General features: G+C 48.6%; 108 protein-coding genes (2 of these 108 running past the window's edge). 61 read left to right on the top strand and 47 right to left on the bottom strand.

Going from position 1 to position 115,343, the window contains the following annotated elements; all coding sequences use genetic code 11:
• Window positions 1-203 carry the beginning of a DmpA family aminopeptidase gene (locus EL645_RS30775; protein WP_126556052.1) on the bottom strand. Its footprint begins 901 nt before the window's first position, so the window shows 203 of its 1,104 coding nt (coding positions 1-203); the start codon lies at window positions 201-203; its stop codon lies off the left edge, out of view.
• Between the two features lie 312 nt (window positions 204-515).
• Here EL645_RS30775 and EL645_RS30770 point away from each other — a divergent pair, with 312 nt between their 5' ends.
• Entirely contained in the window at window positions 516-959 is a 444-nt protein-coding gene (locus tag EL645_RS30770; protein ID WP_126556049.1) for a pentapeptide repeat-containing protein, read from the top strand.
• A gap of 146 nt (window positions 960-1,105) precedes the next feature.
• Here the strand turns inward: EL645_RS30770 and EL645_RS30765 are convergent, their stop codons facing one another.
• The gene (locus EL645_RS30765; protein WP_126556046.1) at window positions 1,106-2,527 is read right to left on the bottom strand and encodes a hypothetical protein; all 1,422 of its coding nucleotides are present in this window, start codon (window positions 2,525-2,527) and stop codon (window positions 1,106-1,108) included.
• Between the two features lie 350 nt (window positions 2,528-2,877).
• Between EL645_RS30765 and EL645_RS30760 the strand changes: the two genes are divergently transcribed.
• The 4 genes from EL645_RS30760 (at window position 2,878) to EL645_RS30745 (ending at window position 7,431) form a co-directional block, all read left to right on the top strand.
• Window positions 2,878-3,405 (top strand): phosphotransferase family protein, encoded by a 528-nt coding sequence (locus tag EL645_RS30760; RefSeq protein ID WP_161977832.1) that lies wholly within the window; start codon window positions 2,878-2,880, stop codon window positions 3,403-3,405.
• A gap of 67 nt (window positions 3,406-3,472) precedes the next feature.
• The gene (locus EL645_RS30755; RefSeq protein WP_126556030.1) at window positions 3,473-5,818 is read left to right on the top strand and encodes an ATP-binding protein; all 2,346 of its coding nucleotides are present in this window, start codon (window positions 3,473-3,475) and stop codon (window positions 5,816-5,818) included.
• A gap of 143 nt (window positions 5,819-5,961) precedes the next feature.
• The gene (locus EL645_RS39695; RefSeq protein WP_281276434.1) at window positions 5,962-6,159 is read left to right on the top strand and encodes a response regulator transcription factor; all 198 of its coding nucleotides are present in this window, start codon (window positions 5,962-5,964) and stop codon (window positions 6,157-6,159) included.
• A 228-nt stretch (window positions 6,160-6,387) separates the two neighbouring features.
• Window positions 6,388-7,431, top strand: coding sequence for a metallophosphoesterase (locus tag EL645_RS30745; protein ID WP_126556024.1), 1,044 nt, complete (start codon window positions 6,388-6,390; stop codon window positions 7,429-7,431).
• A 1,158-nt stretch (window positions 7,432-8,589) separates the two neighbouring features.
• On the opposite strand, the gene EL645_RS30740 is transcribed toward EL645_RS30745, so the two are convergent.
• The gene (locus EL645_RS30740) at window positions 8,590-9,405 is read right to left on the bottom strand and encodes a G1 family glutamic endopeptidase (protein ID WP_126556021.1); all 816 of its coding nucleotides are present in this window, start codon (window positions 9,403-9,405) and stop codon (window positions 8,590-8,592) included.
• A 261-nt stretch (window positions 9,406-9,666) separates the two neighbouring features.
• Between EL645_RS30740 and EL645_RS30735 the strand changes: the two genes are divergently transcribed.
• The 4 genes from EL645_RS30735 (at window position 9,667) to EL645_RS30720 (ending at window position 12,257) form a co-directional block, all read left to right on the top strand.
• Entirely contained in the window at window positions 9,667-10,521 is an 855-nt protein-coding gene (locus EL645_RS30735) for a PHP domain-containing protein (protein ID WP_126556017.1), read from the top strand.
• A gap of 47 nt (window positions 10,522-10,568) precedes the next feature.
• Window positions 10,569-11,060 (top strand): hypothetical protein, encoded by a 492-nt coding sequence (locus EL645_RS30730; protein ID WP_126556014.1) that lies wholly within the window; start codon window positions 10,569-10,571, stop codon window positions 11,058-11,060.
• An 86-nt stretch (window positions 11,061-11,146) separates the two neighbouring features.
• Complete coding sequence (locus EL645_RS30725) at window positions 11,147-11,668, top strand: GNAT family N-acetyltransferase (RefSeq protein ID WP_126556011.1); 522 nt, start codon at window positions 11,147-11,149, stop codon at window positions 11,666-11,668.
• 64 nt (window positions 11,669-11,732) lie between these two features.
• A complete protein-coding gene (locus EL645_RS30720; protein WP_126556008.1) occupies window positions 11,733-12,257 on the top strand; it encodes a GNAT family N-acetyltransferase in 525 nt (174 codons plus the stop codon).
• A gap of 79 nt (window positions 12,258-12,336) precedes the next feature.
• On the opposite strand, the gene EL645_RS30715 is transcribed toward EL645_RS30720, so the two are convergent.
• From EL645_RS30715 to EL645_RS30705, 3 genes are all read right to left on the bottom strand, one after another.
• Window positions 12,337-14,241: a bifunctional homocysteine S-methyltransferase/methylenetetrahydrofolate reductase gene (locus EL645_RS30715; protein WP_126556005.1), complete on the bottom strand. Its 1,905-nt coding sequence runs from the start codon at window positions 14,239-14,241 to the stop codon at window positions 12,337-12,339.
• A gap of 271 nt (window positions 14,242-14,512) precedes the next feature.
• A complete protein-coding gene (locus EL645_RS30710) occupies window positions 14,513-15,997 on the bottom strand; it encodes an FGGY-family carbohydrate kinase (protein ID WP_126556002.1) in 1,485 nt (494 codons plus the stop codon).
• Between the two features lie 110 nt (window positions 15,998-16,107).
• Entirely contained in the window at window positions 16,108-16,872 is a 765-nt protein-coding gene (locus EL645_RS30705) for a 2-phosphosulfolactate phosphatase (RefSeq protein ID WP_161977830.1), read from the bottom strand.
• A 949-nt stretch (window positions 16,873-17,821) separates the two neighbouring features.
• Here EL645_RS30705 and EL645_RS30700 point away from each other — a divergent pair.
• Window positions 17,822-18,859, top strand: coding sequence for an ADP-ribosylglycohydrolase family protein (locus EL645_RS30700; RefSeq protein ID WP_126555996.1), 1,038 nt, complete (start codon window positions 17,822-17,824; stop codon window positions 18,857-18,859).
• A gap of 64 nt (window positions 18,860-18,923) precedes the next feature.
• Here the strand turns inward: EL645_RS30700 and EL645_RS30695 are convergent, their stop codons facing one another.
• Window positions 18,924-19,688: an SDR family oxidoreductase gene (locus EL645_RS30695; protein WP_126555993.1), complete on the bottom strand. Its 765-nt coding sequence runs from the start codon at window positions 19,686-19,688 to the stop codon at window positions 18,924-18,926.
• A 559-nt stretch (window positions 19,689-20,247) separates the two neighbouring features.
• Between EL645_RS30695 and EL645_RS30690 the strand changes: the two genes are divergently transcribed.
• The 4 genes from EL645_RS30690 (at window position 20,248) to EL645_RS30675 (ending at window position 24,690) form a co-directional block, all read left to right on the top strand.
• The gene (locus tag EL645_RS30690) at window positions 20,248-20,712 is read left to right on the top strand and encodes a hypothetical protein (RefSeq protein ID WP_126555990.1); all 465 of its coding nucleotides are present in this window, start codon (window positions 20,248-20,250) and stop codon (window positions 20,710-20,712) included.
• A 238-nt stretch (window positions 20,713-20,950) separates the two neighbouring features.
• Window positions 20,951-21,667, top strand: a complete 717-nt coding sequence (locus tag EL645_RS30685) for a histidine phosphatase family protein (RefSeq protein WP_126555987.1) — start codon at window positions 20,951-20,953, stop codon at window positions 21,665-21,667.
• Between the two features lie 178 nt (window positions 21,668-21,845).
• A complete protein-coding gene (locus EL645_RS30680) occupies window positions 21,846-22,883 on the top strand; it encodes an NAD(P)-dependent alcohol dehydrogenase (RefSeq protein WP_126555984.1) in 1,038 nt (345 codons plus the stop codon).
• Between the two features lie 133 nt (window positions 22,884-23,016).
• A complete protein-coding gene (locus EL645_RS30675) occupies window positions 23,017-24,690 on the top strand; it encodes a CocE/NonD family hydrolase (RefSeq protein ID WP_126555980.1) in 1,674 nt (557 codons plus the stop codon).
• Window positions 24,691-24,776: 86 nt separating this feature from the next.
• Here EL645_RS30675 and EL645_RS30670 read toward each other — a convergent pair whose 3' ends face one another.
• From EL645_RS30670 to EL645_RS30660, 3 genes are all read right to left on the bottom strand, one after another.
• Window positions 24,777-25,304, bottom strand: coding sequence for a L,D-transpeptidase (locus EL645_RS30670; RefSeq protein ID WP_126555977.1), 528 nt, complete (start codon window positions 25,302-25,304; stop codon window positions 24,777-24,779).
• An 86-nt stretch (window positions 25,305-25,390) separates the two neighbouring features.
• On the bottom strand, window positions 25,391-26,476 hold the full coding sequence (locus EL645_RS30665; protein WP_126555974.1) for a hypothetical protein: 1,086 nt from the start codon (window positions 26,474-26,476) through the stop codon (window positions 25,391-25,393).
• Between the two features lie 216 nt (window positions 26,477-26,692).
• Complete coding sequence (locus EL645_RS30660) at window positions 26,693-27,430, bottom strand: SMI1/KNR4 family protein (protein ID WP_126555971.1); 738 nt, start codon at window positions 27,428-27,430, stop codon at window positions 26,693-26,695.
• 404 nt (window positions 27,431-27,834) lie between these two features.
• Between EL645_RS30660 and EL645_RS30655 the strand changes: the two genes are divergently transcribed.
• Entirely contained in the window at window positions 27,835-28,068 is a 234-nt protein-coding gene (locus tag EL645_RS30655) for a hypothetical protein (RefSeq protein ID WP_126555968.1), read from the top strand.
• Window positions 28,069-28,260: 192 nt separating this feature from the next.
• On the opposite strand, the gene EL645_RS30650 is transcribed toward EL645_RS30655, so the two are convergent.
• Window positions 28,261-28,743 (bottom strand): hypothetical protein, encoded by a 483-nt coding sequence (locus EL645_RS30650; protein WP_126555965.1) that lies wholly within the window; start codon window positions 28,741-28,743, stop codon window positions 28,261-28,263.
• A 475-nt stretch (window positions 28,744-29,218) separates the two neighbouring features.
• On the opposite strand from EL645_RS30650, the gene EL645_RS30645 reads away from it, so the two are divergent.
• From EL645_RS30645 to EL645_RS30635, 3 genes are all read left to right on the top strand, one after another.
• Entirely contained in the window at window positions 29,219-29,935 is a 717-nt protein-coding gene (locus EL645_RS30645; RefSeq protein ID WP_126555962.1) for a zinc ribbon domain-containing protein, read from the top strand.
• 206 nt (window positions 29,936-30,141) lie between these two features.
• Entirely contained in the window at window positions 30,142-31,290 is a 1,149-nt protein-coding gene (locus EL645_RS30640; RefSeq protein WP_126555959.1) for a WD40 repeat domain-containing protein, read from the top strand.
• Window positions 31,291-31,877: 587 nt separating this feature from the next.
• Window positions 31,878-32,945: a fatty acid desaturase family protein gene (locus EL645_RS30635; protein WP_126555956.1), complete on the top strand. Its 1,068-nt coding sequence runs from the start codon at window positions 31,878-31,880 to the stop codon at window positions 32,943-32,945.
• A 106-nt stretch (window positions 32,946-33,051) separates the two neighbouring features.
• On the opposite strand, the gene EL645_RS30630 is transcribed toward EL645_RS30635, so the two are convergent.
• Window positions 33,052-33,438, bottom strand: a complete 387-nt coding sequence (locus tag EL645_RS30630; protein ID WP_126555953.1) for a hypothetical protein — start codon at window positions 33,436-33,438, stop codon at window positions 33,052-33,054.
• Between the two features lie 186 nt (window positions 33,439-33,624).
• Complete coding sequence (locus EL645_RS30625; RefSeq protein ID WP_126555950.1) at window positions 33,625-35,106, bottom strand: hypothetical protein; 1,482 nt, start codon at window positions 35,104-35,106, stop codon at window positions 33,625-33,627.
• A 628-nt stretch (window positions 35,107-35,734) separates the two neighbouring features.
• On the opposite strand from EL645_RS30625, the gene EL645_RS30620 reads away from it, so the two are divergent.
• From EL645_RS30620 to EL645_RS30600, 6 genes are all read left to right on the top strand, one after another.
• Entirely contained in the window at window positions 35,735-36,631 is an 897-nt protein-coding gene (locus EL645_RS30620; RefSeq protein ID WP_161977829.1) for a TlyA family RNA methyltransferase, read from the top strand.
• 760 nt (window positions 36,632-37,391) lie between these two features.
• Window positions 37,392-37,775, top strand: a complete 384-nt coding sequence (locus EL645_RS30615) for a hypothetical protein (protein ID WP_126555944.1) — start codon at window positions 37,392-37,394, stop codon at window positions 37,773-37,775.
• A 210-nt stretch (window positions 37,776-37,985) separates the two neighbouring features.
• Complete coding sequence (locus EL645_RS30610; RefSeq protein WP_161977828.1) at window positions 37,986-39,212, top strand: glycosyltransferase family 4 protein; 1,227 nt, start codon at window positions 37,986-37,988, stop codon at window positions 39,210-39,212.
• 149 nt (window positions 39,213-39,361) lie between these two features.
• Window positions 39,362-40,396 carry a LacI family DNA-binding transcriptional regulator gene (locus tag EL645_RS30605; protein ID WP_126555938.1) on the top strand — a complete coding sequence of 345 codons (1,035 nt, stop codon included), beginning with the start codon at window positions 39,362-39,364 and terminating at the stop codon, window positions 40,394-40,396.
• 567 nt (window positions 40,397-40,963) lie between these two features.
• A complete protein-coding gene (locus EL645_RS39690) occupies window positions 40,964-41,125 on the top strand; it encodes a hypothetical protein (RefSeq protein ID WP_161977827.1) in 162 nt (53 codons plus the stop codon).
• A gap of 92 nt (window positions 41,126-41,217) precedes the next feature.
• Window positions 41,218-41,967 carry a DUF4349 domain-containing protein gene (locus EL645_RS30600; RefSeq protein ID WP_281276484.1) on the top strand — a complete coding sequence of 250 codons (750 nt, stop codon included), beginning with the start codon at window positions 41,218-41,220 and terminating at the stop codon, window positions 41,965-41,967.
• Window positions 41,968-42,033: 66 nt separating this feature from the next.
• Here EL645_RS30600 and EL645_RS30595 read toward each other — a convergent pair whose 3' ends face one another.
• Complete coding sequence (locus tag EL645_RS30595) at window positions 42,034-42,624, bottom strand: HdeD family acid-resistance protein (RefSeq protein ID WP_126555932.1); 591 nt, start codon at window positions 42,622-42,624, stop codon at window positions 42,034-42,036.
• Window positions 42,625-42,879: 255 nt separating this feature from the next.
• Window positions 42,880-43,200 carry a hypothetical protein gene (locus EL645_RS30590; protein WP_126555929.1) on the bottom strand — a complete coding sequence of 107 codons (321 nt, stop codon included), beginning with the start codon at window positions 43,198-43,200 and terminating at the stop codon, window positions 42,880-42,882.
• A 278-nt stretch (window positions 43,201-43,478) separates the two neighbouring features.
• On the opposite strand from EL645_RS30590, the gene EL645_RS30585 reads away from it, so the two are divergent.
• The 3 genes from EL645_RS30585 to EL645_RS30575 are packed head-to-tail and all read left to right on the top strand — an operon-like array spanning window position 43,479 to window position 45,428.
• Entirely contained in the window at window positions 43,479-44,012 is a 534-nt protein-coding gene (locus EL645_RS30585; protein WP_161977825.1) for a PadR family transcriptional regulator, read from the top strand.
• Between the two features lie 49 nt (window positions 44,013-44,061).
• Window positions 44,062-44,886 carry a cytochrome P450 family protein gene (locus EL645_RS30580; protein WP_126555923.1) on the top strand — a complete coding sequence of 275 codons (825 nt, stop codon included), beginning with the start codon at window positions 44,062-44,064 and terminating at the stop codon, window positions 44,884-44,886.
• On the top strand, window positions 44,862-45,428 hold the full coding sequence (locus EL645_RS30575) for a cytochrome P450 (RefSeq protein ID WP_136625318.1): 567 nt from the start codon (window positions 44,862-44,864) through the stop codon (window positions 45,426-45,428). Before EL645_RS30580 ends, EL645_RS30575 begins: the two co-directional genes overlap by 25 nt.
• Before the next feature lie 112 nt (window positions 45,429-45,540).
• Here EL645_RS30575 and EL645_RS30570 read toward each other — a convergent pair whose 3' ends face one another.
• From EL645_RS30570 to EL645_RS30555, 4 genes are all read right to left on the bottom strand, one after another.
• Window positions 45,541-46,053 carry a zinc ribbon domain-containing protein gene (locus EL645_RS30570; RefSeq protein WP_161977824.1) on the bottom strand — a complete coding sequence of 171 codons (513 nt, stop codon included), beginning with the start codon at window positions 46,051-46,053 and terminating at the stop codon, window positions 45,541-45,543.
• Window positions 46,054-46,347: 294 nt separating this feature from the next.
• Window positions 46,348-46,797, bottom strand: a complete 450-nt coding sequence (locus EL645_RS30565) for a response regulator (RefSeq protein WP_126555914.1) — start codon at window positions 46,795-46,797, stop codon at window positions 46,348-46,350.
• A gap of 198 nt (window positions 46,798-46,995) precedes the next feature.
• The gene (locus EL645_RS30560) at window positions 46,996-47,397 is read right to left on the bottom strand and encodes a response regulator (RefSeq protein WP_126555911.1); all 402 of its coding nucleotides are present in this window, start codon (window positions 47,395-47,397) and stop codon (window positions 46,996-46,998) included.
• A 78-nt stretch (window positions 47,398-47,475) separates the two neighbouring features.
• Window positions 47,476-47,868, bottom strand: a complete 393-nt coding sequence (locus tag EL645_RS30555; protein ID WP_161977823.1) for a response regulator — start codon at window positions 47,866-47,868, stop codon at window positions 47,476-47,478.
• Between the two features lie 905 nt (window positions 47,869-48,773).
• Between EL645_RS30555 and EL645_RS30550 the strand changes: the two genes are divergently transcribed.
• Together EL645_RS30550 and EL645_RS30545 are read left to right on the top strand one after the other, a co-directional pair.
• Complete coding sequence (locus EL645_RS30550) at window positions 48,774-50,531, top strand: MptA/MptB family glycosyltransferase (RefSeq protein WP_126555905.1); 1,758 nt, start codon at window positions 48,774-48,776, stop codon at window positions 50,529-50,531.
• A 194-nt stretch (window positions 50,532-50,725) separates the two neighbouring features.
• The gene (locus EL645_RS30545) at window positions 50,726-50,923 is read left to right on the top strand and encodes a hypothetical protein (RefSeq protein WP_161977822.1); all 198 of its coding nucleotides are present in this window, start codon (window positions 50,726-50,728) and stop codon (window positions 50,921-50,923) included.
• A gap of 56 nt (window positions 50,924-50,979) precedes the next feature.
• Here the strand turns inward: EL645_RS30545 and EL645_RS30540 are convergent, their stop codons facing one another.
• The 3 genes from EL645_RS30540 to EL645_RS30530 all read right to left on the bottom strand — a co-directional run bounded on the left by EL645_RS30540 (window position 50,980) and on the right by EL645_RS30530 (window position 53,676).
• The gene (locus EL645_RS30540) at window positions 50,980-51,381 is read right to left on the bottom strand and encodes an NUDIX hydrolase (RefSeq protein ID WP_126555898.1); all 402 of its coding nucleotides are present in this window, start codon (window positions 51,379-51,381) and stop codon (window positions 50,980-50,982) included.
• 326 nt (window positions 51,382-51,707) lie between these two features.
• Window positions 51,708-52,847, bottom strand: a complete 1,140-nt coding sequence (locus tag EL645_RS30535; protein ID WP_161977821.1) for a CHAT domain-containing protein — start codon at window positions 52,845-52,847, stop codon at window positions 51,708-51,710.
• Between the two features lie 400 nt (window positions 52,848-53,247).
• Window positions 53,248-53,676 (bottom strand): RDD family protein, encoded by a 429-nt coding sequence (locus tag EL645_RS30530; protein ID WP_126555894.1) that lies wholly within the window; start codon window positions 53,674-53,676, stop codon window positions 53,248-53,250.
• A gap of 369 nt (window positions 53,677-54,045) precedes the next feature.
• Here EL645_RS30530 and EL645_RS30525 point away from each other — a divergent pair, with 369 nt between their 5' ends.
• Both EL645_RS30525 and EL645_RS30520 read left to right on the top strand, forming a co-directional pair.
• Window positions 54,046-55,053 (top strand): aldo/keto reductase, encoded by a 1,008-nt coding sequence (locus tag EL645_RS30525; protein WP_126555891.1) that lies wholly within the window; start codon window positions 54,046-54,048, stop codon window positions 55,051-55,053.
• Between the two features lie 166 nt (window positions 55,054-55,219).
• A complete protein-coding gene (locus EL645_RS30520; RefSeq protein ID WP_126555888.1) occupies window positions 55,220-55,477 on the top strand; it encodes a muconolactone Delta-isomerase family protein in 258 nt (85 codons plus the stop codon).
• A 36-nt stretch (window positions 55,478-55,513) separates the two neighbouring features.
• Here EL645_RS30520 and EL645_RS30515 read toward each other — a convergent pair whose 3' ends face one another.
• Window positions 55,514-56,059 (bottom strand): HDIG domain-containing metalloprotein, encoded by a 546-nt coding sequence (locus tag EL645_RS30515; protein ID WP_126555886.1) that lies wholly within the window; start codon window positions 56,057-56,059, stop codon window positions 55,514-55,516.
• Between the two features lie 163 nt (window positions 56,060-56,222).
• Between EL645_RS30515 and EL645_RS30510 the strand changes: the two genes are divergently transcribed.
• Together EL645_RS30510 and EL645_RS30505 are read left to right on the top strand one after the other, a co-directional pair.
• Window positions 56,223-57,236, top strand: coding sequence for a zinc-dependent alcohol dehydrogenase (locus tag EL645_RS30510; protein ID WP_126555884.1), 1,014 nt, complete (start codon window positions 56,223-56,225; stop codon window positions 57,234-57,236).
• Window positions 57,237-57,300: 64 nt separating this feature from the next.
• A complete protein-coding gene (locus EL645_RS30505; RefSeq protein WP_126555882.1) occupies window positions 57,301-58,119 on the top strand; it encodes a carbon-nitrogen hydrolase family protein in 819 nt (272 codons plus the stop codon).
• 15 nt (window positions 58,120-58,134) lie between these two features.
• On the opposite strand, the gene EL645_RS30500 is transcribed toward EL645_RS30505, so the two are convergent.
• Window positions 58,135-59,355 carry a class I SAM-dependent methyltransferase gene (locus EL645_RS30500; RefSeq protein ID WP_218032137.1) on the bottom strand — a complete coding sequence of 407 codons (1,221 nt, stop codon included), beginning with the start codon at window positions 59,353-59,355 and terminating at the stop codon, window positions 58,135-58,137.
• 258 nt (window positions 59,356-59,613) lie between these two features.
• Between EL645_RS30500 and EL645_RS43310 the strand changes: the two genes are divergently transcribed.
• Both EL645_RS43310 and EL645_RS43305 read left to right on the top strand, forming a co-directional pair.
• On the top strand, window positions 59,614-60,237 hold the full coding sequence (locus tag EL645_RS43310) for a hypothetical protein (protein WP_246035635.1): 624 nt from the start codon (window positions 59,614-59,616) through the stop codon (window positions 60,235-60,237).
• Window positions 60,213-60,578: a DUF4352 domain-containing protein gene (locus EL645_RS43305; RefSeq protein WP_246035634.1), complete on the top strand. Its 366-nt coding sequence runs from the start codon at window positions 60,213-60,215 to the stop codon at window positions 60,576-60,578. The genes EL645_RS43310 and EL645_RS43305 overlap by 25 nt, the downstream gene beginning before the upstream one ends.
• A 114-nt stretch (window positions 60,579-60,692) precedes the next feature.
• Here the strand turns inward: EL645_RS43305 and EL645_RS30490 are convergent, their stop codons facing one another.
• A complete protein-coding gene (locus EL645_RS30490) occupies window positions 60,693-61,484 on the bottom strand; it encodes a phytanoyl-CoA dioxygenase family protein (protein WP_161977820.1) in 792 nt (263 codons plus the stop codon).
• Entirely contained in the window at window positions 61,477-61,767 is a 291-nt protein-coding gene (locus EL645_RS30485) for a hypothetical protein (protein ID WP_126555870.1), read from the bottom strand. The genes EL645_RS30490 and EL645_RS30485 overlap by 8 nt, the downstream gene beginning before the upstream one ends.
• A gap of 353 nt (window positions 61,768-62,120) precedes the next feature.
• On the opposite strand from EL645_RS30485, the gene EL645_RS30480 reads away from it, so the two are divergent.
• From EL645_RS30480 to EL645_RS30460, 5 genes are all read left to right on the top strand, one after another.
• The gene (locus EL645_RS30480) at window positions 62,121-62,930 is read left to right on the top strand and encodes an AraC family transcriptional regulator (RefSeq protein WP_126555867.1); all 810 of its coding nucleotides are present in this window, start codon (window positions 62,121-62,123) and stop codon (window positions 62,928-62,930) included.
• Between the two features lie 206 nt (window positions 62,931-63,136).
• Window positions 63,137-63,664, top strand: coding sequence for a GNAT family N-acetyltransferase (locus tag EL645_RS30475; protein ID WP_126555864.1), 528 nt, complete (start codon window positions 63,137-63,139; stop codon window positions 63,662-63,664).
• Window positions 63,651-64,481, top strand: a complete 831-nt coding sequence (locus EL645_RS30470) for a hypothetical protein (RefSeq protein WP_126555861.1) — start codon at window positions 63,651-63,653, stop codon at window positions 64,479-64,481. Before EL645_RS30475 ends, EL645_RS30470 begins: the two co-directional genes overlap by 14 nt.
• A gap of 105 nt (window positions 64,482-64,586) precedes the next feature.
• A complete protein-coding gene (locus EL645_RS30465) occupies window positions 64,587-65,567 on the top strand; it encodes a DUF929 family protein (RefSeq protein WP_161977819.1) in 981 nt (326 codons plus the stop codon).
• 326 nt (window positions 65,568-65,893) lie between these two features.
• Window positions 65,894-66,358, top strand: a complete 465-nt coding sequence (locus EL645_RS30460) for an SRPBCC family protein (protein WP_161977818.1) — start codon at window positions 65,894-65,896, stop codon at window positions 66,356-66,358.
• Between the two features lie 24 nt (window positions 66,359-66,382).
• On the opposite strand, the gene EL645_RS30455 is transcribed toward EL645_RS30460, so the two are convergent.
• Together EL645_RS30455 and EL645_RS30450 are read right to left on the bottom strand one after the other, a co-directional pair.
• Window positions 66,383-66,895 carry a hypothetical protein gene (locus tag EL645_RS30455; RefSeq protein WP_126555854.1) on the bottom strand — a complete coding sequence of 171 codons (513 nt, stop codon included), beginning with the start codon at window positions 66,893-66,895 and terminating at the stop codon, window positions 66,383-66,385.
• Between the two features lie 127 nt (window positions 66,896-67,022).
• Window positions 67,023-67,514: a hypothetical protein gene (locus EL645_RS30450; RefSeq protein ID WP_126555851.1), complete on the bottom strand. Its 492-nt coding sequence runs from the start codon at window positions 67,512-67,514 to the stop codon at window positions 67,023-67,025.
• Between the two features lie 220 nt (window positions 67,515-67,734).
• Here EL645_RS30450 and EL645_RS30445 point away from each other — a divergent pair, with 220 nt between their 5' ends.
• The 3 genes from EL645_RS30445 (at window position 67,735) to melA (ending at window position 71,503) form a co-directional block, all read left to right on the top strand.
• Window positions 67,735-68,466: a YczE/YyaS/YitT family protein gene (locus EL645_RS30445; RefSeq protein ID WP_126555849.1), complete on the top strand. Its 732-nt coding sequence runs from the start codon at window positions 67,735-67,737 to the stop codon at window positions 68,464-68,466.
• Window positions 68,467-69,037: 571 nt separating this feature from the next.
• Entirely contained in the window at window positions 69,038-70,102 is a 1,065-nt protein-coding gene (locus EL645_RS30440) for a LacI family DNA-binding transcriptional regulator (protein ID WP_126555846.1), read from the top strand.
• 99 nt (window positions 70,103-70,201) lie between these two features.
• On the top strand, window positions 70,202-71,503 hold the full coding sequence (gene melA, locus EL645_RS30435; protein ID WP_126555843.1) for an alpha-galactosidase: 1,302 nt from the start codon (window positions 70,202-70,204) through the stop codon (window positions 71,501-71,503).
• Window positions 71,504-71,591: 88 nt separating this feature from the next.
• On the opposite strand, the gene EL645_RS30430 is transcribed toward melA, so the two are convergent.
• From EL645_RS30430 to EL645_RS30410, 5 genes are all read right to left on the bottom strand, one after another.
• Window positions 71,592-72,038, bottom strand: coding sequence for a hypothetical protein (locus EL645_RS30430; RefSeq protein ID WP_126555840.1), 447 nt, complete (start codon window positions 72,036-72,038; stop codon window positions 71,592-71,594).
• Between the two features lie 101 nt (window positions 72,039-72,139).
• Entirely contained in the window at window positions 72,140-72,751 is a 612-nt protein-coding gene (locus tag EL645_RS30425; RefSeq protein WP_126555837.1) for a hypothetical protein, read from the bottom strand.
• A gap of 2 nt (window positions 72,752-72,753) precedes the next feature.
• A complete protein-coding gene (locus tag EL645_RS30420) occupies window positions 72,754-73,134 on the bottom strand; it encodes a tetratricopeptide repeat protein (RefSeq protein ID WP_126555834.1) in 381 nt (126 codons plus the stop codon).
• Window positions 73,135-73,237: 103 nt separating this feature from the next.
• Entirely contained in the window at window positions 73,238-74,107 is an 870-nt protein-coding gene (locus tag EL645_RS30415; protein ID WP_126555831.1) for an NAD(+)/NADH kinase, read from the bottom strand.
• Window positions 74,108-74,229: 122 nt separating this feature from the next.
• On the bottom strand, window positions 74,230-74,787 hold the full coding sequence (locus EL645_RS30410) for a hypothetical protein (RefSeq protein ID WP_246035633.1): 558 nt from the start codon (window positions 74,785-74,787) through the stop codon (window positions 74,230-74,232).
• A gap of 156 nt (window positions 74,788-74,943) precedes the next feature.
• Between EL645_RS30410 and EL645_RS30405 the strand changes: the two genes are divergently transcribed.
• Window positions 74,944-75,339, top strand: coding sequence for a CDI toxin immunity protein (locus tag EL645_RS30405; protein WP_126555828.1), 396 nt, complete (start codon window positions 74,944-74,946; stop codon window positions 75,337-75,339).
• A gap of 123 nt (window positions 75,340-75,462) precedes the next feature.
• Here EL645_RS30405 and EL645_RS30400 read toward each other — a convergent pair whose 3' ends face one another.
• The 6 genes from EL645_RS30400 to EL645_RS30375 all read right to left on the bottom strand — a co-directional run bounded on the left by EL645_RS30400 (window position 75,463) and on the right by EL645_RS30375 (window position 80,414).
• On the bottom strand, window positions 75,463-76,485 hold the full coding sequence (locus tag EL645_RS30400; protein ID WP_126555825.1) for an SGNH/GDSL hydrolase family protein: 1,023 nt from the start codon (window positions 76,483-76,485) through the stop codon (window positions 75,463-75,465).
• Window positions 76,486-76,532: 47 nt separating this feature from the next.
• Window positions 76,533-76,985 (bottom strand): CoA-binding protein, encoded by a 453-nt coding sequence (locus tag EL645_RS30395; RefSeq protein ID WP_218032136.1) that lies wholly within the window; start codon window positions 76,983-76,985, stop codon window positions 76,533-76,535.
• Window positions 76,986-76,999: 14 nt separating this feature from the next.
• Entirely contained in the window at window positions 77,000-77,497 is a 498-nt protein-coding gene (locus EL645_RS30390) for a CoA-binding protein (protein WP_174845326.1), read from the bottom strand.
• Complete coding sequence (locus EL645_RS30385; protein ID WP_126555822.1) at window positions 77,497-78,834, bottom strand: O-acetylhomoserine aminocarboxypropyltransferase/cysteine synthase family protein; 1,338 nt, start codon at window positions 78,832-78,834, stop codon at window positions 77,497-77,499. Before EL645_RS30385 ends, EL645_RS30390 begins: the two co-directional genes overlap by 1 nt.
• A gap of 81 nt (window positions 78,835-78,915) precedes the next feature.
• Window positions 78,916-79,860 carry a YobF C-terminal domain-containing protein gene (locus EL645_RS30380; protein WP_126555819.1) on the bottom strand — a complete coding sequence of 315 codons (945 nt, stop codon included), beginning with the start codon at window positions 79,858-79,860 and terminating at the stop codon, window positions 78,916-78,918.
• Window positions 79,861-80,174: 314 nt separating this feature from the next.
• The gene (locus EL645_RS30375; RefSeq protein ID WP_126555816.1) at window positions 80,175-80,414 is read right to left on the bottom strand and encodes a DUF2795 domain-containing protein; all 240 of its coding nucleotides are present in this window, start codon (window positions 80,412-80,414) and stop codon (window positions 80,175-80,177) included.
• 1,285 nt (window positions 80,415-81,699) lie between these two features.
• On the opposite strand from EL645_RS30375, the gene EL645_RS30370 reads away from it, so the two are divergent.
• Both EL645_RS30370 and EL645_RS30365 read left to right on the top strand, forming a co-directional pair.
• Window positions 81,700-82,728, top strand: coding sequence for an alpha-hydroxy acid oxidase (locus EL645_RS30370; RefSeq protein WP_126555814.1), 1,029 nt, complete (start codon window positions 81,700-81,702; stop codon window positions 82,726-82,728).
• Window positions 82,729-82,809: 81 nt separating this feature from the next.
• Window positions 82,810-83,523, top strand: coding sequence for a DsbA family oxidoreductase (locus EL645_RS30365; RefSeq protein ID WP_126555811.1), 714 nt, complete (start codon window positions 82,810-82,812; stop codon window positions 83,521-83,523).
• A 93-nt stretch (window positions 83,524-83,616) separates the two neighbouring features.
• On the opposite strand, the gene EL645_RS30360 is transcribed toward EL645_RS30365, so the two are convergent.
• From EL645_RS30360 to EL645_RS30350, 3 genes are read right to left on the bottom strand one after another with little or no spacing between them, the layout of a single operon-like run.
• The gene (locus tag EL645_RS30360; protein WP_126555808.1) at window positions 83,617-84,522 is read right to left on the bottom strand and encodes a carbohydrate ABC transporter permease; all 906 of its coding nucleotides are present in this window, start codon (window positions 84,520-84,522) and stop codon (window positions 83,617-83,619) included.
• A 3-nt stretch (window positions 84,523-84,525) separates the two neighbouring features.
• On the bottom strand, window positions 84,526-85,452 hold the full coding sequence (locus tag EL645_RS30355; protein WP_246035632.1) for a carbohydrate ABC transporter permease: 927 nt from the start codon (window positions 85,450-85,452) through the stop codon (window positions 84,526-84,528).
• Between the two features lie 35 nt (window positions 85,453-85,487).
• The gene (locus EL645_RS30350) at window positions 85,488-86,891 is read right to left on the bottom strand and encodes an ABC transporter substrate-binding protein (protein WP_126555802.1); all 1,404 of its coding nucleotides are present in this window, start codon (window positions 86,889-86,891) and stop codon (window positions 85,488-85,490) included.
• A 441-nt stretch (window positions 86,892-87,332) separates the two neighbouring features.
• On the opposite strand from EL645_RS30350, the gene EL645_RS30345 reads away from it, so the two are divergent.
• A complete protein-coding gene (locus EL645_RS30345) occupies window positions 87,333-87,629 on the top strand; it encodes a hypothetical protein (RefSeq protein WP_126555799.1) in 297 nt (98 codons plus the stop codon).
• Window positions 87,630-87,761: 132 nt separating this feature from the next.
• Here EL645_RS30345 and EL645_RS30340 read toward each other — a convergent pair whose 3' ends face one another.
• Window positions 87,762-88,517 carry a 3'-5' exonuclease gene (locus tag EL645_RS30340; RefSeq protein WP_126555796.1) on the bottom strand — a complete coding sequence of 252 codons (756 nt, stop codon included), beginning with the start codon at window positions 88,515-88,517 and terminating at the stop codon, window positions 87,762-87,764.
• A 398-nt stretch (window positions 88,518-88,915) separates the two neighbouring features.
• Between EL645_RS30340 and EL645_RS30335 the strand changes: the two genes are divergently transcribed.
• Window positions 88,916-89,131 (top strand): hypothetical protein, encoded by a 216-nt coding sequence (locus EL645_RS30335; protein ID WP_126555793.1) that lies wholly within the window; start codon window positions 88,916-88,918, stop codon window positions 89,129-89,131.
• Window positions 89,132-89,214: 83 nt separating this feature from the next.
• On the opposite strand, the gene EL645_RS30330 is transcribed toward EL645_RS30335, so the two are convergent.
• Complete coding sequence (locus tag EL645_RS30330) at window positions 89,215-90,507, bottom strand: AGE family epimerase/isomerase (RefSeq protein ID WP_126555790.1); 1,293 nt, start codon at window positions 90,505-90,507, stop codon at window positions 89,215-89,217.
• A 298-nt stretch (window positions 90,508-90,805) separates the two neighbouring features.
• A complete protein-coding gene (locus tag EL645_RS30325; RefSeq protein WP_126555787.1) occupies window positions 90,806-92,089 on the bottom strand; it encodes an NAD(P)/FAD-dependent oxidoreductase in 1,284 nt (427 codons plus the stop codon).
• Window positions 92,090-92,731: 642 nt separating this feature from the next.
• On the opposite strand from EL645_RS30325, the gene EL645_RS30320 reads away from it, so the two are divergent.
• The 6 genes from EL645_RS30320 (at window position 92,732) to EL645_RS30295 (ending at window position 101,092) form a co-directional block, all read left to right on the top strand.
• Window positions 92,732-93,745: an AAA family ATPase gene (locus tag EL645_RS30320; protein WP_126555784.1), complete on the top strand. Its 1,014-nt coding sequence runs from the start codon at window positions 92,732-92,734 to the stop codon at window positions 93,743-93,745.
• On the top strand, window positions 93,735-94,772 hold the full coding sequence (locus tag EL645_RS30315) for a DUF58 domain-containing protein (RefSeq protein ID WP_126555781.1): 1,038 nt from the start codon (window positions 93,735-93,737) through the stop codon (window positions 94,770-94,772). Before EL645_RS30320 ends, EL645_RS30315 begins: the two co-directional genes overlap by 11 nt.
• Window positions 94,769-95,713: a VWA domain-containing protein gene (locus EL645_RS30310; RefSeq protein WP_126555778.1), complete on the top strand. Its 945-nt coding sequence runs from the start codon at window positions 94,769-94,771 to the stop codon at window positions 95,711-95,713. Before EL645_RS30315 ends, EL645_RS30310 begins: the two co-directional genes overlap by 4 nt.
• A 245-nt stretch (window positions 95,714-95,958) precedes the next feature.
• Entirely contained in the window at window positions 95,959-96,870 is a 912-nt protein-coding gene (locus EL645_RS30305; protein ID WP_126555775.1) for a R2-like ligand-binding oxidase, read from the top strand.
• Window positions 96,871-97,264: 394 nt separating this feature from the next.
• On the top strand, window positions 97,265-98,128 hold the full coding sequence (locus tag EL645_RS30300; RefSeq protein ID WP_218032135.1) for an alpha/beta fold hydrolase: 864 nt from the start codon (window positions 97,265-97,267) through the stop codon (window positions 98,126-98,128).
• A gap of 285 nt (window positions 98,129-98,413) precedes the next feature.
• Window positions 98,414-101,092, top strand: a complete 2,679-nt coding sequence (locus EL645_RS30295; protein WP_126555772.1) for a DUF8189 domain-containing protein — start codon at window positions 98,414-98,416, stop codon at window positions 101,090-101,092.
• Between the two features lie 231 nt (window positions 101,093-101,323).
• On the opposite strand, the gene EL645_RS30290 is transcribed toward EL645_RS30295, so the two are convergent.
• Together EL645_RS30290 and EL645_RS30285 are read right to left on the bottom strand one after the other, a co-directional pair.
• Window positions 101,324-102,316, bottom strand: a complete 993-nt coding sequence (locus EL645_RS30290) for a hypothetical protein (RefSeq protein WP_126555769.1) — start codon at window positions 102,314-102,316, stop codon at window positions 101,324-101,326.
• A gap of 455 nt (window positions 102,317-102,771) precedes the next feature.
• Window positions 102,772-104,637 (bottom strand): glycosyltransferase, encoded by a 1,866-nt coding sequence (locus tag EL645_RS30285; RefSeq protein ID WP_126555766.1) that lies wholly within the window; start codon window positions 104,635-104,637, stop codon window positions 102,772-102,774.
• A gap of 987 nt (window positions 104,638-105,624) precedes the next feature.
• Here EL645_RS30285 and EL645_RS30280 point away from each other — a divergent pair.
• From EL645_RS30280 to EL645_RS30250, 7 genes are all read left to right on the top strand, one after another.
• Complete coding sequence (locus EL645_RS30280; RefSeq protein ID WP_126555763.1) at window positions 105,625-107,007, top strand: GH1 family beta-glucosidase; 1,383 nt, start codon at window positions 105,625-105,627, stop codon at window positions 107,005-107,007.
• An 874-nt stretch (window positions 107,008-107,881) separates the two neighbouring features.
• Complete coding sequence (locus EL645_RS30275) at window positions 107,882-109,579, top strand: ABC transporter substrate-binding protein (RefSeq protein WP_126555760.1); 1,698 nt, start codon at window positions 107,882-107,884, stop codon at window positions 109,577-109,579.
• A gap of 154 nt (window positions 109,580-109,733) precedes the next feature.
• Entirely contained in the window at window positions 109,734-110,717 is a 984-nt protein-coding gene (locus EL645_RS30270; protein WP_126555757.1) for an ABC transporter permease, read from the top strand.
• Window positions 110,718-110,722: 5 nt separating this feature from the next.
• A complete protein-coding gene (locus tag EL645_RS30265; RefSeq protein ID WP_126555754.1) occupies window positions 110,723-111,745 on the top strand; it encodes an ABC transporter permease in 1,023 nt (340 codons plus the stop codon).
• Window positions 111,745-112,881: an ABC transporter ATP-binding protein gene (locus EL645_RS30260; RefSeq protein ID WP_126555751.1), complete on the top strand. Its 1,137-nt coding sequence runs from the start codon at window positions 111,745-111,747 to the stop codon at window positions 112,879-112,881. Before EL645_RS30265 ends, EL645_RS30260 begins: the two co-directional genes overlap by 1 nt.
• A complete protein-coding gene (locus EL645_RS30255; RefSeq protein ID WP_246035631.1) occupies window positions 112,878-113,975 on the top strand; it encodes an ABC transporter ATP-binding protein in 1,098 nt (365 codons plus the stop codon). Before EL645_RS30260 ends, EL645_RS30255 begins: the two co-directional genes overlap by 4 nt.
• Window positions 113,976-114,261: 286 nt before the next feature.
• A protein-coding gene (locus EL645_RS30250; protein WP_126555748.1) for a LacI family DNA-binding transcriptional regulator crosses the window boundary here: on the top strand, window positions 114,262-115,343 show its 5' portion. 34 nt of this gene lie beyond the right edge of the window; the window shows 1,082 of its 1,116 coding nt (coding positions 1-1,082); the start codon lies at window positions 114,262-114,264; the stop codon falls past the right edge of the window.

The raw sequence follows: 115,343 nt of genomic DNA, 5'->3' as shown, positions 1-115,343 counted from the left end.
AAGCCCGCAAACGCATGGTTGCTCCAAATATCGCCATTGCGCGGCACAATTACTGTTACTCCTGTACGAGCTGTGCGTTCTTCATCGGAAATAATTGTTTCATGACCAACTAAAACTCCTGGTACATCGGTAATCGCATTATACTGGCCAGTTGGTAAAGTCCCAATGCTAATCCCAAGCTCGCGTAAACGTGCTCTCTGCATAATATATTCTGTCCCCGGTCATTTAATTTGTCTTATCTATCCGTTTCTTGTAAGCTTAATTAAGAAGAATTGTAGTTTCCTACACTATACTACACTCCCCAGGCTTGCTTACAGGCCCATAAACGCCTGGTTTATATATCTATAACAATATTCCGTTACTGATGGGGTACTGAAATAGTAGGATTGAGACTACAATAGAGGTGTAGACTAATGTTTGCCTGGTAGGAAGTCTGCTGAAAACCATTGAATTTGTTTTATGTAGCGTGTTTTAGGCGTGTGGATAGGCAAGACCTGGGCTAAGGAGATAAAGTCATGGATCGGGTTGATCTGATAACTCTTATGCGGACGAGCCGGCCCCAATATTGGAATGGATGGAGGAGAGAACACAGCGATGTTGTGTTAGATCTGTCGGGCGAGGATTTAAGCGGAGCTCATTTTGGCGAGTTTGACCTCTCCGATATGAATTTCAATGGCGCTAATCTGTCCAGTGCGGATTTTAATAACGGCAATTTGAACGGTGCCCAACTGGTAGGTACTAATTTGCGGGATGCTAATCTGGCGGAAGTTGATTTAGGAGGAGCCAATCTAAGCAATGCCTGCCTGGCTAATTGTGATTTACGCGGTGCTGACCTCAGCCGAGCAAACCTCAGCGGCGCTGATCTACGCCGGGCTGATCTGTCCGGCGCCTACATGGCTGAGGCTATTATTGATGCCGCCCAACTGGCGACCGTTCGTTCACGCCGCGGTAACCTATAGTTTTAAGCCTCCTTTAAATTTTAATATGTTCAAAATTCTTGCATGGTGCAAAAATCTCAATGGTGCAAATTTTGCACCATTGAAGAAAAAAGATTCGGGCGCGTCAGCGCACATACGCAAGTGAGAACCTCATTTCTATAAACCTTCTATTGACCACTGGTGGGCTGCGTACTCTTCAGATTACCTGTATATTGGTTTGATTGTTTCTGGAGCTGATTAATAACCAGGTTGGGAGTCAGACCAAAGGTAGCAGCAAGCACAAAATTGCTAAGAATACTTTTCACATTATAGAGATCATCCAGACTGCTTACTTTGGCGACGATTAAAACTCCGATAATGGCCGCTAACCCTGAGAGTAGCGGCGCCGCAACCAGGCGGGCGGCTCCCAGGTTATAATCATCTATATCATTAGCCGCCTGCGATTCCTGGTACAGGCGACCAAAGAGTCCTACCAGGGCGCCAATCAGGCCAAAGATAATAATGCCGATGAGATGTTGAGCTTTTATGTGAATGATAATGGCGATCTGGGTCGCAACATAGGTGGTCAGGCCAGCCAGCATCATTGTATTTATGAGCTGATTGCGAGCTGTAATTAAGCCGCTCCAGTTATTGGTATTAAAGCTATTGATCATCTCGCGCACCAGTTGCAATATTGCGCGTGCCTGATTCTGTTTTTCTTCCACTTGTGGTGTGATATTTTGCGGCCCCGGCTTTGGCTCTGGTGCATTGTCATTTGTTGTGGCTGTTGTAGAGTTGGGGATTTTTGTTGAAGGTTTAAGGTAATTGGTAGCGGATTCATCTATTACTGCTACCGCTGCCCGCAGTTTGTTTTCCCATTCGTCGCTATTGGTAATATTGGCTTGATTCAGTCGCATATCATCATAGATGGCGTCCTGCACTACTTTATCAAGTGGTTCGAGGGTAATTAACAATTCTTCAGCCTGGTTCATGAGGTTCCACAGTTTAATATAGCCTGTGCCAATGACCCAGGCTGTGGTTTGTTCCATCATGCCTGCATAAATCGCATTCCGGTATGAGAGTAGGAGTGTCTGTGGTGTGATAGTTTTATTATCGTCGGCAGTGGTTGGTACGGGGGATTTCGTGACATCGGGAGCCTGGCTAGCGCTTGCTGCTGCTTGAGTTGCTGGCTTTTTGCTGGCTGGTCCCTTTTTTAGTCGATTTAGTAAGTCGTATGTTTCTGCTTGCTGCGTAGCATCAGGAAAGGCTATGGCTATGTGGTAATCTAAATTCTTCAGGCGTTTACATAGTGCATCATAGCTGTTAGCATTTGCGCTGTCGATCGCGGTAAAGCGACGCTGGATCGCTGCCAGTATCATCCATAGTAAACATGCTAGCACGGTGCCGCCCACAAATGGTGTAAATGGTCCTAACCATAATGTTAAGGATGACTGATCTTGTGTCCACGGTACGATAAAAATGATCGCACTTATGAGAGAAGCTGCGATGGGTATCACGGGCAGAAAATGGCGCAATGCAGCCGCCCAGGTACCCGTATAAGGGGCATTGGCCGTTACGATCTCTAAGAAATTTCCATCTGTGTCTTCCATTTCTATTCTCCTGTTGCACCTTTTACTAGGATGAACGCCACCAATGTCCCGGATTAGCCTATGGAATATCTAGCTGTATGCTCAATGATTTGATTATCATAAAAGGGACAGATGTTGAAGAAATACTGCGACCAGCGGATAGGTAAAGCGTAATGTGGTTCTTAGTTGGAGGTAACCATTATACTATAATATTGATGTAGATGAAGATACTTCAGGCATCTTTATAGAGCTAAATGAGCAATGAGAGAAAGAGCAGATGGATATAAAAGAGCAATATCTACAAAGTATTTACCATTGGTATCCCGAGTTTATGGTGCAAAATGTTGAATTGGTAGCGCATGGACAGAATAATGATATCCTTATCATCAATGATGAGTTTATCTTCCGCTTCCCTTCCCGTTCAGACCTTACCCACTGCTACACTTCAACGTGCTGATACGTATGATGGCTGCCTGGATGTGTATACCCGTATTCGTGAACGTTGTTTCCCTTTTATGCGGCCAGCTGCCCGGACCTGGGCCAGCCAGCACTTTGAGCATTTTCTCGCTGAGCCTGGCAATTTTTCCTACGCCGCGGTGCTCAAGCATGGCGACTTTGGGAGCAGTAATATTTTATACTCCGCTGAACAACAGGCTATCAGTGGCATCATCGATTTTGGCGGCATGAGCCTGGGAGATCCTGCCTATGATTTCGCTGGCTTGCTCAGTTGTTATGGCGAGCCCTTTTTGCGGTGCTTTGCCACTATATATCCTGAAATTGAGCAATTCTGGGGACGCATCCTCTTTTATCAAGGAACCTTTGCGCTGCTGGAAGCGCTATTTGGCCTGGAACATAATGACCAGCAGGCCTTTGAAAGCGGCATTGCAACTTATCGCTAAATTTTACGTATTTCTGACACAAATATATATGTGATGTGAATTGCATATTGTTGGGGGAGTGAAGAGTGTGTTAGAGCCTGGCGCAAAAAATCTATCGCTGACCATGTTGCTTACTCCATGCATTGGGCGTGAGTCAGAGATAGATGCGGCTGGAACAATGCTCAAACGAGATGATGTACGGTTGTTGACGCTGATTGGTGCTGGAGGCGTTGGGAAAACACGTCTTGCGCTGGCGATTGCACAGCATATGCAGCATCTTTTCTGTGATGATTGTGCTTACATTTTCCTGGATTCCATTCGTGAGCCGGATGAGGTTATACAGGCGCTTTGTCAGCAACTTAATATCCATGCTGTGGAGCGGCAGCAACTGCTTGAGACACTCAAAGCAGCCCTCAAGGAGAAGCGTATGCTCTTGCTGCTCGATAATTTTGAGCAGGTTAGCAGCGCGGCCCCACTTCTTCTTGAATTGCTGATCGCTTGCCCACAGCTTAAGTTCCTGGTTACCAGTCGCGTTACTCTTCATGTTCGTGGTGCATATGAACTATATATTTCACCACTATCTTTACCAGATATCCAGGCGAACTATGCCCCCGCGGAACTTGTACAATCAGCCTCAGTTCGACTTTTTGTACAACGGGTGCAGACCTTCCAGCCAGATTTTCAACTCAATAAGATCAATGCAGCTTATGTTGCAAAAATTTGTGTTCACCTGGACGGATTGCCGCTCGCTCTAGAACTGGCGGCCGCGCGCCTGCGACTCTTTTCACCTCAGGCTCTTTTGGAGCGTCTGGAGAAGCGGCTCCCCCTCCTTACCAACGGCTCACATGATCTTCCTCCTCGTCAAAAGACACTAAGAGATACTCTTTCCTGGAGCTATACCTTGCTTGATTGGCAAGAACAACACCTCTTTAGATTGCTTGCTGTTTTTCAAGGTGGTTTTACGGTTGAAGCCGCCGAACAAGTATGCGGAGCAGGCCAGGGCATTGCTGATCTGCTGACTTTACTGCTTGAGAAGAGCCTTCTCCAGCAGAAGGAGTCAAATAATGGAGAGCGACGCCTGCTCATGCTCGAAACGGTGCGTGAATACGCCTGGGAATGTCTAACCCAGCATTCAGCGGAAGAAGAATTGGCGTGTCGTGCCCATGCAAATTATTATCTTACTTGGGTCGAAATGCTAGAGTCTGAACGAGAGCATATGTTGAGCAGTGTCTGGTATAGATGTCTCACACAGGAACTCGCAAATGTACGAGCCGCATGGCGTTGGACAATCGAACAGCATGAGACGGAACTGACTCTGCGCTTTGGAGGCGCGCTCCGGGCTTTCTGGATGGCGGATGGAAGCTGGCTGTATGAGAAAGAGTATCATGTCCTGTCCCAAATCCTTCTGCAGCGCGACGCCGCGAGTGTTATTCCTGTTCTGATATGGGCAAGAGCGCTGGCGACGGCTGGTATCCTGGCTTTCTATCAGCACGCCTACGATCGCTGTATATCATTCCATGAAGAGAGCCTGCTACTATACCGTCAACAGGGAGACAGCCTCGGGGCCGCCACGGTCCTCAATGAACTTGGTAAAATGGCGCGTTTACACGGCCGACGTTCTGAGGCTCTAACCTTTCTCCAAGAGAGCCTCTCGCTCTATCGAGCTGTAGGAGATCGCCCAGGGTGTGCCCGGGCACTGCTGCTTTTGGCAGATGTATTCTCTTCTCAATTTCAACCCGATGAAGCCCTGCCATTGATTCGGGAGAGTTTCGCCTTGTGCTGGGAGTTGGATGATATGCGCGGCTGCGCGGCTGCACTCAATCTACAGGCCCAGGTGTTCGATGTTCAGGGAGAACCAGAGCAAGCCCAGTTGCTGGCAGAAGAGAGCCTGGAGTTGTATCGAGGGGTTGGCGATGCGTGGGAGTTGGGCAATGGCTTTTTGGAAGTGGCAAGATTTGCACTCGTCCGCGGTGAGTATACACTTGCTTACCAGCAGGCTGCTGAGGGTCTCACTATTACGCGTGAAACCAGGAACCAGGAAGGGAGCGCCTGGGCGCTTTGCCTTATGGGACATGCCAGACTCTATCAGAACGAGGCGGTAGCAGGCATGGGCCTTCTCCAGGAGAGCCTCAAGTGTTACAAGGAGCTGGGTAACAGCAAAGGAGTGGCGCTTTTACTTCAAACCTTTGCTCGTCTTTCTTTTGAACGGCGAGACTATGCCCAGGCACAGACATATACTGAAGAGAGTCTTAGTGTTTTCATTGAGCGCGATAGCCGGTTCGCGATTGTGTATGGCCTGGAATTTCTGGGGAAGATTGTGATGGCCCAGGGCCAACCTGAGTGGGCTACACTCCTCCTGGCCGCGGCGCAACAGCACGTTCGAAGGCTGATCTTCCTAAGGCATCAGCGGACGAATCTTTATACGAGCAGCTAATTGCTAGCGCCCAGACTCAACTAGGCGAGCGTGCCTTCAAGGCGCTGTGGCAGGAGGGATGCGCACTTACACCACAACTGGCCCTCAATGCTTCTATCCTCAAACCGGTATCAGAGCATACTGCAAAAACTAAGCGCTCACCAATGCCGGCTCCGCTCACTCTTCGTGAAATGGAGGTTCTCGACCTCATGACCAGAGGGTTCACTAATCCTCAGATTGCGCGCTGCCTTACTATTAGTCCGGTTACTGTCAATGCCCATGTGCGTTCGATCTATAACAAACTGGCGGTAAATTCACGTAGTGAAGCAACCCGTTACGCGCTCGAACATCACCTGGCATAGAAATAACGCAATGGATACAAGATCTTTCTTGTATCGTTCGATTAAACGATCTTTACCTGGATTGCGCGCATGCTAAAACGTGTCTATGAAATACCCTATTTGAACGATGCTCGTTAGTACCTCTCAACCATATACTCTCCGTAGCAACAGATTGTGCTCATACCAGTTTTTAAGAGCGAAATAACTTTGTTCTTGAATTGATAAATTGAAGAGAGAGGATATCTGACCATGTTGAATGTATTAAATAATCCGGCTAGCACCTTTGAAATGCTCAGTGACTTTGCCAGGCATAATCAACTTGAGCCTGTAGAGACCTATCGCGCTGCCCTTGAGGCCATTGTCAAAGTGTTACCTCCTCCTGGTAGCTTGCTACATCTGCCTGATCTACCAACCTTAATTATCCCTGACCTACATGCTCGCCGTGAGATGCTCCTGGCAATCTTTCAGACGCCCCTCATGGAAGGCCCTTTTGCGGGTAGGCAGGTCTTTGAACTCTTACAGCAAGGACTTATAAATGTTGTCTGTGTTGGCGACATTGTGCATTCAGAAGAACGCTCCAACTGGGTAATTAATCTGGATGGAGAGTGGACTCCTGAACTGTTGGATAAAGAGATGGTGCGTTCACTTGGGGCTGGAGCTATGATCATGTATCTCAAGCTCCAATATCCTGAGCACTTCCATTGCTTACGAGGGAATCATGATGACATGGCTGCAGAATTTGGACCATTTAGAAAGTTCGTCGGATTAAAATATGATGAGCAGGATGAACCGGTACTCGTTGATGGTCAATCTGTCCTCACAGCCGATAAAGGAGAATCTCAGATTGTTAGAGACTGGATACTTGCCCGGGAAGGGTATGGACAAACGTTTTTAGATGCATGGACGCAGTTTGAGCGAGCACTTCCTTTGTTCGCTCAAGGAAGCTATTATGTGATAAGCCACACGCTTCCGGACATCTCTTTCTCTGAATCTGATCTTCATGACCCCAACAAACTACGGAATATCACCCTGGCACTGACCTCGAATAGAGGCATCAATCCCCCAGCCATAAAGAGCACGTTGGATAATCTGGGTCTTAAAGACATTGTCCAGCGCTGGTTTTATGGCCATAGCCGCGTTCTCCCTGAAAAAAATGGTGGTAAATACGAAGAGGATTTGGATGGCCTTCTTGTTCGTCTTAATAATCCGAAGAAGCAGGTCTTTGCCTATGTCCCGCTAGCAAGCGATGAGAGACGCTTTGACCCCACCAGAGATGTATATCTCATTGAGTGATATCGCCTACCAGGCCCGTTCTCTTGTTAATTGATATCAGCATTTGTATCATTTGCTCGATTGCGGGCTGGCTCACTCATCCTTTCCTTTGCCCGTCTATTTTTGCGGTTAGAATGCATTCGGATGAGTATGAACGATTGATTTACATGTGTAAATATTATAAATAGACCCATGAAGTTAAGAAAAAGGATAAACAGCGGCGGTAAGATCTGGTTGAAAGGTCCTGATATTGTAAATACACAGGATATTATCAATATACCGATTGCCTGCAATAAAGATCCAATGCCTTGTAGAAAGATGGATTGTTTGCGCCAGGTAGTTTGTTCTTGCTGCATGCTGTTGAAGCCTACGGATAGAAATAAAATGCTGTCCCCAAATATGGTAGGAGATAGAAGAGCCCAGATAACGCTGCCGAACAGGCCAAATTTGTTTCCATTGATATACTCTAAAGAGAAGAGGAGCGCAAATCCAACTATTACGACCACTCCAACCACGCGCTTGGTGGGTAGAGAGGATTGTGCCAGACAGAATGAGAGCTGATCATAAGTCGCTCCTACTCTAGTTTTGTTTATCTTTGTACGCAGTGCAGTCTAGTAGCTGCTTTTGTAGCACGTTATAGAGGTAAAGTAGATTCAGGCTCTATAAATTGAGTTGGGCAAGCCTTTTAGTATCAAGTATGGATGATGTTAAAGGAATCTGGTAGCGTGATATTGCTGGGATAGGCGATGGTTGGTTGTTTGTGATTTTTCATGGTATGGGATGATGAACGTTGTTATAGATCTGCCGGGTGATTTTGTTTTGTTTGTGGTAGGTGAGCTTTGTGTTGAGTTAGTGTTTCAGTATCGTATTGGATAATTGCTGTGCTATATGATATGTGTTTAATATAGTAGAGTTCTCGTTGTTATAAAGTCTTGCACGCATTGATATACTCTAAGAGAAGAGGAGCGCAAATCCAACTATTACGACCACTCCAACCACGCGCTTGGTGGGTAGAGAGGATTGTGCCCAGACAGAATGAGAGCTGATCATAAGTCGCTCCTACTCTAAGTTTTGTTTATCTTTGTAACGCAGTGCAGTCTAGTAGCTGCTTTTGTAGCACGTTATAAGAGGTAAAGTAGATTCAGGCTCTATAAATTGAGTTGGGCAAGCCTTTTAGTATCAAGTATGGATGATGTTAAAGGAATCTGGTAGCGTGATATTGCTGGGATAGGCGATGGTCTGGTTGTTTCGTTGCATACTTATCTGCATCATGCGTAATGCGCCGATTGATGACCAGCCGTTGTTATAGAGTACTTGCGCGCCGGTGAATTTTACCGTTTTAAAGTGTTGAAATGGATAGAGTGACGCTTCAATGTCGGTTGAGTTTAGATGTGGGTCCTCCACGATAAAATCGGCGTAGACCTGGTGCGAGGGATAATCGATGCTGGTGCTATATGAGGTATGTTGTGTTACATCATACAGTGAGAGTTGCCAACTCTGTGTGCTACCTGCAGTTAAAGTCATGATGGCGGCAATATCATCCCCGGCTTCGACCGTCATAGACGTTTCGTGGCTCAATTGTGGCACGGTCTCATACCAGACCTTATGTATCGTAAAACCTCTATCATTTGTGTAGGCCAGCGTCCCAATTTGAACCAGTTCATTCAGTGTATTCGCCCAGCCTCCCACTCCAATCCAGATAAACATATTGGAGCCGGGCTGGCCGGATACCTGTGGCTCGATCCAATGTGCTCGTACTCCCTGTATCCCTTGCTGTGGCGCTGAATAGCCGCTCCATAGAATGCTTGATTGCTGATACCAGCCAGGAAGTTTGCCTGTGGGAAGTGGCCGTACTGTTGCGATGGGCGTGGTTGCGATGGTAGCTGTTGATGTATGGATTGCAGAAATTAAGGGCTGTGTGGTAGTAGCTGGCGCGGGTATACAGCCCACCAGTAGTAGCAAACAGCAACATAAACCAATCAGCGAACGTCTCATAATCTCATCCTTTTCAAGATCCCAGGCCTCTTTTTGATGCCGCTTCCCGCTTTATCTTCGTGCGATGCAGTAATAAATTGTCCACCATAAGAACGTTCCAATAGTCATATATTAGCAGATACATTAATTTTGTATCGATATATTCTCTGCTTATTGTCTTTCTCTGCATCTTTGGAAAAACTGTTTATTTGATCAATAGTTACATTGCGCGTATTTTAAGTAGGACATGGTTGATGGTTTCTCGCTTGAAAGGACTCTCAATTGAATCCGTTAACTTCACAATTGGTATTAGCGCCTGATGACGCCATTGATTTACAGATGCATACTACTTATAGTGATGGCCGTTGGACTCCTGAGCAGCTGGTTGATTATCTGGTGAGCGAGCAGTTTGGCCTGGTGGCTGTTACTGATCATGACCGTATTGATGCGTCATTGGCGATTCAGCAACTGGCTGCTCAAAAAGGCTTACCTGTGCTGGCGGCGGTAGAGATGACGACCCGCTGGCGTAGTTATCCAACCGATATTCTCTGCTATGGCTTTAGCTCCCAACACGACGAGTTAAAGGCTCTGGGAGATGCTTTGCTCCAGGCTCAGCAGGAGAATGTGCGAGAGGTGTATGAACATTTAGTGCAAGAAGGATATCAATTTCCTCGCCAACAGACTTTGCTAGCTGCCACAGGTGGGATGCCATTGCGTGTGTCAGATATTGCTAACCTTCTGATTGGACATAGATATGCACCCAATAGCACGACTCTGTGGAAGATTTTAAGCGATGCTGGTTTGCGCGAGTTTATCAATGATATTGACCCCGTCATCGAGGCCGCCCACCGGGCAGGCGCACTCTGCATCCTGGCCCATCCTGGACGCGAAGATATTACACGCTATAGCGAAACCATGCTCGATCAATTATGTCAGGAGGTAGCCCTGGATGGTCTGGAAGTCTACTATCCCTTACACTCTGCCGAACAGACCTGTATGTACCTTGCTTATGCGCAAAATCATCATTTATTGACCAGCGCAGGCTCTGATTCCCACTCCCCTGATCGTCCACCCATCAAATATCGTGCGGATCTCTGCCGCCAATTACTGGCACGCGTCGGCATTCTGGTACAATAATCCTCATATTATTCTAGCAATGATCTGTGATTGGAAAGGTATTTGTGATGTATAGGGCACAAAATACAATCGAATTTGTACGTACCGTTATGCGGCAACTGGAGGTGTCTGATATACACACCTATCTCTTTGGTGGTTGGGCTGAAGAGCTCTGGCAACTTTCAGCTCCTCGTTCTCATGCTGATATCGATCTGCTCTATCCTGCCGCTGATTTTCAATTAGTCGATAAATGGTTACAAGAAACTGCTGGGGTTGTGGTGAGGAGTGAAAAGCATTTTCATCACAAACGAGCTCTACTCTATAACCAGGTCAAACTTGAGCTCTTCTTGTTGGAACCATTATCCAAGGGCTATGTTACAAACTATTTTGGGGATCTTTATCGTCTCTATTGGAAGCCAGACTCGTTGGTCCATTTAGAGCTACCAGATGGCGATATAATGCCACTGGCTAGCACAACTGCCCTGCAAGCTTATCAACAGCACCATCATCTGATTCAAGATGCTTATCAGCGTTACATTGGCCGTCAAGTACATCCTTAACATCACATCGATAATATGTGGACAGAAGTGTTTTGATGTTTTATGATGATTTAATCTAATCTATAGCTATAAAGGATGAGATCATTATGATACGTGGTGATAGAGTTTGTCTACGTCCGTTACGGCGCTCGGATCTGGATAGTCTCCATGAACATGCCAATGACCCTGAATTTGAGGGTGAATACAATAATTTTGGTTTGAAGCGCGATCGGCACCTGGCCACAGCCTTTGAAGATGATGGGTTGTTAAACTCACATTCTGGCAGCCTTCTTGTCACACTCCCCGACGACCAATTGATAGGCACAGTCAGCTATCATTCGGTTCGCTATGGGCCTGAATCAAGTACTGCCTATAATATTGGGATCAGTCTTTTATCAGAGCAGCGTGGTAAAGGTTATGGTGTAGAAGCCCAGAAGCTGTTGGCCGCTTACCTCTTTAAGACCTATCCTGTTATGCGCGTTGAGGCTACCACCGATATCACCAATATTGCTGAGCAGCGCGCCCTGATGAAAGCTGGCTTTACACGCGAAGGAGTGCTGCGCAAAGCCCAGTGGCGCAATGGAGATTGGCACGATATGGTGCTCTATAGCAGGCTTCGCGGTGAATAGGGCCAGTTTCGTCCACAACGATAAGGATCAGGTTATAGGATAGCGACGATAAGGATATTGTTGAATGATACATGGTGAAAAAATAAACTTGCGGCCAGTAAAGGCTGCTGATCTAGATATCATGCATAGTCGGTCTAATGATCCAGCTTTTGAAGGCGAATATAACAATTTTGGCTTAAATCCCGCTAACCATCTGCAGCGTTTGTTTGAGTTCAGTGGCTTTATGAGCTCAAAACATGGCATGCTGGTAGTAGAGAATCTGGATGGTGAGTTTGTGGGCACTGTCGATTATCGCAATGTGCGCTATGGTCCTAATGATGGCAGTAATCAATTCGCGATCGGCATTAGCCTGGCAGCTGAATATCATGGCAAAGGCTATGGGGTAGAAGCGCAAAGGCTGCTGGCCGACTATCTCTTCAGGACCTATCCTATTATGCGTGTTGAGGCTTCGACTGATGTGACCAATATTGCTGAGCAGCGTGCCCTGGAAAAGGCCGGCTTTACGCGCGAACTCATCATTCGCAAGGCCCAGTGGCGTGGTGGGGCGTGGCACGATCTGATGGTGTATAGCAAGCTGCGAGGCGAGTAGCATCTTCTTATAGTTTTTAGCGCGCCTTGTTTAATCACAGGAGCCTGGCAGTATTTTTAAAGCCAGGCTCCTGTGATTTTTATTGCCGCGTGGTGCGTTGGCGGATATAAGGGATAAGCTCGCTGATTAATTCAAAGCGGTCCAGCGGCATGATATAGGCGCCCTGAACAACTGGTTGTAGCTTATCAAAGAGCTCTTTGATGATCTCTAATCCAACGGCACCACCAGCCTCGCCCGCCTGGCGCAGGCGATTGCGAATCTCTTCAGGAATAACAATCCCAGGCACTTCGTTATGGAATTTCTCTGCTTGCTGGTAAGAGTGCAATGGTTGCAAGCCTACCAGGATTGGAATTGAAATCTCCCCATAAAGATCCTGGTATTTGTTGATGAAATGCATGAAGGTGCCTGCATCAAAGACTGGTTGGGTCATGATATATTGGGCCCCGCCTGTGATTTTGCGTTGCAGGCGCTCCAACTCTAGTTCTAGATCGGTAGCAGCCGGATTGGCGGCACAACCAATAAAGAATGATGTTGAGGCGGCCAGCTTGCGACGATTGCCGTCGAGTCCTTTATTCAAGTTATTCAATATAGAGATCAGGCCGATGCTATCGACATCCCAGATACCTGTGGAGTTGGGGAAGTCACCATGACTGGGTGGATCGCCGGTGACGGCCAGGATGTTGCGGATCTCAGTCGCATAGGCTCCGATAACATCGCTCTGTACCGCCATCAAGTTGCGGTCACGTGGGGTGAAGTGGACAATGGTCTCAATGCCCACGTTGTGCTGGATTAAGCGTGCCGCCGCCACATTATTCATTCGTACGCGAGCCATGGCATTGTCTGTGATATTAATCGTATCGGCCCCGCTCTCATGGATGAAGGTGGCGTTTTGCAGGAAACGCGTAAATTTGACGCTTCGGGGTGGGCTCATCTCAATGCTGATGACGAAGCGACCTTCTTGCAGCCGTGCGGCCAGCTGGGTAACCGGTTGTTCTTCCGTATTTTGGGCCGCATTCTCTTGCATGCGTTCGCGCAGGGCTTCTAATGTGGTTGTGTTCGACTGCGCATCGGCTTCAGGGGAGATCGTTGGGGCTAACTCACTCAATACCTCATGCATGGCGGCGATATGTCTGGGTGTGGTGCCACAGCAGCCGCCGATCAGGCGTATACCAATACCCAGGAAGCGTCGTGTGTACTCGGCAAAGTATTCGGGGGTGGCCACATAAATAAATCTGTTCCCCACACGCCTGGGTAGACCCGCGTTAGGCTGCACGGCGACAAAGAAATCTTCTGTACTATACTTGCACATGCTTTTGGCGACATCGAACATGCTGGCTGGACCCAGGGCGCAGTTGACGCCAAAGACGTTGGCGCCTAGATCACGCAATGTGCTGGCTACCGCATGCGCATCTTCACCGCTGATAATGGTGCCATCTTCGCCAAACGTCATCAAGGCGACTACGGGAAGATCTGTGACGCTGCGTACCGCCATCAGTGCCTCGCGCATCTCGGCCAGGTCCGACATCGTTTCGATGATCAGAAGATCTACGCCGCTTTGTAGCAGGGCTTCAGTCTGTTCGGCAAAGGCGGCGCGCGCATCGGCAGGTTGAATATTGCCAATCGGAGCCAGGGGGCTACCCAGCGGACCAATATTTCCCGCCAGGAAAATCGGCTGCTCGCTTAAATCGCGCACATCACGGGCAATTTTTGCGCCTGCCCGATTGATCTCTACCACCTGGTTCTCCAGGCCATGCTCGGCGAGCCGATAGCGATTGGCGCCAAAGGTATTCGTTTCAATAATCTGGGCACCGGCCGCCACATAATCCAGGTGAATGGACTTAATGAGCTCAGGATTCGTGAGATTCAGGTGCTCAAAGCACCGTTCATAGGAGATCCCGCGAGCATAGAGCTCTGTTCCCATTCCTCCATCACATAATAATGGACCATTGCGTAATCGTTCTAGAAATGGATTGTGTCTTTTCATTGTTAATATGGCGCTTTCTTAGCAATGGAACGTGTGCTGATATCCCAAAATTTGGTTATCTCACGAAGAATAATAATCTCAATATGCGGATAGCTGGATCCTATCTTTTACGGTTTACTGATATTGAGTTTTATTGACAGCAGTATACCACATCTTTGCGCTAAAACATGCTACTAACAGGGGGATGAAGGTTATTTGGATTTCAACACTTCTAGTTTATGACATAGGCAGCATCGCATAAACTAGAAGTGTTAAAGCAAAGGTTATATATTTAACTTTTTTCTTGCAGGTTCGCTAACTGGTGAACCTGTTTGAGGGTGGCTGGATAAAGCTCTCTATAGATACTGTAGAGTTGCTGGTAGGTAGCTTGTGTTTGAGGATCAGGCTGCACAATGGCCGCTCGCTTGTTCCATGTCTGCTTTTCGCTTGCCAGCCCCACTGCAATGGCAGCCAGCCAGGCATCGCCATAGCTGGCGCCGATGGTTTGCTCTGGTAATTCCTGGGTACGGCCAGTGATATCTGAGACAATCTGGGTCCATAAGCCGCCCCTGGTACCGCCTCCAACGGCTACTATGCGCTTTCCTCCGCTACCGGCTTCTGCCATGGTTTCTAATATATGACGCACACCATAGGCAGTGGCCTCCAGCAAGGCACGATAGATATGTCCCCTGCCATGGCTTAAAGTGAGCCCGCTGATGACTCCACGTGCCTGTGGATCAAAGATAGGGGTGCGCTCACCCGCGAAATAAGGGAGAATAACCAGGCCATCCGAGCCGGGTTTGACCACGGCCGCCTCTTTTAAAAGCTGTTCGTAGGGAAGATCGTTGACTAGCTGGCGAAACCAGCCAGTCAATGCACCCGAGGTTGCCATACCGGCGGCTAATGTTTGTGTACCGGGAAAAATGCCGGCCGTACCCCAGAGGGATGAAGTAGGATGTAGTTCTTGCAGTATTTCTACAAAGAACATTGTGGTTCCGTACATGATCATCAGATCACCGGGCTCTCGCACCCCCGCGCTGGCTGCCTCGGCCCAGGCATCGATTGTTCCTGCCGCGACCGGCGTTCCCTCGGGAATGCCCGTAACTTTGGCCGCGCTCCTGCTAACCGTGCCTGCGATTTCTGCTGGCCATAGCAAGCGCGGTAATTGCAGTCCCGGCGCGATCTCCTGCGCCCATTCGGGAATCCAACGCTGCTGCTTAAGATTGTAAAGTGGATCGCATTGGCTGGCTGAATGATGATCTAAAATATATTCACCGGTCAGGCGCAGCACGATAAATGAACTGGCCATCAACATATAGTGTGTTTTTTGCCATATTTCTGTTTCATGGCGTTGCAGCCAGAGGAGCTTGGGACCAATGGCCTGCGTAGTCAGTGGCGAGCCACAGCGCTCTAAAATAGTCTCGGTACCGTAGCGTTCGCTTAAATCGGCAATCTCTTGCGTGGCCCGGGTATCGATGCCATAAAGGATGGCTGGTCGCAGTGGCATACCATCTTTGTCCGCTACCTGCAAGCATGCCCCTATTCCGCTGACACAGAGGGCGGCGATCCCATCAGGTGCTTGAGGGAGCAATTCCTGGCAGATCGCTATAAAATCTTGCCACCAGATCGTTTCTGCATCGTGTTCAGCCCAGCCAGGGCGGGGGAGTGAGAGAGGATGAGCCCGCTCGCTAGTGGCTACAATTGCTCCATCGGATCGAGCCAGTACACCCTTTGTACTGGAGGTGCCAATGTCTATGCCGAGTAGTAATGCGCTCATAGTTCCTCCATCTGATTTATCAGTGTAAAAAAGATCCTACACAATTTTACCTCTTTGTGGCTCTAGCCTGCTATGTGTAGAACCCTGCTGAGCGCTCTCCTATAGATGGCTTAAATTTCGACAAGCTGGGATGCTGGATAGGCGAGCTGGAGGAGACCCGTTTCATGTTCCACACCCGTGACCATAGGAACGCAGGTACTCTGATTCCTGGCGAGACAGTATTCCAGGTCCTTTTGTTGTCCAATGGCGAGCAGATCGCGCGAGGATTGAGCTTTCTCAAGCAGCATGGCGGGAGGGTAGTTTTCGTAAATGGTGATGGCACCGTGGACGCTATCATGAATGTTGATATCAGGATATTGGTGTAGTAGTTCCTGGGCCAGGTAGCCTGCACAGGCAGCATCTTCCAGAGCAAAGTAGCCATATTCGGCTGCGCAGATGATGGCGATATCGCATTGGCGCTCCTGGGCCATCTCCAACGCCTGGCTGACAGCAGCAACTCCATTATAGAAACAACCAGCCAGGCGTACACTTTTTTCGGGGCAAGCGAACAAGGCACGGGTACCATTGCTGGTAGTAAGAACAAGCTCACGATTACTGAGATCCATCCCTGCAAACTGGGCTGGCGAATTCCCATAATCAAAGCCAGCAGGGGTTTCGGTATGACGTTCCCCACACAAGATTCGACCCGGCACTTTGCGTCCGGCCTCCAGAGCCTGCTCAAGTGTTTGGGCGGCCAAAACCTGCCGGGCGCCTTGTTCAAACATAACGGTCATCGTTGTAGTTGCACGCATTACATCAATTACAATATAAACATCATCAACTGACGGCTCAACAAAGCTAAGTTCGGCCGGATTAAAGTAAATTCTGAGCTGCAAACGGTTTCTCCTCATATACTTTTCACACTAAAAAGGTGAGCCGCTCAAGGTGGGTCAACCTCTACCCTTACTATACACGATTCTGGGTAGATTACAATTACAGGAGTTTAGAATAAAACTCCTGTCCATCATGTATACAATGTCTACTATCACTCTCGCGCGGACGTGCGCATACGCGCCCGAGCTTTTATTCTTGGGTGGTGCGAAAAGGGCGCTGGGCGCCCTTTTCGCACCACCCAAGAATACTCATGAGTACCTGCGGTGCTGAGAAAGCGGTTTTCTAAGTTGATGCAACAGGGGCGCTGGGCGCCCTTTTCGCACCACCCAAGAATACTCATGAGTACCTGCGGTGCTGAGAAAGCGGTTTTCTAAGTTGATGCAACAGGGGCGCATGCACGCCCTTTTTCGCACCACCCAAGAATACTCATGAGTACCTGCGGTGCTGAGAAAGCGGTTTTCTAAGTTAGTGCAACAGGGGCGCATGCACGCCCTTTTTCGCACCACCCAAGAATACTCATGAGTACCTGCGGTGCTGAGAAAGCGGTTTTCTAAGTTAGTGCAACAGGGGCGCATGCACGCCTTTTTTCGCACCACCCAAGAATACTCATGAGTACCTGCGGTGCTGAGAAAGCGGTTTTCTAAGTTGATGCAACAGGGGCGCATCCGCGCCCCTGTTGCATCAACTTAGAAAACCAGCGCGGCCGCGCATGCGGACGCCCGGGTGGGAGCGCTCAAGCGTCCAGATGAGAGTCTGGCACATTCTATGTATGCGTATCGAAGCAGGGGGTGCCGGGGGACGGCAGTCCCATGGCCATCGCCCCTCCCTTACTTATTTGATCGACGCCGCAGGCAGCGCTTGAGATCCTCTATACAATGTAATTCTTACTATGATATATTAGAGTCATTCTATCATCTTTGCTATGTTTAAAGTCAGAGAGTATGTACATATATGCAAAATTCTATCGATAGAAGCCTTCGCACACAACGCGCATCAGGATGCCTCTTTGGATTGGCTTATGGAGACGCTTTGGGTGCCGACACTGAATTCCTTTCCGTTGACGAAATTCTCCACCGCTATCCACCCGTAGGACCTCGTGAGTTGGCCCAGAGTTCTCCTGCCCGCGTGACCGATGATACGCAGATGACATTGGCTGTGGGAGAGGCCCTGCTGCAAGCGGAGCAACCATATACTGCTAAGACCCTGGAAGATCCTCTGCGGGATGCGTTTATTGCCTGGAATGAAAGTCCAGAGAATAATCGTGCTCCAGGCATGACCTGTATCCACGCCTGCGAGTACCTGGCTTGCGGCTTACCATGGTATAAAGCTACGATTAATCATTCTAAGGGTTGCGGCGCAAATATGCGTGTAGCACCAGTAGGGTTGTTGACGGCTAGCAACAGCGGGGTGACGGCTCAGAGTCGGGCCGCTATCGCGCAATTTCAAGCGGCCCTGACCCATGGCCATCCAACTGGTCTGGCGGCGGCTGATCTTACAGCTTATGTCGTTGCTGACCTGGTAGCAGGCGGCGAACCAGCGGATTTGCCTGAACGTTTGATCGATTATGCTCATAGCCAGCGCTCAATTTATCATGCCGATTGGCTGGGACCGCTCTGGCATCGTCCAGCAGCTTCGTCGCCCGCCAACTTTATTGAGCGTGGGTGGGATGAATGCCTGATTGCTTTGGAGCGTTTGCACTATGCTATGCAACAGATAGATCGCCAGGGAGATCCTTGTCTGGCTACTGGTGCTGGTTGGATTGCCGAAGAAGCTTTAGCTACCGGCCTGTATTGCTTCTTGATGTATCCTGAAGACCCTATCTCAGCTATTCAACGTGCCGCTGTAAGTTCGGGTGACTCTGACTCGATTGCTTGCCTGACGGGTGCTTTTGCGGGTGCGCATCTAGGTCTGGCTGCCTGGCCAGCTGAGTGGCTTGAACGTATTGAATATCGGGAGCGCCTGGCGCGCCTGGGAGACGCCTGGGACTAATTGTCCCAGGTGCACTTGTTCGGTTGATGCTCTGATCTGGCCAGCTATCTGTGGGGAATAGTGTCTACATACCGCCGCGTGAATGGATGATCTGGCCGGTAATCCAGTTGGAATTTTCACTGGTTAAGAACGTAATCAGGCGGGCGGCATCTTCTGGTTGACCGATACGTCCCTGGGGCGCTATCTGGTTGAGGTGGCGTTTAAGTTCCTTTGTCATCCAACCTGTATCGGTCGGACCTGGATCGATGGCGTTGACTGTGATGCTCTTAGGGGCCAGGGCCGCTGCAAGAGAAATAGTAAAGGCTTCAATGGCTCCTTTGCTGGCTCCATAGGCCAGCTCGTCGGGCATAGGTTGCGCCTGTCCCGAAATCAAATTTACGATGTGCCCATTGAATGTGCTCTGAAAGCGTCGCGCAAATTCGACGCTAAGTAGCAGGGTACCTCGGATATTGACTGCATAATGGGCGTCCAGAATCGCGGCATCCAGTTCCTCGTAGCCATCCCGGGCTGAATAAGCAGCATTATTAACCAGTATGGTCGGAGAACCCAGCTGATCTTCGACAAAATCCATAATTTGTGTGGCCGCTTCTGGTTGCGCTTGATCGACTTCCATTCTGACACAACGTACTCCAGTTTTCCAGATAGCCTCCTGCAAGGCTTCAGGTTCGCCTGCGGTGCCATATGTGTTGCGATCAAATGCTGTCCAATAGGTAAAAAAGATATCGGTCCCTTCTGCTGCCAACGCTTTGCAAACAGCGGCACCAATACCATGTGCACGACTGGCTCCGGTGACAATCGCAATGCGACGAGGCGTACTATTCGGGTCCATACAATTTCTCCTCACTCAATATGCCGTTTACCCTTATACTGTAACTTATTTCGCTGTCACATGTATACCCTGTCACATGTATAGACAGGGCTTTTTCATGTTCCTCTTTGGCGCCTGCGGCACCACCCACACTCCACATCTGAAAGAATGTCCATCTTCTTATTCGGGTTCTGGATTTTGCTAGCCTGTGTGCTCACATGCACAGCATTTAATGCCATATAAATATCTTAATACCTTAAAAGTGTACACATATTTTATAAAGTTATATATAATATTTTCTATTTCTTTTGGTTATTATAATGAGTTTTGAGAGGAAGTAGCGATGTGATGTTTCAAAGCTTTACGCATTCACACGCCTCCTTTCCAATTAATCGGGTAAGAAAGGAAATGCTTATGAAAAAAGGTAAGAAGCATTTACTAAAGAGCGGATTGGGTGTACTGGCAGTAGCCTTCGCTCTGTCAGCCAGTATTCTTAGCAGTCATTCTGCTCTGGCTGCCACCACATCTCCGTCGTGTTCTTCCAACCATACGCTTCAGGTTACCCACAATAAGAGCAATTGTGAGGCTCAGACCTCTTCTGTTGCTCAGCCAGCCTACTATCCGGATCCCAGCCAATGGCCGTCAGATTGGTGTGCCGGATTATATGCACCAGGATGGTGGTATGGCCCCTATGGGCAGGTCTGGTGTGATGAATATCATATTCCTGGTTGGTGGGATTGGTATAGCCATAGCTGGTTACCCCCATTCTATCAATATCAAACCTGGGTATCCAGTCATCAGTATAGTTACCCTGGTAGCTATTATGGCGGTTCCGGCTATGGCGGTTCCGGCTATGGTGGCCCTGGAGATCACGGCGGTCCTGGAGATCATGGTGGCCCTGGAGATCACGGCGGTCCTGGAGATCATGGTGGCCCTGGAGATCATGGTGGCCCTGGTGGCCATAGTGGCCCTGGAGGTCCTGGAGGTCCTGGTAGCCATGGTGGCCATTAGTTTTACCCATAGTGATATTCTTTTAGCTGATTGATGTTTTTGTTTAGTCCTTAGAATTGTTTCTGATTACATATAAAATAGCTGCCTGCAGATTCTCTGGTTAGAGAACTTTGCAGGCAGCTGTTATTTTGACGACGAGCTGTATTAAGCGTGGCAGATAGTGGTCGGACACTCTTTGTGACTATGATAGTACTGCAGATCTCCGACCTTATAAGTTATATTTAGAAGTGTTAATGCTTATTTACTACTCAATAATAGTAATTGGAGGCTTCATGACTACTAATTTGTATTTAATTCGCCATGGAGAAGCGGTAACTGCTATCCAGGGTTTAATTGGTGATGGCGAACTGTCTCAACTTGGTGTGATGCAGGCTGAGCATTTGCGTGATCGTCTGGCCGCTACCCATGAGATCGAGGCTGATGTCTTGATCGCCAGTACCTTGCGTCGTGCTCGACAGACAGCGGAGATTATCTCTCCCGCACTGGATTTGCCGCTGTTATTGGATGAGGAAATTCAGGAGATCCGTCCAGGTGGACCAGATGGTATATCGGTTGAAGAATATCGAAAGACATTTGGCTGGGTTGATTTTAGACAGACCCCATTGACGCAGCCCGCGCCTGATGGTGAAAATTGGGGTCAATTTCAATTGCGTGTCGGCACTGCTCTAGAGCGCATTATCCGTACCTATGAAGACAAGACAATCGTATTGGTATGTCATGGTGGTGTGATTGATGGCTCTTTTATCTATTTTCATCAATTAAGCTCTCTGGCAGTTCCAGTGGCTGGCTTTAGAACCCGCAATACTTCCATTACTCACTGGCAGAAACGTGGACCCGATCGACGTTGGCGGCTTGTGCGCTATAATGATGCTCTTCACTTGCACGATATCGGTACCCCTGAGCGTATTCCCTGGGACAAGATACGCCCTATTCCTGCGTCTGATGAGGATCGTCCAGTTGATCCGGTCCCCACCGAAGAACATCAATAAATGTATATATTAAGCTGCTCTGGCAGACTCACGATAGAGCTGAAGTGCTATAATGGCCTGTACTGTATGCAAAAGACTATGAGTAATTAAGCGGTGGAGGGAAGATGGTGGGTGTGGTTGGTGCGTGTCGCATTGCTGAGATCGGTGTTTGATCTGTTTTGATGAAGAAAGGTTTGTCATGGTTGCTCTTGTTTTGGAGAAGGCACATGAGTTGTCGTTGCGCGACATTGAATTGCCAACAGAGCTGGGTTCACAAGATGTGCGTATCGCTATTCATACAGTAGGTATTTGTGGTAGTGATGTACATTATTATGAGCATGGAGCTATTGGTCAATTTGTGGTACAGGCCCCGATGGTGTTGGGACACGAGGCTTCAGGCACGGTGGTAGAGCGCGGTGGCGAGGTGACCCATCTTAAAGTGGGAGATCGCGTCTGCATGGAGCCTGGTATTCCTGATCCCAATAGCAAGGCCAGTCGACTTGGCATCTATAACCTGGATCCGGCGGTACGCTTCTGGGCTACGCCGCCAGTGCATGGTTGTTTGACTCCATTTGTGGTCCATCCGGCAGCCTTTACCTTCAAATTGCCCGACACCGTGAGCTTTGCTGAAGGTGCTATGGTTGAGCCGCTGGCCGTTGGGATGCACGCGGCCACCAAGGCCAGAATCAAGCCCGGAGATCTGGCTGTGGTAATGGGGGCTGGCCCGATTGGGATGGTTACGGCGTTAGCCGCACTGGCTGGCGGATGTAGCCAGGTAGTTATTACTGATGTGGTCCAGGAGAAGCTGGAGCTGGCCCGGCAACTGGGCCCGATTGTGCCGGTAAATGTGGCTCAGCAGAGTGTGGTTGAGGTTGTGCAACGACTGACAGATGGTTGGGGGGCAGATATTGTGTTCGAAGCGAGCGGCAATGCCAGGTCTGTGGCCAGTGTCTTTGAACCTCTGTGCCCGGCTGGTCGCGTTGTTTTTATTGGCATGCCGGGTGCTCCGGTGGCTCTGGATATTGTCGCGGCCCAGGCTAAGGAGGCCAGTATCGAAACCGTCTTCCGTTATGCCCATGTTTATCCACGTGCCCTGGCCTTGCTTGGAAGCGGTCAGCTAAATGTAAAACCCTTAATCACCGATACCTTCTCGTTTCAGGAAAGCATTGACGCTTTTAAGTTTGCAACCCACATGAAACCCACATCCGTAAAGGCACAGATCGTGCTACCTGCCTGAGATTCTGGGAGGGAGTGTTGCAAACTACCAGTTTGTGACACTCCTACTTGAATATTTACCAGTATTTGTTTTATGCTTGCCTGCTCTGTGGTAGACTTTGCTATATATTAACCAGGTAGGGAGAAGCTTTTTAATGACAACAGCATATCCTCGTGAGTTACAAATTCAGTTTGATCAACGTGTTCCGATGCGCGATGGCATTACCTTATCCGCTGACATTTATATGCCGGTCGGTAAAATGCAGCAGCCTGGTCCGCGCCCGGTTATTTTATCGCGTACACCATATATGAAGGCCGAGGTCAGCCTGCAGACCGCCAAGTATTTTGTGCGCCACGGCTATATCTTTGTGGCGATGGATGTTCGCGGACGTGGCGATTCTGATGGCGATTTCGTACCCTATTTTAATGAGGGGCGTGATGGCTATGATGCCGTTGAGTGGTGCGCCAATCAGCCCTGGTCGAATGGCAATGTAGGGACAATTGGAGCCTCATATGGTGGTCGTATCCAATGGCTTACTGCGGTGGAGCGTCCGCCACACCTTAAAGCCATGGTTGTGCTGGTGCCCCCCTCTGATCCTTTTGTTGAAACTCCTACCGGGACACCCAGCCCGATGCATTTGTGCTGGTTGCACCTGGTTAGCGGCCGTGCGCTTCAATCAATGGAAGTGGTGGAGTGGGAGCAGGTTTATCAGCATCTGCCGTTGCTGACAATGGATGAGAGTGTTGGTAGAAGCATCTCATCCTGGCGTACTGAAATGCAGCATACCCAGCTGGACTCCTACTGGGAACCATTGTGCTATCAACAGAAATTTGATCGGGTTGATGTGCCTGCCCTGCATATCTCGGGTTGGTACGATGATGAGCAGATCGGTACACCACTGAATTATATTGGCATGACTACTAAAGGCGCGACCCCTGAGGCACGCGTGAATCAGCGTTTATTGATGGGTCCCTGGGGCCATAATACCAACGCGGATTCCAGGATTGGTGATGTCGATTTTGGCCCTCAAGCCATTATTGATATGCGCGCAGAGCAGTTGCGCTGGTATGATCGTTATCTTAAAGGCCAACCTGTTGAGGTCGGGGCTCCGGTACGCATTTTTGTGATGGGTAATAATGAGTGGCGCAATGAACAGGAATGGCCACTCGCTCGTACTCGCTGGACGCCTTACTATTTTCATAGCCAGGGACGTGCTAATAGCCGTTTTGGGAATGGCCTGCTTTCTCCTATCCAACCAGACACCGAGCCAGCTGATACCTATCTCTACGATCCAGCAAATGCGGTCCCCTTTATTACTGATGCGACCTCTTCTCAGATTGGTGGTCCGGACGACTATTCGTCTTTGCAGCGCCGAGATGATGTTCTGGTCTATGCCAGTGAGCCGTTGCAGGAAGATGTGGAGGTTACCGGACCTATTACGGTTAATCTCTATGCATCCTCTTCCGCGCCCGATACTGATTTTATGGCCATGCTGATTGATGTCTGGCCCAATGGTTTCCGGCAACGTCTCTGCGATAGTATGGTGCGCGCCCGTTTCCGCAATGGTATGGATAAGCCTGAACTCATTGAGCCCGGGCAGATCTATCAATACACCATTGATTGTTGGAATGTTTCACAGGTTTTTAAAGCTGGCCATCGTATCTGTGTCCAGGTTACCTCCAGTGCTTTCCCTAAATATGATCGTAACCAGAATACAGGGGCACCACTGGGTATAACCAGCGAGCTGGCTGTGGCCGAGCAGCGTATCTATCACGATGCCGAACATCCCTCAGCTGTCATACTGCCAGTTATCCCGTCAGCTGAATAAGCTGGTCGGTCGTCTTCTTCTCTGCTGACATAAAAAAGGGAACCCGCACACGTGGGTTCCCTCAATTTTTGCGCTAGCCGTGCAGCTTAGTACACGATAGATGTAACTGTATCTGTGCCGTTGGGGCTAGATGGTGTGGTGAAGTTCCACAACCAGGCCGCCTCGGACAGTGACATATTAATACAACCGTGTGTTCCTTCGTTGTTGGCCGCTGGCGCATAATGCGGAAATTGCTTGCCCGGACCGTAATCGTCGTCTGTCCTCCACCAGCTATCGTGATAATAATATTCGCCTGTGTGATACATCATGGCGTAATTGATCTTTGTCGCTGGATAATAGAAAGGCGAATTCTTATTTTGATCAAATGCTTTAAAGGTGGCCGGCGACTGCCGATTAGTGATGGTTGTGACTCCCGGAGGGGATGGCTTTTCGGGCATGCCTGATACCACCAGTATCGAACGTATCAGTTTGCCATCTTGATAGACACGCAGTGCACCGTTGTACAGCGAGGTTACAAGAACCTTGCCTGTAGTTGCATTAAAGGCTTTCATCAAAGCCAGATCGCTCTGATGAGGAACATTGTATGGGGTTGGATCGACTGCGTCTGTCTGCATACCGCCGAAGAGCGTACGCTGATCTTTGGCTGCATCAATGATCGCTTGATAATCATCAGCCGTTTGTGCATTGGAAAGCTCTGTATTCAGATCATATACAGTACCATTCCAATAATCATATGCCTGGTCATAGGATTGACCATTCCAATCATCATGGTACTGGTGGGCATGACCCAGTTCTTGGTATCATCCATTAGCTGGTTGACATCGTGGGTCGCTTGCAATTGAAGTAGCGGAACACGAATGTCTGACATATTCTGCTCAAGCTGGGCTGAGAATTTGACAAAGTTCCCACTATCTAACAGGGCCTTATCGGCATCATACTGTTTCTGATACTGGTCTGCATTGCCCCCATAACTTTTCACTTTATCAATGGAAGCCTGGAATTGTCCCAACTTAAACTGCCCTACATAAGGGACGGCCTGCGTTGAGATCGTATTCGCCGTTTGCGATTGAGCATTGAGATTTTTAATGATCTGGTTAAAGTCGGCGGGGGTAGTGGCCTGACGGAACTGTTGGACGTCCTCTGTCTCCTGCTGATCCAGGGCCGTTGTGTCCAGATTTGAACTCTTAAGGGTTTTAATGAGTGCCTGGAATGAAGTTAGCTCGTCATTAGCGGTACCTAGCAGTCGTAGCGCCTGGGTCGCTTGCTGCGACTTCTGGCTGACCTGGATAAACTGTTTAGGGAGCTGAGCCTGGTTCATCTCATTCTGGACCTGGGTAAGCGTATTGGTAAAGTTTTGGGCCTCTACAAAGCCCTGCGTTTGCCGCTGTGAAAGAATTGAGGAGAAGTCTTTTAAGTCTATTGATGCCTGGTGCCCATACTGCTGTGTGGCTTGCGATTCAAGCCCTCGTACTTGTACTGTTAATGTTTGATAGTTTCTGGCAAGATTTGAGTAATAATCAGTGGCAGGTTGAGTAGAGAAGAGTGTCACTGGTTCATTTGTATTGTTGATTTTATTTTCCTGATTCAGGATAGGGTGAAGAAGAGTGTCTGGCACCCCGACGCTTTGAGCGTGGGCGATCGCTTTGTCAAGCGCGGCCTTATCTGTTGATGCGTTGCTCTGTACTTGTGGATCGCCACAAGCACTTAGCATCACCAAAAGAAGTAAGGTGACACTCATCAACGACAGCACCTGGTGAGAGCGCCGCCGGGGCTGGTAATGAACCATTATGAACTGTGCCTCCTGGACATGAGTTTAGAATATAAAATAGAAATTGGTCATAAAGATAAACGTGTATATATCTCTATGTCTATTATAATCGATTTGGACATCAAAACGTTGCATTTTTAGGACTAAAATTTAACAAAACGCATGCTTCGGTTCTGTCAATTGGTGTTTTATCTGGCAACCCGCCAGGTAATGAAGCCTTCAAATACCATGAAACTACAAGAGTTCACCCCAGAATGGTATCGTTTTGTATTCTTTGCGCCTCTTTTGGCTGAGTTGATCACCTTCAATGTTAATAGCGTGGAGCTTCTGAGCATCAAATTCTAATAGTTCTGCAAAGTCTTTGCAGAAAAAATGATAGAGATCGGGTGCATAGATAATAATATCTGAGTGATGCAACGATAAGATAGGATTGCCGCACTCATGTGGTTCGGCTAATAAGAAGCGATGCCCGTAGATCGGTATCAGTTTGGGCGCGCGCTCAATCAGTGCTTCAAGTTGCTGCTTTAGACCATATTTGGTGATTGGTTTACGACCCCAGCCGGGCTTCCATACATTATTCTGTAACACATCATATGTGAGATCATCAATCAATTGTTGGTAGGTGTTTTTTATGCTCTCGCTATCTTTTTTCCAATTTGGCAGGAATGGCGAGTCGCAGGGAATGATTTTTCGGGTGTCACTATCATAGGTGGCGATAGTAATTGGTTTATCCAGGCAGTGCAAAATTTTTAGAAACAAGCGGTAATCGGGCGGAAAGCGGACGGACCACTGCTTCTCAATCGAGTCTATCTCCCCATCACTTAATCCCAACCATGTTGTGCCTTTGTGCCAGATACAACTCATGGTATCTTGCGCGAGAAACTGCTCAAAGGTCAGTGGCTGGTAATCACGCCATGTTGCCTCGGTGCGATTTCTAATCTGGGTGAGGAATAGCTCATCAAAGTGTGGCATAGATCGTTACCTCTACTAGCTTATATTGGGCTGAATGCTGCGTATACAAGCCTAATATGCCCGGCCTTTCTTGTCAACAGCAATCATGCAGGCCTCAGGGCTTTTTCATGTTTGTCCGGAGATCGCAGAGAGATGACGAGCAAGCCAGAGAATTATGATTGTTCCTTCATGTTTTTATGCTGCACATCGTTTTATACCAGGCATGCAGAATTACATAAGATGTGGTTTAATTCACAAAAAACATGTGGAGTAGTTCACTGCATTTTATTCTCTGCGCGGCTATACTGCTGTACATAGGAGATCGAGGCCAAACGGTGTTGGTTTTTACGAACAAGTAGTTGGATATTGAGATACAAGCATTTGCTTGTGGTATACACAGGCAAACAATGAAAGGAAACGCCCACATGAAACTTTTGAACATTTTCCGTAACAACCAGAGTGCCAATTTGATTGCACAGGCTCCTGAGACCGAATTAGATGAGCTGGAGCTGGCTAAAGTGAATGGCGGTCACGGTGGTGATTGCTATCGCAACGATGATTGTGATCGCCATGATGATTGTGATGATCGTCATTATGAGAATGATTGCTATCGTGAGTCCCATCGCCACTATCGCCGCCACCGCTCTCACTGTGAGTAAGAGGTAGCCGCTGATTTAGCTTAGCCTCGGTGCCTTCATTATGATGTGTGCGCGTCGAAGGTGAAAGATCATTACATGTTCCTACATGTATTAGCGCCCATGTCTTTCGCTTTCTTCTAATACAATAAGACCCATTGTTCCAGCAGGAATCTGGATTGGTGGGTCTTATTTCCATTACATCATAACTTATTTTTATCTGGGAGGTATGGCTTGCGGATAAAGAGCCTGCGGTTGTTCATCATAAGAATAATATGATGATAGATATTGATAGTGCAGAGCAGCCTCTCCTTCTTCTGCTGTTTTGCTGCCCTTCAGGCTATAGCTGGCTGGTCTGGAAGCAGGCGCTGCTTGAGATGTGCTGCCATTGCGAGCTACATTTTTACTGAGAAGTCCTGTTACCAGCGGTAGAAGCTTGTAGAGGGCTAGCCCCGGCAAAATCCAGAACCATTGCTGTGATAGAGATAATAGTGCCAGTAAGAAGGTCAAGCCACTATATTTCAGGCTTTTTCGTCTCTCCTTAGGATGTGCCTGCACAGCAGCTTTTAAGAGAAATATGCCTGCCAGCAACAAAAAGATCAGTGGGAGTCCAAGGGTATAGAGATGCGATAGATGCGCGCAATTGTTATGAGCACAAAAGTGAGCTACATTTTTAAGTTTGTGCTGTGGTTGATGCATAATACAATCCCCTTGAACTCTAAATGTTTATAACTCTTTTAGCATACAAGGATTATTTTTATGATATATTTGACTTCACCTCTCTTTTTAATTGATGATTTTATATTTATCGATCAAAACTTGCCTGCTGGTAATCATAATCGGCTCTTTTGATCAGATCTAACCGGACCGTTAAATCCCTTAACTACTGGCGTCTATTTCATAGAAAGTGTTAAATTCCCAGCGTCAAAGAACCTTTTGTGTATGCACTTTCGCGCCTGCGGCGCTCATATAGGAATTTCTTCTGCGGGACAAAGTGCGCCGAGCGCACTTTGTCCCGCAGAAGAAAAATAGGTGCAGGCGCGCCAGCGCCCGCCCGCACAGGAGCGACAAACTTCCCATGCTGATGGGAGCCTGACGCATTCATCGGAAGAAATCCACTTTATATTGTTAGCAGGATTAAATTTCTACCATATATTGTAGAGGATAAAATATTATGAGTACACGTTTTTATCAATCTCCCAATTTAAATGTTGACCGTATGATCCGAGACTTTGAACTGATCTTTGTATCCCAGGGATATCAGGTGCAGCATTTTGGCAACCCGGGCCATATGGTTGTGCAGCTGCGTAAAGGCGGCGATTTTGAGGCTATTCTGGGTATGCAGGCCGCGCTGACGGTTATTTTACGCAATGTACCGGGTGGTGTCGTGGCTCTGGTTGGAGAACATCACTGGGAAGAGAAGGCTGCCACTGGACTATTAGGCATGATCTTTTTCTGGCCGCTAATTTTAACCACTGGTGCCGGTGTATTACGCCAGGCAAGCATGGAGGGCTTTCTGTTTGAGACATTGGATACGGTTGTTCTACAGCAGCGTCCCGATGTCAAAATGGGACCTGTCCCACCCCATGTTGAAGCGCAGATGCAACAGCAGTCTGCATCTACTGGCACTCCTCCCTGGTCCACAACCTCTTCTTATGAGCAACCAGCTTCAGAATCACAGGCAAAGCCACATGCTGAATGGACCGCTTCCAGCATCCCGGCCCAAAAACCATGCGCTTCTTGCCATAAGCTAAATGATACCGATGATATTTACTGTTCCTGGTGCGGCACACTACTAAAACCTCAGAAATCTTATTGCCCACGTTGTAATGCAGAACTAAAACAAGGCGCGGGCTTTTGCGCTAAATGTGGTACTTCGATTAATAAGTGAGCCACGCCGCAATGATATAATATCTAATCCATGCACAGATTAAATATTATATCGTTGCGGAATTTTTTTGTTACATTTACAGTTTCCGTTAGTACTTTATATTATTAGATTCGAATTTGTTTTATTGAGTCTTGTATTATAGGAATATCGCATTCTATAATGGGGTGGGCATTATATTTTAAAAATGTATAAAAGGTAAATGACAAATGAGAAATAGTATTGCAAATGCTTCTCCTCAGTCAGCAACCAGGCAAGGCGTAGGCCCGTCAGGGAAAAAATTAACCCGCGTCAATCGTTTTGATGTCTATGCTTTGCGTATTATTCTTCTTGGGGCTGTTCTACTACCTGTTATTGTGGTTGGAAGTCTGCTTCTGCAATCGTTTGCATCTATTCAGGCCAGTGGAAAAGTTGGCAAAACAATGTTTACCTATAATGGACCATCCACCGGCGGGGTATACGCAGCATCCTGGTCGCCGCTGGGGGATCGTGTAGCATCAGCCAGTTCGAATGTGCAGATCTGGGATGCCTTAACGGGTGCTCATACAGTGACCTTGAATACTAAAGGAGCTGCTGCCACAGCCCTTGCCTGGTCCCCTGATGGCAAATATCTAGTTACCGGCAGCTCAGAAATCGCGATCTGGGATGCACAGTCAGGCAATCAAAAGTTTGTCTATACCACACAGGCACAGAAGCATAACTCCCATGGAACATTACATGTGAGCGCGCTGGCCTGGTCGCCAGATCATACCATGATTGCTACCGCATATACCTATCTGGGCGAAGCGAAAAATGCAGGCACGCAACTTGCGTCATGGGTAGATATCTGGAACGCGACAACTGGTAAAACCCTTTTTACCTATCGTGGCCATAAGAAAGATGTCTTATCGATCGCCTGGTCATCTGATAGTAAACGCATTGCTTCTGCCGGGGCTGATGGGGTTCTGGCTGTCTGGGACGCCACCAAAGGCTCCAATGTCATAAAGTACGCGACTGCTGGTAAAGTCACCTCTGTCGCTTGGTCGCCCGATGACAAGTTTTTAGTCTCTGCATCTAATAGTGTACAGATCTGGAATGTCAAAAATGCGAACAGGCCAGTAGGCGTTTTAGATACCCACGCTGGTAAAACCACGCTAGTCGCCTGGTCACCAGATGGCAATTTTATTGCTACCGCTAATACCTCAGTCCACATTTGGAATGCTGGCAGTGGGAATGAAGTTTTTAACTATACTGAACACACCAATCCCATTAGCAGCCTCTCCTGGTCACCTGACGCAAAATACCTGGCTTCCAGCGATAACGCACCCACTGGCACCACCAATGGTCCTGGTGTCATCAAAATCTGGCAAGCCTCCTAACCTGATTTAATATGAGGACGTGCGCTGGCGCGCCCGAGCTGTTTTTATAATGTGGTGTAGAAAATGCTCCAGGAGCATTTTCTACACCACATTATAAAAACAGCTCGGGCGCATATTCTAAACAATGTTGAGCGCACATTCTAAACAATGTTGAACCCCGCAGGTGTGAAAGCACACGTCCTTTGCGCTCTTCGCTCATGGTCCCACGCGCCTTTTGCGCTCAAGCAGTATTTATTTTATGGTGCAAAAATTGCGCACAGCGCAATTTTTGCACCATAAAAAAGATGCGGACGGGCGCGCCTGCGCCCGTCCGCATCTTTTTTATCTATTCTGGGAATGTCCTGAAACAAATTCATCAATCTTTGTCTCATATAGATGATGGCTTTTATGAGAGCGCATTACACAATGATGTTTGAGAAACAAGGGTCAAGGAGGACGTTTGATCATTATCCTGCTTCTTTCATCCTGTGAAAGTACAATAATTTGTACCCATCGCTCAGATACTATAAATTTCATCAGTTAATTCAACAGGTGATATTCAGACAATATCACCTAGTATACAGATTTGTATATTAAGGAAGCCGTGAATGAAAACGAATGCATTGCTCACATTACCTGGCAATGATACCCCCCTCGATCAGTACACCTCTGAAACATCTAATCGTGATTTCGCTGAGTTAAAGAAAATTGTAAAAAAGCGTGGCCTACTAGATAAGCAGCCGGTTTATTATACATACCGTGTGCTCTTACTGATTGGCTTGCTGGCACTTAGCATGGTTTTTCTCCTCGTCGTCAATTCTTTTCTATTGCAGCTCATCAACGCAGTTTTCATGGCCTTCGTGTTCGCTCAAATTGGCCTGCTCAGCCACGAGGCGGGCCATCGTCAGATGTTCCATCATTCCTGGAAGCACGATCTCATTGGTTTAGTTGGCGGGAATTTATGCATTGGCATGAGCTATGCCTGGTGGTTAGATAAACATAATAGCCATCATAGCCATCCCAATCAGGTTGATATGGATCCTGATATCGAAATTCCATTTCTAGAGTTCACCGGTAAGGAAGATGTAACAAATATTAGCAAGTTCAGACAATTCCTGGTGAAGCATCAGGCGCTCATCTTTTTGCCCGCTTTAATGACGGTGGCTATTGGTTTGCAGGTTAATAGCGTTAAATTTTTGCTGCGTGGTAAAACAAAGTACTATGCATTGGAATGGGCTTCGATGATTGCCCACTTTGTGCTCTACTTTGCAGTCGTTTTCTCGCGTATGAATTTCTGGCAGGCGCTCATTTTCATCGCATTGAATCAAGCGGTGGCCGGCTTCTACCTGGGCTCCATTTTCGCGCCAAACCATAAAGGCATGCCAGTCTTAGATAAAGAGAGTAAGGTAGGTTTCTTGCATCGCCAGGTAATGACCTCGCGCAACATCTACGGCAATCCTCTGGTTGACTTCATCTATGGTGGCTTAAATTATCAGATTGAGCACCATCTTTTCCCCAGTATGCCGCGCAACAAATTAAAAGAGGCGCGTGGCCTGGTAAAACTCTTTTGTGAAGAGCGCAACATACCTTATCATGAAACATACGTATTACAATCCTTCAAAGAAATTTTGCAGCATTTGTACGAGATCGGCGCGCCTCTACGCCGCTTTTCCTAGTCGTGTAGTACCTATATAACTGAAGTGATTTGATTTGATATCCAGGCAGCCTGCACAATATTAAAAGGCTGCCTGGATATCTGGCGTCTTGAGTCTGGGGTTTTATTTAGCCTTGATGGCTATGATCTATCTCTTGCAAAGCCTGTAGAACTTTACGATATCTGTCTTCTAGAATGTTATTAAGCTCTTGCATTTTTTCTAGAGTTTCTGCATCGAAGGTATCGCTCATCCATTGCTCTACTTGATTGAGCTGGCTTTGCTGCTCCAGTACCCAGAAGCGGATGCGTTGCTGGACAAATGGGAGATCACTGTTTTGGGCTGGAATGTAGCCTATAAATAATTCATCTGTCGCATCTTGTTCGGGTGTGGTGGCTTGTTCGAGGGAGATTTGCAGCATGCCAAGAGGCTGCTGTTCTGGTGGCGTTCGTAGCTCGCGTATGTGAAATTTTCCGTATTGTTTGATGGTAATACCTGTGCTGGGTAGTGCTTGCATAAAACCCTCCCTGACTGGTCTCAACATTCTACCTCTATTATAATTGCGTGCTTAAACGCTATTCTGAGATGCTTGTATCCATGCTGGTGTTTTGTCAGTCGAGGATGGAGATAATTGGTTGGGGACACAAAAAAGCCGGGCCTATCCCACGCGCGATAGGTCCGGCTTTTTTGCTTTGCCTGGTGTTTATATGCTCCACTCACGAATGTTTATGTTGGCTTTGACGAACGAAACGATTAAAGGTCTCGCTTGCTGATATATTTTAAACAGGAGCGGGAACATAAAGTAGATAAAAACTATCAGGCTGTAGGCCAGGAATAGTTCTTGCCTTAATTGTAGATGTGGATGTGTTACGAATGGGCTCCATAACACGCTGTATTCTGGAATGTAGTGGCAGGCTGCTTCCAATGCATAGTTGTTTTGCGCGCAGGTTGGTAGATAGACGTAGCTTTGAAACAGGACCGCGCAGATCCCTACCCAGCTTGATAGAGCCAGGACTACCGCTGTAAAGATATTGATGGCTAAATGTGTCTCTTTATTGTGCAGACGTACAGCAAGCGCAAATGAGGCGGGGATCGAGGCAAATAAGAAAAATCTTGGTCCCCAGTAACGTCCGCCATACCAGGACCACCACCTTGAATAGATGATCACCAATCCAATCACGAAACATATCCATAATGTGTAGACCTGATACATATTCAATGCATATTTGTCGCGCCACATTTTCAATGTTTTGCCGATTGGGAGGAATAATCCTGGTGTAAAGAAGATTAAGCCTTTGCCAAAGGAGAAGAAGATGGAAAGAAGGCCAAAGAAAAAAGGATAACTAAAGCCGGGTAATCCTGAATAAGGCATAAATGTGTGGTAGCCTGCGTCGTTGTCGTAGCCACTGGCGAAGGGTGAGCCACGCCGTATCCATGATTCGCCCAATACCAGGATCGCCGCCGCGATGATGGCGAGCGCATAGCGTAGACGCTTTTTGTCCAGTATCCTTTTCAGTACTACTAATCCAAATGCAACCAGCGTTGCCGGGGTGTTGGCTACTCCCAATACTATAACTATCCAACCTCCCAGGGAGGTGAAACGAATCAGGGCAGCCATAATACCGAAGCCGACACAGACGGCGGTAAAGACTTCGCCATAGTAGGAGGCAAGGTGGGCCGCGAACATAGATGCAGTGATCATGAGTAGGAAAAATTTGCGTAAGAGCCCACGATCTAAGCGATCTTTACAGAGTAGATAGGTGGCTAGCAGGCTTATCGCAAATACGATGTAATTGTAGAGCAAAATCCAATCGACCGGTTTACCTAATTTTTCACCTATATATAACAGGGGTAGCGAAAAGATCGGCCCGATTAATGAGTATTTATTCTGGACTGATTGAACAATACCCTGGTGGAGAAACTGTGAAATATACTGGTAACGGTAAGTGGCATCCCCATGCAATGTACGTGGCATGATCAGGAGAATGAATAACATCCCAATCACTATAAAACCGGTCTCTAAACTGGCAAATGCCCAGCCGTATTTTGAGGTTTTACTTGCCTGATCTTCGTTTATCCGGGGAGTAAGTGTTTCTTGCTGCGCACGCTCAAGTGTCCCAGTATTAATTGATGTATGCGCATACACATCTTCATTTGTGCGCCCAATTTGAGTATTTTCTTTCACTTTACACCTGATAAATATCTATAATATGCCAAATGCTTTTAAGAGCAAACGAGATTAGAAATATTGAGAAATGAAATGGGGGAATGTGTGGATGAAATGCTCTTTGAAATAATCCTATTTACCCATTCTGCTCATACGTATACTTTACTTGATGACTTTATTAAAAAGCAAGTTCCTAGCCCTTTTGAACAGGGCTTTTTACTGTTCGTCGAGAGATGACGAGCAAGCGCTACAAGGTCCATTCTTTCCTGTGAGGAGTGTGTTTGGTGGGCGGCCGCAGCCGCCCACCAAACACACTCCTCACTCCCAACCCGGCGCCGCAGGCGCCAAAGAGGAAAATTAAAAAGCAAGCTCCTAGCTCTTTTGAATAGCTGGGTTTTAAATTACGATCTTGCTGCTTTTAGAATGATCATTTCGATATTATTTAACAAAATTGCTTGTGACACGTCTACTTCTTATTAGATTCCTTCTCTGATAATGCAGAAGCGTTGGTTGTCATTTTTACCTGATACAGGTCTTCCTTCTTCTAGCTATAGATTATTTGTTGGATTTGTAGCTTATCCTTTTGGATATGCAGTCTACCTGTTCAGGGAGGAATTTGACTTATACTAAGGAAGGTTGTCGAGCTATGTCTTCCTCTCCTTTCGACTATGAACGCGCAGCTTTACCACCCCAGGTGCCATGCCCTCCGTTGCCCAGGCGCTTACCTCTGGCACGTTTACTGGTTGCGCGTGGTTTTTTTGAGCACCTTGATGAGGCCACGCGCTGGGTGATGGCTGGTAAAGTTTTGGTGGATGAGCGTTGCCTGGATAAGCCTGGTATGCTGGTGGCTTCTCAGGCTGTGTTACGGGTGCGGGATCGTTTGCGCTATGCCAGTCGGGGTGGCTATAAGCTGGAGACCGCCCTCCATTATTTTGATGTAGATGTCCAGCGCGTTGTGGCGCTTGATTGTGGCGCTTCAACGGGAGGGTTTACGGATTGTTTGTTGCAACGTGGAGCGGCTCAGGTATACGCGGTTGAAGTTGGCCATGGTCAGTTACTGGGCCGCTTGCGGCTGGATGCTCGGGTGCTTAATTATGAGCATACGAACTTTGGTGACCTGGTAGGTATGGATCTCTCTCCCGTTCCGTCCTTAATTACCCTGGATCTGTCCTATCTATCTTTGACGAAGGCGTTGCCGATCGCGGCCTCTTTGCTTCCCATGCAAGGCAGGGTATTGGCGCTATTCAAACCGCTGTTTGAGGTAGAGTGTAGCGAGGCTCGGCGTAAGGGCTATGTTGAGGAGCCGGCTTTGTTGGCGGATGCTTTACAGCGAGTGCTGGAGGCTGGCATTAGCTGTGGCTTGCTTGTGGACGGTGTTGTGAAACTCGCCTTGCAGCCACGCAATGGGGTGCATGAGTTCTTTCTTTCTTTTCGACACGATCTCGACGGACAGTCTAAATGTTATAGTCAACAGGCCCTGCTCGCTATGGTGACAGGCGTTGGCGTTGGTCCAACCTCAGTCGCTGACTACTCAATGTCCTGATTATTTTGGCTCTCCGTCCTTTGGGGGAAAGCGGGGTGCAGGGGTGGCAGCCCCTGACGGAGCGCAAGGTGCCCTCGCAACCCTCCTCTCCGTCCTTTGGGGAAAGCGGGGTGCAGGGGTGGCAGCCCCTGACGGAGCGCAAGGTGCCCTCGCAACCCTCCCTCTCCATCCTTCCGGGGAAAGCGGGGTGCAGGGGTGGCAGCCCCTGACGGAGCGCGAGGTGCCCTCGCAACCCTCCCTCTCCATCCTTCCGGGGAAAGCGGGGTGCAGGGGTGGCAGCCCCTGACGGAGCGCGAGGTGCCCTCGCAACCCTCCCTCTCCATCCTTCCGGGGAAAGCGGGGTGCAGGGGTGGCAGCCCCTGACGGAGCGCGAGGTGCCCTCGCAACCCTCCCTCTCCGTCCTTCCCCGGAAGGACGGAGAGTCATTATTTTTCTTTTTTTACAGCTAGAACGTCAATAATTAAAGAGAAGAATATGGATCTTAAATAATCTTTTCCACGTGTTAGTCATATCAACACAAGGTACAGGGCTTTTTCGTGTTCGTCCAGAGAGCGCAGGGAGATCACCAGCAAGCGCTACGATGTCCATTCTTTCAGGTGTGGAGTGTATGGTGGGCGGCTGCGGCCGCCCACCATACTTCCAACCCGGCGCCGCAGGCGCCACAGAGGAACATGAAAAAGCCCTGCACAAGGTAGATCATACTTGATCGTATGTATGCACCTGATTATAATGAATGAAACTTATGTTTAAGGATGATCAAATGAATCAACATTCAAAGCAGGTTTCTTTGTCTAATGCGAATGTAATGACTTCCGATATGACCTCCCACTATCAAGATAAGGATGATAATGTCTTTGTTGGGGCTGCGCGCCATGAAAAGACGCTTAAGTTTATTAAATATGCTTTGTTGCTGGATGCCATTGATGAAGGATGGTTGTATGAGCAGCAGGGCTGGATGTTTAATCAGCTGCAGCGCTATCGTGAGGCTTTAGAGGCCTTTGAGCGCGCGCGCCACCTGGGTTATGCCAATGATGGTTGGCTCTATAAGCAAAAATCATACGCGCTCAATAAGCTGGATCGCGGTGAGGAGGCTTTGGAGGCATGTGAGCGTGCACGTAGACTTGGCTATGTCAGTGAAGAATAATAGCTTCGGCTTTGTGTCTCCCTGTGCAGTCGCTTTTTGCCGGGGATAGCTTTGCGTGCGTTTTAGTTTATTTGGATGCTTTACTTGCTTTTGGTGGACGTAAGTACTAGTTTTATGCGCGAGTTACTGACGGTCGCTGCTGATGCTTTTATACTAGAGAAAGGAAAATAATGCTTCCAACTGTGATAGATAAGGTGAGATATGATTCCTGTGTGGGCCATTGTAAATTTTCTTGTTTCCCAGCATCTGACGCTTCTTATCGGTGGGGTCGTAGCATTTGGGTTGACCTATGTTTTGACTTATGGGATATTAGCCCTCTGTCGTAAGATGAACTGGTTTGAGCCAGTTGTGGAACATAAGGTCCACAAAAAAGCTCTTCCTCGTCTTGGTGGACTGGCTATTTTTGCCGCCTTTCTGCTCTCCTCTTTACTTTTCTATCTACCAACTCTGGCTGTGCAACCCGGCACCTCTGAAATGATTTTTGGCCATGCGATCTCAAAAGAATTGGTCATCTATAGTCTGTTTCTAATCTCCGCGTTGCTGATTGTGATGGTGCATGCTTATGATGATGTAAAAGGGATGCGACCATTGCCTAAGATGCTGGCGCAGACGACTGCGGTATTGGTCATGATGGGTCCTGGCCTGCATTCTTTCCATGGCGTACTTTTCTTTGGTTTCCATAATCCCTTTGCTCCCCTTTCTCAGGCCTCTAGCTCTTCTCTCCCCTGGTATCAACAGACCGAGTTGACCCTCTTTATTCATGAGCCCGTTATTTCCTGGCTCACAATTCCTGCTATCATCTTTACCTGGTTCTGGTTTGTGGGTATGATGAATGCTATTAATTTTATGGATGGATTGGATGGGCTGGTCGCTGGTATCGTTGCTATCTCTGGCCTGTTTATAACAATTATTAGCTTGCAGTTATCCCAATATACTATTGCCACGCTGGCCGCTATTTTCACCGGTGCCGTGGCGGGCTTTCTGCCTCATAACTGGAATCCTTCGCGTATCATTATGGGTGATAGTGGCTCGCAGTTTTTAGGGATCGCGCTGGCCATGCTCTCGATTATGGGTGGAGCTAAATTTGCTTTGATCCTGATGATCCTGGGTATTCCGATCCTTGATATTGCCTGGGTTGCGTTTAACCGTCTGCGCCGTGGACAAAGCCCGATGCAGCGGGATTTGTTACCACAGTATGCCCATAAAACTCACCTCCATTACCGCTTATTATTCGGTGGACTCACTACGCGTCAGGTTTGCTACATTTTTTATGCCGTTACGGCCTTGTTCGGCCTGAGCGCGTTGTTCCTGACCGGTATCTTTAAATTCCTTGGTTTCGGTCTGGTTGGTCTGACGGTTTGCCTGCTTTTCTGGTATAGCATCTATCTACAGTCGAAAGTCGCTCATTCCAAACAACGCGATACCCAGCAGGCTTAATTGTGCGGGCTGCGCACCTCTGTATGACTTTTGTGTGCGCAAAATGATATAGCTTGACAAACAAATGAATGCTTATTAGACTTTGAACTAACCGGACATGATTACGGTAATACAAAGTATTTATTACTTGATTTAAATTGAGGCTCTAGTTGGAGGATCGACAAGGAACTTCGCGTGTACGTGAATCTCGTGCACTTATCTGGGATGTAGCTCGTAGATCGGGCGTTTCTATATCTACGGTATCTCGTGTATTGAATGGTCGCCCTGATGTGTCTGTTGCGACGCGCGATAAGGTTTTGGCGCACGTTCGAGATCTGGGATATAGCTCTCATCGCCATGCCCAACCCGTGATACGCGCACCTTTGCAGCGTATAGGGGTGAGCATTCCTAATGAGGAGCATTTTATGGGAATGCTCCATGGGATTACTGACGCTATTAACAAGCAGAAGGCTCAACTCTCTCTTTGTTCGCGCTCTGGACAGGATCTGTCGCTGCTGGAACGTTTGCAGGTTGAAGGCGTGGATGCCGCACTGCTAGTTTTGCCGCTTGAGTCTGATGATGAGCTATTAGAGTTGCGCCGGGCTGATTTCCCCTTTGTTGTCATTGATCCTCGTACCCCATTGAGTGATGATGTTCCTACTGTTACTGCGGCCAATATTGGTGGCGCTCGGGCGGCCACCAAGCATCTGTTGTCCCTTGGTCATCGCCGCATCGGTGTCCTGGTGGGTGATACGCGCTGGTGTATGAGTACGGATCGCCTGGCCGGCTATCAGGCTGTGATGTTTACTACTGGCCTGCCTTATGATCCTGCCTTGATTCGCGAGAGTGATTTTACCCTGGAGGGTGGTTATCAGGCTGCTCTGGAATTACTCCGCTTGCCGGAAAGGCCGACCGCTATCTTTGCTTTTAGTGATGATATGGCCGTGGGTGTATTGCGTGCCGCTGCTGAGCAGGGCCTCTCGGTCCCTCAAGATCTGTCTGTAATTGGCTTTGATGATGCTCGTTTTGCCTCCTTTGTCACTCCTACATTGACAACCGTCCATCAGCCGCGTTATGAGCTTGGCTATACTGGTGTTGATGTGCTATTTCGTAACCGGGCTGAAGCTCGCCTGGATGCTATGCATACCTCCCTTTCTACCCGCCTGGTGGTGCGTCAATCGACCGGCCCCTGTTCGCTATCCTAGCACGCTTCCTTTCATTTCCTGTCTGCTTTTCCGCTTGCTGATTTAGTACACAGTCTTTTCTGATATAATATTCTTTTTTCTTTGCAGCACCATAAATGGTATTCTGTAACGACATGCCTGCTCCCCACCATCGCCGCAGTCTTCATTCTTGAGTTTGTGCGCCTTCGGCACTCAAGAAATCATCTTGTGTGGTGCAAAAAGTGCGCAAACGCACTTTTTGCACCACACAAGAAAAAAGGTGCGGGCGCGTCAGTGCACGCCCACAAGGGAATGACACGATCCCCATACCTATCCTGGCATCTATTGGGCCCAATAGAAATGAAAGGAATTACTGTAAGCAAAGGATCACTTTGTAGGTAATATGAGAATTGAGAGATTTGAGCTGTTCGGGGCGTATTCTTTAATACATGTGTCGTGAAGGGAACTATTGGTAAACCTGCAGCGTCTCTTTTGTAGAACAAGTCCTATGTATTCTCATCAGAAATGTTCTCTCTAAAAATGAGTTAATGATCTTAACCTGCTGTCCTGCTCACCTGACAACATGTATTCTCTAAAGGAGTGAGTTTTATGTTACGCACAAGGATGTCTCATCGTAAATTTATGCTGTTCGGCTGCGTTATGCTACTGGCTATCTGGTTGGCCGCATGTGGTGGCTCTTCTGCAAGTGGGACCGCCACTACTGCGGCCCGGCTAGCTCTCATTCATTTAATAGTGGTAATAGCAATGTAGCTAGTGGTGCCAGTGCTTCTTCGAACAGTAATTCACCGGCTGCTTCCGGACAATCAAAAACCTCTTCGGCTGATAGTGGTCCCCAGTATTTAATTAAAACTTTAAAAGTAACCATGCAGGTGAATGATACTCGTAAAGTTGCCAGCGATATTCAGTCCTGGATCGGTTCTACCGATCCCCATTCAAGTTCTGCGGGGGCGGATTACACACAGGTGGGTGATAAATACTATAATGTCTCGCTCACCTTCTCAGTCCAGTCAACCATGTACCCACAGATCTATACCTACTTGCGCGATTATAATGTGCAGGGCTCGACCGGTGGTAAGTTGCTTGGATTTAATGAGACGGTACAGGATGTCTCGAATGATTACGTTGATACCCAGTCACGTATTAAGAATTACAAAGGAGAGCAGAGCCGGCTGTTGGAGCTGTTAAGCCATGCTCAGGCGGTCGGCGATATTGTGACTATTGATCAAAAGTTGTCTGAGGTAGAGGGAAATATCGAGACGTCTGAGGCACATTTAAATTTATTGGCAAGCCAAGTTACTTTTTATACCGTCATTTTGAACCTGCAGCCGATAATTCCTGCGACACCTGCCCCCACTCCTCAGGCTGCTCCTGGCTGGTCGGTTGGGCAAGCTCTCGCTCAGGCTTTTGCGGCCTCTCTAGGCTTTGGACAGGCTGTGCTAACTTTCCTGATCTGGTTATTGGCGTTCAGCATCTATGTTGTTCCTGTTGTTATTATTGCCTGGTTGGTTAGAAAGTATCGTCTGCATATTGCCCGTGTCGTTGCTCCCTTGTTCGCGACCTCTAAAACCACAATTCCACCACAGCACAACTGAGATCATTTTATTGTAGAGCTAATGATGATGGTAGAACTATCATCATTAGCTCTACAGCGACCTGGTTTAGATACTGTCAAAGAACTCCGGTGGGTGATAACTTTTTTTCAGGGCATGGGTCTGAAAGGCCTGGAAGAGCAGGGCCACCCCTATTACCAGCGCAAAGGTACCGACAATCCAGAGCACGGTGTAGAGCCCCAGGCGTGGCCTTAAGCAGAGGATGATGCCAAAGATAATTGAGATCAGGCCTACCAGTGCCAGAGGCCATTCTGGAGCAATCTGTTCTTTCTGGCGGAATGCGGTTACAATCTTGAGTGCGCCGGCGACGATTGCCCAGCCAGCGATGAAGTATACTAAGAATGCGGCTAGAATGGTTGGGGATAGCAGGACGATCAGGCCGATGATGATGCTAAAGAGTCCTTCGAGTATCGGTGCCCAGGTCGTATGTTGGAGTAGGCGGCGAGTTTGAAATCCCATAAAGATTGTGAAGATACCATCTAGCAGACAAAATGAGGCGAAAAGATAGGCAAGCAAAAATAAGGTAAAGTGGGGTATAAAGAAGGCCGCCAATCCAAAGATGATCGCTAATATTCCTCTTAATGCTGTGATCCACCAGTTACGTACGACTTCGTTGATGAGGTTAGATGTGGGGTCCATATCATCTCTCCTGCCTCTATAAGAGAATGGCAACCTCTAGTAAATATCTTTTTTATACCATTTTCGTAGCAGAAATAGGCTGTGATAGCAAAACATCGCCCTAAACCTTGCTTCCCTTCTTCATTCTTTCTGCAAGATGACCGTAGCTATAATAAAGAAGCTTTAACAAGTATAATGTCAGAGAAGCAAGGTTGGTTCCACCAAAAGATGTATGCTGGATTGGATTTATTGGACTAGCTTTGGACAAACAATGGATTACAATTTATTATTTTTTTGTTGGATTTGCTGATGGTCTGCGGCAAGCCGGGCGACCGCCTCGTCCGATGGAATGCTTTCATAATCAGGATGTAATTTAAATGTGACGCCACGGATGTTTTTTGTGCGTCGTGAGTATTCTGTACCCGATAATCGCGATAGCGATGCCAGTAGCTGGTCAACATGGGCGGGCGTTCCCTGGTTGTATTGGTCCATCAGGATTACTGCACGCAAATCTATGTTGGTATCCTCCATCAACATATGTAGCGTAATATTATGTCGCAAGCGCGCTTCTCTAAATGTAGCCTGAGTGTCATTCATCTCTAATTTCCCTTACCATCTTTCATGAAAGTACTGAAAGTGCTGCGCTCATGGTGTTTCCTATGCACACCTACTTCCTTTTATTTAGACGATTCAAACGGGTGAATAGATCTCTAAAGCAACAACAATCATCCAAAAATACTCCTTTGTTTCAACTCTACTTACGCTTGAATAACCTATAAAATTCCCTTGACTTTTGATAGTTTTATAGGTTATTATCACCTATATGGGAAACACCTAAGTGTTTGTATCCTATAAAGATGGAGCAGGAAGTAGTTATGTACTCTGACATATTGATCTTGATGATGTTGCGAGCACAGCCACAGCATGGTTATGAATTGAAGAAGAGCGTTCAGCGTGTCCTGGGCCAGTCGATCTCTTTAAATAATAAGGTATTGTACCCGGCCTTGCGGCGCTTTGAAGATATGGGGGCCGTGTTGCGACAGGTAGAACATCAGGAGGGTAAGCCAGATCGCCATATCTATCACCTGACTGATCGGGGGATGGAAGTGCTAGATGCTCTTTTGCGCGAGTATACTCCTGAGAGCCTGAGTGATGATGCTGAGTTTATGGTGCGGGTTGCTTTTTTTGAGTCATTAGAGCCAGAGGTCTGTATCGATATTCTGACTCTGCGAGCACAATCTGTTGAAAAGCATCTGGCACATATGCGCGCGATGAAGCTCGCAACCGATGAGGCTGATGAACATCCCTATGCGCGACGCATGCTCTTGTTCCAACTGCAGCAGTTACAGAATGAATTAACCTGGATCGATACTTTAAAACAAGAATTTACCGCCCGTTTAGACCATTAATCATAGTAAGCCTTTTTACTTACTTTTAGTTGTTTTGCGAGGTGCATAAATGACCGATCAGCTAGCTATAGAGTGGAAGTCCGGCGTGACGGATGCTCCTTTGCCTCCGATGGTTGACCCGGCAGATTTAGCTGGTGCAAAGAATGTTTTTGTTGAACAATATCGCAAGCTAGGGCCAGTTTTTCGTTTGCCTCAACGTTCATCCCGCTCCCCTATGACGGTAATGGCGGGTCCCGAGGTCAATGCTTTTATTGCGCGCTATGAGGATGAGTTTTTTACGACCCGTGAACAGTGGCAAGATTTTGATCAAGCTATGCATATTGAAGGCTCCTCTCAAGAAGGCTTTGCGCGTGATGGTCAGGCTAATAAGCAGCGCCGTGTCCAGATGAGCCGGACCTATGCCAGAACGCGGGTACTGGATCAACTGGCTGATATGGTAGATATTACTGTGTCCCAAACTCGTTCCTGGCAGTCAGGAGCCAGTATCGCGGTCCTTCCTGCCATGCAGCGCATCGTCTCGGAACAATTAGGCCAGTTGTTGGTCCACTTTGGACCTGGCGAGTATCTACAGGATTTTATTACCTATCTGAACACATCGATTAAAGGTACTTTTGGCGCCGATGAGCAGGCTCGCCAGGCCCTGTCTTCGCCTGAATTTCTACGTTCTAAAGAGCGCGTGGTTGAATTGGGCAGGGCTGTGCTAGAGGAGCATCGCCGACAGCCGCGCCTTGATCGAAAGCCGGATATGATTGATGAGGCTTTAGCGGCTGCGGCGGCCTGTCCTGAGCAGTACCCTGAGTCGGTACTGGAGAGGGCTGGGCTGGGCCTTTCCTGGTTGGATTGGATACGGTGGCCAATACCTGTAGCTTTATGATTTATGCCTTGCTGAAGAATCCAGCTGTTCTTCAACGTGTCTTACAAGAAGTGGACGCTGTGTGGTCCCGGCGAGATTTTAGCTGGGAGGCCCTTAAGCAGATGCCTGCGTTACATGGGGCGGCAATGGAGACGTTACGCTTGTATCCGGTGGCGACTGGCCATCGGACCCGCATCGCCCAACCTTTTAGCTATGCTGGCTATCAGCTGTCTCCTGGCGATGATGTGTTTGTGGCTATGACCGTATCACATTTTCTGCCAGAACTTTATCCCGAACCAGAGCGCTTTGATATCGATCGCTATCGTGAACCCCGTAACGAACATCGTCAACGTGGCGCTTACTCTCCTTTTGGGCTGGGAAATCATACCTGCCTGGGAGCGGGCATCGCCGAAGTCGAGATCATGGTAACGATGGCGACCTTATTCTATCGCTATCAATTGAGCATGGAACCTGCGGACTACCTGCTCTCGATTGAACATGATCCCACTCCTGCGCCTGGCAAGGACTTTTGTATTGCCGTCAATGGCATTCGTAATGAATAATTCTTGTCTTGATGCTATTGACCGCGCCTGTATATCAACCAGGGGCCTGTTCTGGCTCTTCTGACAACTAGCAGGCATATTGTCTGCTCGCGGTATGCCTGCTAGTTGTGGTTTAACGGCTGCGTATCTGATTGACGGATGGTACGAGGCGCCCTCCGCAGTTGCCACAAAATGTATCGCTTAAGTGGAGTGGTCCTCGGCAGGTGGGACACAGATAATTGGGATCATCTATGGTGTCATGATAACTTATGTACCTGTCTGATGGAGGAGACGATATTGGTACCGGACGCGGCGTTCTTTGAGTTGGATAACTGGTTGGTGGCAGTGGCGCGGTCGGTCCGTATAGGGCCGGGTGTGGAGGCGTTTGCTGTGGATAGCTCTCTGCCTGCGTTATAACCTGCTTGCTCGCTGCCACAATTGGATGGCTGGCGGTACCGCAATAAGGGCAAAAGTTATCACCATGCCGTAGGCGCTTCAAACAGATCTGGCATTGCTTGCTGCTAGCTCTTTGTAGTAAGAACAGGGAAAGCAGAAAAACGATCAGGGCGCACAGGAACACGGCGATATAAATAAAGCTGATCGATACTAGCGTAATTGCTGCCCCTACATAGAGCGTTTGAGCCAATGTTGTACCTCCACGCCATATATGCCTATGATGTAGTCAGGTGACAAAATATGTTTCAAGCGTCTTTGCTTAAAGGATTGATTAGATTGCTGATCCTGTTAATGGACATATTACATGCAAAATATTTGTTGGTCAATACACCTGGCCGCTTTGTGAACTAAATCACATTCTGGATGTACTAAAATCAGGCAGTTATGCATTTTGTTTGCTTGCTTATCTGACTATACTTTGCACAATGCGTGGTGGATGCGGCTAAAATTGAGAGGAGCACAAAATGTTTTCATCGCCTGCCGGTTAGGGCTGATAAATAGATGTCTCGTTTTGTGTTTTTGACCAGTAGGATTGTAAGAATTTTGCGCTTTGTAAAAAATTTTCTCGTTTAGTGGGCTTAATCATATAACTATTGGCCCCTAGCTGGAAACAGGCTGCTATCCTCTCATCATTGGCTGAAGAGGTCCAGATAATAACGGGAATTTTTTTCAATTTTTCATCCCGCTTAATGATACCTAGAATCTCCTGACCGTCCATATCCTGGAGCGTTAGATCCAGTAGAATTACGCTTGGTGTTGGGGACGGAGATAAAAAATCGTTCGAGGATTGTAGAAAGGCCAGGGCTTGTTCACCGTTTTTGAAGTGCAGTAGTGGTGTGTGGGTAGCTAGTTTTGAAAAGGCCCATTGTAATATTTCAAAGTCGTAATTATTATCTTCGATGATCATGACGGGCGACCCCATCTCGCTCTGCATACCTTTCTCCTTCCTGGCTATTAAACACAACTGGAAACGCCGCTCATGTGTGGCTAGCTCCACCAATTACACCTCAGCGCTTTTGGGGAGACACTTTGGCCATTCAGGCGGCTACGCTTATCCGATTGAGCCATATGCATATCGTTAAAAATACATATGGATAAGTTTTTATTCTGCGTTAGTATAACATATTTCAGTTTAATTATTTAGCAGTTGATCGACAGTATCTAACAATTGATCCAGGTCAAACGGTTTAGCAATACTGGTAACCTGTAGTTGCTTAAAATCTCTATTTGGTAGATTTGCACTCATCAGAATAATAGGAACGTCGTAGAAGGTCGGGCGCATGCGAAGTTCCTGGCAGAGTTGTAGGCCATCCATCTCGGGGAGCTGATAGTCCAGAATGAATAGATCAGGTTTGACGGTCTCTATTAATGTCAGTGCCCTTTCGGCCGTGGGAACCAGGATCGACCGATATGGCGTCTCTTCTGAAAACGCCAGGGTGAGAAATAATCCAATCGAACTGTCATCTTCAACAATAACTATGGTTATTTGAGTATGTTTTGTTTCTTCAGTTTCCTGTAACTCAAGATGAGGCACAAATCTCCTCCGTGATGCGCTTCGTTTTGTATATGAACAGAACTATATCTTCAGATTGCATAAACTTTAACTGGCTGCTTAGGGCGTTTTAATTGGAGAAAGCGCCAGCAACTTTTGTATTACCTGTAAAAGTTCTTCGACATCAAATGGTTTAAATACGATATCGATGCTGGGTGTTTTTAATTCATCAATCCTATCCTTTAATTCGTGTTCTGCGGCTGTACAGAGCATGAGGGGAATTGATGCTGTTTGAGGATTTCTTTGGAGCAGTTCCAGAAACGTCCATCCTTCTTGTTTGAGTCCGATCATCAGATCCAGAATAATCAGATGTGGTTGAATGCGCTCAACTTCAGTCACATCGCTATATGCGATGTCTGTTGCGTGTACCTCGTATCCTTCTGTTTCCAGAAGTAGACGGTAGAGCTCTAGTATATCGGGCTCGTCTTCAATGACAAGTATTCGTGTGGTCACGTTTATACCTCATAATTTGATTGCACTCAATGCCCCTGGTTGGTGGCTATTGTTTGCAGCGAAATACTACAGATAAGATGTCTTATTATAATACATACCTGATCCGTGAGGACAGCTATTGAGTCTTTTGTATCAGGCCTCTTGCTGCCCTCTGTCACATTGGGTTGAACCCCGGCCCCTGGTCTCCTGCTATTTTATATTGATAAGTTCTCATGTATTGAACAGTATACCAGAATATGAGATCCTCTGCGTACCATTGATTTGCGCACAGTGCTTTTTACTGTTCGTCCAGAGATCACGAGCAAGCGCTACGCTGTACATGTACCCTCTTGCAGATGTGGTGTGTATTGGGCGGCCGCGGCCGCCCAATACACACCACATCTGCAACCCGGCGCCGCAGGCGCCAAAGAGGAACATTAAAAAGCCCTGATTTGCTTATTATATGAGCTATTTGGCTCATCTATGTACATAGATGAGCATTTATGTTATGGTTGTGTCATAGTCTGGGTGGAGCTTGAATGGCATGTTCAGCTTATAATACTGTGTACGGCCATTCACAGGATTGCACTTTCTGGATAGCCAGGTCGATTTTCATAGTTGATAGACCGAAATTATAGTAGCCCAGCTGGGCTATTGAATAAATGTGCCAGTAGCAGTCGTAAGTCAAGGTACTCAAGCAGTTTTTATGGCCCTTGCTCACTGCTATGGAGCAGAATATGGTTTTTGCAGCGTTGCCTATTATAGTACCAGGGAGCATAAAATAGCAGCTCTGACTGGCCTGGTACCCTTTTTGCGCTAATTGGTTACCTCTGTAATCCTCCCTCGTATTAGACAAGTGTAGCGTTTGCGTAAGCTAATATTGTGAGCATCTGAAGATGTAGACATATTGAGTGTAGAATAATTATATGAGTAAAACGATAGAAACTGGGCAACCAATATCAAAGCAGTCAGGGGGTCAGAGAAATTCTCAACCCTGGTTTATGATCTTTTGTGTGCTGGCTTTTGTGGCGTGTATTGTGTTGATTACCACACCTATTGCTCGTCTGGGACACGTGGGTTATACTGGCTTGACAGAAGATATTGCGACTCCACGCAATTTCTCTCCCCCTGCAATGCCATTTTTGACTGGCTGGGGCCGTTGGTTGCCTATGCATTTTTCCCATTCCGATAATGTCGCGATCTACATGACAGGAAACATTGAGATTCTGTTATTGCTGGCGCTGGCTTTTGTTCTCTATACTGTTGCCGCCTACTTTATCGGTAAGCGTGCGACTGTTGAACAGATGCGCTCCTTACGCCGCTGGATGTGGATCGGGGCTATTGTCGCTGGCGTGATTTTTGTGTTGACTCCTGGCATGGCCTCAAAAGATCTTTTTGTGTACGCTGACTATGGCAATCTGGTAGGGGCTCATGGGGCGAATCCGTATTTTTCGACTCCCAGGCAGGTTGCTTATAATGATTTGATCACACATATTGATGGTTGGAGCGATACTCCATCGGCTTATGGGCCCGTCTGGGTTTATCTGGCTGGCTTGCTCTCGCTTATCTTCGGGGATCATCCATTACCTTACTTTTATATTTACCGCTGTCTGGGGTTGGCCTGTCATATATTGAATGTGTTGCTGATTGGGCGTATTTTACGTCTTACCGGACGGTCGGAGCGTACCATAACTCTTGGCATGTTCCTCTATGCCTTGAATCCTTTGATGTTGTTTGAGGGACCACTGGGAGCTCATAACGATGTCTTTATGAGTACGCTGCTGTTGTATGGTTTTTTCCTCTGTTTTCGTGCCAATCAGCTTGGTTTTACGCGCTTTAAACATTATTGGCCGGCGATCGTGTTTTTGACCCTTGCTGTGCTGGTAAAGTTTACCTCGATTCCGGCTATTATCTTTTTCTTGCTTGTGCTGGCCGCTAAAACTCTGGGTACACCCCATACGCCGTTGCGCGAGATGCCCTGGCTGGCTGCCTTGAAAAATGTAGTCATTGCTGGTGGCCTGTTCGTAGTCATTGCCCTGGCTGCATATTTACCCTTCTGGATTGGTCATGGTCTGGGGGAGATTGTGCATAGCTTTGGCACACCACCATCTTCCAGTGGCGCTCAGAACTCCTTGATGCGGGTAGCGATGAACTGGCTCTATGTGCACCCGAATACGTCTATCCCGGTCGTTACCTTTGCGGCACATGCCATGGCTAACCGGGGCTTCTGGAGTAAAGTAGATGTGCTGGCGATGGGGATCGCTGTGCTGGCCGGTATCTGGTATACCTGGCGCTCACCTTCAATGCGGACCCTGATTGTGGGTAGCCTGGGAATGATGACGATTATCCTTATCGTCACTCCCTGGTTCTATTCCTGGTATGTGGTCTGGCTGGTCGCTCTGGCTCCGGTGGCACTATCCTTTTCCTTAGGCCGCCTCACACGCGCTCTGGTAGCTTTCTGCCTGGTTTTCTCTGCCAGCGCTGTGTTCACTTATATGAACCTGGCCTTCTTCCGTATCGTCGGCTACCAGCTGGCAATGCGCTACACCTTGATGATGGCGCCGCCTATCATCGCAGCTTTGATCGTCTACTTCTCTGCTCGCGCACGTCATAATCAAGCCCTGGTAACAGCAGAACTGCCCACATCCTCAGATCCCGAGAATGCCAGTATCGCAACAAGATAAAATTTTACATCTAATCAAGCCATACAAAAGCGGTCCTACCAGGCAGGACTGCTTTTGTATGGCTTGATACATCAGTCCTGTAACATTTCTTTCTCCATAGAGGCATGATAGACTTTTTATTGGTAATAAGATTATGTAAAGGGCGTTCTATATTTATGAAAAATTGTTCTTGTGGTAATTGTGAAGAATGTCGTGTGCGTGAAGCACTCTTAGAATTTGCGCGTCAGCGTAACTATGCAGCCTTTGAATGGCTACCAAGTTCAACCATCGTTGGTAATGAGAAGAGCTGGAATGCTTTTGCACGTACCCATACTGTCCGCGAGTTATTCTGGGTCTTGCATGTAGCTAAAGAAGCAGAAGGATATATCTCTGCTTTAGGTTCGGCCCTGTAGCGAGGCTTGCCCCCGCTTGCCTCCCCGGCCGGTTCTATATAGAAAAGGCCAGGTATTTAATCAATAATGCCCTGGTCTTTTAATGTATCCAGAATGATTTGAAGCACGAGTGAGCAGCGGCTGCGCTCCTGGTAGCTCAGAAAAGCGGTTTCTGCGATTTCATTGGCCGCCTGGATGTGGCCTGTGTAGCTGGCCTGATAGCAGGTGGTTTTCACCATTATGCCCTCAGGTTTGCCATGGGCCTGGGCTTCAAAGGTGCCCAGATAACTGATTGTCTCAGGCTGTAGCTCAACGCTCAGCTCTTCCTGAATTTCACGTAGTAGGGCCTGCTGGTCAGTCTCCCCCTCTTCACGTTTTCCTCCCGGCAGATAAAACAGATCTTTACCCTGTGAACGGGTCACTAGAATTTTACGGTCCACAATATGTATCCAGGCCAGCTTATCAATACTATTTGCCATCTAAATTATGTCTATCCTATCCAGATTAGTAATATTTTTGTGTGTATACACAGCTCTATTGTATCCAGTGAAACGCTGCCCGGTCAATTTTAACCGGGCAGCGTTTCATCATCTGTAGAGATTTATTGACGTTGACAGGCTATTAATACATTGTCATTCGGGACCTCAAAAGCAAAGAAGGCAATACTTTCCCCATCTCAAAAACTAAAGCAAACCTCTTTTTACCTTTATCCTGAAAGGGGCCACGCCAGAGGTTTGCCTTATACTGATATTCTTTTTGCGTACTAAATTGTTGGTATATTTTCTTGTGAAAGAAAGCCGTAATCCTAGGAGGATCTTTGTGCTTTGATTCCGTTGATAACTGTACGCACATCATTGACAATGGATACAATCGCGCTATCTTCATCTTTCCATGCCGAGACTGGCCTTTTCTCGCGTGGCAATGGATAAAGACCACCGAAGAGCCGATCTTTTTCCCAATCTGCGGTTTCGGATACGATAATAGGTATTACGTGAGTCAAGCCTTTGCTGCGCCTATTTATAGCTGGTCGAAGCTCATTTTCATAGATACTGTCGGAAAAGAGAAAATCTTTACTTACCAGCAGTAGTACAATGTCTGCAGTGTCGAGGTAGTGAACTTTTTCGATAATATTATCTCCGGCTGTTGTGCTGTTTGTGTGCCAGATGGTAATATCGCCGTTCCGTTTCATGGTAATGAAGTGTTTTTCCAGGTTTTTTCGGAATTTTTCATCTTCAGGTGCATAAGATATGACAATCGAAACTGGTTCATCAGCTTTTTTCGATTTAAGCGAGCCTGTCTCTTGAGATTTTTCATCTGATAGTGGTGCTGGCTGGGCTACCAGGTCGCGCCAGTAAGCCTGATTGGCATTCAGCCCTGTACGTACAAAAAGCTGTGGAATATGTTCTGCTGGAATATTTTTGATCTGGAGTTCGATAAGACCCTGTTCAAATGAATTCTGGATAGAGTTGCCAAAACCTAATGCTTGATAAAAAGCTGAAATGAAGCTTATCGCTGCTTTATCGTTGATAGGGGCATCCATGCCAATTACAAAATCTATTTCTTGAGCTATTACTTCTGCTTGTGTGGCTGAATTGCAGGCGTTCAGAATGACAAGCTTCACCTCATTTTTGAAAAATTTCATAAGAGAATGGAACGCTGCATCAGAAACTGGTTTAATCGATCGATCCTGTCCTTCCAGCACAAATTCACCGCTCTGTGTGCCATGGCCGCTGAAATGAACAATTTGAGGATGATGGCTATTCATAAAATACAGTAGGTCGCTATCTCTAACAGCCCACTCGCTTTCCACTCTGAAATTATCGCGATAAGTGGAACGTTGAATATATTCTTTGATGGATCGATTTTCATTATCTAACTGTAAACTTTTTGTTCCATGTGGGGAGGCAGCCAGGAAGAGTATTTTTACAATCTCGTTGTTATCCACAAGCATTTTCCTCTCAAAGATCATGATGCTGAATTTGCAGCATTATTGTAGGACACATGGAGATAACAAGTCAAGGATTTATATGTATATATGTAAACGCTGCACTTAAGCCAGAAGTTGATGAAAATAATATATTGTTTTCACGATCAATAAATTCCATCAACAAATTTAATTTAGGACCCAAGAAAAAGAAACAATAAAAGCGAAAAAGACAAAAGACACCATAGATGCGACCCTCTGCGGTGTCTTTTGTCTTTTTCGCTTTTATTCATGGGTGTTTATGATTGGAATATTAAAATATTATGTTTGATAAATTGTAAAAGAGGTGAATAAATATGAAGAGAGGCTATGTTGTATTTGCTACAACATAACCTCTCTTGATGTTTTTGGATGGTGTGTTTTAGCGGCCCTTAACAACTAACGTGTGGGCAGCTTTGTCACCCAGGCGCTGCTTCAGAGGAGAGGTCCAGATGAAGATAGCACCCAACAGATATGCGAACAAACCATCAATAATGCGCAGCAGGTTGCGGATGAGCGACTCTGACCAGCTGATGGGAGCTCCATCCTGGCGTACAACGCGCAGCCCCAGGATTTTTTTGCCCAGTGTGGCGCCCATGGTTGCTTCCAGGATAATAAAATAGAGGAAGTATAAAATTGTATCTACACTCGCTCCCAGGATGACTTGTTTTGTACCTAAGATTGCGGTAATGATGCCGCTAACGATGCCGATAATAATACCGTCAATAAGTACAGCTACGAAGCGGATTCCTACGCCTGCGTATGCCTGTGGGACGGCCTGTACATTTTCCTGTGCATATGGGGTTTGCATCTAAGACCTCCAGTGTTTTTCAGATGTTCTGAGAATAAAATATATAAGCTCTTCTTGAAGAATACAGTAATGTATTTATATTGTCAATAATATCGATTGTGTCAGCTTATATCAATTATATTCTTAAAAAATTTTTAATTGGAGTAAGACAATTTTTGTGATAAAAAGATTATAACTATCTGGTTATTCACGTCAGGTTGTCTGGAGCAGTGTTCAAAAAGAAAAAGTTGTGCGGCAAGATACTCTTGTTTTTGATGAGGCGATACTACTCATGTGGTTGATGATTCGTGTAAGATAACATAGTGCCTCATCGAGATGAGACGCTCTATTGTCTATGCATACGGTATAGTAGTGAAGGAGTAGTAAGTTATGCAGATTAAACGTCTTGGTGGTACGGGTCTGAAGGTGAGTGAGGTTTGTCTGGGTACAATGACGTTTGGCAATCAGGCGGACCAGGCGACGGCGTTTGAGATTATGGATACGGCTGAGCAGGGTGAGATCAATTTTTTTGATACGGCCGATGTCTATCCTGGTGGTGAGAAGGCTCTGGTGGGGGTGACCGAGGAGATTGTGGGGAATTGGTTGCGTGAGCGCAATGCACGCGATCGTATTGTGCTGGCTACAAAGTGTTATGGTAAGATGGGGCCGTATCCAAATGATCAGGGCTTAAGCCGCCGTCATATCATTGCGGCCTGTGAGGCCAGTTTGCGCCGTTTAAAGACCGATTATATCGATCTTTACCAGGTGCACCAGTTTGATGCCGGGGTACCTCTTGAAGAGACCTTGCGGGCATTGGATGATCTGGTGCGTGCTGGTAAGGTGCGCTATGTTGGCTGCTCGAACTTTCCTGCCTGGCGCCTGGCTGATGCCTTATGGACCAGTAAAGTTAATGGGCTGGAGCGTATCGTCTGTGTGCAGCCTCGCTATAATATGGCTTTTCGCATGATCGAAGATGAGTTATTGCCATTGTGCCAGGAGCACGGCGTTGGGGTGATTGTGTATAATCCGCTGGCCGCTGGTGTATTGACTGGTCGCTATGTGGAGAAGCCAGAAGCGGAGACGGGCACGCGCTTCAAGTCAAAGAATCCCAATGACTTGTATCGTCGCCGTTATTGGAATGAAGCCCTTCATGAGCAGGTGAAACAACTCGCAGAATTTATGCAGGGTCGTGGTAAGCAGTTGACCCACGTAGCTGTGGCCTGGGTATTGTCCCAGCCTGGTGTTACTTCAGCTATTCTTGGTGCTAGCCGACCTGAACAGCTCACAGAGAGTCTGGGTGGCGTTGGCTTGACCCTGGACGAAGAAGAATTGCGTGCCTGTGACGCTATCTGGTATAACTTACCACGCATTCGCGATAAAGAGATTGCTCGCCGCTAACATCATCGCCTGATTGCTTAAAGCTACGTAGAGAAGCTCCAGGGGAGCGCGCATATCTGGTATCCCCGAAATTTCTCTGCGTGGCGTCATAATAACTGCAACGATGCTGTGTGCCATATCTACTAATTTGCTGGTCTTGAACAATATTTTTTAGGAGTGACCATACATGAAATGGATGATTGACATTACCTTCAAAGAAGGTTCCCAGGCTGAGGTAGGAAAATTAGTGCAGCAGGAGCGTCAACATGTGGTTGAGGGCAAAGCACAAGGCTTGATAGACACTTTATATCTCAGTGCCCCTGATGCCGCGCGCCCTCAAGCCTGGCTGATCGTTAACGGTGATAATGAAGAGCAGGTGCGGCAATATCTGTCCACTTTCCCGATGTTCCCTTACATGACGCCAACCATTGTAAAGCTAAGTTAGCCGGATCTTATATTTGCCTGCCTGTTGCGATAATAACTAGATGGTATGCTGGCCTTGCCAGAGGATACGTTCATCAGCGTCCCGGGCCAATGCACTGGCGATATCGTCCAGCCGCATATAGATCTCCCAGCGCTCCTGATGTGTATGCTGCGCAATCTGGCCAGCTAACCCTTGCTCAAGGTCTGCGTCGCGTTTGCCCTTCCAGATCGTATCTGCGAATGCGACCAGCATATCTTCTAGTGTTATCCCTGGCTCGTTTTGCCAGCGGGCATGTGTACGGGCAAAACGCGCGTATGCAACGGGCAGATCCGTTGCCAGCAATAATTGAGGCCCCACCTCTTCATGTTGAGTGCCCGGACCCGACAATTCAGCCGTATGCATTGTCTTTCCAATGTCATGCAGCGCGCTCCCCAGCAGAACCGCCTCTCGGTCGTATGCCAGCTCAGGCCAGCTATCCAGCAGCAATTGTGTAAGCGTATACGCCACATCATGCACCACCGTTAAATGCGCAATCAAGCGTGGCGCAGCCCCATATTGTTTCAATATTCGTAGTGCCTCCGGAGGCAATTGGCGAAATGACATAATAACCCTCTCAAAATTGAAGAAAAAGCAAGCAGAAAAAATGATTCTAATTTGTGGCTTTCCTTCATGTTCTTTATAGCCATACCAGTATACGCAGCTGTATGTTATATTGGTAATTAGCTATTTAAATGTATTTTACACTGAGCTGGTAAGGAGTTATTGTGTGCAATCATTAAATATTGTTTTCACTGGAAAAAATCAGGTGGAAGTTTATAATGAAGCGATACCTGAAGTTGGTCCAGATCAATTTTTGCTGCAATCTACGAAGTCTTTGATCAGCACTGGTACTGAAGGTATTTGTTTGGGGCGGCTTTTTGAGCCAGGTACCCATTGGGATAACTGGGTTAAATATCCTTTTCATACTGGTTATAGCCTGGTTGGTCGCGTGGCTGCGGTGGGTAAGGATGTACAGCATGTGCGTGAGGGGGAGCGCGTTGCCTTGCGGCTGACGCATAATCAATATAAGGTGGTATCGGGTAAAGAGATTGTTTATCACATTCCTGATGCGGTATCGGATGAGGATGCGGCCTGGTTTCATCTGGCTACGATTGTGCAGAATGGTGTGCGCCGGGCGCAGCATCAATTGGGCGATACCGTGGCGGTGATTGGCCTGGGACTGCTAGGACAATTGGTGGTACAGTATGCCAGGTTGTTGGGGGCGCAGCAGGTTATCGCGATCGATGTGGCTGAGAAACGCCTGGAACTGGCCAGTAGCCATGGCGCGACTACGGTTTTGCCTATGGGGGTCGCTGAGGCGCGTGAGCATGTTTTAAACCTCACCGAGGGTAAAGGCGTCAATATCGTTTATGATGTGACAGGGGCGGCTCCAGTCTTTCCGCTGGCCCTGGGCCTGGCCCGCAATTTTGGCCGGGTTATTTTATTGGGCGATACTGGCAATCCTGCTGCCCAGCATCTAACGGGAGACGTCATTACTCGCGATCTGACCATTATTGGCGCTCATGATAATAATCCGCCCACTGTTTCAACCAGCCATGCCTATTGGTCTCATTTGCGTATGGGTGAGTTGTTTTTTGATTATGTTGGACGTGGTGATCTACGTGTCAACGATTTAATTACTCATCGTTATGCTCCTACTGACGCTCCTGAAGCGTATCGATTACTGCGCGAGGAGCGTGCGACCGCGATGGGCGTGCTTTTTGATTGGACTCGTCTCTAGTCAAATGTGGGCTGGTTCCGTTTCTGATGATCTGGACCAGCCCTGAATTGGGAGGTTTTGTGAGATGACTACACGTATTGCGGTAGCCCAGTTGAAGTCTAATGTCGATCCCGCGCAAAATTTAGTCCGGGCCATTGATACTATCAAGCAAGCCGCTAGCCAGGGAGCACAGCTGATCGTTTTTCCTGAAATATTTATGGCTTTGCTGGCAAAGGAGAACTTTAATGCCGCCTATGCTCGCGGGGTGTCGCAAGCGTTGGATGGCGCTTATGTCTCTGGCCTGCGTCGCGCTGCCGAGCAAGCAGGTATCTGGGTGGTGAGCGGTATGCTGGAGACGGAGACTGCCCATAAAACTTCCCACAAGACCTATAACACCACGGTGGTGATCGATGATCACGGGAGTCTGCTCGCTTTTTATCGTAAAACCCATCTCTATGATGCCTTTGGCTTTCAAGAATCAAATGTCTTTGCCAGTGGTGAGCAGCTATTCGCGCCCCTGGAGACTCCCTTTGGACGCATGGGATTGTTCGTCTGCTATGAGCTGCGCTTTCCTGAGATTGCGCGCTATCAGGCTGAGCAGGGGGTGGATTTCTTTGTTATGCCTTCGGCCTGGGTGATAGGCGCGCTCAAAGAGATGCACTGGCAGCATCTGGTGGCGGCGCGGGCGATTGAAAATACCGCCTATATGTTTGCCTGCGATCAGGTTGGCAATAATTATCTGGGCCGCTCCTTGCTGCTCGATCCGCTCGGGGTTGTGCTGGCCGAGGGGACTGAAGGCGAATGTCTGCTCTATGCTGAGATGGACCCGCAGCGCCTGCTGGCGGCGCGCCAGACGCTCCCAGCCCTGACCCATCGTCGCCCTGCCCTCTTTACCCGCAACTAATCGCCTGGTTGCTATTCAATCGCTTACCGAAACTGGCAAGCGTTCGGCCACCAGGGTAAAGGTCTTTGGGATGCCCATGTCGTCGATTTTGCTGTTGGGTTCCTCTTCCAGACGACGAATGAAGAGGCCTGCTTCCGCGAAGGCGGTGACAATTTCGCCCAGGCTCCAATAGCGCAGGTAGACTTGCTGGGAGGCTTTGTGTGTTTCAGCTGCTAAATGTTTGCTGAAGGCTACATTGGTTGTGTGCAGGCTTTTGTCGAAATAATTGCCGCTTACCTTGTGCTTTTTGCTGCTCGATTTGAGCAATTTGGTTGAGACTGGATGGAAATCCTGTAAAATTAGGCGCCCACCAGGACGCAGTAGGCGCTCTACTGTTTGGGCCAGCGGGGCTAAATCTACGAAGTAATGCAGGATTCCAAGCTCCATAAAGACAAGCTCATAGCTGTGGTCTAATTCTTCTGTGGGCAGGTTGAGGACATCAGCTACTATGTAGCGTAGTTGAACCCCGGCTGCGGCTGCAACCTCATGGGCATATTGCGCGTTCTCTTGCGAGATATCCACGATGGTGACCTGGCCTCCCAATACGGCCAGTGCGATGGCTTTGGTCCCATGTGAGCCCAGCAGGTTGATGATTTTTTTACCTTCAATAGCGGGTAGATATTTGTTGAGCGAGGCCAATCGTGCCAGGGGGTCCTTTTTAATGCGCTCTGCCAGTACCTGTGGAGGACCATGGCGCTGTATCCAGGCATCATAGGCTGCTTGATTCCAGGCGGCCTGGTTGAGCTGGCTATTGTGTTGCTGCAACTGACGAAAATAGTTTTGGAGGGCCCGGCTATCTGGATGCTCCCTGGGGAGAGAGTGTAGATAGTAGTCCAATCCCTTTACCCAGATAGTTCTGTTTGTATGCACTATTTCTAAGCGATCGGGATCCGTTACCACTACTGTATTTAAATAGGCATAGAAAGTTATAGTTAAATTCTGGTAGTGAACCTGGAAGCTTTCACAGTCTGCCCGGCGATTTTTCTCTTCCTGTGCGCCAAATACCTCATAAACACGCTGCGCCAGGTCCCATTGAATGGATAACTCCAGGCGATCGGGCGCAGCCTGATCCTGTTGCGTCACGATGCCCTGGGCAAACAGCGCGGACGATCTTATTAATGTATAGTCAGCTTTTATGCTCCCTAGTTTATCGAGCACCACAAAAAGTGTTTCCCACCAGGCAGTTTCGGATGCCAAAATCTTCACCTCCACAATGATAGTGATTTCCATTTTATCCCATCTCTCCAGGAATAGAAAGTTGAAAGTTTGTGCCGCTAGAGAGCTATCGCACCCTATAAAAAACACCTGATAGCTATCTGTGCTATCCCCTGATATTTGCTTGTCTTCATCGTTGCATTCAGTTATACTACAAAGTGATTGAAACATAATAATGTATGGCCACGCCGTTCTAAATTATGTTGCTTTGTTATTATTGGAGAGGATTATAACTTTCTCATGAATCAGAATCCTGAACAGCCGCAGCAAAATAATTATACCCAATATCCTCAGTATGATCCGACGCAGGCGGCTCAATCACCTTACGAACCGACGCAGGCGGCTCCCCCTTCTTATCCAGGGAATCCGGGTTATCCTCCACCTTCTACCGGTGGTAATAGCGCGCCTGATTATATGCCACAATCGCCTTATAGCCCGCAGTCACCTTATCCGCAGTCTGGACCTTATCCACAGCCTGGAACTTATCCGCAGTCTGGGCAACCGAATCCTGGTGGGATGTATGCGCCGACAGATCCTTATAACCCTCCGGCGGGCACTCCACCCTATCCAGGTTATCCACCTGCACCTAAGAAGAATCGAACCTGGCTCTGGGTTACATTGGGGATTGTCGGTGTACTACTGGTTGCTCTCATTGCGTCCTGTGCGATATTTGCGAATGCCATGACGAAATTTACGCAATCAGTGGCTACTACCACACCTTATACCTATGCAACCCCAGTGACGCAACTCCAACTGCTACAGACTCGAATACTCCTACTCCTACAGGTGGACAAAATGTCAGTGGTGGAGATAGTGGTCAGGTACGGACCCTGCAGAATGTGGACTGCACCCTGTCTCAGGTGAAGATCATTCCAGGTGATGACTATGCACAGCCCAAGGCGGGCACACAATTTGTGCAATTCCATGTTAAAATTGTCAACCATAGCAGTGAGAAGCAGCACTATAATCCTCTTGATTTCAAGTTGCTGACTTCAGATGGTAAGTCGACGACCCATTCGTATATTGTACCTACTAACTACGATACCCAGCTGAGTTTTGGTGATTTAGATCCTGGCCAGAACGTTGAAGGTAATCTGATATTTGAGGTGCCGATTAATGATCATGGAGCCACTATTAGCTGGAACCCGGTCGCTAATGAATTCTCAGATAATCCCGGTCAAGCTAAGTGGAAGCTAGGATTGTAATTTTTTAATGTAGTTTCCTCTTAAGATACGCCTGAAACTGTTATCTTGTGTGGTGCAAAATATGCGCTTTGCGCTCATTTTTGCACCACACAAGATAACTTCTTATCTCTTTTTTTAAGAATGGATTGACATGCGGGTGAGCGCATTTTCAAAAGAGACATCGATATTGTCGTCGCCCGTCACATAGCGCCAGAGTTTGGCTCGCTGCATATGCTCAAGCCGTGCCTCATTGCCTTGCCAGGCCTGGTATCCCTTTTGGATAATCTGGGCCACTTCGGGACTGGTATAGTCGTCGGTATTGAAGAGCCCTCGTTGGACCTGCCCGGGACGCAGGCGTAGCTTAAAGACATAGCGCGTCTGATCGGTTCGATTTGGCTGGGCGCAGTGCCAGATGCCGTGGTGCATAAAGACGATGGTGCCACCGCTAGCTTCTAGCTGCCGTTGTCCCACGATATTTTTATAGCGGGCAATGCTGGCCGTGTTGGTTTTGCGCAGGTGCGAGCCTGGTAAAACCAGGGTTGGCCCCATTTCTGCCGGCGCGTCGTGCGCAAAATAGAAGGCCTGCACATCGAATGCATAGGGACGTACATCAATGATCGAGTCAGCGTGCCATTCCTGAGCTTTCAGGTGCCTGGCTTTGACAATATGCAGGAATGAATGATCATAGACCGGGTTGACACCCACAAAGCTCTGAATGGCTCCCTTTACCTGTGGCTCCTCAAAGACCTGGCGCAGCACATCAGTCTGGTGCCAGAAATTATAGCCTGGTCCATCCCAACTTCTCTCTGCCTCCAGTACCGCGGCATTCAAATCTTTGGGTACAATATTTTCCACTATTAGAAAGCCGTCAGTAAAACGTGCCATTTGTTCTGCCGTTAGCAGATGATGTCGTTCTACTTTACTCATGAAGCGCCACCTTTCGTTCCAGGACATATTCATAGGGCAGATTGCCGCTTTCGTGCTCATGTCCGGGTACTATCTGTGGCAGCACTGCCAGTTGGATTACATTCCAGCCCGCGCGCATCGCTGCCAGCACAGATGCATAGGGCGGCTCTTTTTCATCACCAGACTGCATTGGTAACGCATCCTCTGCGCTGGCCCCATCATAGAGCGCCCAGGCAATCGTGGCGGATGCCAGATCGGACGAAGCTAGATGCAGAATGAGTATTTGTTGTCGCAGCTCGCTCATCTTCGAGACCTCCTCATCATGTTTACCTTTATTGTGTGAAGAACGCTGTGGCGTTGTTCTCTTGTAAAGATAACCTTTTCTTGACTCTAAATCCTATCCTGAGATCCGAACTATTTGTGTCTTATCCCGACTTCTCTCTTTTTTCCCTGATTCCCGTTTGCTTGTATAATTTTATAGTTCCTGTGCGGGTGTGCGCTGGCGCGCCCGAGCTGTTTTTGTAGTGTGGTGTAGAAAATGCGCCTCGGCGCATTTTCTACACCACACTACAAAAACAATGTTGAGCGCCGCAGGTGCGAGGCGTTAGTGAAATGATGAGAATAGACTATGGCTATAAATTGGAGGCAGATCGATAGATGACTGATACAATTCATATCCGGCTCCTCAACTATCATGTCCTGTTGCTACGACCGGAGCAGTGGCGGCTCCCATTGGTGCAGAGCCACTTCTGGCGTTTCTACATGAATAATGATGATGGCGCCTTGTTAGGCTATCAAGGCGCCTCTTATCCGCTAGCGGGCGGAAAACTCTATGTCATTCCAGCTGAAGTACGTTTTAGCGCCCAGCTGGCCCATCCACTCAAACATTTTTTTGTGCATTTTGATGTACTTGGCCTTTCACCCATTATTTATCGTGAAGTCTTTGCCTCCCCTATTTGTCTGCCCGCTACTCCATCATTAGTGCAGATGGTAGAGACCTGTATTCAAGAAATGGAAGCGCAAAAGCAGGAGGGATTGGTCCTGGAGTTGCGCCTGAAGGCTATCCTCTACACGGGGCTGACTCAATATTTACAACAGATACCAGTGGCTACTTTGCAGCGCTATTTTCAATTGATGACCGCTTTAGAGCCGGTCCTACCTGCCATTGAGTATGTTGATACCCATCTGGCTGAACCTTTACTCTGTAAAGAATTGGCCAGGCTTTGCCATATGAATGTCGATTATTTTAGTCGCCGTTTCCGCGAATGTGTAGGGCAAACGCCAAATGCCTACATTCAACTGCAGCGTGTTAAGCGGGCCGAGCAACAACTGCTGCTCACCAATGCCAGTATTGAGCAGATTGCGACCCAGCATGGTTTTGGGAGTCGCCACTATTTCTCGCGCATCTTCGCTCGTCATACTGGCGTCTCGCCAGCTGCCTATCGTAAGGGGTTACTGGGCAATTAGTGGCATGTACAATTGTAGTCAGTGCCGCTTAAAACACTTTTAGTGGAGTCGCTGCTTTTTTGTAAAGCTTTATTCTCTTCTAAACTTTTTCTTCAAAGGAAGTTCAGACATATGGTATACTTCAGACGTTATGGTGGCCCGTGGCTAGCGCGTATCTGTTCGAATGACATATGTGTATTTACTAATGCTGAAGGGGAATACTTTATATGATGGATGTACAATCCTCGCGTTTATCCCTGGTACCTCTGACTGCGTCTCTAATCAGGCTCTTTTTCTATGATCGTGGCGAAATGGCGAAGATTCTGGTCGCTCAGGTTCCTGAAGATTGGCCGGGCCCCGATTTTGAGCCTGTATTACCACTATTGCTGGATGGTTTTGAACGTGAACCTGACCATGAAGCATGGGACGGTGCCATTGTGCTGGAGGGCGATGAGCGTGTGTTGATTGGGGCGATGGGGTTGAAGGGTGGACCTGATGAGGAAGGAACGGTGGACCTGGGCTACAATATACTGCCCGCTTATCAGAATCAAGGCTATGCGACTGAGATGGCGCGGGCTCTGGTGGCCTGGGCTTTTGAGCGGGGCGATGTGCATAAAGTAATTGCTGATTGCTTGCCTGATAATCAGGGCTCTATTCGCGTACTGGAAAAGCTCGGTATGAAGCGCGAGCCGCCCGAAGACGATATGCTACGATGGAGCCTCACCAAAGAGGAATGGCAGCTTGCTCAACACTGATATGTTGCTGATCCTGAAATTGATCTTGACCCCTTTTTTTACCGGTGTGGTGAGTGCCGTAGGGCGTCGCTGGGGATCACAGGTGAGTGGCTGGTTGATAGGACTCCCTTTGACCGCGGGCCCTATCTCTGTGTTTTTGGCGTTAGAGCACGGTAGCTTTTTTGCGTCGCATGCTGCTCATGGAACATTGCTGGGCGTCGTTTCGCTGGCCGCGTTTTGTCTGGCCTATAGTTGGAGCTCCTGGAAGTTCAACTGGCCAATCTCATTATTGATTGGCTGGCTGGTTTTTGCTATTGCCACCTTTCTCTTAATGCCTCTCCAATTGCCACTACTGGTCTCATTTATCGGCGTTGTCTGTATTTTGCTCCTGACCCTGGTGTTGTTTCCACGAGAAATAGCCAGTGCCAATGCCAGTCAAACAGTTTCCTCTTCCCGCTGGGAAATCCTGGGCCGTATGGTGACGGCCACCATTTTCGTCCTGCTTTTGACTGCCAGTGCCAATCTACTGGGACCTGTTTTGAGCGGCCTGCTTGCTCCCTTTCCATTATTTGCTACCATCCTTGCCGTCTTCGCACATCATTTCCAGGACGCGGGCTCGGCGCGGCGCGTCTTACATGGTTTAATCTTTGGGGCCTTTGCTTTTGCGACCTTCTTTCTGGTTATCGCACAGTATCTGCCCACCTGGGGATTAGCCCTGACCTTTACCGGTGCGATCGTGACAGCTCTGCTTGTTCAGGGTTGCTCGTTCTGGATTCTAAAAAGCTATGAGCGTAAAAAGCGCAATCTATTCAGGTCCGTGACTATTGACCGGGATTAAATTTCCTACTCTTTGTCATTTCTGGCTAGCCTTATGCCTTTTCGTGTTACAATTTTAATATATTTGCATGTGCAGCAAGAAAATTTGTTGAAAAGAGGGATCTTTATGGCTAAGCAAAAGCAACGTTCGGCCTCGCAGCGCCGGGAGCAGATACGTCAGCAGCGTTCGACACCATCCAGGACGGAGCGGCAGTCGCGTGGCCGCCAGCGACAGGGTTCAAACCGATCCGGCTGGTGGCTTGTGGGTGGCATTGTGCTTATGGTGGCTATAATTGTGGGTGGCTTTATATTTGTGGCCAATCAGGAGGCGCAGCAAGCAAAAGTCGGTAGCGATGCCGCTTTTAAGACCATTACCACGGTGAAGCCAGATGTCTTCTCGCGTGTTAATAAGGGAACGTTTAGTGGTCAATTGTCAGCGGTAAAAAGCACTCCTGTATTGAAGGGTCCCAATGGCAAACCCGAAATTTTTTATATGGGCGGCGAATTTTGTCCTATTTGCGCAGCTCAACGCTGGGCGGTGATTACGGCTTTGAGTCGCTTTGGTAGTTTTAGCCCTCTGACACCTATTCTCTCGGCCGAGGGCCAGGTTCCTACCTTCTCATTCTATAAATCGAGTTATCACAGCGACTATATCTACTTTGAAGCCAAAGAGGTTAATGATAATACTTCGCCTAATCCTCAGCAACTGGAAGCATTAACACCCGACGATCAGAAGATTGTCGATCAATATGCCAGGGCACCATATGTACAACAAGCAGGCATTCCATTCATGTCGATTGGAAATCAATTTATCTCCGTTGGCGCATACTACTCCGGTACGGTCCTCACTGGCAAATCTTATCAGGACATTGCTACAGGGATTATCGATTCCAACAGTGATATCTCGCGGGGTGTGGTTGGCGCGGCCAATACGCTCACAGCGGCTATCTGTGTGGCGACCAATAATCAACCTGCCAGCGTATGTACGGCCGATCCCATTCCAACCCTTGAACAATCCCTACCCAAAGCCACCGCTACAGGTACCAACCCTACCCGGTTAGCACAGATTGGCCCCATATCAGAGCGAGACGTGCGCCGCATGAATTAAAAACACCCGGCGCGACCCACCGTAGGTGCGACCCTCGGTGCGACCCACCGTAGGTGCGACCCTCGGTGCGACCCACCGTAGGTGCGACCCTCTGCGGTCGCTTGCTCCACCGGTAGTGGAGCCCCGTATCCCCGCCGCTCGGCCCCTCATCTCTCACACCCCGGCCCACGCGGTGCCCAAAATCCACGGTCACTTTTAAGCGACCGCAGAGGTTTGCAACTACGGTTGTATCTACTCAAAAGTGGATATAGAGAAGCAAACTGTGATACCTTTCAATAGGAGAATTCATTTTCTTTCTCTCTATCAAACGAATGAGGATAATGCCAATGCCAAAATTGCGTTTTCAGACAGTTATTCAGCGCCAGCCAGAAGCTATCTATCAAGTGCTGTTGGATCTGACCGGCTATAAAGTCTGGCTGCCGTCTTCCAATATGCATTCAGAGACGACCTTGACCTCGGACTATCCGATACGTGTGGGAACAACATATGTTGATCGCGGCCCATCAAGTGTGATGCAAGGCGAAATTATTGAGCTGGAGCCAGCCAGGAAGATCGTTTTTCGTCAAACCACCAGCCCACAGCGCCGCTCTTTTTTGGCCAGTAAACTGGATATTACCACACGCTATACATTAGAGCCGATCGCAGAGGGAACGCGAGTCAAGAGGGAATTGACCCTCCATGTCGGTGGCCTGTTCTTTGTGCTGCAAGTTGTACTGATACGCCTTATCCGGCAGGAGAATGAGCGCATCCTTGCAGCCTTGAAAAATTATATGGATGCTCGTGTCTCCTGACTGGCTTGTTTGTCGTTAGCTGGTTTAATCTTTGACAGATATAGTCATGTTAGTTGAGCCACCTCTGTTTTGGATATAATGAACCCATTTTTCCAGCCAGATTGTCAATACGATATCAGCCAGTGCATAAATAATAGCCACTGGACCAGCACTTTTAAGTGTGCTATCTAAGGTTACTGTATTCAGCCAGACACGATAGGCGTTGAGATCAATCTGTGCCAGGTGCGTACCATCCTGGCTTAAGAGCGTGGCTAATCCCCGGACCGCCAGTGGATAAATAACGAGGCCTGCGAGTAAGCCTACCAGGACGCCACGGATCAGGGTTACGCGTTGTGGGATGAGCATAACGAGCATCCAGAGTAGCATATGGATAATAGTTGTAGCTTCAGCTCCATATCCAACGGCAATAATAGCTGTGCGATTCATGGTCGGGTTGAATGCGATAGCTGTTGCCAGTATGGTCGCCAGACATCCTGTCAGAATGAGAAATGTAGAGAGAAACAGGTTTTTTATTTGTGCCTGTAGAAGACGGAACATGCTGCATCGCCTTTCTCTTATGCATTCTATATATACATCTATTATCATCTAGCCGACGAGAAAAAGAAAGGGAATTGCTGAGTATTTTCCGCGTGCTTTAGTTCTGATTACAATCTTTGGGACGCGCTTAATTAATGGGTGTTTCGTGCTCTTCAGCATCTGCTTGTGTATCGGCAGACGACTGAATATTCTCCATCAATCTTTGCAGGCGTGAGACCATAATGTAGTCCGCGATGGTATAGAGGGCCGCGATCAACCAGCCACTGGAGAGCATCATCAATAGTGCGATCCAGACCCAGGTTGCCAGGTTACCCTGGTGCGAGAAAGCTATGGCCAGGGTGCTGGTCGCGATCGGATAGATGAGTAATCCTGTGCCGAGGCCAATCAGGATACCTCGGGGGCGCGTTGGTTTGCGTGGACTTAAAATGGCAAATAACCAGAGAAATGTATGGATTACGGTGGCTATGATAGCTCCTGCAAAAGCGCTGACATTAATCAACGTATTGTTGAAATTGCGATTAGAGATATAGAGCGCGATCAGGGTCGTTATAATCGCCAGGAGTACCAGGGTGAGGGAGTAGAGAGCCCCGCTCAGGTTGGCCCGCACTTTTGTCGACATCTGTAAAAAGACCTTCCTTTGTTATTTGCGTGATTATATCTATTATCATCTATGTTACAGAAAAATGGAAGAGAATTATCATATGTTGTGAGGGAGCGCTTTTCCAGATTGGCTGTCATTTGAGCCCCTATTTGGCTGTTGTATCTTGTTATAGAGTTTTCTATAGTTGAATATAGAGATTGTATTCAGGCTATTCTGATTAGCAAAAAGGATGTTTTTCATGCATGGCTTATCCTGGCGTACATTTTTTTCCTGGAAGTATCTGGTCCGTTTTGTCATTCTCGTTGTAGGTTTGTTCTTTTATGCAATTGGCACCACCTGTATTTATCGCTCAGATTTTGGTCTGGGCCCCTGGGATGTTTTGCATCAGGGCATCAGTTTCCACACTCCTCTTTCGTTTGGGACCGCCAGTATCGTGGTGGGGGCCGTGATCATTGTGTGTAGCCTGTTCTTAAAGGTTATTCCTGGTGTTGGCACAATATTAAATATGTTGCTGATTGGCTTATTTGTGGATATGGATTTAAGACTGGGTTGGATACCAGACCTTGGACATACCTCCTGGCTGCTGCGCCTGGCTGTAAATGTGCTTGGCGTGGTAATTGTGGGCCTGGGGACAGCCTTATATATTGCGCCTCGTATGGGAGCTGGTCCACGCGATGGCTTGATGTTGCGCCTACACGCGTTGACGAAGTTTCGTGTGTCAATTGTGCGTGCCACCATTGAATGTAGTGCTTTGCTGATTGGCTACCTATTGGGGGGCACCGTCGGCTTTGGCACGCTGATCTTCGCACTGGGAATTGGACCCGCCATCGAGCTAAGCATGCATCTGCTTAAAAGGCTTCATATTACCGGCTGGTTAGCAGGCCTGGCAGAGCCTCCTGCCTTAGTTGAATCCCCTCAGCCATCCAGTGTTGAGGTCTTGCAACCTTCAGTAGAAAATCCCGCTTGCTAACGGCTTTTACTGACCACTATAGCTAAATCATCATAAGTGCTGGCTCAAAATTATTCATTTTTTGATCAGTTCTAAGCATCACACCCAAAAATACATAAATATGGGTATACATTACTTATAAATTTGTTTTATAGTTAAACCTATGAGGCTGCACTGTAACTACTAGCTGCTCTGCTGAAGCCAGTGCTGTGTAGCTGCTTCGAACTATGTTCTGCCAGATTATTCAGAGAGGAAACTGGCAGAACAGGTACTATAAACATCCTACCTGTCTTACGAGCAGGTAGCCGACATCTTCTCATTGGTTACTCAATTTAGCACATAAAAACAGTTTTTTTCATGTTCCTCTTTGGCGCCTGCGGCGCCGGGTTGGGAGTGTGTGGTGGGCGGCCGTGGTCGCCCACCACCTTCCACACCTGAAAGAGTAGACATCGTATCGCTTGCTCGTGATCCCTGGACGAACAGTAAAAAGCCCTGTAAAAAATTAAAGGGCTTGACAGGGGTATTTTTTTATGCCATTCTATGTACACGTGTACATGTACACGTGTACACGCAGTCTATGGAGGAAATGCCAATGGTGACGAGTGAGCAGGTTGCTCGGCTAGCCGGTGTCTCGCGGGCTACGGTGTCGCGGGCGCTCAATGGATCGCCACGTGTCAGTGCGGAGGCGAGAAAGCGGATACAGGAGGCAATCGCTTCGCTTGGCTATGAGCCTGATGTCGTGGCTCAGAGCCTGGTGCGACAGCGCTCACGAACTATTGCGCTCTGTCTCTTCTATGGCGACCGGAAATCAACAGTCTTCTCAAGCTTTGGTGAGACGCAACATTATTTTTATCTGGATATGTTGCGCGATGTCGAGCAAGAGATCGCGGCCGCCCATTATGATCTGCTTCTTCCTTCATCTCCTTATGCGCAAAAAAACTACGTTCGTAGTTTGCAGATGCGCCACGTGGCCGGTATTATCGCCGTTGCCATGAATCCTGCCGACGCGCGTATCAAAGCGTTGCTAGAGGCAGCTATTCCTACCGTGTTTATTGATAGCATCAGCCAGGGAAAGAATTCTACGTATGTGACTTCTGATAACCTGGAGGGTTCGCGGCAAGCTACCGAGCATCTGATTCAACTTGGCCATCAACGTATCGTGACCTTGATATCGGGGACGGATGGTCCGATTGGATCTGCGCGCCTGACTGGTTATCGTCAGGCATTGCAGCAGGCTGGCCTGCCGATCGACGACCAACTGATCTATCCATCGGGCTGGAATACTGAGGAAGCTTATCAGACGACCCTGACCTTATTGCAAGAACGGCAGCCACGGGACTTTACCGCTATCGTGGCGGGCAGCGATCTGATGGCGATCGGTGTGTTGCGTGCCTTGCATCAACATGGGCTGCGTGTGCCAGGTGATGTCTCTGTGGTTGGATTTGATGATGTGAATCTCTGTCGATATACTGAGCCACCACTCACTACGATTCGACAAAATCGCGCTGCGATGGTGCAGGCTGCTGTTCAACGGCTCATCAGTATGATTGAGTCGGAGGATGAGCAACATGCGTCCGGGCTACCACCCATTATTACTCCGATAGAATTGGTCATGCGGGAATCTACTGGACCGGTGACATTACCAGACCAGGCATAATCTTATGCTCTGACTGGCCCGGCTGCTGATTGTAGCGGAGTTTATTGAGTATGTTCAATGGAGTGAACTGGCTCCGTGGGAGCAAGGAGTTTTTCAACGATGACAAAAATTACTTTTATGGGTGCAGGCAGTACTGTCTTTGCACGCCAGCTCATGACTGATATTTTGAATATCGATGGTCTGAACGAGGGTACTTTTGCCCTGGTGGATATCGATGCTGGCCGCCTGGAACTGGCCCATCAGATTGCTGAGAAGCTGGTGGCGCATAGTGGCCGTAACTGGAAGGTTGAATCTTCTACTAATCGTCGCGATGTGCTGGCCGGCACCAATTTCCTCATCAATACTATCGAAGTTGCTGGCATGGCGAATGTACGCTACGACTTTGATATTCCCATGAAGTATGGTGTCGATCAGTGTATTGGCGACACAATTGGACCAGGTGGTATCTTCAAGGCTTTGCGCACCGGTCCTGCCTGGTTGGACATCCTGCATGACGCTGAGGAATTGTGTCCCAATGCTCTGGTGTTGAACTACACTAATCCGATGTCTATCCTGACCTATGCCGCTCTGACGGCTACCACCATGAAGACGGTAGGTCTGTGCCATAGTGTGCAGGGTACCTCAAAGCAGCTGGCTGGCTACCTGGATGTGCCGTATGAAGAGCTGGAATGGCGCTGTGCTGGCATCAACCACAATGCCTGGTTTACCGTCTTGCGCCACAATGGTGAAGATATGTATCCTCGTCTGCGTGAGCGTATGAAGCAGTCTGAGATCTACGAAAAAGATCCTGTGCGCCTGGAGATTATGCTGCACCTGGGAGCCTTTGTGACGGAGAGTAGTGGCCACTTTTCGGAATATGTGCCCTATTTCCGCAAACGTCCTGAGCTGATCGAGAAATATTGCCGCCCTGGCTATCTGGGTGAAACCGGCTTTTATGCCAACAACTGGCCAACCTGGCGCGCCAATAACGAGCAATATATCAAAGATCTGCTGGATGGCACCAAGGAGCTACCTTTTAAGCGCAGTCATGAGTATGGCTCAGATATCATTGAGGCCGTGACCCAGCATCAGCCAAAGGTTATCTATGGCAACGTGCGCAACGACGGCTTGATTGATAACTTGCCCGATGGTTGTGTCGAAGTAGCCTGTCTGGTCGATCGCAATGGTATCCAGCCCACCCACTTTGGCAAGCTCCCGGAGCAACTGGCGGCCTTGAACAAAGCACACATGAGCGTTCATACCCTGGTATGTGAGGCCCTGCTCAATCGCGACAAAGAAGCGGCCCGCTACGCCTTGATGATCGATCCCCTCACCGCTGCTGTCTGCTCGCCCGCCGAGATCAGCTCCCTCTTTGACGAAATGTGGGAAGCCGAGCGTGAATACCTCCAGGTGTTCGCCTGAGATTATTAAAACTATCTATTCAATAAAAAAGCAGATCGGACCAGAGCAAAGCTCTGGTTCGATCTGCTTTTTTATTGTGTTATCCACTTTAGCGGGAAAAGAGTTTTTTGAAGATAAAGTTAAGGCTACCGAGCACGATAGCTCCAATCACAAACACTTTGAGCAGCGTACCTTTGAACAGGACCGCGATTAATAGGATCAGTAAAATAAGTAGCAAAGGGTTGCGGTACCAGAGCTGAGCCGACCGTTTGCTCATGAAGTAGACCCCGACAAGCAGTGTCAGGTAGAGTGGCAGCAAGAATACGAGGGGAATATGGAATAGCACCACAGGGCTGATAAAGAGGACTGCTGTAGGTAGGAGTAGCCAGGCATTACTATGCCATGGCGCCACATTCCTTTTTCGGTAAGCAATCCAGCAGGCGCCGCTAAAGCCGACCAGCAGGGCCAGGGCCGAAACGATCAATCTGGATGATCCATCCCACAGAGCTGTCAGGCTGAGGGAAGACAAAACGAACAGGCCAGTAATGCTATGCATAAATACATCCTTAAATCGCGTGTATGATTTTATACTATACAAGCTCTTCAAGAGAAAATGCAAGCAGTGCTGCTGGCGCTCTGTTACCGCTACTAGAAAGTTTAGCGTTGCCCTGCTTCAAGCGTGCGAAAATGCTTGATCGCTTCCACAATTGGTGGTATCCCCTGTTCAATTTCTTGTTCATGAACTTCGAACATCAGGGCGGTAAGTTGATCGTCCACACTCAGATATATGCTGCATTCGAGGGTGGCGGTATCCCAGGCTTGTTTATGGGGATGTTCGACTAACTGTGGAAAGTTTGTGCTGGCCAGCGTAAACAATGCATAGCACATATCGGACTCAATTGTCTGCAGTGTAATATGGCGTGCCAGTTGCTGCCGCCGATCCTCTCGCTCCAATCTGGCATAACCTGCACCTGAGAGGACATATTTTTCATCCACCCACTTTGTCGGATCGCCGCCGCGAAAGAGTTGAATGCCCATTTCAATATTGCCATCCAGTTGACCTGCATTGACGCGTTGCTGAAATTGCGTCATCACACGTGTCCGTCTGCGCTGGGCTGCGTTCGCGCCTGCTTCAAAGGCTGTGTGTGCCTCTTCAAATCGATCCAGGTCGCGTAACACATTATTTTGCATGTAGTACGGATCGGGATCTGCTGGATCTAGTTGAATGGCCTGCGCGAGGGCTGTCAGGGCCTCAGCCTCGCGATACATTTCTAGCAGGCTGGCCCCTTATAATAATAAGCCCTGGCATTCTGGGGATCGTGTAGAATGGCTTGTTCTGAGGCGGCCAGGGCTTCTGGATGCAGTTTTAATTGCCAGAGGGCCTGACTTTTCGCGACCCATGTGCTGGCATCGTCTGAATTTAGCAGTAGTGCCTGTTCAAAGGCCTCCAGCGCCCCTACCGGATTATCAAAACGCCGGGCCAGCAGGCTTCCTTTAATCCGATAGAGTTGAGCGTTGGCCGGATCTTGTTGTAGCGCTTGTTTACAGGCTGCCAGAGCCTCTTCATAATGTTTTTGTTGAATTAATGTAGATATATGATTGAAGCTTTCTGATAGAGTTGACTGGTCGTTTGAATTTTTTTCATCTGCCATTGTATATGATCTCCTGTAATGCAAGAGCCGACACCTTCAAAGACACTAAACAGATCATAGCATTCGCCTACAAAGTCAACACTAAGCTGCCCTCTGGCTATTCCTATTCCGGTTGTCCTGCGGATGGCTCATCGATTACCTGTTGGGGACTATGAATCACCTGATAAAAATGCACAGGTGGTTTTCGTCGAATGAAGCGCGTGGTCTGAGAGCTTTTTTGAATGATAACGGTCGAGCCATCCTGGACCTCGCAGTTCCATTGTCCATCTGCTGAGAAGATGCCGCTCTGAGCATTAGTAGCGATTTGAAACTTGATGATAGACCGTTGGGGAATGACCAGGGCTCGATTCTCAGCCAGGTGAGGCGCAATTGGCGTCAGGATACAGGCTTCGACCCTGGGATGCATGATCGGACCTCCTACAGAGAGGTTGTAGGCGGTTGAGCCCGTTGCTGTCGCGAGGATGATGCCATCCCCATAGAATGTGTCAAGATACTGGTTGTCTATCCAGGTCTTTACATATACACCACGAGGCCAGGTGCCGCGCGCGATCATTATGTCGTTAAGCGCCACAAACTCTTGTTGTTCCCCTCCTTGTTTTACAGTGGCATGTAGCATGGCTCGTTCATCTATCCAGACAGATTCGTCGCCATCCAGGTAATATGGCAGCTCATGCTCTAATTCCTGTGGTTCCAGCTCGGTTAGATAGCCGACACGACCAAAATTGATGCCCAGAATGGGGGTACCCTGAGCCGCGTTGAGATGGGCCGCGTGTAGGATTGAGCCATCTCCGCCCAGGACTACCAGCATCTTGCAATCTTTTAGTTGAGGATCGTTCAGTTTATGCTCTTCCCGGCTAAGATTAATAATATATGTATCGTAACCGTGTTGTTGTAATAAAGTAGTCAAATAGGGCACAAATTGCAGGGTCTCAGACTGGTCTTCTTCGTAGAGCAGGGCGATCTTACTCATCATTATTTCCTTTCCCAAACACACTTCATGTATATCTCACATACCACTAAGTATAATGCGTTCCGCCAGTGTCTCCCAGGGACGTGACTCTAACACCGGCTGCTTCAGGCTGGCGGCGGCGGCAATTAACCACTGGCTGTACAGCCACTTGGCGTTGGCTTCTGTTTGCAGTTCTTGCGCTGAGAAATGTGCTGTTCCCGGGCACGTGCCTCAATATTGGCCTGTAGCCTGGCCGCTTCGCTCTCATACAGGAAAACCGTATGTATCTGTCCTTTATCAGTATAGCGCTGCAATAGCGGGCGTTCCACCAGTTCAGGGAGGATATTATCTCCCTCAATAATCAGTGGTGCGTCGGTATCGATATGATTGGCAATCACGATTTCAAGCGCCGGGATCAGTGCCCGGCTGCTGGCGATCAGGCCATCACATAATGTTTCTGCCGCTAACTGCCAGATATGGGAGGTCTCGGCGAAAAAATAGAGGTCGCGCGTCGCCTGTTGTTGCGGCAGAGCTACCTGGCTATGCTGGAAGGCCAGGCGTAGATCATCGACCTGCAGCCAGGGCAGGCCTAGACGTAGCCCTAACTGGCGCGCCACTTCAGTTTTGCCGCTACCTGAGGAGCCCCCGATTAACAATACTTTCCAATCAGTTCGTTGCCATCTATTATTTATTGCTGTGTTCATCTTTCAATGATCTTCTATTAGTATGTACCATAGCAAGAGTTGTTGCCGCTTCTTCACTGATCAGGTAATCAACCGAAAGCTGATATCAATCGCGTTTAACTGATGAATACTACTGATCTAATCTGTTACATGCTTTATTGTTGAGAGGAGTACAGGATGTCACAAGTTGAAGCGTGTTTGCGCTCTATTGGTCAGGATGCGCGGCCATTATCTAAAGAGCAAACGGCCACCATGGTTAATCAATTTATGTTACGCTTCCCATTTACTAATTGGGGCAGAATTGATTGGTCGCAGATTGCGTCACAACTGGATATTGAAAATATAGCTGAAATCATTCCTGGCCTGCAGCGAGCACAAAAAAACCTGCAGGCCCCTGTATATATCATCTGGGATAATGCGACCGTTCCCAGTGTGGAGAGCCGGTTGCCGCAGATATTGGAACATCTGGATGATGTGACCGCCGTCAGCTTTGATACCTGGCTTTTCAGCCCTGTGGTCGGTTATGTAATTGAGTTTTATCACGAGGGCGACATCAAAATAGGCTTCTTTTAAGCCGTTCAGCGCTGAAATCTTTTCTTACCCCTGAGGTATTGCACTTGTTCCCATCGCTAATCAATTACTCCTCTAATGGATCTGGCTACTGGCCGTTAACGGGCCGGTAGCCATTGTGTAGCTTTATTTTTGTATATATTGATTAATCTTTTGCGCCAGCCGGTTGGCAATGATCTCCATTCCTAGATCTGAGGGATGGACCAGGTCTATTGACAGCCCTGCGGTTGTGAGGAGCTCGTTACCGGGTAGATAGATCAGCCTGGGCAGCCGCAAACGCTCAACTACTTCTTTGACGGCTTGTCTGTACGCGTTGACCCTGGGATCATGGATGATGTCCATATTCATGGTGAAGAGATCGATACAGAAGATCCATTTGTCCTGGTTCTGTTGTGCGATGCGGGTGACAAACGCTTCTGTGCGCGCTTTAAAATCTTCTGTACTCCAGGTACCGATTACGTTGATGCCCATTTCCAGGGTGGCGATATCCCATGTTCCCAGTTGGGCAATGTATTCTGCCAGTGCTTCATCCATATGGGCACTGCCCGCGAAGCCAAGGTTGGTCAGGTCGGCATTCAGTATGCGGGCCGTACGCATGGCGTAGCTCCCTGTAGGCGTTGACGAGTTGCCCCCATGCGTAATAGATGAACCATAGGCCAGATATTTCCTGGCTGGTACCTGCTCTGGCCGTGGCGGCTCGATATCTCCTTCGATTGCGATCAATCTGTTGGACCAATCATAGGGTAAAATAATGCGTATCAATGCGGGATCAAAGCCAGCATGTCCCGCTGAGGTGTAGAGCTGCTTGAGTTGAGGTAGTGTATCCTGTTGTCGTGTGAGCATGATTTCTACTATGTCCTGCCCGATGTATCTGGGTGTCTCTGTATACTGACCGGAAAATGGTCCATGATAGACTTCTAACAGTCCGATGGTTGCCGCGCCCGGCTCACGCCGCAGCAAGATACGCGCCTGTTCACCACGCAAATTGAAACGAATCTCGCAGCCTGAACCATTGAATGCCGTCTGCTGTGCTGCTTCATTCAGATTTCTGCGCACGGCATCTGGTACGCGACTGAGCTGCCAGCCTTCTCCTTGCTCGACTGGCACCAATTCCTGCACATTATAGAGTTCAGCATTTTGATAAAGCATCCAGGATTCCTTTCCTCATTGAATATTTAGCAACTGCGCGCTAGCGGTTAAACGAAGGCGGAGCCACCAAAGAAGCGGGCATGCTCAACTTTAATACACTTATCCTCGATATAGATGAGTCCGGCAGCCTGTGCTCGCCGTCTGGTCTCTGTGTTGGCAATACCCAATTGTAACCAGAGCGCTTTAGCGCCCACACTGGCAGCCTCATCCGCAAAGGGAGGCGTCTGTTCAGGGCGCCGAAACACGTTGACGATCTCGATCTGCTTGCCAGCCGCTCTGGCATCCGCCAGCGTCGCATAGACACGTTGCCCCAGAATCTGCTGACCTGCATACAGGGGATTAATAGGAATAATATCATAGCCAGCTTCTTGCATATAAGCCGACACGTCCCGACTTGGTCGGCGCGGTTTCGCCGATAGCCCGACCACCGCGATATGCTTATAATCTCCCAGGATCTTTATTATTGCATCGGGCATCAAATAATTTGTCTCGTCTGCCATAATATCCCCTTGCCTTAGAGTTTACGCGATAAGATCACGCCGGTGTTGAGTCCGATGGTATGCAGGCCACCGAAGAAGCGGGCGTGCTCCATCTTGACACAGCGATCCTGCACAAAGACCAGGCCAGCCTCACGCGCCTGCTTGCCAGTCTCTTCGTTGCGCACTCCTAGCTGAAGCCAGAGTACTTTTGCTCCAATCTTGACGGCCTCGGCCACAAAGGGCGGCGTATCTTCTGCTTTGCGGAAGATATCGACGATCTCGATCTGCTCCCCGGCGGCCCTGGCCTCACTTAAGGAGGCATAGACACGCTTGCCCAGGATGGTTTTGCCGGCATAGCGTGGATTGATCGGGATGATGTCGTAGCCCTCGGCCTGCAGATAGATGGCGACAAAGTGGCTGGGCCGATAAGGATCGGCCGATAGTCCCACGATGGCGATATGTTTATACTGCTTCAGTAGCTTTAAGCGGTCGTACATATCGGGTGTGAGCGCCTGTGCTGTGTTTTCAGCCATTATTCTGCCCCTTTCTCTGTGTCCCTGTTTTTCTGTACGTTTGCTGTAGCTTTGCCCAGCGCCTGGTCCAGATCCCAGAGGATATCTTCGATGTTTTCCAGGCCAATTGAGAGGCGAATCAGGTCGGGCGTCACGCCACCGGCAAGCAAATCTTCTTCCGATAGCTGTTGATGAGTAGTGCTGGCTGGATGGATGATCAGGCTGCGCGCATCGCCAACGTTGGCCAGGTGTGCAAAGAGCCTGACGTTATTGATCACAGCCTTGCCAGCCTCATAGCCGCCTTTGACGCCAAAGGTGAAGATAGCGCCCCCACCACGGGGCAGATAGTGTTTGGCCAGTTCATGGGAGCGGTCCTCAGGCAGACCTGAATAGCGTACCCAGCTCACGGCTGGATGTTCTTGCAAGAATCTGGCAACCTGCAGCGCATTCTGACAGTGACGATCCATGCGTAGTGAGAGCGTCTCTAAGCCCTGGAGTAGCAGAAATGAGTTGAAAGGACTCAGACTGGGGCCGGTATCGCGTACCGTTTCGACGCGGGCCTTCATCACAAAACAGAAATCACCAAAGGTCTCGTAGAAGCGTACACCGTGGTAGCCGGGCGATGGGTCAACGATATGGGCGAACTTCCCATTGTCCCAGGGGAACTTCCCATTTTCGATTAAGACGCCGCCGATGGATGTGCCATGGCCGCCGATGAATTTGGTGGCGGAGTGCACCACAATGTCTGCTCCATGCTCAAAGGGACGGCAGAGGTAAGGCGTGGCAAAGGTATTGTCGATGATCAGTGGCACACCAGCTTCGTGGGCGATATCCGCGATGGTCCGTATATCCAGCACATCGCCGCCAGGATTGCCGATGGTCTCTCCATAGAAGGCGCGCGTCTTCGGCGTGAGCGCGCGTCGAAAGTTTTCTGGATCGGTACTATCCACAAAAATGGTATTGATACCCCAGGTGCGCAGGGTCAGATCAAACTGCGTGTGCGTACCACCATAGAGATTGCTGGCCGCCACCAGTTCATCGCCTGGCCGTAGTAGCGTCATCATCACGGCCATCTGGGCTGCCATTCCCGACGCGGTCGCCACCGCGCCTGTGCCACCTTCCAGGGCGGCAATGCGCTCCTCAAAGGCGGCAGTGGTAGGATTCATAATGCGTGTATAGATATTCCCAAAGCGTTGTAGCGCAAAGAGATGGGCGGCATGATCGGTATCATCAAAGATATATGAAGTTGTCTGATAGATTGGTACTGCCTGGGCGCCCGTGGTTGGATCAGGCCGTTGCCCAGCATGCAGGGCCAGCGTATCAAAACCAAAGACGTGATCGCCATCGATTTCTGGCATTGCTCTATTTTCTCCTGCTCACTGTAGTATATAGATCTTATTACTACATAGCATATGAATTTTAGTGGTTAAATGGCAAGTCTATGCCAGTGCCTCGATTAACTGCTGCTCGCTGGTGAGCAGTTGGTCTATGATGCCAGCCACTTCCGGCCAGCGTTTGTGGATTCCCAGATACTGGGCATGGCCTACCAGGAGCGCCTGTTGTTCCATCGCTCGTGCCCCTTCAGGGAGATTAGCTTCGCTGAGAAACGCTGCCGCATCCAGTGAGCGTTTTCCAGCCAGCGGAAAAACAAATGCGGTCAACATGTCCTGTAGCTCTTTTGGCCTGTGTGGTGCTCGTAACTGTTCGGCCAGCATGCGCAATGCCGCCACACCATTGTATACCTGCGGACCATCTAATTCTAACCTGAGATTTTCTCGTATGGTTGGCAGGACACGTTGGATCATTTCCTGGCGCGTAAGCTTTTCTTGCAACTGGAAATGGGCCCGAAATGTGTAGGGACCTTGCTTATAATCAATTTTATCGGCGTGCCAGGCTTTCATGAATTCTGGGATTGAGAGGCGAGCATAAGGATACTTCCAGGGATCGTGGATAAGTACATGATCATCTTCAATGGCCATGACCATAATAAAGTGATCGGTTCCTCCCAGGTAGGTGTGTGAGGGGTTATATGTGAGATAGCCTACGTCAACAGGTCCAACCAGTGCTGGTGCCTGCTTGACCGCTTCCCTCAGGCGGGTCAGTGCCAGGTGAGAGGGTCCTCCTCGTTGCTCACGGCAGCTCCACCCTAACGCACGTATGGCCAGCGTTAGCCCATTATCTGGATCCATTTCGGCACTATTAAAGAAGGCTAGTCCACCATTATCCAGTTGTAGATACATCTTGCCAAAAGGCATTGTTGTTAAGCACTCCAGAAAACCGGGCTCTGGTAGATCTTGCTTATCTGCCCTGGCCGCCAGTAAGCTCATATGTAAGCTATTAGCAAAACAATAATCACTATTACCGGTGAAAGCAACAAAAGACATAATAAATAGCTCCTTCTGTATTATCGCTTTCGAAACTCCATTATCAAGCAATTCACTTTCTTACCAGAAGATCATAGCATAAAAAAATCATAATTTTCAATACTTTAGATGCTTCAATTTCATATTCATGCAATTAATATTTTAAAAAGATTAGCATATTTTTACCGCGGAAAATTTAAAGAGGACATTTTTTCTTAAACATTGCCAGTCAGGCAACGATCCTGAGTACCCCTATAATCTTCCCAGCACACAAGTAAGTACGGGAGAAGGCGGCTTAAGACCATCTTCTCCCGTACTTACTTGTGTGCTGAGGGCTAGAAATCGCGTTTGCCGCCAGCCTGAGATTTGTTCTGGTCGCTTGAACCAGAATTGAGGGTCTTGCTGACCTCGCTAACCGAGTTGAACTGCTGCTGAGCAGGCAACTGGCGCAAAGCATTGCAAACCTGCTCGTCCGCACCCTGCTGGCGTGCATGAGCAACGATTTCCTCGCGCTTGGCTGGGAAATGCATATTTTTCAAATGTTTCTCGATATTGAGTGATTCGGCTGTAGCCATAGTAAATCCTCCTTAGAACGTCATAAGGGACGTTCGAAAATGTTCGAAATTATTATGAAATGTTCGAACTTACTGCGAAATACTCCAAATTTGTAATACAACAAATTTGAATGACTTCTGTTATTAGACTACTACCACTTAGAAGACACACATGTTTATCTGTAGATATTTTTGACTGCTACCAGTTCAATGTGTATCCCAAAACCACTATCCTCGCGGCCAAAACCACTCATTTCGGAACAAGCAACCTTAAGGAAACAAAAAGGCACCCACGGATAAAGCGGTCCCCCAACACGAAACGCGAAAACCCGTAGGTGAAACCGTTGAAACCGTAGGTGCGACCCTCAGCGGTCGCTTGCCACCCTCCGCAGAGCGGTGGCCCAGTATCCCAGCGATTGAGTACCTCGTGGTATCATCCCTTTCTCCCCGCGGTGCCCAAAAGCGGACCATGCTTTTGGGCACCGCGGGGACCGAGGTGTCAGAGGTAAGGGGCCGAGCGGCGATGATACCGGGCTCCACTACCGGTGGAGCAAGCGACCGCTGAGGGTCGCACCTACGGTTTCAACGGTTTCAACGGTTTCAACGGTTTCACCTACGGGGTTTTCGCTGTTCTTGTCGCTTTGGTTTTCCTGGTCATTGACATGTTTGTCATTCATGTTTTCATTTTTTAATGGATGTCATTTCGAATTCGAATTCGTGAATTAATTTTAATTGTAAATAGTATCAAGATACTATTTCGAATTCGAATCTTTGAGTCAAGATAATGTTAATATTTATTCACAATTTACTGTGACACATCTGTCATTTTGAGCTGAAAATAGATTTTTTGTGACATATATGACATTAATGTATATTCATAATATATTATGACATATTTGTCATTTATCGTATATTCTGACATATATGTCCAGCTTTACCTGTCAACTTTGATAGTAGGGCTATCATACTTGCCAATCCTGACAATGGATTGTCATACCTGTCAACTTTGACTTACCAACGCGGACAATGCAGATTATTTTTCTTATATCCTTTTAGAAAAAAACATAATTTTCATAGAGAAATTTCTTTTTATCATACTTGCTTCCTGCTTATGCAGCAAGCCCTGAAATGAGTATTTGGTGTTTGAATATTACGCATAAAAATATTTATACAGGAGTGTTAGATTGTAGTAGTATTTATAATAATCTTTATGATTGACTTATAGCTAAGCTATTGGATAAAATAGCGTACTGATAAGTTTTTATCATAAATAAATCATGACTTATTAGAAAAGGTTTTTTGAGCTATGGAGACAATTGTCCAGGTTAGTCAGTATGAGGAATTGGCTCGTAGCAGAGTGGATGAGGCTGCGTGGTGTTATATTGCAAGCGGTACTGGTAGAGAGCAGACGTTGCGTGGAAATGTGGCCGCGTTTGAGCAGTTCTGGTTGCGCCCTAGAGTTTTGGTTCCGACCGCTGGCTGTGATATGGGGACGACTGTATTGGGCACACCGATCAGTCTGCCTGTTATGGCTGCTCCTACGGGCTTTCAGAAGTTACTGCATCCCGCTGGTGAAGCCGCCTCCGCGAGGGGCACGGGCCTGGCACAGACCCTCTACGTCGCTAGCTCTAGCGCCACTACGAGTTTAGAAGAGATCGCCTCAGCCACCAGTGGTCCTTTGTGGTTCCAACTATACATGTACAAGGAGCGTGTCTTATCTGAACAGCTGGTTCGCCGGGCCGAGCAGGCAGGTTATCGAGCCATTGTTGTCACACTTGACACTCCCTATTATGGACGCAAAGAACGTTTTGCGCGTAAGAACTATAGCTTTCCTGAGCATATCGCCAAAGCTAATTTTAGCGCTGAGCAGGATGATACGGTTGATAGCGAAATGGGTTGGGACATCTTTGACTGGCTGCGCACCATCACGGATTTGCCATTATTGGCCAAGGGTATTTTGACGGCAGAAGATGCTGAATTGGCTGTGCAGCACGGTGTCGCTGGTATTATCGTCTCCAACCATGGTGGTCGACAATTGGATGCCGCGCTACCCAGCGTTCTGGCCTTACCTGAAGTTGTGCTCGCTGTACAGGGCCGTGTTGAAGTTTATCTGGATGGCGGCATTCGTAGCGGAACAGACGTCTTCAAGGCCCTGGCGTTGGGCGCTCGCGCGGTCCTGGTCGGTCGTCCCATGCTCTGGGGACTGGCGGTCGCTGGCGCTCAAGGGGTCACCCATGTCTTTGATATCTTGCGTGAAGAATTACAATATGCCATGGCCCTCTCTGGCTGCCCTGCCCTGTCCGCTATTACCCCCTCATTGATCAAGCATCAATAAATATGAATATTGTCTATATCTATTGATATGAGAATAAAATGCCTGCTTTCATTGTTCTGATAATCAGAAAAGGAGGCGCATATGAAAGTAGAAATCTGGTCCGATGTGGCCTGTCCCTGGTGTTATATTGGTAAACGCCGTTTTGAGGCCGCTCTGGCCGAGTTTAAGCATAAAGATCAGGTTGAGGTGATCTGGCGTAGCTATCAGCTCGATCCTTCGGCTCCACGCACTTCTGATACTAAAATGGCAGATGTGCTGGCACAGAAATATGGTGTCAGTGTACAGCAGGCTGCGGCTATGAATGAGCGTGTGAGTACGCTGGCCGCTGAAGTGGGCCTGGATTATCATATGGAAGATATTCGCCATAGCAATACTTTTGATGCTCATCGCTTGATCCACCTGGCCGCCCACCATAATTTGCAGGATGCCGCGAAAGAGCGTCTGCTGAAGGCATATTTTACCGAGGGCGCTTCGGTCGGTGATACAGAGACGCTGGTAAAGCTGGCTGCTGAAGTTGGTATCGATCCTGAAGAGGCACGTTCTGTCCTGGCTGGCAACACCTATACTGATGAGTTTGAAGCAGACATTGAGCGTGCCCGTATGTTTGGCATTCAAGGTGTACCATTCTTTGCGATTGACGAGAAGTATGGTGTTTCTGGCGCCCAGCCAACCGAGGTTTTCAAACAGGTGTTAGATCAGGCCTGGGCCGAGTCACATCCTTTGATCAAAGTTGGTAGCGCGGGTACTGATAGCGGTTATTGTGAAGGTGACAATTGCGTCATTCCCCAGAACTAGCAGAATATTGTAGAACTCTGTCTCTATTCAAAAAGGCCGTCGCTGAGCTCGTTTAGCGATGGCCTTTCTGTTTACCCGGTTGCTTTGTCGTGGCTAGCCTTTAACGCCTGTAAGTGTGATGCCCTGGATAAAGGTCTTCTGAGCAAAGAAGAATAATACAAGTACAGGAATTAACATGACGGTACTGGCCGCCATCAGCGCACCAAATTCAGTGCTGTACTGACCCTGGAAGAAGGAGAGGCCCAGGGAAATGGTGTAGTGTTGCGAGTCACTGAGATAGATCAAGGGTCCCAGGAAGTCGCTCCATGATCCCAGGAACTGAAAGAGCGCGACCGTGGCCAGGGCTGGTTTAGATAGTGGCAGGATCAATTGCCAGTAGATGGCCAGCTCGTTTGCCCCGTCAATGCGTGCCGCTTCCGACAATTCTTTGGGAATAGTCATAAAGAACTGGCGCAGCAGGAAGATATAGATGGGGATGCCACAATAGGTGGGTACGATCAATGGCAGGTAGGTATTGACCCAGCCCCAGGCTTTGAACAGCGTGAAGAGGGGTACCATGGTTATATAAAAAGGAATCATGGTGGTGGCCAGGATGATTATAAACAGCGGTGTGCGCAGTGGCCAATCGATCTTGGCCAATCCATAGGCCACGAAAGAGCAGGAGAAGACCGCTCCGATGACGGCGAACAGGCAGATGATCAGGGTGTTGAGCACATAAAGCCCGAAGGGTACCGCCTGCAGTCCGTAGATATAGTGTTCCAGCGTAATTGGGTCTGGGAACCAGACAATCGGGAAGGCGCTTAGCTGCGCATTGATCTTCAGTGAGCCTGTCACCATCCAGAAAAATGGAATGATGAAGATAATACTCAACACGATCAAGGCGATATGTGCCAGTATCTGGGTCCTGGGCTTAAGCTTGCGGTTCGTTTCATCTCCTTGCGTTGCTGCTGGTCGGACAATTTCTAAATCTTCTGGATAGAGGTTTTCTTGAACGGCCATAATTTATGCTCCTCCATAATAGACGCGCTTAGCAACCACACGGAAGGTAATTGCAGTACAGAGCAGAATGATGATGAAGAGGACCCAACCCATGGCGTTGGCATAGCCCACTTTAAAGTAGCGGAAGGCATTCTGATAGAGGTATAGGGCGGCAATCAGGGTTGAACCTGCGGGATCACCATTGCCATTGGTGAGCACAAAAGCCGGGGCAAAGTATTGAAAGCCGGCAATCAGTCCTGTGACCAGCGCGAAGAACAGGTGCGGGCTGAGGAATGGTAAGGTCACATGCCGGAAGCGATTCCAGGCGGTCGCTCCATCGACCTGCGCGGCGTCCTGTAGATCGCGTGGCACATCCTGTAGTCCGGCGAGCAAGATGATCATCAGGTTTCCGACTCCCCAGAGGCTGAGCAGGATCAGCGCTGGCTTAGACCAGTCGGGACTGGATAGCCAACCGGGCCCTGTAATACCGAACAGGTTTAAGATATTATTGAGGATCCCGTACTGAGGATTAAACACATAACCGAAAACAACAGCCGAGGCTACGATTGGCACAATACTCGGTAGATAAAAGATTGTGCGGTAAATGGCGATGCCTCTGGTTTTGATATTGAGTAGTAGTGCCAGCGATAGTGCAACGATTATGCCCAGCGGCACTGAAAAGATGATAATGTAGACAGTATTGTAGAGTGAGCTCCACCAGTTGTCGTCTGCGAACAGATCGGTATAGTTAGTCAGGCCAATAAATTTATATGGGCCAAACATCGAGTACGAGGTGAAGCTATAGTAAAAAGACATGATCAGCGGATAAGCGGTAAATAAGAGGAGGCCAATAATGGCCGGTGAGGTGAAGAAGAGGCCCCATAAGAAATTTCGGCGCTTTTGGGGACTCCATTGTCTTTTCTGGGCACGTGGCACATTTACTGTAGACACCAGAACCTCCTTGTTGTGCTCTATCTGTGCGTTGTTTACAGACCATGCTCGCGGTTGAAATCATCCCACTCTTTTGTAGTACGCTGCTTGACTGCCTTTAGGGCCTCTAAGGGAGTCATCTTGCCATATACAGCATTGCCAACCATATCGTTGAGTATTCCAGCATAGAATGAGCCCACTGGAATCGAGGGTCGGGAATGTTTGGCGTTGACTAGAGTGGTATAGAACGGAGCCATAATAGGATCGTTCTTGATTTCTTGTAGTACTGGCGCTTTATTGTACGCTGGTGGAAAGCCCACAGTGTCCCATTGGGCCTTGGTACCTTCATCGCTGATGCTTACCCACTTGATAAATTCCCAGGCGGCATCGGGATTTTTCGCGCCAGTCGGGATAAAGAGGCTCCAGCCGCCCAACCAGCCTCCGGCTCCTGGTTGTGTGGCTCCTGGGCCCTGTGATGGTAGGAGACCGGCTCCGATTTTCATGTTGGGGAGGGCTTTGACGATGTCGCGATAATTGGTCGCTACAAGGGCGGCCATACCGATATTGCCAGTCGAGAATGGATGCAATTGCAGATTTGGTGGACTAACCGCTACCCGGTCAGCGCCCCCGACATTTTTAGCATATTGCACGATCCATTCCAATGCTTTAACAATGTACTCATCATCAGGGGTAACAACCTGTTTCTGCCGATCGTAGAATTCCCCTCCAAAGGCCCAACCCCAGGTGAAAAGGGAATTGCTGGCTCCATAGGTATCCCAGGGCACCATGCCGATACGTGACACATTGCCATTGGTGGTCTTATTGATCTTCTGTGAAAATTCATTGACCTCATCAATGGTCTGGGGACCCTTTTCCGGATCGAGTCCGACCTGCTCAAAGATCTGCTTGTTCCAGAAGAAGGGGAAATTAGCATCGGCATCCCACTGTACCTGCCAGACCTTTCCCTGCCAGTTCATATCATTCCAGGCGGCAGGCCAGAAATCATCTCCGGTAACGCCTGCGGCCTTGATATAAGGGGTCAGGTCGGTCATCACGCCCAGGGCAGCCCATTGAGGGGTACTGAACGGCGTGAGCTGTGCCAGGTCGGGTGGAGTACCACCAGCGATTGCTGTCAGCAACTTAGGATTATCACCGCCGCCACCACCGCCGGCTGGTGCATAAGTGATCTTTACACCAATCTCGGATTGAGATTCTTCAAATTTGCGGGCCAGGTTGACCCAATGATCGTTATCGGCCCCACTGAACACATTGTAGAGCTCGATAACAGTTTTTCGTCCCTGCGCAGCCTCTTTACCTTGCGCAGAAAGACTGGGTGAGGGGGCTCCTAGAATGACGCCGCAGCCAGAGAGCGTCAGTGCCGTTGTCCCTAACCCTATTGTTTTCAATGCAGTCCGCCGACTTAGCCGACGTGCTAAATTGCGCTGAAGATTGTTGGTCAATGCCTTCTCCTTTGAGGTAATAGACAAACTCTCTTAGTCAGGCAACCGGGTTACATGCTATATATGACGATTTTGAGCGTATGGTTTTAACACATTTCTTACACAATTTTTTGCTTTTAATAAAATTTCACTTCATCTTCATATAAGATGTAAAACAAACTCAAAACGAAATAAAAAACACAACAATTCGAAATGAATACGAATCTAAGCGAAAGATCCTCGGATAGTCCCTATATACCAGAGTTTATATTTTCACCTGTGCTGCAACGGCGGCACAGGTGAAAATATAAACTCTGGTATATAAAGAATTACCCTTGACAGGGAAATCGATTATCATATATGTTATCTTTAGGGCTTGAAAAAATAGCTGAAGTTCTTTGTACAGGTTATTTCGGTTTTATATTTGCTGAGATAATCATGGCCAATGGAGGTTTCAGAACCATGCCAGAGCAAGAAAACAGACCACAAGATGTTAATGCCCAACCAACGAATCCAGAACAATTCCAGGCTGCCCGTGAGGCGGCTGAGCAGAAAATCGATCAAGCCATTGATCAGTTCGCATCTAAGATTCCAGGTGCAGAGCAATATGTTGGTCATGCCAAAGAAGCTGCTTCAGGAGTACTAAACAACCTGGAAAAAGAGGCAGAGGGCCGGCTAGGCGGCATTGTGAATAGCGCCAGTGGTATCCTGGGTGGATTGTTTGGGAAGCGCAAAAAGGAGGAGCCGCCCCCCAGTTAGTATCCAGGCATCTTTTTTCGTAACCTGTAATCTACGTTATGGCATCCCGGTGACCTGAAAATAGGATGTTTACGCGTTGCCGGAATGTCCGTTTTTATTTCTTTATATTTAAAATATTTCCCTGGCCTATAATTAGTCTGTCACATTCGCCAATACCAGCAGCAATTGCCTGACTGCTTCTGCGTTTTCGCTGGCCTGCTGGTTCCCGATCCCAATCCCAAATTCAGCGCATGCCTCATTGAGATCATAAATCTTATATTCGCGTTCCGAGATTTTTTCCCCCGCATATAATGCATACTTGGTCATCATGCAGTGCGAGACGATGGCTGGCAGCGCCAGTTGATAGCGAGCCGCCGCCTGGCGCAAGCTGCGCAGATAGAAGGCCGCATCATAAATAATCAGCTCGTTTTGAATCAATAAAGGATAGATCTGGGGCCAGATATCTGGAAAGCTGGGGGCCTGCGTCAGCTGGTTAGTTACAATGCCCTGTACATCTCCACTAATAGACGTGATTGGCTGTCCAGGTTTGATGAGTGAATTAAAGATTATCTGCCCGTAGATATCTACAATGGCTAGCTCAACAATTTCATCAATAGTAGCTAGCGTGGCGGTTTTGATGGAGAGGATCAGAGGTCTGCGCCTGACAATTTGTTGGGCCCAGCGTAGCACGGCAGGTCGCTCAATTGGACTGGCAGGAGGCGCTGAGGGAGCAGTAGACATGGGAGGCAGTGCTTTCCTGTTATTTATTGCCTGTATAGCCTTTTCTGGCGTGGTTGTTTTTCCCTGTGGATCTTTTAATATCCATTGATTATTTTCTTTGGCCCAACGATAGCCATGGCGTTTGAGCGCCGCATTCTGTTGGCTCCGTTCGTCGTTATCCAGCGCCATTTCTCTAGCTCTCCTCTCAAGCAATCGATGATCTAGGTGAAATATATCATATTCTTCTTTTCGGGGCAATAAACAGAAATTTCGGGAAAATGCTATTTATTGATTTCATCTCTCTTTATCCTTTATATGCATTTATATATTGTAGCTGCCTGGAGCTTGAATATGAATTTAAATATATATATCAATTATATTCATTAAATAGAGGGTTTAATCTCTCACCACGACAGAATGGCTAACCACCACTAGCACGAATGGTTCATCTCAGTATTGAACATACCCCCATAAGAGTTGTTATATGTGTAGGTGAGTATATTTGCCTTCGGAGCACCTCACTGCGTATAGTCTATTTTTATTGCTATTATCCATGGCATGCTTTATTAGAAAGGTCTGTTTTACCTATGAAATCAACCAAGCTAATGCTGATGGGCATCTTACTAATGCTGCTGGCAGTGTGTCTGGCCACCAGCCTTTCGCAAGCGCTTTTTAATATGTCGGCCAGCAATCCTCCTTTTATTTTGAAATTATTTCCCGGCATTGAGGCTTTCCTGGTAGTAATCGGTTTTGTGATGGGTGTGATCGGGTTTTTCCAGCAGGATGGTGTCAAAAAACTCTAAGCCTGGACAATAAAAAGATCGGCCTCTATTCCTCTTAGCGAGGGAATAGAGGCCGATCTTTTTATTGTCCAGCATGTAGCGGACTAAAAAGAGAGGTGGGGTATCTCTGTTTGTTGAATGGCATCTACTGCCAGTCCCATGGCTTCGGTGGTGAAGTAGTTTTCTAACTGCGGGTTCCCATTGGCATCTTTTGAGCTGAAGATCTGGAAGTTGGGGGTCACCCGGTAGAAGTAGCCATGATAGTTTGGCTCATAGAACTTGTTTGTTAACAAAGCTACGAGTTGCTGTTCCTTATCCAGGAATATCTGCGGTCTGCCAAACGCTTTCATGACCTGGTTGTAGCGATAGAGGCCAATTAAGGCATGGGCCTGTGCTCGGGTCTCTTTATATTTCTGTTCCAGCTTATTACTGTTCAAATCTACGGCGAAGTAGAGACCACCATTCGCCTGGTCCCATAATCCACTACTGACAAACATGCTTTGCAGTACCTGACTTGCTACATCCAGATATTGCTGGTTGTGCTCCAGCGTATATGCGACCGCCAGTGCCTCGACCACACTGCCCTGGGTACTGGCCTTGGCCTGATCATTGAGCACGACCTCGGTACCGTCGCTGTTAACCAGCATGTTGTTATAAAAGAGGTGGCTCTGCAAATTATATGAGGCCGCCATAGCGGTATTCAAAGTTGCTTTGCCCGCCTGGTACCAGGTGGGTTGATTCCAGCGTTTCCCTGCATCCATCAAGGCTACGCCGGCAGTGATTGAATGCTCGACGCTATATATGCCAGGAGTATGTGTCTTATTGTAGAGCAGGTTAATGCTCGTATCATACCAGTGGTTATAGTAGTTGCTGGCCGCCATATTGGCTTCAGAGACAAGCGCGGTATCGTTTAAGAGCAGTCCATCGCGTAGCAGATAAAAGTATACCCACCCCTTGGGAATGCTGTAATTGAAAAATTCATAGTGGACGATAGGCGAAATTTTCTGTATGTCCTGGTCGAAACGTGTGTCACCAGGATGCAGATACTTGTATTCTGCCAGGGTATTGAGATAGAACAGGTCTGTTTGAATGTCATGACTGGTGGGTGGATCGTCGTTGCTGCTGGGATTAACTTTATTGACCTGGGTCGGATCATTCATCATCCAGTTGACATACAGTCCACCGGTGGTTAGTGTTTTCGTTTTTGCGTTGGGATTAAAGCCATTCGTACCAATATTGAGTAGGACCTGTTGGGTTACCTGGTCAATGATTGGGTCTAAGGTGCGCACCTCTGGTTTACCATTGGCTGCGTGTACTTGTGCGCTATTTAGCACATTACTTGCAATGTAGCATAATACGATGAAGGCAATGAGGATTATTCTATATTTCTTCTGCATCAGCCACCTACCCCTTCTTTAACTACCATTTACACATACACCTGTATTGTATCAGGTGTGTTAAAAGGTGTTCTGAAATGTGATAATGTTATTTATCTTTGCGAAATTATACTCATACTTTACATAATTGCATATCAGGTAGCAAACAGAGGAAATTAGAAGAATGTCTTATGTGAATTTTTAGATGCCGAGAGGAGAATTACTGTGCTCTTCCAAACACGTGCGGGCTATCTGGAATGGCAGCCCGCACGTGTTTGATTAGCTATTAAATGACTTACATCTTTGATCTTCCAGCTTTTTATTTGAGGCTCGCAAGATCAAATTTACTATCCGACAGTTGTTTGGGATGTTGTATTTTTACCTCAGAGGCAATCAGTTCGCGTAACAGGTCCATCTGCTCATCATCATTTACCATCAGGGCCGCACGCAGTATACCTTTTTCCACATAGAGAGCAGTAAAGGTACCCTTGGACATGTCTCCACGAATAATGCTCTCGGCTTTGCTGGATGGATAGCCCAGCATATTGATCGAGAGGTCGAACTGGTCGGAGAAGAAGTAGGGAACATGGCGGTAAGGTGTATCCGCCCCGACCATATTGGTTCCGGCTATCTGACCAGATGACAGAGCGTTATCCCAGTGCTCAAAATGCATGGTGCCGACAACGAAATCGGGATAGGCAGCGACGTCGCCGGCGGCAAAGATGTCTTCGGCTTTTGTCTCCAGGTGTTTATCGACGATGATGCCGTGTTTCTTGTCTATCTCTAAACCACCAGAGGCGGCCAATTCAGTATTAAGTTGAATACCAATGCCCACAATGGCTATGTCGCAGGGAATCTCTTCTGTCTTGTTCTTATCGTTGGCGGGTGCGATTTTTACGCTGGCTAATTGACCGTTACTGCCTGCGACGAATTCAACCGCACTATAGCCATAGCGCATTGTGGCGCCCTCATGCTCAAATTTTTGCTGGAAGAATTGTGAAACTTCGGGCGCTACCATATCTGGCCAGACGCGCTCCTGAGGCTCAACAACCGTCACTTTGGCCCCTTTTGTCAGGGCGCTGGCTGCCCCTTCGAGTCCAATAAAGCCAGAGCCGATGACGACGACCTGTTTGCCCTTCCCAATCTGCTCGCGAATGGTGTTTGAATCATCCAGCGTGCGGAGCAGATAGACCCCGGGCAGATCGGCTCCGGGTAGGTCTAACTGGCGTGGGCGTCCACCTGTGGCCAGCAAGAGCGTGCGAAATTGGAGGGTCTGGCCATTGCTTAGCTTTACGGTGCGTGCCCGCGTGTCTAGCTCGGTTGCCTCTGTCTTCTCAATTAATTCTATATTCTGCTCTTTGTACCATGTCGGCATTTGTACATAGACGCCACCCTCGCCGTAGATACCCTTCTCACCTATCTCGCCGCGCAGATATTCTTTAGAAAGTGGAGGGCGGTGATAGGGAATATGCTCTTCTTGCGTTACCAGTACAATGCTTCCTTTAGCATCCTGCTTCCGAATCGTTTCGGCTGCTGTTGCCGCTGCTAATCCACCACCGATTAATAGATAATCAATGACGCGCTCAGAACCTTGCGTTGCCATACAAACTATCCTCTCTATTCAGAATATGTCTTATCCTCATGATCTCCGCGCTCAAACGCAGGCGTGAAGAGCGCGGAGGGCGCTCAAGAATTCTTCTTGTGTGGTGCAAAAAAGTGCGCCCCGCGCACTTTTTTGCACCACACAAGAAAAAACGCTCGGGTGCGCCAGCGCACGTCCACGCATGAGTGGCACGCTTCCCATGATGATGGGAGTAAGGCACATTCTCAACATCTACATACATATATCGGTCAGGCGATCTCATCTACTGCTGACAAAATCGACGGGAGCATTCCTATCCCTGAACTGTACACGATGTTGTTCGCTTTCCAGTTTCCATTGTTTCCATTTACATGTTTGTTTTCTTTCTTATATACAGGATTATTGTATAAAGCGTATTTCTGGTCGATGAGTGGTTGTAGAACGTAATATATGCTCCCTCTCGGCAGCAATGTCCAATTAAATGCTATTCAATCGTATGAGCGTAGCTGCCTGACAGGCGAACCCGTTCCCTCGAAACTGATCCATTCGAAGAGTTGAGCCCGTGGCAGCGGAGCTAGCCGCGTCCAGGCGGCGTTTACAATTGCTTTTCAATAGCTTCCAATAAAATAGATTTCAAAATCGGAATGGAAAAGGACGATGTTTATGACTCATCCTCAGCGGCCATTTGCGCCCCCTCTAGCTCAACCTTCACTGATTGAGCCGGTATTGTTCGAAGTAAAGCGTCTGATTGTTGGACAGGATCACCTTTTGGAGCGTTTGTTGGTGGCTTTATTGGCGCGTGGTCATGTGCTGTTGGAAGGAGTGCCTGGCCTGGCAAAGACGGCGACGGTAAAGGCGCTGGCCCAGGTTATCGGCGGTAGCTTTGGGCGCGTGCAGTTTACTCCTGACCTGGTACCGGCTGACCTGGTCGGAACGCGTATCTATAACGCTAAAAATGCTGAATTTATGACTGAACTGGGGCCCATTTTTGTCAATCTCCTGCTGGCTGACGAGATCAATCGTGCGCCGGCTAAAGTTCAATCGGCCCTGCTTGAAGTTATGCAGGAGCGCCAGGTTACAATCGGTAAACAGACGCATTTTGTTCCCAATCCATTTTTAGTGCTGGCCACTCAGAATCCAATCGAATCAGATGGCACCTATCCTCTTCCTGAAGCGCAATTGGATCGCTTTATGTTTAAAGTGCTGGTCGATTATCCCTCGTATGAAGATGAGATTGTAATTGTAGAGCGCGTGACGGGGACCAATATTGAGTTAAAGACCCTGTTGAATCCAGATCATTTGCGTGCTTTTCAGCAGCAGGTGGATCAAGTTTATGTGGATCCTCACCTGGTGTTTTATGCAGCGACTCTGGTCCATGCAACCCGTGAGCCAGCGCGCCATGGTCTGCATCATTTACAGAACTTGCTGCTGTATGGCGCCAGTCCTCGTGCCTCTATTAATTTAATCGCGGGCGCGCGGGCGCTGGCTTTTGTGCGTGGTCGACCATATGCTCTACCGCGCGATGTCGCTGACCTGGTGCCAGATGTATTACGCCATCGGTTGGTATTGAGCTATGAGGCGGTTGCCAGTGGTGTGTCTACCGATACTGTGGTGTCTGACCTGTTGCGGCGCTTTCCACCCCCTCAGATCGATCTAGGAGATCGCTATGTGGCTTGATAAGCATTTCCTGAAGCTATTCAGAACTCCATCATCCCTTGATCTTGATACTCTGGAATATCCTTCACAACAACAAAGGGCGACTCTGAGCTCTTCTGATCAGTTGTTGCGCCGCCTGAATTGGCGCTTGTTGCGGCCCCTGGCTAGCTATCTGGGTGGCAGTGAACATTCGCGATTTTTGGGTCCCGGCGTTGAGTTTTCGGAGATTCGTGCGTACCAGCCGGGAGACGATATTCGCTTTATCGATTGGAATATCTCGGCACGTACTGAAGTGCCGATGGTACGCGAGGCCTATGTCGAGCGGGCGGCCGATGTATGGTTCTTATTGGACCTGAGTGCCTCAACGCGTTGGGGGACGGCCGACTGTCTTAAACTGGATCGCGCGCTTGAATTGACTGCCCTGGCTGGCCAACTGCTTAACCGAGCAGGCAATCGCCTGGGAGCACTTCTCTTCGCGGAGAAACCCCTGACTATTATCCCGCCCGCTGTTGGTCAACAGCACCTGCTTCAGCTGTTAGCCCGCATCCGCCAGGTACCCCACGATGACGATGCCTGTGCTGGAACTACCGACCTGGTGGCTGCTTTGACTAAAGTTCAGACTGTGATACGCCGTCGTGCGCTGGTGATCATTGTCTCTGATTTCCTGGTTTCTGCCGGTTGGCAGGGGGCGCTTGGCAAATTGGCGCAGCGCCATGAAGTGGTCGCTGTGCGCCTGCTTGATCCACGGGAAGGCGCATTACCCGATGTTGGATTGGTGACCCTGGAAGACCCAGAAACCGGCCGGCAACTGTTTGTAGATACTTCGGATGCCCGCTTGCGTGAGCGTTTTGGGCAGGCGGCCCTCTTGCAAACCGAGCAGTTGCATACCGACCTGATGAAGTGTGGCGTCGAATTGCTCCAGATACGGACCGATGAAGAGACTATCACCAGCCTGGTCAGCTTCCTACAGACCAGGCGTGCGCGCAGGCTGCGTCAACCCTGGTCGCGCCGAGCACCGGTGGCCGTCTCTGGGAAGGGGGATATATGATAACCTTCCAATGGCCTCTCTGTCTTATTGCGCTGGCCCTTTTACCATTGCTGGCATGGCTCTATCTAGCAGCCCAGAAGCGGCGTCGCAGCTATGCTGTGCGCTTTACCAACCTATCTTTGCTTGAGCGCGTGGCGGGCAAAGGACCTGGCATGCGGCGCCATATTCCACCACTCCTTTTCGCGTTCGCGCTGATCACCCTGATTGTAGGCATGGCCCGCCCGGTGGCTGTTATCGCGGTCCCGCTTGATCGTGCCAGTGTGATGCTGGTATTTGATGTCTCAGGCTCAATGAGCTCACAGGATATGGCCCCGAGCCGTATCATGGCCGCTCGCCAGGCCGCGCATCTGTTTGTCAGCGCCTTGCCCGCTAATGTTCAGGTCGGGGTGGTTAGCTTTAATAACGTCGCCCTGGTCCGTGCACCTTTAACCGGCGACCATGAAATGGTTCAGCGCTCAATTGATACCTTGCTGCCAGGTGGTGGCACCGCCATTGGAGATGGCTTGAATGTAGCCCTTGATCAATTGCAGCAACAGCACGGAAATAATGGAGCCACTATCCCCGCAACCATCGTGCTGCTCTCGGACGGAGCGAATAACATGGGATCAGATCCCATGCTAGCCGCCTTGCGGGCGCGGCAGGCCCATGTTAAAGTCAATACAGTTGGCGTTGGCCTGCGCAGCACCTCACCCCCCAATGAAGGCCGACCCGGCTCAGGACTGGACGAAGACGCCTTAAAAGCCATCGCCAATCAGGCTAACGGACACTACTTCTACGCCGGTGCTAGCAGAACCCTCCAACAGATCTATTCCGATCTGAGCTCCCAGATTAGCTGGGTCACCCAACCCACCGAAATCTCAGCCCTCCTCAGCGCTCTCGGTATACTCCTCTTCCTCACCGCCGGCTGCCTCAGCCTACGCTGGTTCCAACGCTTCCCCTAAGGTTAAATATAGTCGATATTCAACTATATATTATATGTGGTGAAAAATGCGCAGTGCGCATTTTTCACCACATATAATATATAGTGCGGGAGCGCAGCACACGCACGCAAAAACAACAAATCCCCTATAGCTTTTACAACGCTTAAAGCAGTACAATAAAAGATATAAAAAGGCACACTGACATACCTGGCAACAACACACAATTATTCTCAAACTATAAAGTTTGGGAGAAAGCAGGTAAACAGATGGCTTACATTATCCAACATTCTAACTTCCAGACAACTGGTACCCTCGGACTGCGACACGACATCCTCCCTATGCGCCTCTATCATAAAGCAAAAAAGCTCGGTACCTGGGACCCGCGTAGTATTGATTTTACCCAGGATGCCCTCGATTGGCAGCAGTGCAGCCCCGAGGAACAAGAGACCTTATTAACCCTGACCTCTCTGTTCCAGGCTGGCGAGGAAAGCGTTACGCTGGATCTATTGCCCTTGATCGCCGCCGTTGCCCTGCAGGGCCAGCTTGAAGAGGAAATGTTTCTGACCACGTTCCTGTTTGAAGAAGCCAAGCATACCGAATTCTTTCGCCGCTTCTTAGATGAAGCAACCCATGTAGCCAGAGATTTACATGTTTATCATTCGCCCAGTTACCGCAAAATATTTTATGAAGAGTTGCCACAAACCATGTCGGCCATGTTCACCGATAATTCACCACTTGCCCTGGCTCGTGCCGCCGTTACTTATAATATGATCGTTGAAGGGGTGCTGGCCGAGACTGGCTATCAGGCCTATTTTGATATGCTGGACCGTAACCAGATCATGCCCGGTCTGAAACAGGGTATCATCTACGTTAAGCGTGATGAGTCGCGGCATATCGCCTATGGCATTTTTCTGATCTCACGCCTCGTGGCTCAGGACCCAACTCTATGGAGCACGATTGAAGAGCGTATGAATCAGTTGCTCCCTTATGCACTGGGCGTTATTCAAGAAACCGATAGTTCGTTGCCAGCGGGCGAAGAGAATCGTTTTGGTATCCGCTTGACCGATTACGTCGGTTTTGCCATGAGCCAGTTCAGTAAGCGTATGCAAAAAATTGAGAAGGCGCGTCAGCAGACACTTGAGCAGCTCTATCAAAGCCAGTTGGATCTTTCTGAATAGCGGGCGTGCGCATGCGCGCCCGCACTAGTATTATTGATGCTGCAAATGTGCGGAGCACATTTGCAGCATCAATAATACTAGTGCGGGTAAGACAAAGCGAGTATCAACAATAATAGTAGTGAATACAAGATGAAGAGAGTATCAACAATAATAGTAGTGAATACAAGATGAAGCAAGCATCAATAATAATAGTACTAACGTATTATTTGATAAAATAATTATCCACATGTGCTGTTGTATCAAGGTTTTATAATGTTAAATAAGTGTGTTAGTACAGCAAATGTGCGCAGCACATTTGCTGTACTAACACACTTATGCTCGGGCGCGCCAGCGCACGTACTCTAGTAAATGATACAATTCCCATGATTATGGGCATATAGAAAGAGGTAATTATATGGCAATGGTTCCAGAGGGCGTTTCAGCTAACGAGATTGAACGCTATGTAGAGCATGGTTATGCAGAGAATCAGGGCGTCAAGATTCACTATGCAGCTCTAGGGAGCGGCCCATTAGTTGTTATGGTGCATGGTTTCCCCGATTTCTGGTATACATGGCGCAACCAGATGCTGGTACTGGCCCCTTATTATCGTGTGGTGGCGCTCGACCTTCGTGGTTATAATTTGAGCGATAAGCCCAAAGATGGCTCTCAATATGCGATGCCACACCTGGTAGGCGATATCCAGGCGGTGATTAAATCCCAGGGACAGCAACAGGCGATTGTTATCGGACACGATTGGGGCGGCGCTATTTCCTGGCAGTTCGCTATCCATGTTCCTCAAATGACCGAGCGCCTGGTTATCTTAAACCTGCCACACCCGAAGAGCTTTTCGCGTGAGCTGGCTAACAATCCTCAGCAGCAGCAAAATAGTCAGTATGCCCGCAACTTCCAGATGGAGGGTGCCCATACCCAGCTTTCAGCCGAAGCTTTGAGTGCCTGGGTGACTGATCCGGTAGCTCATGCTCACTATATCGAAGCTTTCCAGCGCTCAGACTTTGAGGGCATGTTGCAGTATTATAAACAGAATTATCCGCGACCACCATATCATGAGATCACCTCACCGATCTCTAAAGTGCAGTGCTCAGTCTTGCAGATCCACGGCTTGGAAGATCGTTACTTGTTACCCAATGCTTTGAATTCGACCTGGGAATATGTAGAAAAAGATTGGACCCTGATGACCGTGCCGGGCGCCGGCCATTTCGTGCAACATGATGCCTCCGACCTGGTTTCGCGCACCATCTTAAGCTGGCTTAAACGCTAAGTGCGCATTGCGTTTCCGTCTGTGTAAGATCTCATTTCTACTCGCTCTCAGCGAGGATAAGCGTGCTGCGGCCCTATTGCTGGGGCCGCATAGTACTTTATGCCCCGCTTTCTTATAGTATAGGAGCGCCAGCGTCTCTTCATGGTAAGATAGTATTGCTCGTGCATTATTGAAATTGCCTGTGTAATTCAGATTTTCGGCCTATGATGTTATCCTGACCCCGGATTAGCTTTTGCGGCCACAGGCTCAATAGTATATTTGTATGAGCAGGAGGAGACAATTGCGATGGCCTATGATGTAAGCAAGAAGTTGGGGAATTATCGCTTGCTAGAATTGCTCGGCCAGGGTGGGTTTGCCGATGTATACCTGGGTGAGCATGTTTATTTAAAAACATCTGCGGCTATCAAGGTCTTACGCCTGCATTTGAGTCAGGGGGCCCCCAGTTCGTTCCTGGCTGAAGCTCGAACGATTGCTCGCCTACGCCATCCGCATATTGTGCTGGTGCATGATTTTGGGATTGAGAATGATGTGCCTTTTCTGGTGATGGGCTATGCCCCCTATGGCTCGCTGCGCCGGCTCCATCCTTTGGGAAGCGTGGTACCGTTGCAGACGGTTGCGCTCTACGTGAAGCAGATGGCCCAGGCCCTACAATACGCGCATGAGCAAAAGATTATTCATCGTGATGTGAAGCCTGAAAATATGCTCCTGGGTGAGCAGCAGCAGTTGATGCTGAGCGATTTTGGCATCGCCGTAACCACACAGAGCATGCCAAGCAATCCAATGTTGCCCAGGGCAAATAGTGGCGAGGCGCTTGGAACGACCACCTATATGGCGCCAGAGCTGTTTACTGCCGATGCTGTTTTTGCGAGCGACCAGTATTCCCTGGGGATCGTCATCTATGAATGGCTGTGTGGTTCCCCTCCCTTTAGCGGTTCAGATATGGAGATTGCCCTTCAGCACGTCCATATCTCAGCGCCGTCGCTGCTGGATAAGGCCGCTATTACAGCCGAGGTCGAGCATGTTGTGATGAAGGCGCTGGCCAAAAAACCTGAGGAACGTTATCCGTCGATGCTGGATTTTGCTCATGCTTTTGAGCAAGCGTGCGCAGCTACGTTTCCTCAAGCTGGTGCGGCGGTTATCTCTGCTGAATCTTTGCCTCCTCCCACTCCATCTGTCGCTCAAATGAAGTTCGCGGTGCCCCCCTCTACGCCGCCTTTAGATGTACCTGTGGTACCTGAGGCTCCGCGCCCAACATCTGGCTCTTTATCTGCTTTACCATTTTCCTCGCCTTCTAATAAGTCAGAGATCGTGCGGCCACAATTTGGTTTGCCATCATCTGCCAAATCAAAGGCCTTGCTGCCTGCAACTTCACAAGAGGTGAGTCCTGCGCCAGCTTCGTTATCACCAGCCTCTTTGAAGCTGCCTGCGCATGGGGCCGGGACGACCAGGCGACTCGCTGATTATGCCTCCGATGCCGCTGAGCCTTCTGAGAATAGCCTGCATGGAGCGCGACCTTTGCGGCTCTCATCCTTTATGTCACCCGATGAACAGGCTGGCTCCGATGCCACAGTTATTGATATACAACTGGCCCCTGCTGGACAGGATCAGTCCAGATTGGCGGCTTTGAAGCAGCTATGGCAGGCTCAGGCGGCTCCCGCCATCAAACATCTGTGGGTCGATCAAACTGTGCCCACTGTAAGACATCTCTGGGTTGATCAGACGGTGCCTGCTGTAAGACATCTCTGGTCTGACAAGGCTGTACCTGCGGCCAGAAAAATACTCTCTATTCCGTTGGTGTCGCCAGATCCGCAGCAGGAGTCGCTGCCACCACCTTATATGCGTTCAAATAGCCAGCGTTTGCCTTTACACTCTACGCAGTCGGTACCGGCTGCTCATAAGCTGATTCAGACGCAGTCGGTGCCGGCGATCCCACCTTCAATGCAACAATCTTCGCCGGTCGTCTCGCGGCGCGTCGTAATTGGCAGCCTGGCTGCTGTGGCTGCCGCCAGTGTGGCTGGCGTGGTAGCTATGGCTAGCTGGCAGAGCCTCTTTCAGACTAAAGAAGAGACCGCTCCAACATCTGTACCGCAACATCACCAGGCTCCAGCTCCTGCGCCGACCTCGACTCAGACCCCTTCGCCAACCGCGGTACCGCAGAATGCCATTGTTCTGGGCCCAACACGTCCAGCCGTAGTTTCCTGGGGACCAAATCAATTGGATCTTTTTGTGCGGGGAACTGACGGTGGCTTATGGCAACGTCACTATGATGGAAGCTGGCATGACTGGGCACATGTGCTCGATGGCCTGTCCTTTGATCCGGTAGTTACCGCGTGGAGTCCGGGCCGCTTCGACGCCTTTGCCCGTGGCGCTGATAATACCCTGCAGCATACCTGGTATGATGGGAGCTGGCATCCCTGGGAGTCACTGGGAGGCTCGCTGACCTCAGATCCCTGTGCTGTCTCCTGGGGACCAAATCGACTGGATATCTTTGCGCGCAGCGTCGATAACGCGCTCTGGCATAAGGCCTTCGATGGAAGCTGGCATGATTGGGAACGCCTCGATGGAGTCATGCTCTCCAGCCCTTCCGCTGCTACCTGGGGACCAAATCGGCTGGATGTCTTTGTCAGAGGTGCTGATAGTGCGCTCTGGCATCGTGGCTTTGATGGGACCTGGCACGATTGGGAATCGCTGGGAGGCTCCTTCGAATCAGACCCGGCCGCAGTCTCAATTGGCGCTAATCACCTGGATGTCTTTGTGCGCGGAGCCGGTAATGTCTTGCAGCAGCGTAGCTTCGATGGCGCCTGGCACGACTGGCAGACCCTGACCGGTGTCCTGACCACCAGCCCCACCACCACCACCTGGGGCAATGGCCGCATCGACGTCTTTTCTCGCACCGCCAACAATGTCTTACAACAAACCTGGTATTCAACCGGCATCTGGCAGCCCTGGCTCTCCTTAAGCTAAATGGTTTCAAGAACGAATGGGAGAAAGCAGATATGGATAAAGCGGCTTCTCAAGCACGAACCCATTCCATTCCATAAATAAAGGCTTCGGCAACACGAAACATTCCCCATCATGATGGGGGCGTTTCGTGTTATGCGAGCTTTTTTTGATGCCAAACATGGTTCTATTCAAAAAACAACCGGAACAATTTGTTCTGGTTGCTTTTTCGAGAGGGAAGAGATTGACAGTATATTATCCGCGTGGATCATAAATCTGATTGATATCATTGGTTGAAATCGGGTTCTGGGGGATAGTAATACTGACAGATTGGTTAAAGCGACTGCAATTGAATGTCAGCGTTTGCTGTATTGTCGATGGCGCATACCTATCATCCATTATCTTATAGTCAATATCGCTGATCGCGCGATAGACATAGCCAGTATTGGCATCGATCCAGAAGTCACTGCTACCCTGAGTATTTTCTGTATGCAGTGATGATAGAAAAGAATTATAGTTTTCTACATCTATAGCTCGTAGATCAGTTCGATTTTCCTCGCTGAATGTGGCCTGGATATGGCGTAGCGTTATTCCATTAATAGTTTCCAGACCTTTATCGTTAAGTGTGCTTTTTTGTTGGGCTAGATCAATTAATGATCGAATCTGAGCTATAGCGGATACAGCGAAAACCTGTGTATTTGTTTGTTCATCCAGTATTTTTTTGCTGATCACATACCATTTTTGGTTGGCGATCGGATCTCCCAACAGGTAGACATTATCACCCTGGATACGCTGATCCATCGTGAATATACTACCCGAATGGGCATCAAAAGTTGGCGGTTTCTGTTGCTCTTGCAAGTGTATTTGTGAGGTATTGGCACCACTTTCATCACCTTCTCCTTGCTTCCAGCTATTGTAGGCCTCTCTTCCAGGCAGAGGTAGCAAGGCTTGAAGGATATCTCCTGACGGGTTCGCTGCCGCTGGCGTAATATCCTGGCGTTTAGCATCAAGCGTGAAATGGACCCCTGTGAGATCATTCATTGCCTGGCTACTTTTTTCTAAGAGTTGTTTTGGCGTAGGTGTTGGTGTTGGTATGGGTGTCACGGCCTTTGTCGTAGGCGTTGTACCGGTGGTCGGACTCTTCGCCTGCACATTATCAGTTGTTGCGGGTGAGTTGCTGCAGGCGCTCATTAGTAGAACCAGGAGCAGTAGACAGCAGCCGAGACAGACATTGATACTTTTTTTCATGTGCTATCAATCCTTCTAATAATATATAGGACCAGAATAGAGAAGAACTATGGTGTCCTCTCTAGTATGTGCTGCCCAGGCTGCTAATCCCACATCATCCACACATCATCTACTAATCATTTCCATGTTGTTTTATGATGGGTTGGAGAAAATGTATGGCACATTTTCTCCAACCCATCATAAAACAGGACCGAACCCGTCAGCGCACGTCCACACAGGAGCAATTTGCATCCCATGTCCTTCGCACACTCTGTCCATGTGCTTTCACAGCTGGCGCGCCCGAACGATGTTTTTATAGTGTAGTGTAGAAAATGCGCTGTGCGCATTTTCTACACTACACTATAAAAACATCGTTCGGGCGCGCCAGCGCACGTCCGCATAGGATGATCAAACAATACAAAGAAGCCGTTCCCCATAACAACTGGGGAACGGCTTCTTTGTATTCAGAAATTATCTTATGCGGCGATCTCTTCGGCGTTGAGCATTGCCAGGGCCTTGACCCACTGATAATTGCCCTGGATGTTTTCTTCATCCAGCATCGCAGTTGCCAGGTAGAGCCAGCAGATGGCGTTCGGGATGGTCAGGTAGTCCCGGTTGGCCAGGGTTGCGGCGGCCGAGCTCATGCTGCCATAGAGCATCTCGTCGGTGAGCAGATCGAAAAGATGTTTGGCGACCTGGCTGGTATTGCCGGTCTCGACCAGGTAACCGGTGATGTTATCCTGAATCTGCAGTGGAATGCCACCCACGCGATACGCTACAACTGGTTTACCTTTAAGCAGTGCCTCGGTTACTTTGACCTCAAAGCCTTCTTTAATTGAAAGCTGCAATACAACTTCACTCTTGCGCAGTAAGGTATTCAAAATCTGGTCGCGATGCGGCAGGCGGGCCACCTTAATGTCATGAGCGAAATCGATGTATGGCTCGGTCTGCAGAATGCGCTTGATCAGGCTAAAGACAGGAACCCCATCTGGATCATCGATGGAACCATTGCCAGCGATAACCAGTTGCGGAATGGGCTTCTGCTCTTCGGCCAGCATATGGCGCAGCTGGCGGTACGCATCTAATACATCAGGAATACCTTTAGATGGATCGAAGCGGGCGATCTGGACGATATATGGTCGCTCGGTATCCAGGGGAGTCTGACCTTCCTGGATCAGGATCTTATTGAATAGCTTCAGATATGTCTCCATCTGCTTCTCGCTCAGTGGCTTGTTTAGTCCATCCACTGGATCAGTCGTAGCGGGCATGTAGAGTACTTTTTCAGCCGGCACGTTATCAGGGACAAACATTTTCATTGGATGGCTGATAAAGTAGTCTGCATGGCGGATGAAGTTCCACAGGAAGCTCCAGGTCGTATGCTGGGGCGTTCCCTCTTCCGTAGCCAGGTCAGCGACAATCTGAATATGCGAGCGATACAGTATCTTACAATCTGGATTGGCTTCTCTGATATAGGGAATCAAACCGGCTGGTTGTGGATCATCGATGACAATTACGTTTGCCTGTTTAAACACCGAATCCAGCGCCAATGCATTTTCCTGGCTCCAGCTCAGATAAACATCTTTATCTTCTTCAGTTAGCTCGGTTGATGGACTGGCAACATTTTGTAATACATTATGAATTTTGGTCTTGGTAATATCAAAAACTTCTTTTTTGGGCAGCAGGATATGCCAGTGAGCATCTACACCGAATAGCCGCAGCAAACGGATCAGTGCGTGGCGCATCAGGGCGACGCCACCACCCTGCGGTGTGGCATTGATAAAGACCAGGCGCTTGCCCTCAAATTTCTGAGCCAGCTGCGAGATCATTTCAAAATCTTCTGGCGTTACAGTAGAACGGTAATCCTCGATGGTTACTAATTCACTAACCACCACCTCACGATCAGCCGTCAATGGGACCTGGACCAGGTCGTTGTGATCAAATTGTAGACGTACCTGGCGTACGAGGTCCTCTGCTGTAGCTGACTGATCGACTCTCGCCTCGGCACGTAGCGGCACAATATCTTCTTGCATCCATAACTTTGCCGCTAAATCGGGAGCAAAATCTCCATCGCGCAGAGACGCGGCCACGAATTGCAGGTTGTGCTCTTGTGCTGCCTGCTTGAGCCAGTTCAACGCAGCCTCGTTAGCGTCAGCATCAAGCAGTTCCTTCTCATAGGCCACAACATTATGATTGGTATCTGATTCTGCTATTTCTAAATTTCCGTTCTGTAACTGCAGACTTACATATGTTGCAGTTGGAAGCGCAAGTTGTTCGAGTTGCATGGTTTGTGGCAGTTGCTCCTTTAATATAATATTATTGTTCTCGGATGCACTGACAGACATGTCCTCGTTTATAAGTGTTTTTGTTGGTGTACCATAAGATGTATAAGTCAATGTATTTTACCTCTACCTTGGAATAATGCTGACACCTACAGACTCATCAAATAGTGTTCTATCAGGTTAATCATCCGCTACTTATGATAACAATACTCGACCGCTTTCTTATTTCGATGGTTAAGTTTTATTGATTTCCATTGCTTGATTTTCGATAAGCGATTGAGCAATTGATGAGATTTATAATCTCGTTACTTTGTAAGAGGACATTCTAAGGTTGACGTATACGCGGGCTATAAGGCTTATGTAAAATTTCTATTTATATTATACAGTCAGTGAATGAGAAATTCTGTGCCTGATCTCACAGTATTATCACTGTTACATTAGTGAAATAGACCACAAATCTGGCCGCTTCAGCTCGATTTAATTTTTTATGGCTTTTGTAATACGAGTCAAAATCTTTCTCTTGTGGGTAGTACGAATTTACCATATAAATTTTACTGACATTGATAAAGTAGCCATGGGCGACCCATCATATCTATTTTCTACAGTTCAATCCTCAAGTCATCCTAATGCCTGCTATGTAGTGATTGTATATATTATGTATAACATAGCCTATATAAATATATGTTGGTCACCTCCGGATTTTTGAATATATTATTTTTATAGATAAAAACAATAGCAATTTATTTATGTAACAAATTATATTTATCTATGATATTTTATTATCTGGTTGCAAAAAATGTGCAATACACATTTTTTGCAACCAGATAATAAAATAGGTTCGGGCGCGCCAGCGCACGCCTGCCTGGGAGCGACACACTTTCCATGCTAATGGGAGTGTGACATTCTCTTGAAGAGTGCCTGGATGTATGAAATGTGGTAAAGTACAGGGAAGTTTCTGCTGGTCGATACCAGAAAACACTTTATTTCAACTACAACACATAGCTACTAGCAGGAATTACTAAACTATGTGTTACATTGAAGGAATTCGGTATGAAGAAGTTTGTGAATAATCATCAGTTGGCCTCTTTGTTCCCGAGGGACTTTATCTGGGGGGCGGCTACCGCTTCTTATCAGATTGAAGGAGCGACCCATGAAGATGGACGCGGTACCTCTATCTGGGATACATTCGCCGCTACTCCCGGCAAGGTCTACCTGGGTCATAACGGGGATGTGGCTGATGATCATTATCATCGTATGCCTCAAGATGTTGAGTTGATGTCTGGATTGGGCCTGGATGCGTACCGCTTTTCGGTTGCCTGGCCCCGTATTTTGCCCCAGGGCCGGGGAGAGGTCAATCAGCCGGGACTGGATTTTTATGATCGCCTGGTTGATACTCTGCTGGCCAAAGGCATTACTCCTTTTGCTACCCTCTATCACTGGGATCTCCCTCAAATTTTAGAAGATGCGGGTGGTTGGACCAATCGTGAGACCGCCTATGCCTTTGCCGATTATGCAGAGATTGTCGCTCGGCGTCTGGGTGACCGTGTGGCCGGTTGGATTACGCTCAATGAGCCCTGGTGTTCAGCGTATCTTGGCTATGGCAATGGCGCTCATGCACCAGGTATCCAGAATCGCCAGGCTGCGCTCGATGCTAGCCATCATCTTTTGCTGGCCCATGGGCTGGCTGTACCCCGTATCCGCTCTGTCATCGCGCCTGAAAAGCAGGTTGGTATCACACTGAATGTTTATCCTGTTTATGCTGAAGATGAGCGTCCCGAGACTTTGCGCGATGTCGCCCTGGCGGATGCCTTTTCCAATCGCTGGTTCCTGGATCCTCTCTTCAAAGGCCACTATACAGAGAACTTTTTTGCTGATATGGGGCTGAATGCTCCTCCCATTCAGAACGATGATCTTGCGACTATTAGTGTACCGATAGACTTCCTGGGTATTAATCTTTATTCCCGCCATCTGGTGCGTGGTTCTGAACAGAAGCCGCTGGCGGACGCCGTTGTCGGTGTTAGCCCTGTCCCCGAGGCCTGCTATACCGATATGGCCTGGGAGATCTATCCGACTGGTTTGAAGGATATGCTGGTGCGCTTGCATAAAGATTATCCTTCCATCAAGGCTCTCTATGTGACCGAGAATGGGGCCGCCTTCAGCGATAGCTGGGATGGCAAGAGTGAGGTGGTCAGCGATCCCCGCCGCGTAACATTTTTGCAGGAATATATTACTGCAGCAGGTGAGGCTATACAGGCAGGAGCACCACTAAAAGGCTATTTTGTCTGGTCTTTGATGGATAACTATGAATGGGCTGAGGGCTATCGTAAACGCTTTGGCGTCGTCTTTGTGGATTACACTTCTCAGAAGCGTATCCCTAAAGAAAGCGTACTCTGGTATTCATCGCTCATCAAAGAACACCATACATCCAACTAAAAGCTCCCGAGGACATAAAGCATCCCTCGCTCCAGGCTTAACCGCCAGAGCGAGGGATGCTTTATGTCTTTTTTGCCTATCTGGATTGAATTTTTGTGAGTGCCCTGGGGATTTCTATGTGAGTTTCTATTTTTGGGATCAACAACTATTGACAAAAGTATTTAGCTCTTTGTATACTTCTCGTAACCGATTACGAAAGCGATTCCGGAAACGGTTACATGGACGCACTTGCTGGACGGAAGCACTTTTCCCGTCTGCGATTGTTTTATCGCTACTAGCAAGTGAATAATTTGGTGTAGGAGATACCAGCCAGAAATTATATGAATGGCAGAGGAGCCATTTTTTTCTGGAGACAAGGATGACTGTAATGCAAAACATTGACGCTAATGCTATATCGTTACCCATCAATTACCCCCGCCTACTTCTCACAGTCTCTCTGTCTCTATGCATGCTACTAGAACAGCATGCCGCATTTGATTCACTGTAAGAGAGTGTCAGACTCTCATGATAATTGCCTGCGGTCTGCACGAGTTTTCGCACCTGTGGTGCTCAGAAAGCCGTTTTCTATGTTGGTGCAACAGGAGTGCGGATGCGCCCCTGTTGCACCAACATAGAAAACTAGCGCAGCCGCGCAGGCGGACGCCCGTGTGGGAGCGCTCGAGCGTCCCAGGAAAAAGTATGTCTGACACTCTGTAAAACCTTGTCTGGTCGCTTCATGGTTTCGAAGTGGCCCACCTATTTGGTATACCCATCTGTTTCTACGTGTGGAGAAACATGAAATAGATTGGTAGAAAAACAGTATATCCGGTCAACCGGTTTACTATTTTTTCTTAGATCGATGCATGATCTTTTTTATCCTTTAGGAGGTTTTTCTATGTCTTCTGAATCAGGAATGACACGGAAGCGTTTGGGAGCAACGTTGCTCACTTTATTTATTGTTCTGGGTGTATTGCTGACAGCTTGCGGTGGTGCTAACAATGGGTCCAACGCATCTGGTGGCAAGAACGATCGTATTCTTACGTTGCAGAATGGCCCGAATGGTGACTTCTCCAAGGCTCTCAGCCCCTACACAACAGCCGGCGTAAATCCCGGTGCCCAGGGACTTGTCTACGAGACCTTGCTTTATTTCGATCAGGCCAAGGGTGGCGAGATTACTCCCTGGCTGGCCGATAGCTATGAGTTTTCAAAAGATGCCAAAAGCATCACCTATCATCTGCGCAACAATGTGAAATGGTCCGATGGCCAACCTTTCACCGCCAATGATGTGGTTTTCACTTTTAACATGCTGAAAAAGTATCCAGCGGCCGATACCAATAGCCTCTGGAAGAGCATTAAAGACGTTGTTGCTGCTGATGATCACACCGTGAATATTACTCTGAATCAGAGCAATTCCACCATGTTGTGGTATACCGGTGGCCAGATCTGGATCGTTCCACAGCATGCCTGGCAGAATGTTGGTGATCCTACCAAATATGTCAATGACACTCCTGTTGGTACAGGCCCTTTCACTTTGAAGAATTTCACACCTCAGTTGATTGACTATGTCCGCAACCCTAACTACTGGCAGGCTGACAAAGTTGAGGTGCAGGAAGTTCGCTATCCTTCTTACAACACCAATACTTCGGTGGAACTGGACCTCAATCGCGGCAATCTGGACTGGACCGGTATCTTCTTGCCTAAGGTGCAGGATAGCTATGTTGGTCGCGACAAAGAGCATAATCACTACTGGTTCGCACCACTGAGCCCTGTGATGCTGTATCTCAATACCGCTAAATCTCCTTTTGACCAGCTGAACGTACGTCAGGCTATCAGTCTGGCCCTGGATCGTGATCAGATGTACAAAGTGGCTGAGAGCGGCCATGAGCCAGTTGCTCATCCTTCAGGCCTGGTTACTCCTGCCTATGATAACCTGGTTGCCCCTGAGTATAAAGACGCCGCCTTCAAACAGGATATTGCTAAGGCTCAGCAGTTGATGGAGAGTGCGGGCTTTAAGAAGGGCGCCGATGGTATCTATGTGGGTACCGATGGTAAGAAGTTGAGCTTCAAAATTGGTGTGGTGACTGGTTGGAGCGACTGGGTGACTATCTGTCAGATCGCTGCTAGCAACCTGAAGCAGATTGGTATCGATGCCCAGGTTGATCCACAGGCCTATACCGCTTACTACACATCCTTGCAGACCGGCAGCTTTGATATGGCAGTCTCCTGGACAAATGCTGGTCCTTCTCCCTACTACATGTTCAATGGCCTGCTGAATAGCAAAAATACCGCTGCTGTGGGTAAGGTTGCTGCTTCTAACTGGAGCCGCTGGCAGGACCCCCAGACCGATAGCTTGCTTAATCAGTATGCGACCAGCACAGATAAGACGGTACAGCAGACTGCTTTGAATGGCCTTGAGAAGATCATGGTTGAGAAGTTGCCTGCCCTGCCACTTGTCTACGGTGTCAACTTTGCCGAGTATAGCTCCGCGAAATTCACTGGCTGGCCTACTCCTGACGATCCATATGCTCTGGCTGCACCTTATTCGGTGCCAGATGTCGGTGTTGTCGTCACTCACTTGAAAGCCGTCAAGTAAGATCCGGGAGAGAAAAATAGTATCTCTATTCTTCTCTCCCCTTCCTGTGAGGGGATGGCCTCTCTTACTACTGGCTTTCCCCTCAACCCTCTTCAATCTGATGTAAGAGACAATCCTCCATCGATCGAGATATTTGTTAGAAGGAGCTGACTACATGCGTCACCTGTTACGTCGCATTGGCTTCTATTTGATAGCCTTATGGGCGTCAATCACACTGAACTTTTTTATTCCGCGCCTGGCTCCAGGTAGCCCTGCGACAGCTTTAATGGCACGTTTCCAGGGACGCATTGATCCGCAGGCGTTACAGTCCTTAGAGATTCAGTTTGGTGTGAGCCATGATCCTTTGTGGATACAATATTTCCAATATTTAAATAATCTGTTTCATGGTAATCTGGGTACCTCTGTTACCTATTTCCCTTCTCCGGTGAATGCGGTTATCGCGCAACAGATGCCGTGGACGTTGGTGCTGGCAACGGTGGCCTTGCTGATCAGCTTTACGCTGGGTTCTCTGCTGGGTGCTCTGGTTGCCTGGAAGCGTGGTTCATTTCTGGATAGTGTGGTTCCTCCGTTGCTGGCCTTCTTTTCGGCGATCCCATATTTCTATCTGGCCCTGATCCTGTTGTATGTGCTTGGTTTTATGCTAGATCTGTTCCCCTTGCATGGTGGCTACGATATCTCGGTGGTGCCTGGCTGGTCGCCTGATTTCATTTTTAGCGCGGTCCAGCATGCGCTCTTGCCAGCTTTCTCTTCTGTACTGGCCTCGATGTCAGGCTGGGTGATGGGTATGCGTAACTCGATGATCACGACGCTTTCCGAGGATTATGTGTTGATGGCCCAGGCTAAAGGGCTTCCCGAGCGCCGGGTGATGCTGCGTTATGCGGCTCGCAATGCGATCTTGCCGAATATTACTGGTTTTGCGATCTCGCTGGGTTTCGCGGTAGCCGGTCTGTTGCTGGTTGAAATGGTCTTTTCCTATCCCGGTATTGGCTTCTCCCTGCTACAGGCTGTGCAGCAATCCGATTATGCTTTGATGCAGGGTATCTTCCTGTTCATCACGGTCGCTGTACTGGCCGCCAATTTCCTGGCTGATCTGGCCTATGCCATCCTGGACCCGCGTGTTCGCCAACAAAGGAGTTAGCCAAAGTGAGCAATCATCCATTCTCCTCTCAGGAACCTGATAAACAGACAAGCACGATTACTACTGAGCCTGTTGCGAGTGCGGCCCAATCCACTGTGGCCTCGGCGGTGCCCGGTATCGTTACTCCGGCCGCGGTGACAGGACGCCAGCGCGATGTGTTCAGGGTCATCACTAAAAATCCTAAAGTGACTGCGGGTAGCTGTATCGTTGGATTTTTCCTGCTGGTCGCTCTTTTTGGCCCTTTCTTTATCCATGTCGATCCCAATGCTTTGAGCGCTGATAGTATGCTGCCTCCTTCGCCCCAGCATTGGTTTGGTACCACCCAGACCGGGCAGGATGTTTTTGCTCAGGTGGTTGTCGGTACCCGCTCTTCGATCCTGTGGGGCTTTTTGACTGGCCTGGTGGTTACTACTATTTCGGTCCTGGTTGGCCTGGTCGCTGGCTACTTTGGCGGCTGGGTCGATGATACGATCTCGCTCATCACCAATGTCTTTCTGGTGCTGCCGAGTTTCCCACTGGCCATTGTACTGGCGGCTTTCTTCCCTGTTAAGGGTTCGTTGACGATCGCAGCGGTAATTATGTTGACCAGCTGGGCGTATAACTCGCGTGTGCTGCGTGCTCAGACCATGACTATGCGTAGCCGTGATTTTATTGAAGCCGCCAGGGCCAGCGGTGAGTACTCCTGGCGCTTGATCTTCATGGAAATCTTGCCCAATGAGATCGCGATTGTGACCTCCGGTTTTATCGGCACGACCGTCTATGTTATTTTGACGGCGGCCAGCCTGGAGTTCCTCGGCCTGGGCAACGGTGCGAATAATATCAGCTGGGGCACCATGTTGTATTGGGCCCAGAATGGTAATGCGGTGCTGGAAGGTGCCTGGTGGTGGTTCTTGCCTCCTGGCTTATGTATCGCGATCCTGGGTGCGGGCCTCTCTTTAATGAACTATGGCATCGATGAAGTGGCGAATCCTCGCCTGCGCAAAGAACCAAAGATCAAACTAGCAAAAGCAAAAAAGGTGGTGGCCTGATGAGTAGTCGTGAAGTGTTGTTAGAAGTTAAAGATGTGAGTGTGGACTATAGCGCTTCCAATGGCGCGGTCCACGCTGTCGATCATGCCAGTTTTACCCTGCATCGCGGTGAGATTATCGGTCTGGCGGGTGAGAGTGGTAGTGGCAAGTCTACGCTGGCCTATGCGATTGCGCGCCTGTTGCGTCCACCCGCCATGACAACTGGTGGCGAGGTTTTGTACTATCCACGGGTACAGCAGGATGGCAGTAATAAGGCCTTCCTGCGTGCTTTAAAGAAAGACAAAGCTGGTGCCGAGCTTGGCCCGGTGGATATTCTGGAATTGACTCCTGCCCAGTTGCGCACGTTCCGCTGGAATGAGCTCTCGATTGTTTTTCAGAGCGCGATGAATGCTCTCAATCCAGTGATGACGGTTGGCAAGCAAATTATGGATGTGCTGGAAGTACACCAGCCCTCGATGGGACCCGATGCGCGTAAGAAACGCGCCATTGAGCTGTTGCGGCGCGTTGGAATTGCGGCCGATCGCCTTAATAGTTATCCCCATGAGCTCAGCGGCGGTATGCGTCAGCGTGCCACCATCGCGATTGCCCTGGCCCTCAATCCCGAATTGATTATTATGGATGAGCCGACGACGGCCCTGGATGTGGTGGTGCAGCGTGAGATTCTGGATATGATCAGCGAGCTATGCCAGGAATTCAATATGGCCCTGATCTTTATCACCCATGATCTTTCGATGCTGCTGGAACTGGTGGATCGAATTGCGATTATGTATGCGGGCCGCTTGATTGAGATGGCTGATCGCGATGCTATGTTTGAGCATCCGCGCCACCCTTATAGCTACGGTTTGCTGAATTCATTCCCTCGTTTGCATGGTCCGCGCCGCCGTATGGTTGGTATTCCAGGTTCCCCGCCCGATCTACGCAACGTGCCGGCTGGCTGTCCTTTCCATGAACGTTGCCCGCTGGCTTTTGAAGCCTGCCATACTGTGCGCCCATCTTTACAGCCGGCTGTTCCAGAGATACCTGGACAACTGGTCTCGTGCCATTTATATACTCCGACCCTCACACCAGATATGCCATCGACCGCTGAGCTGGCGGCTAGCTATGAAGCTCTGGCAGAAAGGAGCAAGGTTAGATGAGCCAGGACGCTATGAGTCATAATTCGACGGCCACAGAAAATGTGGAGACCCGCAAACCGATTCTGGAAGCGGTCAATTTGCAGAAATATTTTCCGGTCAATCAAAACAATCCATTCGCTCCCAAGCAATATGTGCACGCGGTCGAGGATGCGACCCTTGCGCTCTATCCCGGTCATGCTACAGCGCTGGTGGGAGAGAGCGGTAGCGGTAAGACGACGATTGCTCGTATGTTGGCCCGTATCTATGATCCAACTGGGGGCACGATGCGCTTCCAGAATGAGGATCTCAAGTTGTCGCGCAGCTCATCGTCACTGCGTTCTTATCGTCGCCATGTGCAGATGGTTTTCCAGGACCCGTTTGGCTCGCTCAATCCTGTGCACAATATTCGCTATCACCTGAGCCGGCCGCTGCGTATCTTCGGCCATGCCCGTAGCCGCAAAGAGGTCGACGAGCAGGTATTAGCATTGCTCAATCGCGTCAGCCTGACCCCGGCTGAACAATTTATTGAGAAGTTCCCGCACCAGTTGAGTGGTGGGCAGCGCCAGCGTGTCGCCATCGCGCGCGCCCTGGTCGCCCAGCCAGAAGTATTGCTGGCCGACGAACCAGTTTCGATGTTGGACGTTTCGATTCGTCTGGATATCCTCAACCTCTTGCTACGGCTCAAGGACGAAGAGCATATCGCCTTGCTCTTCATCACCCATGATATTGCCAGTGCCCGCTATTTTGCCGAAGATACCCTGGTCATGTATGCCGGACAGGTCGTGGAGGGTGGTCCAAGCGATGAAATTATCCAGACGCCCAAACATCCCTATACCCAGTTATTGCTATCGGCGGCCCCTGATCCACAGAGTGTGCGAGAGAAAGGCAAGAACAAACTACCAGCGCGTGGTGAAATCCCCAGCTTGATTAAGCCACCCTCTGGTTGTCGTTTCCATCCACGTTGCCCGCATGCCATGCCTATCTGTAAAGAACGCGTGCCAGGTCGAACCGACCTTGGCAACGGACACTGGACAAACTGCTTCCTCTATGGAGAAGGCGTCGCTGAAAACGGCTCATCCGTCATCACGACCGTCCCCAACCAAAAAAAATCGTAGAGACAGTAGCCCCATAAAAAAAGCGGGGACGCAAGGGGCCAGGGAAAGCGCCCAGGAAAAGCGGGGACGCAAGGGGCGACCAGCCCCTTGACTGGGGGTTTGGGGGCTGTGCCCCCAATCTCCTCCTTTTGTTGCGCCGCCGCAGGCGGCGCAACAAAAAACTACCCTTTTTGAAATGCAATACACATCTTTGTGCGTTTTTTGTGGTATAGTATTTTTAACTGAGCGCTAGCCCCCTATATAATAAGAAATTATCAGAAGTTAGTAAGGAAACAAAGAGGCGTCTATGGCGACAAAACTCACCATTGACGATATTGCTCGCCTGGCAGGCGTATCGAAGGCAACGGTTTCTCGTGCAATGAATGGAAAACCTGACGTCGATCCTGCGACCCGCGAACGTATCTTGAGCATTGTAGAGAAAGAAGGCTTTAAGCCAAGTGCAACCGCCGTTGGCCTGGCGGGTCGCAGTCATTTGATCAGCGTTCTGATTCCCTCGATGGCCTCCGAGACCTATATTTTCGATATTTTGCGAGGCGTGGCCGACGTCGTTACCGAAGCCGGTTACGAACTGGTCCTTTATAGCGTCAATGAAAATGCTCAGGATAATAATCGCAATACAGTCATAGATCGCATCTTGACCTCGAAACTATCGGCTGCCTTGCTGGCTATTTTGCCGGGTCAACTGGGAGGGCATATCGCGCAATTATATAAACCGGACTTCCCTATCGTTATGATTGATGATAGCGAGCCGCCGAGCGATAAGATGCCCTGGGTGGGTGTCAGAAACAGTGAAGGTGCTCGTAAAGCAGTATTTCACTTATATAGCCTGGGACACCGACGAATTGCCCATGTCACCGGACCCCTGCAAAGACTCTGTTCGCGCGAACGCCTTGAGGGTTATCGTAGTGCGTTGGCCGATCTCGGCCTGGAGTATGATCCTGCGCTGGTTGTCTCCGGTGAATTTTCAGCGCCTTCAGGTCATGCCGCGGCCCTCCCTTTATTTAATTTGCCTGCTGACCAGCGACCGACCGCTATTTTTGCCGCCAATGATTTTATGGCTTACGGTATTATCGATGCAGCCCATAGCTATCACCTGCGTATCCCTGAAGATATAGCCCTGATTGGCTTCGATGACACTTCTTCCTCAGTCCATATGCAGCCATCTTTAACCACTGTTCGCCAGCCATTTTATGAGCTGGGTCAGACCGGTTGCCAGCTGCTTTTCTCTCTCCTCGAGCAATCGCGGTCCGGGCGCTTTCAGGCCTATGGGAAGTCATTTTCATCTTTCGCCACCATGCATGCAAAGGACTTTAAGCAAGTGGCTGCTATGCCTGCCCATATTTATCTGGACACAGAATTAATGGTCCG

This window comes from Dictyobacter kobayashii, from assembly GCF_003967555.1.
Classification (GTDB): Bacteria; Chloroflexota; Ktedonobacteria; order Ktedonobacterales; family Ktedonobacteraceae; genus Dictyobacter; species Dictyobacter kobayashii.
Note: the sequence above shows the minus strand (reverse complement) of the source record. Positions and strands in the feature narration are given on the sequence as shown.

What these genes read in the sequence shown, in the direction of transcription:
- EL645_RS30770 (WP_126556049.1), top strand. Translation starts at nt 516, where the DNA reads ATGGATCGGGTTGATCTGATAACTCTTATGCGGACGAGCCGGCCCCAA.
- EL645_RS30765 (WP_126556046.1), bottom strand. Translation starts at nt 2,527, where the DNA reads ATGGAAGACACAGATGGAAATTTCTTAGAGATCGTAACGGCCAATGCC.
- EL645_RS30760 (WP_161977832.1), top strand. Translation starts at nt 2,878, where the DNA reads ATGATATCCTTATCATCAATGATGAGTTTATCTTCCGCTTCCCTTCCC.
- EL645_RS39695 (WP_281276434.1), top strand. Translation starts at nt 5,962, where the DNA reads ATGCCGGCTCCGCTCACTCTTCGTGAAATGGAGGTTCTCGACCTCATG.
- EL645_RS30745 (WP_126556024.1), top strand. Translation starts at nt 6,388, where the DNA reads ATGTTGAATGTATTAAATAATCCGGCTAGCACCTTTGAAATGCTCAGT.
- EL645_RS30740 (WP_126556021.1), bottom strand. Translation starts at nt 9,405, where the DNA reads ATGAGACGTTCGCTGATTGGTTTATGTTGCTGTTTGCTACTACTGGTG.
- EL645_RS30730 (WP_126556014.1), top strand. Translation starts at nt 10,569, where the DNA reads ATGTATAGGGCACAAAATACAATCGAATTTGTACGTACCGTTATGCGG.
- EL645_RS30725 (WP_126556011.1), top strand. Translation starts at nt 11,147, where the DNA reads ATGATACGTGGTGATAGAGTTTGTCTACGTCCGTTACGGCGCTCGGAT.
- EL645_RS30720 (WP_126556008.1), top strand. Translation starts at nt 11,733, where the DNA reads ATGATACATGGTGAAAAAATAAACTTGCGGCCAGTAAAGGCTGCTGAT.
- EL645_RS30715 (WP_126556005.1), bottom strand. Translation starts at nt 14,241, where the DNA reads ATGAAAAGACACAATCCATTTCTAGAACGATTACGCAATGGTCCATTA.
- EL645_RS30710 (WP_126556002.1), bottom strand. Translation starts at nt 15,997, where the DNA reads ATGAGCGCATTACTACTCGGCATAGACATTGGCACCTCCAGTACAAAG.
- EL645_RS30700 (WP_126555996.1), top strand. Translation starts at nt 17,822, where the DNA reads ATGCAAAATTCTATCGATAGAAGCCTTCGCACACAACGCGCATCAGGA.
- EL645_RS30695 (WP_126555993.1), bottom strand. Translation starts at nt 19,688, where the DNA reads ATGGACCCGAATAGTACGCCTCGTCGCATTGCGATTGTCACCGGAGCC.
- EL645_RS30685 (WP_126555987.1), top strand. Translation starts at nt 20,951, where the DNA reads ATGACTACTAATTTGTATTTAATTCGCCATGGAGAAGCGGTAACTGCT.
- EL645_RS30680 (WP_126555984.1), top strand. Translation starts at nt 21,846, where the DNA reads ATGGTTGCTCTTGTTTTGGAGAAGGCACATGAGTTGTCGTTGCGCGAC.
- EL645_RS30675 (WP_126555980.1), top strand. Translation starts at nt 23,017, where the DNA reads ATGACAACAGCATATCCTCGTGAGTTACAAATTCAGTTTGATCAACGT.
- EL645_RS30670 (WP_126555977.1), bottom strand. Translation starts at nt 25,304, where the DNA reads ATGCAGACAGACGCAGTCGATCCAACCCCATACAATGTTCCTCATCAG.
- EL645_RS30665 (WP_126555974.1), bottom strand. Translation starts at nt 26,476, where the DNA reads ATGGTTCATTACCAGCCCCGGCGGCGCTCTCACCAGGTGCTGTCGTTG.
- EL645_RS30660 (WP_126555971.1), bottom strand. Translation starts at nt 27,430, where the DNA reads ATGCCACACTTTGATGAGCTATTCCTCACCCAGATTAGAAATCGCACC.
- EL645_RS30655 (WP_126555968.1), top strand. Translation starts at nt 27,835, where the DNA reads ATGAAACTTTTGAACATTTTCCGTAACAACCAGAGTGCCAATTTGATT.
- EL645_RS30650 (WP_126555965.1), bottom strand. Translation starts at nt 28,743, where the DNA reads ATGCATCAACCACAGCACAAACTTAAAAATGTAGCTCACTTTTGTGCT.
- EL645_RS30645 (WP_126555962.1), top strand. Translation starts at nt 29,219, where the DNA reads ATGAGTACACGTTTTTATCAATCTCCCAATTTAAATGTTGACCGTATG.
- EL645_RS30640 (WP_126555959.1), top strand. Translation starts at nt 30,142, where the DNA reads ATGAGAAATAGTATTGCAAATGCTTCTCCTCAGTCAGCAACCAGGCAA.
- EL645_RS30635 (WP_126555956.1), top strand. Translation starts at nt 31,878, where the DNA reads ATGAAAACGAATGCATTGCTCACATTACCTGGCAATGATACCCCCCTC.
- EL645_RS30630 (WP_126555953.1), bottom strand. Translation starts at nt 33,438, where the DNA reads ATGCAAGCACTACCCAGCACAGGTATTACCATCAAACAATACGGAAAA.
- EL645_RS30620 (WP_161977829.1), top strand. Translation starts at nt 35,735, where the DNA reads ATGTCTTCCTCTCCTTTCGACTATGAACGCGCAGCTTTACCACCCCAG.
- EL645_RS30615 (WP_126555944.1), top strand. Translation starts at nt 37,392, where the DNA reads ATGAATCAACATTCAAAGCAGGTTTCTTTGTCTAATGCGAATGTAATG.
- EL645_RS39690 (WP_161977827.1), top strand. Translation starts at nt 40,964, where the DNA reads ATGTTACGCACAAGGATGTCTCATCGTAAATTTATGCTGTTCGGCTGC.
- EL645_RS30595 (WP_126555932.1), bottom strand. Translation starts at nt 42,624, where the DNA reads ATGGACCCCACATCTAACCTCATCAACGAAGTCGTACGTAACTGGTGG.
- EL645_RS30590 (WP_126555929.1), bottom strand. Translation starts at nt 43,200, where the DNA reads ATGAATGACACTCAGGCTACATTTAGAGAAGCGCGCTTGCGACATAAT.
- EL645_RS30585 (WP_161977825.1), top strand. Translation starts at nt 43,479, where the DNA reads ATGTACTCTGACATATTGATCTTGATGATGTTGCGAGCACAGCCACAG.
- EL645_RS30580 (WP_126555923.1), top strand. Translation starts at nt 44,062, where the DNA reads ATGACCGATCAGCTAGCTATAGAGTGGAAGTCCGGCGTGACGGATGCT.
- EL645_RS30565 (WP_126555914.1), bottom strand. Translation starts at nt 46,797, where the DNA reads ATGCAGAGCGAGATGGGGTCGCCCGTCATGATCATCGAAGATAATAAT.
- EL645_RS30550 (WP_126555905.1), top strand. Translation starts at nt 48,774, where the DNA reads ATGAGTAAAACGATAGAAACTGGGCAACCAATATCAAAGCAGTCAGGG.
- EL645_RS30540 (WP_126555898.1), bottom strand. Translation starts at nt 51,381, where the DNA reads ATGGCAAATAGTATTGATAAGCTGGCCTGGATACATATTGTGGACCGT.
- EL645_RS30530 (WP_126555894.1), bottom strand. Translation starts at nt 53,676, where the DNA reads ATGCAAACCCCATATGCACAGGAAAATGTACAGGCCGTCCCACAGGCA.
- EL645_RS30525 (WP_126555891.1), top strand. Translation starts at nt 54,046, where the DNA reads ATGCAGATTAAACGTCTTGGTGGTACGGGTCTGAAGGTGAGTGAGGTT.
- EL645_RS30520 (WP_126555888.1), top strand. Translation starts at nt 55,220, where the DNA reads ATGAAATGGATGATTGACATTACCTTCAAAGAAGGTTCCCAGGCTGAG.
- EL645_RS30515 (WP_126555886.1), bottom strand. Translation starts at nt 56,059, where the DNA reads ATGTCATTTCGCCAATTGCCTCCGGAGGCACTACGAATATTGAAACAA.
- EL645_RS30505 (WP_126555882.1), top strand. Translation starts at nt 57,301, where the DNA reads ATGACTACACGTATTGCGGTAGCCCAGTTGAAGTCTAATGTCGATCCC.
- EL645_RS43310 (WP_246035635.1), top strand. Translation starts at nt 59,614, where the DNA reads ATGAATCAGAATCCTGAACAGCCGCAGCAAAATAATTATACCCAATAT.
- EL645_RS30490 (WP_161977820.1), bottom strand. Translation starts at nt 61,484, where the DNA reads ATGAGTAAAGTAGAACGACATCATCTGCTAACGGCAGAACAAATGGCA.
- EL645_RS30485 (WP_126555870.1), bottom strand. Translation starts at nt 61,767, where the DNA reads ATGAGCGAGCTGCGACAACAAATACTCATTCTGCATCTAGCTTCGTCC.
- EL645_RS30480 (WP_126555867.1), top strand. Translation starts at nt 62,121, where the DNA reads ATGACTGATACAATTCATATCCGGCTCCTCAACTATCATGTCCTGTTG.
- EL645_RS30475 (WP_126555864.1), top strand. Translation starts at nt 63,137, where the DNA reads ATGATGGATGTACAATCCTCGCGTTTATCCCTGGTACCTCTGACTGCG.
- EL645_RS30465 (WP_161977819.1), top strand. Translation starts at nt 64,587, where the DNA reads ATGGCTAAGCAAAAGCAACGTTCGGCCTCGCAGCGCCGGGAGCAGATA.
- EL645_RS30460 (WP_161977818.1), top strand. Translation starts at nt 65,894, where the DNA reads ATGCCAAAATTGCGTTTTCAGACAGTTATTCAGCGCCAGCCAGAAGCT.
- EL645_RS30455 (WP_126555854.1), bottom strand. Translation starts at nt 66,895, where the DNA reads ATGTTCCGTCTTCTACAGGCACAAATAAAAAACCTGTTTCTCTCTACA.
- EL645_RS30450 (WP_126555851.1), bottom strand. Translation starts at nt 67,514, where the DNA reads ATGTCGACAAAAGTGCGGGCCAACCTGAGCGGGGCTCTCTACTCCCTC.
- EL645_RS30445 (WP_126555849.1), top strand. Translation starts at nt 67,735, where the DNA reads ATGCATGGCTTATCCTGGCGTACATTTTTTTCCTGGAAGTATCTGGTC.
- EL645_RS30440 (WP_126555846.1), top strand. Translation starts at nt 69,038, where the DNA reads ATGGTGACGAGTGAGCAGGTTGCTCGGCTAGCCGGTGTCTCGCGGGCT.
- melA (WP_126555843.1), top strand. Translation starts at nt 70,202, where the DNA reads ATGACAAAAATTACTTTTATGGGTGCAGGCAGTACTGTCTTTGCACGC.
- EL645_RS30430 (WP_126555840.1), bottom strand. Translation starts at nt 72,038, where the DNA reads ATGCATAGCATTACTGGCCTGTTCGTTTTGTCTTCCCTCAGCCTGACA.
- EL645_RS30425 (WP_126555837.1), bottom strand. Translation starts at nt 72,751, where the DNA reads ATGTATCGCGAGGCTGAGGCCCTGACAGCCCTCGCGCAGGCCATTCAA.
- EL645_RS30420 (WP_126555834.1), bottom strand. Translation starts at nt 73,134, where the DNA reads ATGGCAGATGAAAAAAATTCAAACGACCAGTCAACTCTATCAGAAAGC.
- EL645_RS30415 (WP_126555831.1), bottom strand. Translation starts at nt 74,107, where the DNA reads ATGATGAGTAAGATCGCCCTGCTCTACGAAGAAGACCAGTCTGAGACC.
- EL645_RS30410 (WP_246035633.1), bottom strand. Translation starts at nt 74,787, where the DNA reads ATGAACACAGCAATAAATAATAGATGGCAACGAACTGATTGGAAAGTA.
- EL645_RS30405 (WP_126555828.1), top strand. Translation starts at nt 74,944, where the DNA reads ATGTCACAAGTTGAAGCGTGTTTGCGCTCTATTGGTCAGGATGCGCGG.
- EL645_RS30400 (WP_126555825.1), bottom strand. Translation starts at nt 76,485, where the DNA reads ATGCTTTATCAAAATGCTGAACTCTATAATGTGCAGGAATTGGTGCCA.
- EL645_RS30395 (WP_218032136.1), bottom strand. Translation starts at nt 76,985, where the DNA reads ATGGCAGACGAGACAAATTATTTGATGCCCGATGCAATAATAAAGATC.
- EL645_RS30390 (WP_174845326.1), bottom strand. Translation starts at nt 77,497, where the DNA reads ATGGCTGAAAACACAGCACAGGCGCTCACACCCGATATGTACGACCGC.
- EL645_RS30385 (WP_126555822.1), bottom strand. Translation starts at nt 78,834, where the DNA reads ATGCCAGAAATCGATGGCGATCACGTCTTTGGTTTTGATACGCTGGCC.
- EL645_RS30380 (WP_126555819.1), bottom strand. Translation starts at nt 79,860, where the DNA reads ATGTCTTTTGTTGCTTTCACCGGTAATAGTGATTATTGTTTTGCTAAT.
- EL645_RS30375 (WP_126555816.1), bottom strand. Translation starts at nt 80,414, where the DNA reads ATGGCTACAGCCGAATCACTCAATATCGAGAAACATTTGAAAAATATG.
- EL645_RS30370 (WP_126555814.1), top strand. Translation starts at nt 81,700, where the DNA reads ATGGAGACAATTGTCCAGGTTAGTCAGTATGAGGAATTGGCTCGTAGC.
- EL645_RS30365 (WP_126555811.1), top strand. Translation starts at nt 82,810, where the DNA reads ATGAAAGTAGAAATCTGGTCCGATGTGGCCTGTCCCTGGTGTTATATT.
- EL645_RS30360 (WP_126555808.1), bottom strand. Translation starts at nt 84,522, where the DNA reads ATGGCCGTTCAAGAAAACCTCTATCCAGAAGATTTAGAAATTGTCCGA.
- EL645_RS30345 (WP_126555799.1), top strand. Translation starts at nt 87,333, where the DNA reads ATGCCAGAGCAAGAAAACAGACCACAAGATGTTAATGCCCAACCAACG.
- EL645_RS30340 (WP_126555796.1), bottom strand. Translation starts at nt 88,517, where the DNA reads ATGGCGCTGGATAACGACGAACGGAGCCAACAGAATGCGGCGCTCAAA.
- EL645_RS30335 (WP_126555793.1), top strand. Translation starts at nt 88,916, where the DNA reads ATGAAATCAACCAAGCTAATGCTGATGGGCATCTTACTAATGCTGCTG.
- EL645_RS30330 (WP_126555790.1), bottom strand. Translation starts at nt 90,507, where the DNA reads ATGCAGAAGAAATATAGAATAATCCTCATTGCCTTCATCGTATTATGC.
- EL645_RS30325 (WP_126555787.1), bottom strand. Translation starts at nt 92,089, where the DNA reads ATGGCAACGCAAGGTTCTGAGCGCGTCATTGATTATCTATTAATCGGT.
- EL645_RS30320 (WP_126555784.1), top strand. Translation starts at nt 92,732, where the DNA reads ATGACTCATCCTCAGCGGCCATTTGCGCCCCCTCTAGCTCAACCTTCA.
- EL645_RS30315 (WP_126555781.1), top strand. Translation starts at nt 93,735, where the DNA reads ATGTGGCTTGATAAGCATTTCCTGAAGCTATTCAGAACTCCATCATCC.
- EL645_RS30310 (WP_126555778.1), top strand. Translation starts at nt 94,769, where the DNA reads ATGATAACCTTCCAATGGCCTCTCTGTCTTATTGCGCTGGCCCTTTTA.
- EL645_RS30305 (WP_126555775.1), top strand. Translation starts at nt 95,959, where the DNA reads ATGGCTTACATTATCCAACATTCTAACTTCCAGACAACTGGTACCCTC.
- EL645_RS30300 (WP_218032135.1), top strand. Translation starts at nt 97,265, where the DNA reads ATGGCAATGGTTCCAGAGGGCGTTTCAGCTAACGAGATTGAACGCTAT.
- EL645_RS30295 (WP_126555772.1), top strand. Translation starts at nt 98,414, where the DNA reads ATGGCCTATGATGTAAGCAAGAAGTTGGGGAATTATCGCTTGCTAGAA.
- EL645_RS30290 (WP_126555769.1), bottom strand. Translation starts at nt 102,316, where the DNA reads ATGAAAAAAAGTATCAATGTCTGTCTCGGCTGCTGTCTACTGCTCCTG.
- EL645_RS30285 (WP_126555766.1), bottom strand. Translation starts at nt 104,637, where the DNA reads ATGTCTGTCAGTGCATCCGAGAACAATAATATTATATTAAAGGAGCAA.
- EL645_RS30280 (WP_126555763.1), top strand. Translation starts at nt 105,625, where the DNA reads ATGAAGAAGTTTGTGAATAATCATCAGTTGGCCTCTTTGTTCCCGAGG.
- EL645_RS30275 (WP_126555760.1), top strand. Translation starts at nt 107,882, where the DNA reads ATGTCTTCTGAATCAGGAATGACACGGAAGCGTTTGGGAGCAACGTTG.
- EL645_RS30270 (WP_126555757.1), top strand. Translation starts at nt 109,734, where the DNA reads ATGCGTCACCTGTTACGTCGCATTGGCTTCTATTTGATAGCCTTATGG.
- EL645_RS30260 (WP_126555751.1), top strand. Translation starts at nt 111,745, where the DNA reads ATGAGTAGTCGTGAAGTGTTGTTAGAAGTTAAAGATGTGAGTGTGGAC.
- EL645_RS30255 (WP_246035631.1), top strand. Translation starts at nt 112,878, where the DNA reads ATGAGCCAGGACGCTATGAGTCATAATTCGACGGCCACAGAAAATGTG.